This is a genomic window from Rhodococcus sp. P4_F5 (genome assembly GCF_056401315.1).
This window is the reverse complement of sequence record NZ_JBFUJP010000006.1, coordinates 1-111816: the sequence shown is the minus strand read 5'-3', so window position 1 is coordinate 111816 and position 111816 is coordinate 1. Positions and strand designations below refer to the sequence as shown.

The window sequence follows — 111816 nt, the reverse complement described above, 5'->3', positions numbered from 1 at the left end:
ATCCGACGTCACGGTCCAGCTCAGCGGCGAATCCTTCCGGTTCGCATACGTCGCGCGGACGAACTCGAACCCCTTCGGGGGCTGATGGGTGACGCTAGCCGCGCCCCGGCAACTATTCGAGAAGCGCCGCGCCTAATTGGGCAGCATTACGCAGCATGGCACCCATGAGTTCGAGACGCTGTCGGAGTCTGATGAGCCGGCGACGACGTCCAACAACAAGACGGAGGTGATCGCGCGCATCATATCGACGGAGCCACTGACAAGATCGTTCACGCCGCCGGGGGCTTCCGTGGCCGACGCCGTACCACCACCGAGCGCTACACCACCCCAGAGCAGAGCAGCCGCAACAAGAACAGACGCACCACGGCGCGCCAGAGTTCGAAGCATGAATAATCCTTCGTTCGAAATGTGATGACGGGACGGCCACACCGCTCGCACGCCCCCCGACCGCGCCAGCATAGGGACCGGCAACGCGCCCCTGACACCGAAATCGGAAATCGACGTCTCCGCAGGTCAAGCGTTGTACACAACGACTTCGCCCGGCCGTATCGGCGCCCCGACCGCACCTTTCGGTGAACCGTCCTTAACCAGACTCAGGGTCAGGCGCTATCGTTCAGGTCACTACCGGCTGGCCAACGGTGGCCGCCAGAAAAGAGGATCGAACAGTGGAACTCCAGGGAACCGCGGCACTGGTCACCGGTGCAGCCTCCGGCCTCGGCGCAGCCACCGCGAAGCGCTTCGCCGACGCAGGCGCCACCGTCTTCGGGCTGGACCTGGCCCAGTCCATCGAGCGGGCCGGCGACAGCGTCCCGGCCGGCGTCACCCTCATCCCCACCGACGTCACCAGCGGCGACGAGGTCCAGGCCGCGATCGAGCAGATCGTCGCCTCCGGCGTGCCGCTGCGCACCGTCGTCAACTGCGCCGGCGTCGGCTGGGCCGGCCGCATCCTGTCCAAGAACGGCCCGCACGACCTCGAGCTGTTCCGCACGGTCATCACCGTCAACCTGCTGGGCACCTTCAACGTGATGCGGCTGGCCGCCGACGCGATCGCCAAGACCGACGCCGTCGACGCCACCGGCCAGCGCGGCGTGGTCATCAACACCGCGTCCGTCGCCGCGTTCGAGGGCCAGATCGGCCAGATCGCGTACTCCGCGTCCAAGGGCGGCGTGCACGGCATGACCGTCCCGGCCGCCCGCGACCTCGCGCAGTTCGGCATCCGCGTCAACACCATCGCCCCCGGCATCATCGACACCCCGATGCTCGCCGGCGTCACCGACGAGTACCGCAAGGGCCTCGAGTCCGGCGTGCCGTTCCCGTCCCGCCTGGGCCGTCCGGACGAGTACGCGCAGCTCGCGCAGATGATCGTCGAGCACGACTACCTCAACGGCGAGACCATCCGCATGGACGGCGCCCTGCGCATGGCGCCGCGCTAGCCCTCCCCCGAGATCGGGCGGGCCCCGGAACCCGGGGCCCGCCCGATCGTCTCCGCTACAGCTCCGAGGCGAGCGGAATCTCGGCCTCCGCGCGCTCGGTCATCCACTCCCGCAACACCTTTGTCGCCCGGACGTCGTCCTCGTTGTAGACGAACAGCCGCTCGCGCTGGTCGAGGTTCGGCTCCCCGTCGTAGCCGACCGCCTCCCGGTACCAGCTCATCGACGCCTCGCCGCCGGCTTCCGCGTCCCGCCAGTTGAACCCGGCCACCGGAGCGATCTTCTTGAGCCCCTTGCCGTTCGGGCAGACGAACTGCTCGCCCACCGCCTGGTAGATGTCCACCCAGTGCGGGCCGTCGATGAACGTCCGGACCTGCTTGACGGTGGGGATCCCCGGCATCCCGGCGAACCGGGTCGCCGAGTCCAGCAGCCACTTGTCCTCGGCCGCACGCGAATAGCAGTACGCGGCAAAGGTTTTCCCCTGCGCCAGCGTCGCCTCGAGGGTTCCGGTCAGCCAGGTCCAGAACTCGGCGAAGGAGCGGCCCTCGTCCCGTGTCGGCAGCGGGTCCCAGGTGACGAACGGGCGGTACGGCTCGGTGACCCCGCCCTCCGTGAGCAGCGTGCCCCACAGGTAGGCGCCGTGCTCCTGGTAGCTCTCCATGTCGACGTCCACCTCGACGTCGGCGCGCTGCACCGTCACCGTCTCGTGCCGGCGCGCCAGCGGCACGCCCGCCAGCCACGCGCGCGCGATCACCACGGAGTCGGCGAAGCCGTTGCCCTGCCAGTCCTCCGGCGCCGGCCCGTCCCAGGCGGCCAGCGCGTCGATGGTGTCCACGCCGGCCGCGCGCAGCACGTCCGCCCGCGACCCCGACGCCACCAGGCTCACGTCACGCGCCTGCGTCAGCTCCGCCTTGCACGCGTCCCACCAGGGGCAGGACCGGCACTCGCCGATCTGCGAGGGGACGGTGGCGAGCTCGCCGCGAGCGACGGCGATCCGGTCCGCGAACCGCTCGTCGTACTGGTCCATCACCGCGGCCAGGTCGTGCACCAGGATGCACTCGCCGCCGTACCCGATGGCACCGCCGAGCATCGCGGGGCTGGCGTGGCCGCGGCGCTCGAGCATCCGGTACAGCTGCGCGAGCCGGAACTGGTCGCGCAGCTGCGCGCGTACCTTTCGGGTCTCGTCGACCGCGGGCGCCCAGGCGTCCAGGCCGGAGGTCACCGCGCCGCTGCCCGGGTCGGTGACCTTGTGGTTGACCACGATCACCGGGAAGTAGCCGCCCCGCTCGGCGTCGCGGACCAGCAGCTCGGCGCGGCCGCGCCGGCCGGTGTCGAACTCCAGCGGCAGCACCGCACCCCAGATCCGGTCGGCGCCGTCCGCGCAGGCCGCCAGCGTGGCCGCGGCCCGCTCCCGGGCCGGCGCGGCCGCGTCGACGACCACCCAGTTCAGCCCGTCCGCGTCCATCAGCCGTTGCCGCATCGCCTCGCGGTGCGCGCGGGCCGCCTCGCGGCGCTGCTGGACGCCGACGTCCTCGGGGACCGACGCGACCGCCGCCGGGTGCGCCGCGTCGAGGTGGACGCGGTGCCGGCAGCTCGTCAGGGCGCGGGGGTCGATGAGCACCGGTGGTGACTGCCCCTGCGTGGGCGGGGGCAGTTCGGCGACGGCCGCCTGCGGCTGGTCCTGCGGGTCTTGCGAAGAAATCACAATGAAAGAGATTATGGTCCGCCGTACCGACAAGCCGCATCGCTTCACCGCGGCGCCATGCCCCCGCCGCGCCGGGCGGTGTCGCGGATACGCTGTAGCGGACACGCGCGCCGGTGTTCGCGCACCCGAGACGAGGGGCTCTACGCATGGGTTTGTTCCGGAAACGCAAGACACGCGCGACCCGCCGTGCGGAGGCGAAGGCACTCAAGACGAAGGCCAAGATGGAGGCCAAGCTCGGTGCCCGCAACGACCGCAAGAAGATGAAGTCCGACTCGAAGTCCACGAAGAAGATCGAGAAGGCTCAGATCTCGGCGCTGAAGGCACAGGAGAAGGCGGCTCAGCGCGGGGGCAAGCTCAGCGTCAGCCAGGTCCGCAAGTACATCGGCATCGCACGGCTGCTCACCCCCGTGCTCGCCCCGCTGATCTACCGCGGCGCGGTGGTGGTGCGCGGCCAGCTCGACCAGCAGCGGGCCGCGAAGATGGGCATCGCCGCGGAGGAACTCGGCACGTACACCGGGCACGGCGCCCATCTCAGCGCCCGGATCGCGGGGGCCGAGCGTTCCGCCAACGACATCGCCGCGCAGTTCAACGACGCCGAGACCGTCGCGTTCACCGCCGCGATCCGCGGCCGGTTGACCGAGCTGAGCACCGCCGTCCGGGCGGCCGAGCAGATGCCCACGCCGCGCCGCAGGGCCGCGCACCACGCGATCGCCGCCGAACTCGACGGCGTCGAGGCCGACCTGCTGGCGCGCCTCGGCGTGCGCTGACCGAAGCCGAACCAGGACCCCCGAGACCGATGACCGCCCCCCGCACCACCCCCACGGCCCGCATGCGCGGCGCCGCGGTGGGGGCGCTCACCGCGGCGATGGCCGTGGCGGGGCACGGTCTCGGGGGCGGCGGCTTCCCCTCCACCGCGGCGCTGACCCTGCTGGTGCTGGGCTGCGCCGGCGTCGGCGCGCTCACCGGCAGCATCCGCGGCGGTGGCGTCCTCGCGCTGCTCGGCGCGCTGGCCTGCGGGCAGCTGGTCGGTCACCTCGCGTTGTCGACCGCGCTCGTGCATCAGCACGCCGGCGCCGACCTGTCCCCGCGCGGGCTGTCGATGCTCCTCGGGCACGCCGCCGCCACGGTGGTGTGCGCAACCCTCATCCGCGCGGCGGAACGGCTGTACGGGCCGATCACCCGGGTGCTGCGGGTCCTGCTGCGGCCGATCCCGGCACCGCAGCGGCCTACCGGCGGCGCCATTCGCGCCGCCGGGGTTGGCGCCGCCGGGCCGATGCTGCTCGACTTCGCCATCTCGAGACGGGGACCGCCCGCGGCGGCACGCGCCTGACCGCACTCCCCCAGGTCTTCCTCTCGAGTAGAAACGACAACCACACAGATGAACATCTCCCTTTCGCGTGCCCTCGTCACGGCCGGCGCGGCCGGTGGCGTGCTGCTGCTCGGATCCGGCGTCGCCTCGGCCCACGTCGGGGTGAGCGCACCCGGCGCCGCCCAGGGCGGCTACACGGTGCTCACCTTCAAGGTGCCCACCGAGTCCGACACCGCGGGCACCACCAAGCTGACCGTCACCCTGCCGGGCCTGAAGTCGGCCCGCACCGAGCCGATGCCGGGCTGGACCTCGCAGGTCGTCAAGGACCCCGCCACCCAGGCCGCCACCGAGGTCACCTGGACCGCGGACCCGGGCGTGGCCGTCGGCCCCGGCCAGTTCCAGCAGTTCCTGCTGTCCGCGGGCCCGCTGCCCAGCGAGGACACCGTGTCCTTCCCTGCGGTGCAGACCTACAGCGACGGCAAGGTCGTCTCCTGGAACCAGCAGCCCGGCCCCGACGGCGCGGAGCCGGACAAGCCGACCCCCAGCCTGACCCTGGCCGCGGCCGAGGAGGGTGACGGCTCGCACGGCGCGAGCACCTCGACGGGCGACGAGCCCGACGCCGCCGTGGACACCACCGCCCGCTGGCTCGGCGGCGCCGGACTGGTGCTCGGCGCGCTGGGCGCGGCCCTCGGCATCGGCGCCACCGTCCGAAGCCGTCGGGCATGAGCGCCCGGATCCGCGTCCTCGCGGTCGCACTGCTCGCTGTTCTCGCCGCGCTGCTCGGCGGGGGCGTCGCCGCCGCCCACTCGGCGGTGACCGCGTCCAGCCCGGAGAACGGGGCCTCGGTGGCCACCGGACCCGACCAGGTGACGCTGACGTTCAACGAGCCCCCGCAGTCCAGCTTCGCGACGCTCACTGTGGTGGGCCCGGACGGCAACCTGTGGTCGAAGGGCGAGCCGTCGGTCCAGGGCCAGACGGCCAGCGTGCCGGTGGGGCCGCTCGGCCCCGTCGGGGAGTACACGATCGCCTACCGGATCACCTCGGCGGACGGGCACCCGGTGAGCGGTACCAGCAAGTTCACCCTGACCGAGCCCGGCACCGGCACCCCCGGCCCCAGGCCGGGCGGCGCCGCGGCCGAGGGCTCCGACGACAGTTCCGACGGACTGCCGCTGTGGCCGTTCATCGCGGCCGCCGTGGTGGTGTTCGCGGGCGGGCTGGCGTTCATGCTGCGCCGGCCCGCCAAGGACTGACCTCGATGGACCGGGCGGGCGCGCCGCGGACCGGTCCGCGGTGGCTGCTGCTCGCCGGGCCCGCCGGGCTGGCCGGCATCGGCCTCGCCTGGCTGTTGGCGACGCCGTCGGGCCCGGACCCGTCCAGCGCGATCCGGCTGCTGTCGGTGCTGCTCGGCTCCGCGGTGCTCGGCCTGGCGGCGCTGGAATGGCTCCAACGCGGGGACCGGCGGCCGGTGGTCCCCCGGGCCGACCTGTGGCGTCCGGTCGCGGCGCTGGCCGGCGCCTGGTCGGTGGCCGAGGCGGCCCTGCTGGTGTCCGCGGCCGCCGAGACCGCGGAACGGGCGCCGGGCGTGCTGCCCGCCGCCGCGTTCGGCCGGTTCGTCGGGGAGATCAGTGCCGGACAGATCGGCGCGGCGGTGCTGGCCTGCACCGCCGCGACCACCGTCTTCGCGGCGGTCGCGTTCCGGCGCGGCGCGCCGTGGTCGCCGCTGCCGGTGGCGGTGCTGGCCGGGTTCGCGTTGGCCGCCCGCCCGGTGACCGGGCACATGTCGGCGCAGACCCTCGGGTCGGCGTTCGTGGCGGTGCACGTGCTGGCCGCCGCGCTGTGGCTCGGTCCGCTGGTCGCGATGGCGATGCTGGTGCGCGGTCGCGGCGGCTGGGCGCTGCTGCTGCCGCGCTACTCCACCCTGGCGTGGCGGTGCGTGGCCGCTCTGGCCGTGACCGGGACCGTGGACGCCGCGGTCCGGCTCGGCGGTCCCGGCGCCCTGGTCGACACCGGGTACGGGCGGATCGTGCTGGCCAAGGCCGTGGCACTGGTCGCGCTGGCCGGGCTCGGCTGGTGGTGGCGTCGCACCTGGGTGCCGGCGGCGGGCGCACACCGCACCCCGGCCGAGGAGTCGTTGCGCCGCGCGACGGTGGAGGTGCTGGCGCTGTCGGTGGCCTTCGGCCTGGCCGCGGCACTGGCCACCACCGCCTGACCGGTGTCGGTGGGCGGGGCTAGAAAGGAACCATGCCCACCGAGCGCGACGCACGCACGCTGATGCTGGCCCTACCCGAGGCCGAGGAGGTGGTGGTCGCCAACTGGGGCGACCAGCCGACCTTCCGGGTGCGCAAGAAGATGTTCGGGCTCGTCGGGTACGGCGCCCCGACGGTGTGCCTGAAGGCCACCCGCGACGACCAGGCCGCGCTGATCGCCGAGAACCCGGACGTGTTCCTGGTGGCGCCGTTCTTCGGCCGGTGGGGCTGGATCGACGTGGTGCTGGCCCGGGTGGACCCGCAGGAGCTGGCCGAACTGGTCGAGGAGGCCTGGCGGCTGACTGCCCCGAAGCGGGTGATCGCGGCGTACGACCGCGACTCCGAGGCCACCTAGTCCCGGCGCGAGCGCGCGTTGAGCGCGGTCGCGCTGACCAGTCCGAGCGCCAGGAACCCGGACGCCACGAACAGCGCGGTGCGGGTGGAGTCGCCGAAGCCCTCCGACAGCGCGGTGGTGACCTCCGGCCCGGCCGGCCCGAGCTTGCCCTGCTCGCCCTGCTCGCGCAGACCTGAGATGGTGCCGCCGGCCGAGTCCCGGGTCGCGGTGACCAGCTGCTCCTGCACCGGCGGCGGTACCGCGGTGACCGGTTCGAGACGGTCGGTGAGGTTCTGCGCCAACGAGATCGAGAGCACCGCACCCAGGATCGCGGAGCCCAGCGCGGCGCCGAGCTGACGCACGGTGCTCTGCGTGGCCGACCCCTGCCCGGACTTCTCGGTGGGGATGTCGGCGAGCACCGTCCCGGTCAGCTGCGCCGACGCCAGCCCCAGCCCGGCGCCGTACACCGCCAGCAGCACCGCCAACAGCCACGGGGACACCGTCGAGGAGATGAACACCGCGACCACGGCCACGCCCACCGCCTCGAGCGCCAATCCCAGGATCACGGTCTTCGGCGCACCGAACGCGGCGGCGACGTGCCGGGCCGCCGCGCCGGAGGCGAAGGCGCCCAGCGCCATCGCGGCCAGCACCAGACCGGCGCCCATCGTGGTCAGGCCGAGCGCGTTCACCAGGAACAGCGGCAGCACCAGCAGCAGACCGAACTCGCCGATCGCCACGGTCAGCGCGGTCAGGTTGCCCCAGGTGAACGTCGGCACCGAGAACAGGGTCAGGTCGAGGATCGCGGAGCGGTGGCTGCCGCGGGCCCGGTGCCGCTCCCAGACCACGAACAGCACGAGCGCCGCCACGCCGATCGCGCCGACGACCGGGACCACCGACACCGGCGCGTCCTGCGGCCACTCGATCCCGAACACGCTGAACGGCGCGATCGGCTTCCACCAGCCGAGGCTCTGCCCCTCGATCAGGGCGAAGATGACGCCGCCGAAGCCGATCGCGCTGAGCAGCAGGCCGTCCACGTCGAGGCCCGGCTCGGTGATCTTGGCGCGGGTCTCCCGCACCGCGAACAGGGCGCCGATGATCACGGCGATCCCGATCGGGATGTTCACGATGAAGATCCACGGCCAGGTGAAGTACGTGGTCAGCCAGCCGCCGAGCAGCGGACCCACCGCCGCCATGCCGGAGATGACGGCGCCCCACACCGCGAACGCGACGATCCGGTCCTTCCCGCGGAAGGTGGCATTCACGCTCGACAGCGTGGTCGGCAGCACGAACGCGCCGCCGACGCCCTGGACCACCCGGGCCACGATCAGCGAGGTGGCGCTGCCCGCGGCGGCGGCCATCAGGCTGCCGGTCATGAACAGCAGCACGCCGACGATGAACATGCGGCGGCGTCCGAGCCGGTCGCCGAGCCGTCCGGCGGTGAGCAGCAGCGCGGCGAACACCACCGAGTAGACGCTGTTGACCCACTGGGCGTCCGTCAGGTCCAGGTTCAGGTCGGTGATGATCACCGGCAACGCGACACCGACGATGGTGCCGTCGACCACGATCATCGACAAGCCGGCGGCGAGGACGCCGAGCCCGATCCAGGCGCGGCGGTCCGCCCGTGGTCCGGTGTCGATCTCGGTGGAATCGGTCGACATCGCTGACCTCCAGGCTCGAAGCATCTGTCACCGAACGACTTCGGGACCGTCTCGATTCCACCAGGCCCGGCCCGACTCGGCAGGTCCGAACCGCCGGTCGTCACAGAATTTCCACCTTTCGATGGAGGGCGACGAGAGACCAGCGCTCGCGGACCACCACATCGCCGCCCGGTCATCCTCGGCGGGTGAGGCACCGGGCATCCGGTTGCGGCGATGCTGACGAAAACACCCGAGGCGTGGAGGTACACAATGTCGAGTTCCCAACTGCCCGGCCAGCTGGCGGACGTCCGGATGGACGGGGAACTCCCCCGGCGTGCGGACCTGCCGCTCGTCTTCGACGAGCTCGACCACCAGCTGGCGTGCCAGGCCTACCTGTGGGCGCTGCCGCTGGTGTCCTACGCGCAGTGGCAGACCCAGCACCGCGACGTCTTCGGCGCGACCGACTACGACCTGGTGCACTACGTGAGCTACCGGGACCGCCTGGGCCTCATCACCGCGAACGCGACGACGCCGTACATCCTCAACTTCATCGACCTGAGCCGGACCGGGCGGCTGGTCGTCGAGGTGCCGCCCGGGCACACCGCGGGTGGCTTCTCCGACTTCTGGCAACGCGAGTTCGGCATCCTCGGTGAGATGGGCCCGGACCAGGGGCGTGGCGGCAAGCACCTGATCGTGCCGCCCGGGCAGGATGCGCCCGACGTCGGCGACGAGTACTTCGTGCACCGGGCCACCGGCATGAACGTGATGTTCGGGTTTCGCACACTCGACCCCGACCACCAGCGGTCCCAGCAGCTGGTCGACGGGGTCCGCATCACCCCGTTCGACGGACGAGAGGCGCCGGCTACCCGCATCGTCTCCCCGGACGGTCGCCCCTGGACCGGTGACCAGCCGCGCGGCCTCGACTACTGGGTCCGGCTGCACGAGATCTACCAGCACGAGATCGTCGACGAGCGCGACCGCTTCTACCTGGCCATGCTCGGGCAGCTGGGCATCGAGAAGGGCAAGCCGTTCGCGCCCGACGAGCGGCTGACCCGGATCCTGACAGCCGCCACCGCCACGGGAGAGCTGATGGCACAGGCCAACTCGTTCGCCAAGCGGTTCCCCGGGTCGCTGCATTGGCCGGACCGGACGTGGGACCTGGTGGTCCAGCTCGACCACTCCGACCAGCGCGGCCGGCACCACGACCAGCTGCTCGAGCGGGCAGCATGGTTCTACGAGGCCGTCAGTTTCTCCGAGGCGATGAAGAGCCAGACGCCCGGCGTCGGGCAGGCCTACCTCGGCGCGTACACGGACGACTCGGACGAGTGGCTGGACGGCGGCGAGCAGTACACCCTGCACGTGCCCGCGGACCCGCCGGCGAAGCTGTTCTGGTCCGTCACCGTCTACGACGTCGACACCCGCTGCCTGATCGACAACGAGCAGCAGCGCGGGGACCGCGGTTCACGCAACCCGGACCTCGTCACCAACGACGACGGCTCCGTCGACCTCTTCTTCGGTCCGACCGCGCCGGAAGGCAAGGAGGCGAACTGGATCCAGACGATCCCGGGACGGCACTGGTTCTCCTACTTCCGGTTCTACGGCCCGCTCGAGCCCTATTTCGACCGCACCTGGAAGCTCGACGACATCGTTCCGCGCTGAGCGGGGCGGGACTCGGGTTCCGCCACCGACACCGGCGCCGGACCCTAAGCTCCGGAACCATGTCCTCGACACGGGAATGGTTGTTCAGGGTCAGGCATGCGCTCGACACGGGTTCGCCGTTCCGGTCCCGGCGCCGGCGTCCCTCCCTGGCCGACGCCGTCGCCGGACGGGTCGTCCTCGTCACCGGGGCCTCGTCCGGGATCGGCCGGGCCGCCGCACTCGAGTTGGGCGCGGCCGGCGCGACCGTGCTGCTCGTCGCGCGGCGGGCGCCGGAACTCCGCGAGGTCGCCGCGACGGTGACCGGGCGCGGGGGCACGGCCGCGGTGTACCCGTGCGACCTCAGCGACCTGGATGCGGTCGCCGCGACGACCGCGCAGGTGCTCGCCGACCACGGGCGCGTCGACATCCTGGTCAACAACGCGGGGCGGTCGATCCGGCGGTCCCTCGAGCAGTCCTACGACCGGATCCACGACTTCGAACGGACGATGCAGCTGAACTACATCGCCGCCGTCCGGCTGATGCTCGCCTTCCTGCCCGGGATGCGGGAGCGCCGCTTCGGTCAAGTGGTCAACGTGCTCTCGCTCGCGAACCTGACCGGCGGGCCCGGGTACGGCGCGTACGTCGCGTCCAAGGCCGCCCTGGACGAGGTCTCCCGGTCCTTCCAGGCGGAGACGCTCGACGAGAACATCCGCTTCACCTCGGTGTACATGCCGCTGGTGCGCACCGAGATGATCACGCCGAACGAGAGGTACGCGAAGACCGCCGCGCTGACCGCCGAGCAGGGCGGGCGGGTGATCTGCGACGCGATCGTCGACCGCCCCCGGCGGGTCGCGCCGCTGATCGGGCGGCTCGTCGGCCTCGTCGACGCGGTCAACCTCGCACCTGCCGACGCGGGCCGCAACCAGCGGTTCACCGCCGGGATCTGAGGCTGCCGCGAATGAATTCCACTTGGGACGCAAGCACTTCCGGGCTGCTGCGGCTGCCCTCCGGACGACTCGTCCGCGGACGCGGCCTCCGTCGACCCCTGCCCGACGGCGCACCGCCCGAGTTCGGGCTCTACCTGCTCGGCCGCCCACCGGCCGCCCAGCCGTGGGACACCCGGTGGATCCGGTGGCCGGACTTCTGGTTGCCCACGGACCCCGCGGTCGCGCACCACGCGTTGCGCGAGGCGTGGCGCCGATCCGAGTTCGAGCGGGTGGAGGTCGCCTGCGGCGGCGGACGCGGCCGGACCGGCACCGCGCTCGCGTGCCTGGCCGTGCTGGACGGCGTGCCCGCATACGAGGCGGTGGCCTTCGTCCGGGACGGGTACTCCCCGCACGCCGTCGAGACGCCGTGGCAGCGTCGCTACGTCGCGCGGTTCCCCTCGGCCTGAGCCCACGTCAGCGCTCGAGGTACCCCTTCATCCGCGCGAGGGTGGTCTGCATGCCGGACTGCATCAGCGCATTCCGGTTGCGCCCGATCAGCTTCGACCGCTGCACCAGACGCACCTGCAGGACGGGGGTTCCGTAGATCTCCCGGGTCTCGGTGACCCGGGTACCGGTCCCCGACGGCTCCACCAGGTACGTCCAGCGCGCCTTGGACTCGTCCACCTCGAACGAGAACCTCTGCCCCGCAACCACGTCGACCACCGTGCAGTGGGTGGTCCAGCGGATCAGACCGTGCCGGTTGCCGCCGGTGAACGTCGCCCCGACGGTCACCGGCTGTCCGCCGGTCCAGCGCCCGCCGGTGTTCTCGGGGCTGAACCGGCCGAAGCCGGCGATGTCGGTGACGACGTCCCAAACGGCGGACGGCGCGGCCTCGATCCGGACGCTCGCGCGGTCCACGGTCAGCGCCCGGGCAGGTACTGCATCACCTTGATGAACGGCGCCAGCGCCTTTGCCCACAGCTTCGGCGGAAGTCCGCGCGGCCCACCGAGATTGAGCACCCGGGTGGTGGCGATGGTCTGCGACTCGGTGTACTTGAGCATGCCGTCGGGGCCGTGCCGGCGACCGACACCGGAGACGCCCATGCCGCCCATCGGTGCGGCGGTGCTACCCCAGGCCGGGGCGTAGCCCTCGTCGACGTTGACGGTGCCGGCGCGGACCTGCGCGGCGATGGCCTCGCCCTCGGCCTTGGTGCCCGCCCACACGCTGGCGTTGAGGCCGTACTCGGTGTCGTTGGCCAGGCGGATCGCCTCGTCGACATGCGCGACCGGGTAGATCGACACCAGCGGCCCGAACGTCTCGTTGCGCGCGCACTCCATCTCGTCGGTCACGCCGGTGAGCACCGTCGGCTCGTAGAACAGCGGGCCCAGGTCGGGGCGGGCCTTGCCGCCGGCGACCACGGTTGCGCCCTTGACCACGGCGTCGTCGACGTGCCCGGAGACCGTCTTGACCTGCGCCTCGGAGACGAGGCTGCCCATCTCGATGCCGAACTCGTAGCCGGCGCCGAGGGTCATCTTCTTGACCCGATCGCCGAAGAGCCGGATGAACTCGTCCGCCACCGGCTGCTCGACGTAGATGCGCTCGATCGAGATGCACAGCTGGCCGGAGTTCGAGAAGCAGGCGCGCACGGCGGCGTCGGCCACCTCACGCAGGTTCGCGCCCTTGGTGACGATCATCGGGTTCTTGCCGCCGAGCTCGGCGGAGAAGCCGATCAGCCTGCGGCCGGCCTGCTCGGCGAGCAGCTGGCCGGTGGCGGAGGAACCGGTGAACATCAGGTAGTCGGTGTTCTCGACGAGCGCGGTGCCGACCACGGAGCCCGGGCCGGGCACCACGGCGAACACGTCGCGGGGCAGGCCCGCCTGGTACAGCAGGTCGACGCAGGCCAGGGCGCAGTACGGGGTCTGGCTGTCCGGCTTGATCACCACGGCGTTGCCGGCCAGCAGCGCGGCGATGGCGTCGGAGACCGCGAGGGTCATCGGGTAGTTCCACGGCGAGATGACGCCGACGACGCCCTTCGGGTGGTGCCGCACGACGGTCTTCGTCAGGCCCGGCAGCATGCCCTGCACGCGCTTCGGCGCGAGCGCCTTCGGTGCCGTGCGGGCGTAGTAACGCGAGGTCATCGAGATGTCGAGGACCTCCTCCTGTGCGGCGGCGCGCGACTTGCCGGTCTCGGCCTGCGCCATGTCCATCAGCGCGTCGCGGTTCGCCAGCACCAGGTCGCGGTAGCAGTGGAAGATCCGGGCGCGTTCCTCGGCGGGACGCGCGGCCCAGGCGACCTGGGCGACCCGGGCACGGGCGACCGCGGCCTTCGCGTCCTCGGCGGTGCCGACGGGGATGGTCGCCAGTTCGCGGCCGGTGAAGGCCTCGACGACGGGCCGGGTCGGCCGGCTCGCGGCATCTTCGATCGCGACGAGTTCGAGAAGCCGCGCGAACGTTGCGGCGGACGGAGCAGGCATTTTCGCACCCCTACTGGTGAGTATTTCTTCGAGTTACGTCAACCTACCTGGTCGGTGGCCCGCATCACAGGGCAGCCGAGAAACCGCCACTGCCGTCCCGGCGACCGCGGCTGCCGCGGGCACCGGGGAGGTCCGGTTCCACGAAACAGCGGCCGCGAGGTAGTCCGCGACCTGCCCGGGATCCCAACCGTGGGCCTCCCGCAGGCCCGCGCCGAGCGCCCGCAGATAGGCGGGCGACGGGGCCGTGTGCACCGCCGTCGACCCCCGGGCCCGGCAGGTGAACGTGCGCATCGCGAGCCCGCCGCGGCGCCCCAGATCCAGCACCCTGTCGTAGCACTCGGGCTCCTGGGACCGCACGTCGTCGAACTGCTCCGCGGTCAGCAGGTACGCCCGAGCCGCGACCCGGCCCGCCTCGTCCGGGTCGTAGAAGGCCCGGCCGCCGCCCCACACCCGCGACCGACCGGCGAAGAAGACCCGGCCCGGCACCAGGACCGGCGCCGACTCCCGCGGTGCGCGGCCGTCGCGCGCGCCGGGTTGGGTGCGCCGACCACCGGCGGGGCGACCGCCTCGCAGGTAGCAACCCAGCCGGTCGATCGACATGTTCGACCCGTAACTGACGTACCAGATCAGCACACAACCGACCGTACTCGGCGGCCACACCGCCGGGCCTGGGTCAGGCCTGCGCGACCGTCTCCTTGGCCCAGCGGTAGTCCGCCTTGCCGCTCGGCGAGCGCAGCACGGCCGGCACCACCACGATCGACCGCGGGATCTTGTACCCGGCGACGTGGGCCCGGCAGTGCTCGGCGAGCTCGGCGGTGTCCACGTCCTCGTGCCCGTCCCGCAGCGCCACCACCGCGGCCACCTTCTCGCCGAACCGGGCGTCGGGGGCGCCGGCGACCAGGGCGTCGAGCACCGCGGGGTGCGTCTTGAGGGCCAGCTCCACCTCCTCGGGGTACACCTTCTCGCCGCCCGAGTTGATGCACGTCGAGCCGCGGCCGAGCAGCACGATCGTCCCGTCCGCCTCCCGCCGGCCCATGTCGCCGAGCACCGCCAACCGCACCCCGTCCACGGTGGGGAACGTCGCGGCCGTCTTGTCCGGGTCGCCGAAGTACGCGAGCGGGACGTGGCCGCGGCGGGCGATGAAGCCGGGCTCCGCGGAGTCCGCGTCGAGCACCCGGTTCCGCTCGTCGACCAGCAGCATGTTCGGGTTCGACCGGATCCGCTTGGTGCCGTCGGCGCCGAACTCCACCACCCCGTCGTTGCCGGACTCCGAGGCGCCGAAAGCGTCCTTGACCACGAGCCCGGGCAGCATCCCGCGCAGCCGGTCCTTGAGTGCGGGCGAGAACAGGGCACCCCCGGAACCGATCAGCTTCAGCGACGTCAGGTCGTACCGCGAGCCGTGCTCGGCGACGGCGTCCGCGATCGGCCCGGCGATGGCGTCGCCGACGACGGTGATGCCGGCGATCGACTCCGCCTCGACGAGGCGCAGCACCTGCTCGGGGTCGAAGGTGCGGGCCAGCACGCGCGGCGCGCCGGACAGGAACGCGGTCAGCAGGGAGTAGATCGCGGCGCCGTGCATGAGCGGCGGAATCAGCATCAGCACGGCCGGATTCGTGTTCGCGACCGCGGCGTCCACCACTTCGCCGACGGATCGCCGCGGCGGCCCCGCCAGGTTCGCGCCGGACAGGGCCGCGTAGAAGAAGTCCTCGTGCCGCCACACCACGCCCTTGGGCATGCCGGTGGTGCCGCCGGTGTAGACGACGAAGTGGTCGTCCGCGCTGCGCTGGGCGAAGTCGCGTCCGTCCGACTGCGCCGCCAGTGCCGGTTCGTAGTCCCGGACGTCGACGCCCGCCAGGTCGGTGCCCGCCTCACCGACCACCAGCACGTGCGCCAGCCCGGGGCACTGCGGCAGCGCGGCGGCCACGGTCGGCACGTAGTCGGACTCGACCACCAGCGCCACGACCTCCGAGTTGTTGTAGAGGTAGACCAGCTCGGCGTCGGTGTAGCGGTAGTTGACGTTGATCGCCACGGCCCGGATCTTCATGCAGGCCAACAGGCATTCGACGTACTCGATGCAGTTGCGCATGTGGATGCCGACGTGTTGGCCGGGCCGCACGCCGATCGACTGCAGGTGGTGTGCCAGGCGGTTCGCGCGCCGGTCCAGCTCGAGGTAGCTGCGACGCTGCACGTCCAGCTGCCCCGAACCCGGCACGGACGACCCGAAGATCAACGGAACCCGGTCCGGGATCGCGTCCGCGACGGCTTCGTAGAGATCGGCAATGTTCAACGTCACGCCTGGTTCCTCACTTCACAAGAACAACAGAGACCACAAGAGATTGTTCGCGAAGCTAACACGTACCCCGTCGCCGCCGAGTCAAAACTGTTGCCGTCGAATCACTTACCCGCGCTCACGAGTGGCGGTACTACGCTGGGGAAATGGACCCGCCGGGTACCCGGTACGTCCAGCGTGACGGTCATGCGCTGGCGTACCAGGTGGTGGGCGAGTCGGAGCAGGCCCGGGACTCGACGCGGCGCGACGTGATCTGGTTCTTCGAGGTGGCGCAGCACCTGGACCTGATGTGGACGGACCCGCACATCAACTACCTGCTCGAGCGCGGCACCACCTTCGCGCGCACCACGTTCCTGCAGCGCCGGGGCGTGGGACTGTCCGACCCCATCGACCACGTGCCCACACTCGAAGAGCAGGCCGACGACGTCGCCGCGGTGATGGACGAGGTCGGGATCCGGCACGCCACCATGGTGGGCGTCACCAGCACCTGCGGCGCCCTGTGCATGCTGGCGGCCCGCTCACCCGACCGGGTCCGCAGCCTCGTGCTGATCCAACCGTTCGCGGAAAGCCTGCTCGGCACCGACCGGATGCCGGTCGGCTGGGACGAGGCGTCCCGGGCCCGCTACATCGCCGGGTGGCGCGGCGCGGGCAACGAATGGGGCACCGGGGCCTCCCTGGCCAGGTGGGATCCGGCGATGGACACCACGCACAACCGGCGCCTGATGGCGCTGTCGGAGCGCTGCTCGGCCACCCCGGCGACCGCCCGGGCCCACTTCGAGTGGATCTTCCGCCTCGACTACTCGCGGGCGCTGCCGTCGGTCCAGTGCCCGGCGCGAGTGCTGCTGGCCCCGGCCAGCCTCGTGCCGCGCGGCGCCGCCCGRCACGTCGCGGACCTGATCCCGCACGGCCGGTTCCACCTGCTGCCACCCGCTCCCCCTGGTTCGTCGATCGGCGAGGCCTGGACGCCGGTCCTCGAGCACGTGGAGGAGTCGGCGACCGGCATGCACCGCCCCGCCGACGCTGACCGCTTCCTCGCGTCGCTGCTGTTCACCGACGTGGTGCACTCCACCGAGACGCTGGCCCTGATCGGTGACGTGGCGTACCGCGACCTGCGCGCGGCCTACGAACGGCAGGTCCGGGTCGAGGTCGATCGGGCCGGCGGGCGCCTCGTGAACGTCTCGGGCGACGGCACTTTCAGCGTCTTCGACGGCCCCGCCGCCGCGCTCCGGTGCGCCGAACGGATCTGCCGGTCGGCGACCGCGTTGGGCATCGCGGTGCGCGCCGGCGTGCACACCGGCGAGGTGGAGCACACCGGCCTGGAGCTGACCGGGATGACCGTCCATGTCGGCGCCCGGATCGAGGCCGCTGCCCGCCCGGGTGAGGTACTCGCGTCCCGCGCCGTCCGTGACCTGGTCGTGGGGTCCGGGCTGTCCTTCGTCGACCGCGGCCTCCACGAGCTCAGGGGCGTACCCGGGCGGTGGTCGCTGTACGCACTCGACGGCGAATCCGAGACTCTCCCGATCGCACGAAAGAGGCCTACCCCCAACATGATCGACCGCACGGTTCTGGGCTTGGCGCGGCGCACCCCGCGACTGCTGCGCACCGTCGCCACCGTGGCCAACGCGGCGCAGCGGCGGACCCCCCGCCGTCGCGGAACGGCAACCGGCCTGGACTGATGGATCCCCCGGAGATCCAGTACGTCGACCGCGAGGGCAGTGCACTCGCGTACCAGGTGGTGGGCGACGGGGACCTGGACGTGGTCTGGTTCTTCGAGTTCAACCTGCACCTGGACCTGATGTGGACCGACCCGCACGTCCACTACCTGATGGAGCGCGGGTCCACCTTCGCGCGGACCACCTACTTCCAGCGGCGCGGGCTCGGGCTCTCCGACCCGGTCGACCGGGTGCCGACCCTCGACGAGCAGGTCAGCGACCTCCTCGCGGTCATGGACGAGGTCGGGATACAGCGGGCCACGCTGGTCGGCGTGGCCAGCACCTGCGCCGCCGTCAGCGTGCTCGCCGCCCGGGCACCCGAACGCGTCACCGGCCTGGTCCTCGTCCAACCGTTGGGCGAGAGCCTCCTCGACACGGACAGCCCGCCCTTCGGCTGGGACCCGCAAGAGGTGGAACGGTTCGTCACGGGGTGGCGCGCGGCCGCCGAGAGGTGGGGGTCCGGAAACAGCACGGGGATCTGGGACCCGGCGGTGGACTCGCCCTACAACCGCAGGCTGATGGCACTGCTCGAGCGCTGTTCCGCACCCCCGTCCACCGCGCGCACGCATCTCGAGTGGACCTTCCGACTCGACTTCACCCAGGTGCTGCCGTCCATCCAGTGTCCGGCGCGCGTGTTGCTGGTCCCCGACAGCCCCGTCCCCCGACGCTCCGCCCGGCACGTCGCGGACCTGATCCCGCACGGCCGGTTCCACCTGCTGCCACTCGCCCCGCCGGGCGCCTCGCTGGGCGAGGCGTGGACACCGGTCCTCGACCATGTCGAGGAGATCGCCACCGGAGTACACCGCCCGACGGACGCGGACCGGTTCCTCGCCGCGGTGCTGTTCACCGACATTGTCGGATCCACCGAAGTCCTTGCCCGCATAGGTGATTCGAAGTACACCGCACTCCTCGCCGCGCACGAACGTGAGGTCCGCGACGAGGTGGAGCAGGGCGGCGGACGGGTGGTCAAAGTGACCGGCGACGGCACCTTCAGCACCTTCGACGGCCCCGTGGCCGCGGTCCGGTGCGCCCATCGAATCTGCGGCGGCGCCGGATCGCTGGGTATCGAGGTCCGGGCCGGCGTGCACGTCGGCCCGGTCGAACGGGCAGGCCCGGAGATCACCGGGATGACCGTGCACGCCGGCGCCCGGATCGGTGCCGCCGCCGGTCCCGGCGAGGTGCTGGTCTCGCGCGCCGTCCGCGACCTCGTCGCGGGATCCGGGCTCTGCTTCGCCGACCGCGACCTCCACGAACTCAGGGGCGTACCCGGCCGGTGGTCGCTGTACGCACTCGACGACACGATCCTCCCCACCCCGCTTCTGGAACGAAACCATCCGAGTCCCAACATGTTCGACCGTTCGGTACTGCGTCTGGCCCGGCGCGCCCCGCGGCTGCTGCGCACCGTCGCCACCGTCGCCAACGCAGCGCAGCGGCGAACCTCCCGCCGCCGCGGGACGGCGACTAACCTGGACTGATGGATTCCCCGGAGGTCCAGTACGTCGACCGCGAGGGCAGTGCGCTCGCGTACCAGGTGGTGGGCGGCGGGGACCTCGATGTGGTGTGGTTCTTCGAGTTGAACATGCACCTCGACCTGCTGTGGACCGACCCGCAGATCCACTACCTGATGGAACGCGGGTCCACCTTCGGCCGAACCGTGCACTTCCAGCGTCGTGGCCTCGGCCTGTCCGACCCCGTGGACCACGTGCCCACCCTCGACGAGCAGGTCAGCGACGTCCTCGCGGTCATGGACGAGGTCGGGATACAGCGGGCCACGCTGGTAGGCGTCGCCAGCACCTGCGCCGCGCTCTGCCTGCTCGCCGCACGCGAGCCCGAGCGGGTCACCGGGCTCGTGCTGGTCCAGCCGTTCGCCGAGAGCCTCGTCGACGCAGACCACCCGCCCTTCGGCTGGGCCCCGGGCGAGGTGGTGCGGTACATCGAGGGGTGGCGCGCGGCCGCCGAGACATGGGGTTCGGGAAACAGCACGGCACTGTGGGACCCGGCGGTGGACTCGCCCTACAACCGGCGGCTGATGGCGCTGCTCGAGCGCTGCTCCGCGCCCCCGGCCACCGCGCGCGCCAACCTCGAGTGGATCTTCCGACTCGACTACACGCAGGTGCTGCCGTCGATCCAGTGTCCGGCCCGGGTATTGCTGGTCCCCGACAGCCCGGTCCCACGGGCCGCCGCCCGCCATGTCGCGGACCTGATCCCACACGGCCGATTCCACCTGCTCCCACCAGCCCCGCCGGGCGCCTCGCTGGGCGAGGCGTGGACACCGGTCCTCGACCACGTCGAGGAGGTCGCCACCGGCGCGCACCGCCCCGCCGACGCGGACCGGTTCCTCGCCGCGGTGCTGTTCACCGACATCGTCGGATCAACCGAAGTCCTTGCCCACATTGGCGATTCGAAATACGCCTCCCTGCGTGCCACCCACGAACGCGAAGTCCGGGACACCGTCGAGCGGGCCGGCGGACGAGTGGTCAACGTGACCGGCGACGGCACCTTCAGCACCTTCGACGGCCCGGTGGCCGCGGTCCGGTGCGCCCGGCAGATCTGCCTCGACGCGCACGCGCTGGGCATCGAGGTCCGGGCCGGGGTCCACACCGGCCCGGTCGAGCGCGCGGGCCCGGAGATCACCGGGATGACCGTGCACACCGGCGCCCGGATCAGGGCCGACGCCGGGCCCGGCGAGGTGCTGGTCTCGCGCGCCGTCCGCGACCTCGTCGTGGGTTCGGGGTTGTCGTTCACCGACCGTGGGGAACGACAACTGAAGGGCATACCCGGGAGCTGGCCCCTCTACGCGCTCGCCGGCACCGATCACCCGACGCGGACCGTTCCCCGAAACCCGCCGAGCCTCGGCATGATCGACCGCGCCGTGCTCCGTACCGCCAAGCGCGCCCCCGGGCTGCTCCGCGCCGCGCTCAGCGTCGGCAACGCCCGGCAGCGGCGGAATGCACATTGACGGCGCCACTTGACCCTCACGCGACGGGAGGCCGCATCGTCTCCGGTGTGAGCGAGAACAGGGAGTCCAGGCTGACGGTCGGCGAGGTTGCCCGGCTGGTCGGCGTGAGCGTGCGAACACTGCACCACTACGACGAGATCGGGTTGGTCGCGCCGTCCGGTCGGACGCCGTCCGGCTACCGCAGTTACTCGGGGGCGGACGTCGAGCGACTACACCGGGTGCTGACCTACCGGGAGCTCGGATTCCCCCTCGAGGAGATTTCGGCCCTCCTCGACGATCCGTCCGTCGATGCGATGGCGCACCTACGGCGACAGCGAAAGTTGTTGGAACAACGGATTGATCGCCTGCACCAGATGGCCGCAGCCGTAGAGAAGATGTTGGAGGCACAGACGATGGGAATTCAGTTGACCCCCGCGGAGCAGCGGGAGATCTTCGGCGACGACTGGCCGGGCGAGGAGTACGCCGCCGAGGCCGAGCAGCGTTGGGGTGGGACCGATGCCTGGAAGCAGTCGCAGGCCCGATCTGCGAAGTTCAGCAAGGCCGACTGGCAGCAGATCAAGACGGAGGCCGACGCGCTCGAGGCCGACCTCGCCGCGGCACTGGCCGAGGGCGTCCCCGCCGGCGCCGACCGGGCGGCGGCCCTGGCCGAGCGGCACCTCGCGGGCATTCGGCGACACTACGACTGCGGCTACGACATGCAGGTGTGCATCGCCCAGACCTACGTGTCGGACGAACGGTTCCGCAAGCACTACGACGACATCGCACCCGGCCTCGCGCAGTACGTGCACGACGTGATCGTGGCGAACGCCGCCCGCAACGGTCAGTAGCGACCAGCCTTGCCGGCCCTGTCCGCCGACCCGGGATCGGTACCTCCGCGTCCGGGTCGGCGGACGTGGATCACCCGCCAGGTTCTACCCTGGGAAGATGCCCGACCAGCGCAAACCCAACCTCGGCCAGTACCTCCGGTACCTGTTCGGCGGCGTCCTGCCCGAGTCCATGCAGGACTGGGTGCGAAACGACCTCGTCGGGCCCGGGGCGATGACGCGGTACGTGCTGCGCTTCACGATCCCGCTGATCCCGCTGTTCGCGGCGTTCTACCTGCTCATCCCCGGTGAGCGGTGGATCCCGCTCGCCATGATGGCGCTGCTGCTGTTCCCGGTGCTGTACTTCGCGGTCGCGCTGATGAACATCTACCGGCGCCACCGCCTGCTCAGCCACGGCCTCGACCCCGAACTGCTCGACGCGAAGGCGCAGCGCCGCGCCAACGACACCCGCGACGACTACGAACGCCGCCATGGCCGTGGCGACAACTGAGCCCCGCGAACTAGGGTGTACGGGCACACCGACGAAGGGGACAACACATGAGCGAGCCCGTGGCGACCGCTGACCTGGCCGACGAGATCGGCCCCGAGATCCGCAGCTGCGACACCCAGTTCATCCAGTTCGGCGGCCACGCAACGTTTTCCGGGCGCATCACCACCATCAAGTGCTTCCAGGACAACCTGCTGGTCAAGCAGACCCTGGGCGAGCCGGGCAACGGCGGCGTCCTGGTGGTCGACGGTGACGCGAGCATCCACACCGCACTGGTCGGCGACATCATCGGCGGACGCGGCGTGAGCAACGGCTGGGCCGGTGTCATCGTGAACGGCGCGGTGCGGGACTCGGCGATCCTGCGCACCCTCGAGATCGGCATCAAGGCCCTCGGCACCAACCCGCGCAAGAGCACCCAGACCGGTTCCGGCGAGAAGAACGTCCCGGTCAGCTTCGGCGGCGTCACCTTCAACCCGGGCGAGACCGTCTACAGCGACCACGACGGCGTCGTCGTCCGCGCGGAGGACTGAAGGCTTCAGAAGTGGGCGACCCGCGCGCTGGTCTCGCCGATCGACACCACGTCGCCCTGCTTGAGCTGCCGGCCGCGGCGGACCTCGACCTCGCCGTTGACCGAGACCATCCCGTCGGCGATGACCTCCTTGGCCTCCGCTCCGGACTCGATGAGGCTGGCCAGCTTGAGGAACTGACCGAGCCGGATGGACTCGTCGCGGATGGGGACGTCGAAGGTTTCGGACATGCCCCCATCCTCCCGCGGATGCCGGCCCGCCGCCCGCGCGACCCCCCGCCGGCGACGCGTCAGCCCACGATGGTGACGGGGTCACCCACCTCGACGTTCTCGAAGAACCACGCGGCGTTCTCGGTGCTCAGGTTGATGCAGCCGTGGCTGACGTTCTCGTATCCCTGTGAGTCGACGGACCAGGGTGCGCCGTGGACGAAGATGCCCCCCGAGGTGAGGCGGACCGCGTACTCGACGTCGAGCCGGTAGCCCTCCGGCGCGTCCACGGGCACCCCGTAGGTCGACGAGTCCATCACCATGTCGCGGAACTTCTCCATGACGTGGAAGGTGCCGAGCGGCGTCTCGTGTCCGGGCTTGCCCATCGACGCGGGCATCACCTTGACCACCTGCCCGCCGATGCTGACCGTGAACTGGTGCGTCGAGACGTCGGCGACGGCCGACACCGAGCCGCCGGCCTGGGTTCTCCACCCCGCGGACGCCACCCCCACCCCGCCGCCGACCTCGACCAGCACCAGCGCTGCGACGGCGAGAAGCACCCGTGCACCGTGTCGCTTCCTCCACATGGCCGTACCGCCCTTCGAGAAGACGCGGCTAACCCCTCCAGTCAAGCACTCCGCCGGTCACCGGAACAGAGCCGGAATGGTCTGCGGCAGATCGACCGGGCGCTTCGCTCCACACCTCACGGCCGCAGGCTTCACACTGGATGTCATGACGCCGAGCACCGCGATCGAATCGTCTGTCGACGACAGGGTGCCGCCTGCCCGGCCACTCGAACGGGCCCGGAACGGGAGACTGTCCGCGGTCCCGCACATCGCCGGTGTGGTGTTCGGGGTCTACGCGACGCTGGTGTTCGCGTGGAGCCTGTCGCCGGTGCTCCGGTACCTGCTGCACACGCCGCGCGAGTACGTCGACAGCTACTACTTCGACGCGCCCGACACCAGCTTCTCCTGGGCCCTGGTGCTGGGACTGCTCGCGGCGGCGCTGGCCAGTCGCAAGCGGATCGCCTGGTGGCTGCTCACCGTCTACCTGGTCCTGTTCGCGTTGGCGAACCTGGCCATGCTGGTCGGCGAGGGCAACGTGCACGCCGGGGTGGCGCTGGTGGTGCACCTCGTCGTGATCGGCCTGCTCGTCGCCGCGCGGCCACAGTTCTACACCCGGGTCCGACGCGGCGCGGTGTGGAAGGCCCTCGGCGTGCTGGTCGGCGGGCTCGCCGTCGGCACCCTGCTCGGCTGGGCCCTGGTCGAGCTCTTCCCCGGGACCCTGCCGCCGAACCAGCGGCTGCTGTGGGCGCTCAACCGCGTCGCCGGCATCGTGGTGGTCGACAACGAGCAGTTCGACGGTCGCACACACGGATTCGTCAACACCCTGCTCGGCCTGTTCGGTGCACTGGCCCTGCTCGCCGCGGTCATCACGCTGTTCCGGTCGCAGCGCTCGACGAACGCACTCACCGGCGAGGACGAGTCGGCGCTGCGCGGGCTGCTCGCCCGCTCCGGCGGCGACGACTCGCTCGGCTACTTCGCCACCCGGCGCGACAAGGCGGTGGTGTTCGCGCCCAGCGGCAAGGCCGCGGTCACCTACCGGGTGGAGCTCGGGGTGTGCCTGGCCAGCGGCGACCCCATCGGGGACGAGGAGGCCTGGCCGCACGCCGTGGACGCCTGGCTGGACTTGGCCTCCACCTACGGCTGGACGCCGGCGGTGATGGGCGCCAGCGAGGACGGGGCCACCGCCTACAACCGCGCCGGACTCATCGTCCTGCAACTCGGCGACGAGGCCATCCTGCAGACCCGCGACTTCGATCTGCACGGCCGCGAGATGCGTCAGGTCAGGCAGGCCGTCAGCCGAATCCGCAAGCACGACATCACCGCCCGGATCCGTCGGCACCGCGACATCCCACCGGAGGACATGGCGAGGGTGATCGCCCGCGCCGACGCCTGGCGCGACACCGAGACCGAGCGCGGGTTCTCGATGGCCCTCGGCCGGCTCGGCGATCCCACCGACGGCGACTGCCTGCTGGTGGAGGCCGTCGCCCCCGCCGACCCCACGGTCGACGGCGGCGAGGAGACCGTGTTGGGCATGCTGTCGCTGGTGCCGTGGGGCGCCACCGGCGCGTCCCTGGACCTGATGCGTCGAAACCCCAAGGCCCCCAACGGTGTCATGGAGTTCATGGTCACCGAGCTGGCGACCGGCGCCGACAAGTTCGGGATCACCCGGATCTCGCTGAACTTCGCGGTGTTCCGGTCGGTGTTCGAGGAGGGCGCCCGGATCGGCGCCGGACCGGTGCTGCGGGTGTGGCGCTCGGTGCTGCTGTTCTTCTCCAAGTGGTGGCAACTCGAGGCGCTGTACCGCTCCAACGTGAAGTACCAGCCGGAGTGGGCACCGCGATACCTGTGCTTCGCCGACAACCGGGTGCTGCCGAAGGTCGGCATGGCCTCCGCGGTGGCGGAGGGCTTCGTCACCCTCCCCCGGTTCGGCCGGCGAGACATCAGCAAGCACACCGGGACCCACCAGTCCGTGCCCGCGGCGCTGACGGCGACCGGGCTGCTGCACGCCGACGGCAGCGCCCCCGACGAACCCACCGCGACGGGCGCCGACGGCGGCCACACCGCCGCCGAGAACGGTCACCGGCGCCCGGAGCAGGTCCGGGTGCGGATGGACAAGCTGGACCGGCTGACCGCGGCGGGTGTCGACGCCTACCCGGTCGCGTACCCGCCCACCCACACCGTCGCGGGGGCGCTCGGCGCGCCCGAGGGCACCAAGGTCCGGGTGGCCGGCCGGGTCATCCGGATCCGCTCGTACGGCGGCGTCGCGTTCGCGGTGGTGCGGGACTGGTCCGGCGACATCCAGGTGCTCTTCGACCGCACCACCGTGGGCGACCGACTCGACGCGTTCACCGCCGAGTTCGACCTCGGCGACCTGATCGAGGTGAGCGGGACCGTCGGCCGCAGCCGCAAGGGCGAGCTGTCGCTGCTGGCCGCGGACTGGCGGATGAACGGCAAGTGCCTGCACCCGTTGCCCGACAAGTGGAAGGGCCTGTCCGACCCGGAGTCCCGAGTGCGGCAGCGCTACGTCGACATCGCCGTCAACCCGGAGGCGCGCGACCTCCTCGTCGCCCGCAGCGCGGTGGTGAAGTCCCTGCGCGACTCGCTCTCGCAGCGGCAGTACCTGGAGGTGGAGACGCCGATCCTGCAGCAGGTGCACGGCGGGGCCAACGCGGCGCCGTTCCACACCCACATCAACGCCTACCACCTGGACCTGTACCTGCGGATCGCCCCGGAGCTGTACCTCAAGCGGCTCTGCGTGGCCGGCATGGAACGGGTCTTCGAGATCGGCCGGGTGTTCCGCAACGAGGGCGTCGACTTCAAGCACAACCCGGAGTTCACGATCCTCGAGGCGTACGAGGCGCACAGCGACTACGAGAAGATGATGGTGCTGTGCCGCGAGCTGATCCAGGCCGCCGCGGTCGCCGCGCACGGCCGGGAGGTCATCCTGCGCCCCGGACCCGACGGCGCCCCCGTCGAGGTCGACATCTCCGGCGAGTGGCCCGTCAAGACCATGCACGACGCGGTCACCGAGAAGCTCGGCGTCGCGGTCACCCCGTCCACCCCGGTCCGCGAACTGCTCCGGCTGTGCGAGGAACACCAGATCCCGCACCAGCCGAGCTCCGACGCCGGCGCCGTCGCGCAGGAGATGTACGAACACCTGGTGGAGGACCACACCGAGTTCCCGACCTTCTACACCAACTTCCCCACCTCGATGTCGCCGCTGACCCGGCCGCACCCGACGATCCCCGGCGTCGCCGCGAAGTGGGACCTGGTGGCCTGGGGCATCGAACTCGGCACCGCCTACAGCGAGCTCACCGACCCGGTGGACCAGCGGCGACGGCTCACCGAGCAGTCGATGCTCGCGGCGGGCGGCGACGAGGAGGCCATGGAACTGGACGAGGACTTCCTGCAGGCGCTCGAGCACGCGATGCCCCCGACCGGCGGCCTCGGCATGGGTGTGGACCGCGTCGTCATGCTGATCACCGGTGGGAGCATCCGCGAGACCCTGGCGTTCCCGTTGGCGAAGCCGCGCCAATGATCGACCGCGTCACCGCGTCAACCGTCGGGGCGACCGCCCGCGACGGGCGGCGCCGGGAGCGGACCCTGCTGGTGGCGTTGCTGGCGCTCGGCCCGGTGCTGTACTCGACGTGGCTGCTCAGCTGGTTCCTGAGCTCGCACCTCGACCAGTCCCGCGCCTACGCCAGCGAACTGGCCGCACTGGACCAGCCGTGGGGCCTGTTCTACCGCACCGGCGACCTGCTGACCGGCGTCGTGCTCACCGCCGCGACGCTGCTCGCGCTGTGGCTGCGTCCGCGCCGACCGCTGACGACGGCCGGCTGGGTCGGCCTCGGGGTGTTCGCCGTCGCGACGGTCCTGGACTCCCGGATGCCGCTGGACTGTGCGGCCCACGCCAGCGCCGCCTGCGCGGCCCGGGAACAGGCCGGCCTGCTCGACGAGTCCCGTTTCCTGCACGCCTCGACCAGCACGATCGCCGCGACCGCCGCCGCGGTCTCGGTGTTCGCGTTCATCGTCGCGGCGTTCCGCTACGGATGGCCGCACTGGACCCGTTGGGGTGGGCTGGCGGTGGTGGTGACGTACCTGGTCGGCAACGCGTGGACCCTCTTCGCCATCGACATGGACGGCCGCGGGGACGAGGTGTGGCTGCTCGGCTACGCCCAACGCCTGCAACTGGTCGCCGTCACCGGGTGGCTCGTCTACCTGGCACTGATCGCGGCGTGGGAGCGACGGGAGGCGGCGGGCAGGAGCGCAGCGACCGGGGGATGAGGGTTCCACGTGAAACCTCCGACGACGCGGCGCTAGGGTGACCTGGTGCAACTGCTCCTGGTCCGCCATGCCCTGCCCGAACGTATCCTCTCCGTCGCCGACGACGGCGTCGCGGATCCGGGGCTGACGCCCGAGGGGACCGAGCAGGCCAAGCGACTGCCCCTGGCGCTCGCCCCGTACGGGGTCTCGGCTCTGGTCAGCAGCCCCCAGCGACGTGCATTGGCCACCGCGGCCCCGGTTGCCGAGGCTCTCGGCCTGCCCGTCGGCACCGACCCGGGACTCGCCGAGTACGACCACGGCCATTCCCACTACATCCCCATCCACGAGGCCAAGGACATCGCGCCGGACACATACGCGCAGATCCTCGCGGGGCATCTGCCGGACTTCGTCGACGAGCAGGCCTTCCGGGCCCGCGTCCTGGCCGGATTCGGCCGTGTGGTCGCCGCCGCCAACCACGCGGACACCGTGGCAGTATTCGCGCACGGCGGCGTGATCAACGTGTACCTGCAGCACCTGCTCGGGCTCGAGCGGCCGCTGACCTTCCCGCTCGACTACACGTCGGTGACGCGGGTGTTGATCTCGCGCAACGGCAGCACGCGCACGGCGTCAGTCAACGAGACCGGGCACGTGCGGGACCTGCTGACCTCGCGACGACCCTCGTAATCCGGCAGGAAACGACGAAAAGTACCGAAGTTGGACGCTCGGTACACACGTACTGGACGCTCGGTACAGATGCGGGGCGAATTCTCGTGCGGTCAGCCCGGTGGCAGGCCTGGGGATCCGACCTACGCTCCTTGGGAATGCCAGTGACCGCCATCACATAACGACCGCGCAAATCGACAACGCACCATGCGCACCGATGACGATCGCGTTCCCTGCGAAGTCCAAGGATGTCCCACGTGACCAGCAATGAAGTTGTGGAATTTGTCAATGTCGGCAACCGCGAGTTCGGGGCGGCGGCAGTGCCGTTCACGGGTGGCGCCGCGACGCCCTTCCCGGGCCACCTCCCGACGACGGTCGACCGCCAGGACATCCGCAGCACCAGCGTGCAGTCACACCTGTTGGCCCACACGTTGCGGATGACGGTCCGCCCGGTCATCTCGATGTGGGCGAAGGCGTCGGCCCTGCCCTGGCCGATGAAGTTCCTCGACGACGTGAGCGCCCGGGTCCACCCACCGATCGAGGGGACCCGCAGCCACACCATCCTGCTCGACCACTGCAACGCGCAGTGGCTCCGAGCGGACGGCGCCGACGACGACCGCGTCGTCCTCTACCTGCACGGCGGCGGATTCATGTTCTGCGGGGTCGGCACCCACCAGCGTCTGGTCTCGCGGATCTCGGCCGCCGCGCAGGCGCCCGTGCTGATGGTCGACTACCGCATGCTCCCCGACCACAGCATCAGCGATGCCGTCGACGACGGGGTCGACGGCTACCGCTGGCTGCTGGCCAAGGGTTACCGGCCCGACCAGATCGTGATCGCCGGGGACTCGGCGGGCGGCTACCTGTCCTTCATGGTCCCGCTCGCGATCCGCGCACAGGGCCTGCCCGGTCCGGCCGGCATCGTGGCGCTCTCACCGCTGACCGAGATGGACCCCGCCCGCAAGACCGGACACCGCAACGCCGGTCGCGACGCCATGCTCCCGAGCAATGCGCTCGACGAACTCGCCCGGATCTCCGGCCTGCGCGACTCCCGGTCGGCGTCGAGCCGCGACCGATTGCGCCTGTGCCCGGTCGACAGCGACCTGCGGGGCCTGCCGCCGGTGCTGATCCAGGTCGGGTCGCACGAACTGCTGCTGCCGGATTCCGAACTGATGGCCGATCGTCTCGCCGAGGCGGGCGTGCCCTGCGAGCTCCAGGTGTGGCGCCACCAGGTGCACGTGTTCCAGGCGGCCGCCGACCTGGTGCCGGAAGCGCAGCGGGCGATCGAGGAGGTCGCCTACTTCATCAGGACGGCGACGCCGGAACCGGCGAGTGCCGCCCGCTAGCCATCCGCGCCGGGGCGGGCCCGTCCGGACCCRCCCCGAGCACCGCCGCGCCGAGCCAATGGCACAGAGCCAACGCGACCTCGAGGTCGAGGCGCCCGTCGCGGAGCTTGTGTCCGAGCTGGTCCTCCGCCTTGCGGAGCCGGTACACCACCGAGTTCTTGTGCATGTTCAGCTGGTCCGCGGTCGCGGTGTAGCTCGAACCGTTGGCCAGGAACACGCGGATCGTCTCGCGCAGGCGCTCGCTCGCGACATCCTCCACGGCCAGCGGGCCGAGCACGTCGCGCACCCAACTCCGCGCGGCCGCCATGTCCGCACACATCAGAGCGATCGGCCCGACATCCGTACTGGAGACGACGAGCGGGCCGGGGCGCGCCGAGTTCTGGGCCACCACCTGCGCGGACATCGCCTGCTGGTGGGTACGCCGGAATCCGGTCACACCGTCCGCCGGCGCCCCGACCGCGACCTTGACCAGGCGCTCCCAGCCCGCCACGACCGATCCGACCACCGAGATGTCGGCCGACGGCCCGACGGGCAGCCACGCCCACACCTCGTTGTCGGCGCGGGGCAGGACCAGCGGCGGGCCGGCGCATCCGAGCCGCTCCGCGAGGGCGCCCACCGAACGCTCGAGAAACTTCATCTGGTCGTCGCGGGACTGTGTCTCGGCGGTCCACACCGCGATGGCCAGATGCCGCTGCGACAGCCGGTACCCGAGGGTGAGTTCGGCGGTGTGCGGGTCGACCTCCCGGCCCGCGAGGAGCTGCCCGATACAGCTCTCACGGGCGGCGTTACTGCTGCGCTGCCACAATTCACGCTCGGACTCGAAGGCGCTCGCCAACTGGTGAGCGACCCGATCCGCGTAGCCGGCGGAGTCGGTCATGATCAGCACCGCGGCCTGGGCGATCACCGCCGCGTCATCGGTGAGCAGCTCCATCTGCTCGAGGCACCACCGCATCACGGTGTCGGAGGACAGCCGGTTGGCCCGCTCCAACGCGGACGGAGCGACACCGCGCTGGGCGAGCCGCCGCGCGTGCTCGAGCGCGGCCGCCGGTGCATCGGTGCGCCCAGCCTCCAACCTGCCCTGCAGGATCTCGCGGATCGACGCCATCGACTCCATGGTGGCGGCGGCCTGCATCGACGCGATCAGCGGATCTCGCGCCTCCTCCATCTCGGAGGTCAGCCGGTCGATCACCCGCGCCTCGAGTTCCCCGCTCTGCGCCTCCATCACCGAGGCCAGCGCAACCACCAGATCGCGGGCGGCCGAGGCCGAGTCACCTGACAGTCGCATGGCGCACCCTTCGCTCCCGGTCATGTGGCCCGGATCGGCCACAAACGCGTGCCCCGCTCGGCGCCCACCCCGTGAGCAACGGGCCGAGCGGGATCACGCTAGTAGATCAGCACCCCGGACGGTGCCCTTTCGGCTAGGCGACCGGCGTCAAGGTGTGGATCTGCGGGGCACCGGCGAGGTGCGCACCGAACGAACCGGCCGCGGCAGTGAAGTGCGGCGACGTCACGTGCGCCTGCAGCGCCTGCTGATCAGCCCAGATCTCGACGGTGACGAAGGTGCCGGGCGCACCGGCGGACTCGAAGAGGTCGTAGGAGATGCAGCCGGCCTCCTCGCGGCTGGCCGCGGCCAGCGACGACAGCGCCGATCGCACCTCGTCCTCGGAACCGGCCTTCGCGACGATCGTGGCAACTACGTGGAGATCAGACATCTGGTGTTCCCTTCTCGACGGCCGCCGCGCGGCAGCGCGAGCAACCGTATCCAGCACCGGGGCTGGGTGTCTCGACTATCGACACCGCTGTCGGCCGCGGAATTCCGACCGCAGCCGATCCGCGGGTCAGGCGGCCTTGTCCCGCAGCCAGGTCGCGAGCCAGGTGGCCGGCGTGTTGCCGGCACTGTCGACGGCATAGCCCTGGTAGGTCTGGTGTGCGCCCGACCCGTAGAACTGGGCGAGCTGCGCGACCCGCTTCTCGTTGGCGTCGTCGGTCAACTGGCCCTGCAGCGCAGGGATGCCGCCGGCCATGTTCAGGTCGTTCCAGATTTCGCGTGCCTCGGCACCTGACCGCGGGGTGTCCGAGGACCCCGCGTCGGAGTTCTGAGCGGCGAAGCCCGCCAGCCGGGTCACGTAGTCGTCGTCCTCCGTGGAGCAGTACAGGTCGCCCTCGGCGCAGAAGGTCACCGTCCGGTCACTGATCCAACCGAAGCCGCCGATCCGCGCACCACCGGCGCCGTCGCCGGGCACTCGGGGGCCGATCAGGGCGTCGCTCGCGGAGCGTCGCGGGTCGGACAGCAGGCCGACGGCCGCGACCTTCTCCGGGCGAATGGTGCTCGTGCCGGTGCCGATCTCGGAGGCCAGATCACCCGCGGCGTCCGCACCCTGGCTGTAGCCGATGATCCCGAACTTGGTGTCCCCACAACGCTGCTGCATCGCCTCGAGCATGCCGCGCGCGTTGTCGTGGGCCTGCTTCTTCGACGCGCCGTACACATCCCCCTCCCAGGGGAAGGCCGTGGCCGCATAGGTGACGTAGTCGGTGCGGATGTCCGTCCCGCGGAGTCGGTCGGTGACCCCGGCCAACATGCCCGGCGTCGGGGCCCGATCCGCCGCGGTGGAGGTCTCCCACGTTCCGGGAATGGCAACGACGTACATGGTGGGGCACTCGCCCGCGGGTGCGGCTTGCGCCACCGCACCGGATGCCAACATTCCGGCGGCGGCCGCGGAGGCAGCGGCGACGGCAACGATCTTCTTCAGGCGCATTGGAGCTGACCCCTCACTCATATCCGAATCCAGGCTGCGGCGTGTGCCATTCTGCCGTCGCATGTACCCAAATGATGCACAAACGGTAAGGGGAAGTTACCTCAGAGATATGACATTCGCCTGGCGGGCCGAACTGTCATCCGGCCGGGGCGGCTGGAAGGGGCGGCCGGACGCCGGGCACCGGGGCCGACCGGGCAGAATCCATCCCATGCTGGACATGTCAATGATCCTCACAATTGGTTCCGTCTGCATCGGGTTCGTCCTGATGGTCACCGCTGCCAGCGGGGCCCGAGGCGGCTGGAACCGCGCCGGCGTCATCGCGCTGTTCGTCGCCGCCCTGTGCTTCCTGACGGTCGTTCCCCTCACCGTCGCACTGACCGCCGGCGTCTAGCCCCCACTCGCCTCCGTACGCGCCGGAGTGCGCCGCCGACTGTGTGTCGACGGCGCACTCCACCTTCGGTGCCGGTACTACTTCGCGGGGATCACCCGTGGATCAGGACCCGAAGATGCTGGTGAGGCTGCCCAGTCCGTCCAGGCTGCCGGTGCTGCCCGTCCCGGTACCGGGATCGGTGACGCCCGGAACGGTCACCGACTGCGGCGCTGCGGCCGAATTGGTGAAGCCCTCCGCACCGACGAACTCCGCCGTGACAGCGAAGGTGCCCGCATCGGCGAAGGTGTGCGACGCGGTCGCAACGCCGTCGACCAAAGCCACCGGGGAACCGACCGCCACACCGGCGACCTTGAACTGCACGGTGCCGTTGGCGGTCGCCGGGTTGACCGTCGCCTTGAGCTCGACCGTGTCGCCCTTTGCGACACTGCCGATCGTGTCGAGCGTGGTGGAGGTCTCCACGTCATTCGCCGCCGGGGCGGTCACGTCGACGACCGAGGCCGTGGACGTCGAGTCGTTGAAGCCCGCACCGCCGCTGAAGACCGCGGTGATGCTGTGCTGGGCAACCGTGTCGAACGTGTGGGCCAGGGTCGCCACGCCACCCGAAACCGCAACCGGCGCACCGATGTCGACGCCACCGTCCTTGAACTGCACCGAACCCGTGGCCGTGGCCGGGGTGACAGTCGCGGACAGATCGACCGACGTGCCGGTCTTGGCGTCGGCCGGAGCCGACAGGATGGTAGTGGTGTCCGCGGCCGGAGYGGTCACGTCTACGACCGAAGCCGCCGAGGTGGACCCGCTGAAGCCGGCACCCGCAACGAACTCAGCGGTGATCGAGCGCGACCCGACCGTGTCGAACGTGTGGGCCAGAGTCGCCACACCACCCGAAACCGCAACCGGCGAACCGATGTTCACGCCACCATCCTTGAACTGCACCGTGCCCACCGCATCCGCCGGACCCACCGTCGCGGTCAGATCAACCGCAGTACCGGTGACAGCAGTGGCAGGAACCGCCAGGTCCGTCGTCGTGGTCACCAACGGAGCCGAAACCTCGACCGCATGCGCCGCCGACGTCGAACCCACAAAACCGGCACCCGCAACGAACTCAGCGGTGATCGAGCGCGAACCGACCGTGTCGAACGTGTGCGACAGAGTCGCGGTGCCACCCGAAACCGCAACCGGCGAACCGATGTTCACGCCACCATCCTTGAACTGCACCGTGCCCACCGCATCCGCCGGACCCACCGTCGCGGTCAGATCAACCGCAGTACCGGTGACAGCAGACGCCGGAACCACCAAATCCGTCGTGGTCGCCACAGCCGGAGCCGCAACATCCACCGCATGCGCGGCAGAGACCGAGTCGACGAAGCCCGCACCAGCCGTGAACGCCGCGGTGATCGAATGCGAACCAACGGTGTCGAACGTGTGGGCCAGAGTCGCCACACCACCCGAAACTGCAACTGGCGAACCGATGTTCACGCCACCATCCTTGAACTGCACCGTGCCCACCGCATCCGCCGGACCGACAGTCGCGGTCAGGTCAACCGCAGTACCGGTGACAGCAGTCGCGGGAACCGCCAGATCCGTCGTGGTCACCACAGCCGGAGCCGCAACAGTTACCGCGGAAGCCGTAGATGTGGAGCTGACAAATCCGGGGCCCGCAACGAACTCAGCAGTGATCGAGTGCGAGCCGACCGTGTCGAATGTGTGCGACAACGTCGCCACACCACCCGAAACCGCTACCGGCGCACCGATGTTCACACCACCGTCCTTGAACTGCACAGTGCCGACGGAGTTGGCCGGGCCGACGTTCGCCGTCAGGTCGACCGGCGTACCGGTGACGGCCTGAGCGGGAGCCGACAGCGTTGTCGTGGTGGCCACGTTCGGCGCGACCACCTCGACGTTCACGTTGGCCGGGTTGAATCCCTGCGTGCTGCCGAAGCTGTACACGTCGAAGAACATGCCGCTGTTGAACACACCCAGAGGAGCGGCGGCCGGCACCTTATAGGTCACCGTGTAGGTCAGGGACTGGCCGCCCTTGACCACGAATCCGCCGCCGAAGAAGCTGCAACCACCAGAGCACGTGGCCAACACGCTGCCGTCGCCTTGCTGCGAGATGGAGGAACCGCTACCGGTACCGGTCGCCGAGCCGCTCTGGTACACGAAGCCGGCCGGCGGGATGTCCCGGATCCTGGTGATGTAGCGCTCGGCACCGCCGTTGTGGATGACCTCGTTCTTGTAGGTCACCGTGTCGCCGGGATGCAGGGTGGCCCCTGCGGTCCCGCCGACCACGCTCTTCTTGAAGATGAGGTTGCTGGTCGAGCCCTGGTTGCTGGTCGACCCCGGATCTGCCGACGCCGGACTCACGCCCAGCATGATCAGACCGGCGGCAGCCGCTGCCGCGGTCAGTGGTGTCGCAACGCGACGTATCGATGGACGCACTGGTATCTCCGGATCCTCGCCGCCACGCGGCGTTGGTATTGCCGTGTCTTACCTGAATGACCGGGGACGATGCGTTGACTCTGGACACTCGACCCGATCGATCTGGACATCTGTCCCATGATGTCGCGGTACCGCACATCGAACCCACGGAGTGCGCCGACGGCCGTCTGCCGACGGCGCACTCCATCTCTCGTGCGGCACTACCTAGCCACGCTCAGCGATCAGGACTGGAAGAGGCTCTCCAGGCTGCCCGCGCCACCCGGGGTACCCGGATCGGTGGCACCCGGAACGGTCAGCGTCTGCGGCGCSGACGCCGAGTCGACGAACCCTGCCGAGGCGATGAATTCCGCGGTGACGCTGTAGGTTCCGGACGCCGCGAASGTGGTGGGCAGCGTCGCGACGCCGTTGACCACGTTCACCGGCGCACCGAGCGCGGTGTCACCGAGCTTGAACTGCACCCTGCCGTTGGCGGCGGCCGGGTCGACCGTCGCCGTCAGCGTGACCGGCTGACCCTTCTGCACGGTGCCGACCGCGGCGAGGGTGGTGCTGGTCTGCACCGCCGCCGGCGGCGCGGCGGTGACGCTGACCGGGAACAGCGGCGCGACGGACCCCGCGACMCCGGTGGTGCCGGAGTAGCGGGCGAGGACGCGGTGGGTGCCGGTGGTGGTGAACTTGTACGGCGCGACCGCGACGCCGTCGGTGCCGACGGTGCCGGTGACCTTGTCGCCGCCGTCGACGGTGAACTCGACGGTGCCGCCCTGCACGGCGGGGCTGACCTGGGCGTGCAGGTTCACGTCCTGGTCGACGAACGCGGTGTCGGGGCTGGTCATCGCGACGGTGGTGACGGTGTCGTCGGTGCTGACGTTGATGGTCTTGACCGCCGAGGTGGAGGCGATGAACCCGGTGGTGCCGGAGTAGGACGCGGTGATGGCGTGGTCGCCGTCGGTGGTGAAGGTGTGCGTGATCGCCGCGGTGCCGTTCGCGACGGTGACCGGGCCGCCGAGAGGTGTTGCGCCGTCGGAGAACTGGACGGTGCCGCCGTTCGCGGCCGGGTTGACGTTCGCGGTCAACGTGACCTCGGCGCCGTTCTTCACCGACCCGGGGGCGACGACGGTGGTGGTGGTCTGCTGGTCGGCCGCGGTGATGCTGGTCGTGGCCAGGGGGCCGGCGCCCGAGTTGAGGGGATCGGYGGCGCCGCCGACGTCACGYGGGGAGCACTGGGTGGGAGCCCATGCGGTGATGAACAGGGTGGCCTTCGGCAGGAACGTGAGGAAGTTCTTGTCGTTGCCCCAGGCTCCCGCGTCGCCGGCGGTGCGCAGCTTGATGTCGACGTTGCCGGACGGGCCGGCCTTGAGCCGTGCCTTGACCTGYGGCAGCTGGAAGGTGGTCTTCTCGCCGGAGACCGCGTTCGCGACGATGCCGCCCTCGGAGCTCTTGCTGGAGTTGGGGCTGTTGCCGATGGTGGCGTTGTTTCCGGAGAGYCGGATGATGCCGCCGTTCGGGTCGACGCTGCCGGCCTCGTTGACCCGCAGCACGTTCGGYGCCACRCCGCTGAGGCCGGATCCGGTGCCGGGCACGACGGTGGCGCCGAGGAACTCCGCGTTCTGYGGGACGGCGACGTCGATCTTGATCCGCGAGACGTTCTGCACGCTGGCACCGGASACCGAGTTGGGGTAGCTGATCGGCGGCGGCGCGATGGTGACGTCGTACTCCTCGCCGGCGTTGACCGTGGCSGGGGCGTCGATCGTGACCGAGGAGTCCTGCGCCTCGGTGGTCGGTCCGGCGACCGCCGACGGGGTCACCAGGCAGGCCGCCTTGAAGGTGGTGGTGATCGGGGCGGCCTGGGCGGGGACGCCGCCGAGCATCGTGATGCCGACTACTGCCCCGGCGGTGATGGGAGTCGCCAACCGCCGAATTCTCTTGTTCTGCATGAATTCTCCTACGAATGAGGGAAAAGCCAGGGAGTCACCCCGGTCCGGGGCGTGAGYTGCTCACGCCCCGGACCGAGGTGGGCAGAGCGGGGTCAGCTGTTGAACAGGYCGGCGAGCGATCCGAAGTCGGCGCTRCCGCCCGGGGTGCCCGGGTCGGTGGCGTCGGTGACGCCGATGACGGTCGGTCCGGAGACGGAGTCCTGGAAGCCCGCGCCGCCGGTGAAGACGGCGGTGATGCCGTAGGTGCCGGCGGTGTCGAAGGTGTGCGAGAGGGTCGCGACGCCGTCGACGACGGCGACCGGGGCGCCGATCTCGGTGGTGCCGGCCTTGAACTGGACGGTGCCGTTGGCGCCGGCGGGGGCGACGGTGGCCTTGAAGGTCATCGCCTGGCCGACGGTGGAGGGRCCGGTGACGGCGAGTGCGGTGGTGGTGGCCTCACGGTTGGGCTCGGCGGCCTTGACGGTGACCGAGAACCCGGCGGARGTGGACGGGGTGAATCCGGTGGTGCCGACGAACTTSGCGACCACGTTGGCGGTGCCGACGGTGGTGAAGGTGTGCGGCAGGGTCGCGACGCCGTCACCGGTGCCGACGTCGGCGGTGCCGACGGGGACRCCGTCGACGGTGAACTCGACCTGRCCGGCGTCCGGGATCGGCATGACGGTGGCGGCGAGGTTGACCGGGACGCCGACGGTGGCGGTGACCGGTTCGAGCACGGTGGTSGTGGTGTTGAAGTCGGCGTCGGTGACCGTCAGCTCGGATGCTGCCGACACGGAGTCCTGGTAGAGGCCGGTGCCGGCGAAGTGCGCGGTGAAGCTGTGCGTAGAGGCCTCGTCGAACTTGCGGGTGATCGAGGCCGTGCCGTTCGCCACGGTGACGGGCTCGCCGACGTTGACGTTGCCGTCCTTGAACTGCACCGTGCCGGTCGCGGTGGCCGGGGTGATGGTGGTGGAGAGGGTGACATCCTCACCGACCACTGCGGTGGCCGGAGCGGTCAGTGTCGTCTGGGTGTCGACGTTGGCCGGGGTGACCGAGACGGTCTGCGCAGCCGAGACCGACTCGTTGGCGGCCGTCGTCCCCAGGAACTTCGCGGTCACCGAGAACTGGCCCTCCGCGGACGGGGTCCAGTTGAACGTCGCCACACCGGCGGCCAGGTGGCCCTCGCCGACCTTGTTGGCGCCCTCGTAGAACTCGACGGTGTTGCCATCGGCGCCGCCGGCCACGGTCGCGCTCAGCGGCACTGCCGCGCCCAGTTGCACGGGCGGAGCCGCCGCGAGCGTCGTCGTCGTGTTGTTCTTGCCCACCGTGATGTTCGGCCCCTTGCCGGGGTAGGAGCCGGCGCCGAGGCTGCCGTTGTAGTTCATTCCCGTTGCCAGCGCGACACCCTGCGCACAATCAAGGCCGACCTTGTACGAGATCTTGAACGTGGGCCAGAACGCAGGGGGGATGAAGGGGTTCTTCACGGTCGTCAGGGGATCTCCCGCGAGCGTGACTGAGTCCGCGGCCACGGTCACGTTGGACAGAGGGCCGTCGTCATTGATGTGCGCCGAGTCCGGGACATAGGTCAGGCACGCTGGGTGTTGGTCCCGGACCATCGTGATCTTCTCGTCGCTCGTGGCGTAGTTCCGCTTGAACTGGGTCGAAACTGTGATGATGTCTCCCCCGGAGGGATTCACATTGCTGATGGTGCGGGTGTAGCTACTGCTGCCGTCGGACCAGCTCACCGATTGCTCTGCTGCGCTGGCGGTTCCGGCGCCCAGGGCGACCGCGAATCCGGCGGCCACGGCGAACGCGCTCAAGCCTCCGACGGCGCGAAGGGTACTGCTCTGCGTCATGGTTTCCTCTCTTCGAACGTCCAAGGCGCCGCCAAAGGCAACCGCCCTGACGAGGTTCCTGAATGAGCGTCCTAGACGGGCGTCCAGTTGAATCGATCCGGCCCAAGGTAGCGCAGTCGAACAGTAATTGCGGCCGAATTGCTGCAAATGGACTTATGCATTAATGCCGAATAACTGGACGCTCGTGCCAGAAATAAAGAATGTTGCCCTGAGCTGGGGTAATTGGACTTTGAGACAGGTTGGCGCGCGACGCTATCACGCCGCCGACAGTCCTTCTTGGAAATGAGACTTGTTGGAAGGTAACCGCTCTGACCGCCGCGTTCCCCGTGCGCTTCGCGGCGGGCTTCCGCTTCGGATTTTTCTGGAGGTGTCGCCGGGGTAATCAGATTGCATTGCGTACTGAATCGTCTTCAAGTGTTGAACACTGGCAGGCGGTTCATGCTGAACAGAGGCCGGGTCATGCGAAATTTAGTTTGCGAATCTTCCTTGATTGGTTTCGAATCGGGTTTCGACCGCATCGAAGTTGCAGTCGCATCCCTGCCGCCGGGGCTTCGGCATCCCGCGCCCCGTCGCGTGTGGCGGGACCGAGGCGCGGTGGTCCGACTACGTGAACCGGCCACGGGGCGGCGGCGGCCTTGTCGAGGATGTGGGTCACGTTGCTGTCCGAATCGTGCGGGCTCCGCGGTTGCTACTCGGTGACCCGGTATTCGCGCACGTCAGCTCGGACAATCGCCCCCTGCTGCGCCGAGTCCGGGCCGGCCCCACGGAACCGCTGCAGTTGATCGTCGGACTCCCAGCACTCGAAGACGTTGATGCGCCCCGGGTCGAGCGGGTCGGGGGACAGCGCGAAGTCCCGGCACCCGTCGCTCGCGCGGGCCTGCGTCACCACCTCGATGCACCCGTCGAGGTAGGTGGCGCGCCCCTTCGGGTCGACGTGCAATGCCCCGGCCACGATGATCACGGTGGTCTCCCTTGTCCTGTGTGGTTCTCCACGGGTAGACCTCCGAGCGTCGGCGGAGTCATCGCCGTCGCTATCGTCGGTCAGTGTGAGCACCCAGTCTCCTTCGCCGGACCGCACCCTGTCACCGGACCACGCGCTGTCCCCGGAACGCATCGCCACCCTCGATGCCGACCACCTGTGGCATCCCTACGGCGCGTTCCCCGCATCGACCAGCCCGCTGGTGGTCGAGAGCGCGGCCGGCACCCGGCTGACCCTCGCCGACGGACGGGAGCTGGTCGACGGGATGAGCTCGTGGTGGGCGGCCGTGCACGGCTACCGGCACCCCGTGCTCGACGCCGCCGCCGCGGCGCAGCTCGCCAAGATGAGTCACGTGATGTTTGGTGGGCTCACCCACGAGCCCGCCGCCCGGCTCGCGGAACTGCTGGTCCGGATCACCCCGGCCGGGCTGGACAAGGTGTTCCTGGCCGACTCGGGGTCGGTGTCCGTCGAGGTCGCGGTGAAGATGTGCATGCAGTACCAGCGGGCGCTCGGCCGGCCCGCGAAGAAGCGGATGCTGACCTGGCGCGGTGGCTACCACGGCGACACCTTCGCACCGATGAGCGTGTGCGACCCCGACGGCGGCATGCACTCGCTGTGGACCGACGTGCTGGCCCGGCAGGTGTTCGCGCCGATTCCGCCGCGTGAGTTCGACCCGGCCTACGTTGCCGAGTTCGAGGCGATTCTCGTCGAGCACCGCGACGAGCTGGCCGCGATCATCGTCGAGCCGGTGGTGCAGGGCGCCGGCGGGATGCGCTTCCACGACCCGCGCTACCTGAGCGAGCTGCGGCGTCTCGCCGACGAGAACGACGTGCTGCTGGTGTTCGACGAGATCGCCACCGGGTTCGGCCGCACCGGCGCGCTGTTCGCCGCCGACCATGCGGGCGTCAGCCCCGACGTGATGTGCGTCGGCAAGGCGCTGACCGGCGGTTACCTGACGCTGGCCGCGACGCTGTGCACCACGGAGGTGGCCGCGGCGATCAGCGGGGGCGAGGCAGGTGGACTGATGCACGGGCCGACGTTCATGGCGAACCCGCTGGCCTGCGCGATCGCCGTCGCGGCCGTGGAACTGCTGCTCTCGCGGGACTGGCGCGCCGAGGTCGCGGCGCTGGGTGAGGGGCTGGCCGCGGGGCTGGCATCGGCCAGGGAGCTCGGCGCGGTGGCAGATGTGCGGGTGCTCGGCGGGATCGGGGTGATCGAGATGCGGCAGCCGGTGGACATGCGGTCCGCGACCGACGCCGCCGTCGACGCCGGGGTGTGGCTGCGACCGTTCGGGAAGCTGATCTACGCGATGCCGCCGTACGTGTGTACCCGGGAGGACGTGGACCGGATTGCGGCCGCGATGGTGGCAGCTGCCCGCGCACAGGTGTCCTGACGTGCCGCCGCCCGGTTGAACGGGCGACAGTGTGGGTACTCGTCGTCGACAGGGCGTTACCCTCTGCGATCCCGCTCCGGTGGCCCCTCAGGCAGGTTCGAGGCTGGGTGAAGCGATGCGAGTTGTACCGAAAGTCGCAGACTTCGAGCCCCCGACGTCGCAGGAGTTTCGTGCCTACGTCGACGCGGTGGCGGATGCGGTCGGGGCCGGACCCGACGAGCGTTACTGCCGGACCGACGAGGTCTACGCCGCTTACATTGTGGTGCCGCGGATGGACCGCAGGTTTCCGGGACGCGAGTTCGCACTGATGTGGGACTCCGGCGGCTGGGCGCTCGGGTTCGAGACGAGTTCGGGGGAGGACATGATCATCCTCGGCAGCACCAGTGGCAGACCGGTGCCCGCCCCTTCCGCGGTGGTGGCGCTGTGCGACGACCTCCTCCCGACACCAAGGACCTGAGTGGTGAGCGGCCGGTGGCCGTGCCTGCCTTGGCGTTGCCGCACAGGGCCTTTCAGTGAGCCTGCCGATGTCGGGAGAGCGATCCAGGCGGAGTCGGCGCCGATTGCGAAGTCGGTGTTCCAGGCCGCTCGGCGTTCGCGGTGTACAGACTTGTCTGGGCGTGCTAGAACAATACTTGGTTGAGAGCACAGCCGAATATGTTCGCGCCAGGCATGACATGCCGGACTCCGATGCCCATCGTTGTGACTGCCACTTGTACCGGCCCACTTTGCTGTACCGGCCCACTTTGCTGTACCGGCCCACTTTGCGTCGGCGGGCCCGACGTCCTCTGCGGCAACTGGAGAGAGCGCGGACTGAACTTCACCTTGTCACTGGAGGTTCGTGATGACCGCTGCCACCACCCTGCAACGACGTAGTGCTCCGCGCCCTGACCGCCCCCTCTATCGGCCGCCGGATCGTGGCGGGTACTGCCACACGGCAGTTGTCACTGTTCGTGGAGACCTCGATGCGTCCAGCCTCGCGAACTTCCGGCAAGTCCTCGACGACGCCTTCTCGACCTGTTACCACGGGGTGGTGATCGACCTGTCCGCGGCCGACTTCGTCAGTATCGGCGCGGCGGCCCAGTTGGCCGATGCCAAACGGAGGGCCGGTAATTCCCGCCTCGATCTCGCGCTGGTCTCGGGGCCGCCGGCGCTCGAACATGTCCTGCGGGTCACCGGGGTCGGGGCCCTGTTCGACCTCCATTCCACGCTGCGATCCGCCATTGCCCGGTCGAGTACGGCAGGGCAGGCCGGGACCCGGCGATCGGACGCTTCCGGCTCGACGACGCCGGGGGCTCGAAGCCGTCTGTAGATCCGGACCGGGCCGGGATCGGGGGGCGTAGATTCATGATGTTGCCCGGCACGTGGCAACGGCTACCGGAAAGGTGGCGTCGCAATGTCCACGCGGTGTACAGAAGAGCCGGTCGACGGTCCCGATCCCGCCGATCTCGACGATGTGGTCGTCTCGCTGCGGGGCCTGCAGCAGGTCCTGGACACCGAGGGCGGTGTGGACGCGGCCATGTGCACCCTCTCCGCGCAGGTCAAGAGGCTCCTGCCAGGCGCGGACATGGCCAGCGTGACGCTGGTCGACGTGCAGGGGCCACGGACGGTGGGACAAACCGACGAGCGGGTCGTTGAGATTGACGCGGCGCAGTACCGGACCAACCAGGGGCCGTGTCTGCTGGCGGCCGTGACCAATGAGCCGGTACGGGCCGGTGCCGCGTTGGCGCACGAACTCTGGCCGGATTTCGTCAGTGCGCCGGAACTGGTGGGGGTGGCAAGCTTCCTGTCGGCGCCACTGGACGTCGACGGTACCTATGCCGGGGCGCTGAATGTGTTCGGGTTCGACGACCACGGGTTCGGGAAGGTCGACGAGGCAATGCTCGAGCTCTACACCACCGTCGCGGCCGGCGCGATCCGCAGCGCCCGGCGGTACATGGAGGCTGCGGAGGTGATCGGTCAGTTGCAGCGGGCGCTGGAGTCTCGTGCCGTGATCGACCAGGCCAAGGGAGTCATCATGGCGGCCCGCGGGATCGACGCGGAAGCTGCTTTTGCGGTGCTGGTGGAGCAGTCGCAGCGCCAGAACGTCAAGGTGCGCGAAATCGCGGAACGGGTGGTCGCCGGCCTGGGCTATGTGCCGGCGACTTGAACTGTAGGGCAGAGGGTTTCGCCGTCGTCGGGCCGACCGGACTCGTTTGACCGGAGGAAGCTGCTTCCGCGTCGACAATCGTTCGCTGCCCTCGCGACATCGGTTCGCACAACGAAATCTCTGATTTCGAGTTTGGTGCGCCCCCGAATGGGCTATTCGAGTAAGAGATGGAGTCGTGATCGGGCTGGGTAGGTTGGAGTGCAGCTCGCCCGGTGACGTCCGCGATCGATCAGCGATGGAGGGTGCATGTCGGAGACCCGGAGATTGGGTTCGAGTGCGGCCGAACTCGGTACACCGGTCGAGGTGCGAGTTGCGGCCGAGTTGGTGCAGCTTCCGGTGCTACGCGCGATGGCGGAGACCATCACCCTGCTCAGCGAGTTCAATCTCGACGAGGTCTCCGACGTCAAGCTGGCGCTGGACCAGGTCTGCTCGGATCTGATCGCCGACACGGTCGAAGGGGCGGAGCTGGTCTGCCGGTTCCAGTTGACGGGTGACGTGCTGTGTATCGCCGTCACCGCAAGTACGCGCACAGCCGAGACTCCCGATCGGCAGGGTTTCGGCTGGCACGTACTGCGAACACTGACCGATTCGATCGAGGTCACTCACGAACCGCCGGACACCTCGAACGCCGGATACCGCACCACCGTGGAACTCGCGAAGGTGAAGGGCGGCGAGTAGTGCAGTTCGGCGAGGCCGATCGGCGCGAGCGCGCAGACTCCTCCCCGGCGGACGACTACGCGGATGTCGCAGTCTTGTTCGCACGCGCAGCCGAGCTGAGTCCCGGCGACGGTAAGGCCGTGTACGACGAGATCGTCGAGCGATGCCTGCCGCTCGCAGAACACATCGCTCGCAGGTTTGGCGGAAGGGGCGAACCGCACGACGACCTGGTACAGGTTGCCCGGCTCGGGTTGGTCAATGCGGTGAACCGATTCGACGTCGGCCGTGGATCGGACTTCGTCTCGTTCGCGGTGCCGACCATCATGGGCGAGGTCCGCCGGCACTTCCGCGACACCGGGTGGGCGGTGCGCGTGCCCCGCCGTTTGAAGGAACTGTACTTGCGGATCACGCGGGAGGTGCCGGCCCTCTCACAGCGACTCGGGCGCGCGGCCACCCTCGGCGAGATCGCCGCCGAACTGGGTACGAGCGTCGACGAGGTGTCCGAGGGTCTGATCGCGGGCAGCGGCTACCAGACAATCTCTTTCGACTTCACGGTCGGGAACCGGGGGCACGAGCTGCCGCTGATCGAGTCGCTCGGTGCCGAGGACGAGGCGCTCGAGACGGTCGAGGCGCTCGCGGCGGTCGGTCCGGCCCTCGCACGGCTACCCGAACGCGAACGCACCATCCTGGTGCTTCGGTTCTATCGATCCATGACCCAGACGCAGATCGCCGAACGGCTCGGCATTTCCCAGATGCATGTCTCGCGGATTCTGGCCAAGACGTTGAGCCAGCTGCGCGAGGAGTTGGCCTCGGAGTGACGGCGCGGCATTCCAAAACTGGCTTCACCCAGCCTGATCGGCTGGACCCGCCGTCGCGACGGGCTCCGCCGACACCGATCCGCCCGCCGCGAGGGCGGCCACCTGTTGCGTCAGTCTTTGAAGGCGTCCTTGACCTTCTCTCCGGCCTGCTTGAGGTCGCCCTTGGCCTGGTCCGTTCGACCCTCGGCTTCGGTGTCGGCGTCGCCGGTTGCCTTGCCGGCAGCCTCCTTGGCCTTGCCCGCAAGTTCTTCGGCCTTGTTCTTGGCCTTGTCGACTGCTCCCATGGTGTGCTCCTTTGACGTTTCGATTTGCGTGGCTGCCGCTTTGGCGAGTTGCGGTGTGCGTTGCTTGACCGCGTGGCTGACCGATTGCCCCGTTTCGGCGACCACCTGGCGCGCGCGTCGACTTCCATCGGCGAGCGCACCAATCCCCGCACCGGTGGCTGCTCCGATCACCATTCCGATCCACAGATTTCGCATGGAACCGTATTACCCAGCCGTCGGCATCCGAAACACCGTCGGGCGCTCGACGGTCACCTGCATGCAGAGAGCGGCACGGCCTTCGCTCGCTGCGGCGTTCGAGATGCGGGCGGCGTTCTCCTTCGAGTCGCCCTGTTTGCGTAGCTCCTCGTAGAGGTCCTGGTCCTGGAGGTGGGGATCCGATCCCTTCTTCGGCATTGCTGCCTCCTTTCGATTCGGGACGCTCACAGCCAGGCCGGCTAATTGGAAGACAGGACCGAGCGTTCAGTCCACCCAGTCCAGTAGCCGCCCGCGCAGGTTGTCGTCGAGGGAGACCCGCACCAGGGCGGCGGCCATCGGCGCAAACGCTCGGGTAGGCGTCAGCCCGGCGAGCGCCGTCGGATCGGACGGGAGGCCCAGTTCGCGCGCGGCCGTCCTCGCCCGGTCGTCGAGGTACGGCCGGGCCCATGGCCAGACGTCCTGCACCTCACGCATGAAGATGGCGGCGCCGACCGGTCCGATGCCGTCGAACTCCTCGAGCAGTGCGGCCGCGACACCGGTGTCGTTGTCGCACCGGGACTCGAGCCGTCGGAGGTCGCCGCCGTAGACGTCGAGGGTGCGATCGGCAGCGGCGTGCAGGCGCGTGGCCGTGCTCTCGTCGTAGCGTCGGTAGTGGGCGCGGCCCAGCGCCTCGATGACGGTGCCACGGTTCGCCCCGTGCACACTCGCGGCGGTGCGCAACCCGGTGTGGATGAGTTCGGTTGCGGCCCTGACCGCGATGGTGGCAGAGATGCGGGTGCTGAGCAGGAGCGCGAGCGTCACCAACTCGAACAGTGGCATCGGTTTGTTCGCCATCGAAATGCCCGCTTCGTCGGCGTACGTGGTACCCGCCTCGCGGAGCAGTCTCGCCGCGAGGGCCCTCGAATCGGGGGTTCCGGTGCGCCGGGGGGTGTGCGTCATGGAAACCTCCGAAGCAGCCACGGAAGCAGAAGCCAGAAGAACCCGAACGCGCCGGCGGTGACTGCGGCCGCGATCATGCCGACGGTCGGATCGACTACCAACCCGACGATCAGTGCCACGACGCCGGTCAGTGTCAACCCGAGAAAGACCAGGCCCCAGAGCGCAAAGAGGTGGGCCGCCGAGACCAGGGTGCGAATTCGTCTTCGGTGGAACAGGATTCGGTGCTGTCCTACCGGTGCGACCAGTAGTACCGTGGCCGCGATCGAGCAGAACACCGTCGCCAGGTAGACGCCCTGCTCGAACTGGGACAGTTCGTCGAACCGCTCCTGAAACGGCAGGATCAGCAGGAAGCCGGTCAACAGTTGGACGCCCGTCTGCGCCACGCGCAGTTCCTGCAGCAGGCTCGCCCAGTTCCGATCCAGTCGTTGAGTCTCGGTCTCGTTGCGGACGCGGCGGTTCCACGCGGCGTCATCCTCGGGCGGGTCGGCGGCGGGCCGGTCGACTCGTCCGGTCGGATCGCGCCCGAACCCACCGCGGGCTCGGTTCCGACGGTCCGGTTCGGTGGCGTTCATGTCGCATGCACGATGCGCGCGTGCGCGGCCTCGGTTCCGCGCGCACTGCTGTCACCGAACGCGATGTGACCGCCGAGCGCTCCGCTGGCGCCGGCGGCCGCGAGTCCGAACCAGCTCCATGCCTGCGCACACAGGTCCGGGCCTGTCCTGCGGCGGCGGAACGAGATGGCCATTGCCATCGCCGCTGCCCCGTTGCCCGCGGCGTGTATCAGTCCGGCACGGCGTTGTGCGTCGTCGCGGAGCGACCAGTCCGCCCATCCGGTGGCCAGCGCGGGCGGGACGGCCAGCAGGCCGAGGCCGATCAGTCGTCGCGCGGCGCGGTGATCGCGTCGCACCGTCTCGAGGAGCACCGCCGCCGTCCATGCGCCCATCGGGAGCGTGACCGCCATGGGGTGCACCGGATGGCCGAGCCAGGAGCCGCGCAGCACGCTCGCCGCCGGACGGTCATCGAGGAGGCGCAGGATCCGGGCACGCAGGGGAATGCTGACCCGGTCGAGGGCGGCGACGGACTCGGGCGCACTCAAGAGTTCCTTCACAGTCATGTCCGTTGGCATACCCGTTCGGTCCGCGGCGAAACCAAGGCCCGCCGCGAAGGTTCGGGAGCAGGCGTGGCCGGGTGAGACTCCGTCGAACACGTCAGGCGTCGGATCGGCGTTCGGCCGCGCCCACTTGAACGCCGTTCAAGTGGGCGCGTATGGTGCGTCATCGTGGGAAATCATCAAGCACTGAGCTGGCTCGACGAGGTGGCCGCACGCCGGCGTGACGCCGGTCTGCGTCGGGAACTGCACCCGCGCTCGGCCGGACTCGAGCCTGTGGACCTCGCGTCCAACGACTACCTCGGGCTGGTCCGTCACCGCGAGGTGCTCGCCGGAGCGGCCGCGGCGCTGGGGCGCTGGGGTGCGGGCGCCACCGGATCGCGACTGGTGACCGGCACCACCACCGAGCACGAACTGCTCGAGCTCGAACTGGCCGAGTTCGTCGGAGCGGAGTCCGGGCTCGTCTTCTCGTCCGGTTACACCGCGAACCTCGGCGCCGTGACGGCGTTGTCCGGCAAGGGCTCGCTGATCGTCTCCGACGCGGGCAGTCACGCCTCGCTCGTCGACGCCTGCCGGCTGTCGAGGGCACGGGTGCAGGTCAGCCCGCGCGGTGACGTGGACGCGGTCCGCGACGCGCTCGCGACCAGGACCGAGGAGCGCGCGCTGGTGCTCACCGACTCGGTGTTCAGCGCCGACGGCGACCTGGCGCCGGTGCGCGAGCTGCACCGGGTCTGCCGCGAGTACGGGGCGGTGCTGGTGGTGGACGAGGCCCACGCGATCGGGGTGCGTGGAGACGGCGGGCGCGGGCTCGTGCACGAGGTCGGGTTGGCGGGGGAGCCGGACCTGGTGATCACCGCGACGCTTTCGAAGTCCCTGGCGAGTCAGGGCGGCGTGGTGCTCGGCGACGCCAGGATCCGCGCGCACCTGGTCGACGCCGCCCGCACCTTCATCTTCGACACCGGCCTCGCACCCGCCGCGGTGGGCGCCGCGAGGGCCGCACTCGCGGTGCTGCGACGCGAACCGGAACGCGCGGCCGCCGTCCTCGGCCGGGCCGCGGACCTGGCGCGAATCGCCGGCGTCCCGGCGCCCGAGTCCGCGGTGGTCTCCGTCGTGCTCGGCGATCCGCAGCGCGCCTTCGACGCCGCCCGCGCCTGCCGTGAGCGGGGGCTGCACGTCGGGTGCTTCCGGCCGCCGTCGGTCCCGGCCGGCACCTCGCGGCTGCGGCTGACCGCGCGGGCGAACCTCACCGATCAGGAGATGGCGCTCATCGGAGAGGTGCTGGCGGACGTGCTGGCCGGGGCGCCGGCGTGAGCGTGCTGGTGGTGACCGGCACCTCGACCGACGTGGGCAAGACCGTGGTCACCGCCGCGCTCGCCGCACTGGCCGGCTCGCTGGGCCGGACGGTCGCGGTGTGCAAACCCGCCCAGACCGGGGTGGGGCCGGGCGAACCGGGCGATCTCGCCGAGGTGCAACGACTCTCGGGCGTGACCGGGACCGTCGAGCTGGCCCGCTACCCGGAGCCGTTGGCCCCCGACACCGCCGCCCGGCGGGCGGACCTGCCGATGCTCGAACTCGGCGCGGTCGCCGACGCCGTCCGGTTCCTCGACGCCGGCCACGACCTCACGCTGGTCGAGGGCGCGGGTGGGCTGCTGGTTCGCCTTGGCGCGCAGGGGTTCACGCTCGTCGACGTGGCGAGGGAACTGGATGCGCCGGTGCTGGTGGTGGCCTCGGCGGGCCTGGGCACGCTCAACCACAGCGCCCTCACYGTCGCCACGCTGAGCGCCGCCGGTCTGTCGTGCCCGGGGCTGGTCGTCGGGTCGTGGCCCGGCGAGCCGGACCTGGCCGCGCGCTGCAATCTCGCGGACCTGCCCGAGGTCACGGGTGTGCCCCTGCTCGGCCGGGTGCCCGCCGGCGCCGGGGCGTCGAGCCGCGCGGACTTCGTCGCGGCGGCTCCGAGCTGGTTCGACGTGGGCGTCCTCGAGCCGTTCTTCTGACCTCGCCCAACCCGGCCACCGGTGGCACCGGGATGACGTAATGTGATAGCGATCACGTCATCTGTGTCGGAGGTTCGAATGTCCACCACCGAAATGATGGAACTCAACCGCACGATCGGTCACCTGCGCCAGTGCGTCGGGTCGCTGCGGACGGTCTACGGCGACGCCGCCGCGGTCCGTCGGCTCGCGAACGACGTCGAACGGCTCGGCATCGACGCGACCGAACTCGACGAGTCGCCGCCGCGCCTGGCGCATCCCGTCGGCGAGTCCGAGCGCGTGCCGGTCCCCGAAGCCCCCTACGACCAGACGCTCTGGCTGGGCGCCGACGACGAGGGCGTCGGCGGTCATCCCCACGAGCACCAGTGAGCGCGCCCGCGCGCGATTCGGCGGGGGTCCGATCGCCGCGCCGGGCGAGCATTTCGGCGCGCACGCTACGCACCGACCGTTGGTGGCAGCCGCCGCTGCTCACGACGCTGGGTCTGGCCGTCTTCGTGGTGTACGCGACGATCCGGTCCTTTGTGCGGACCGCGTACTGGGTGGACGAGTACCACTACCTCACGCCGTTCTACTCGCCGTGCGTCAGCGACTCCTGCGTGCCGGGGTCGAGCCACTTCGGCACCTTCGTCGGCGAACTGCCGATGTGGATTCCGCTCGGGTTCCTGGTACTGCCCTTCCTGCTCGGGTTCCGGATCACCTGCTACTACTACCGCAAGGCCTACTACCGCTCGATCTGGTTTGCGCCGCCGGCCTGCGCGGTCGCCGAGCCGCACACCAGCTACACCGGTGAGACCCGGCTGCCGCTGGTCGTGCAGAACGCCCACCGGTACTTCTTCTACGTCGCCCTGATCGTGTCGCTGATCAACACCTATGACGCGGTGAAGGCCTTCCACGGCGGTTCCGGTGGTTTCGGTGTCGGGCTCGGCACAGTGATCATCACGGTGAACGTGCTGCTGCTGTGGGCGTACACGCTCTCCTGCCATTCCTGTCGTCACATCACCGGCGGCCGGCTCAAGCACTTCTCGGCCCATCCGGTCCGGTACTGGATCTGGACCAAGGTGAGCGTCCTCAACACCCGGCACATGCAACTGGCCTGGACCACCCTCGGCACTCTGATGCTCACCGACTTCTACATCATGCTCGTGGCCAGCGGCACCATCTCGGATCTGCGATTCGTCAACTAGGGCGGCGTCAACCAGCGAGAACATCACAGCGTCAGCGGAGGGGAGACCGGGGTGGCCGAGGTCGAACGGCACAGCTACGACGTCGTGGTGATCGGGGCGGGGGGCGCCGGCCTGCGGGCGGTGATCGAGGCCCGCCAACGGGGCCTGTCCGTCGCCGTGGTCTGCAAGTCGCTGTTCGGCAAGGCGCACACCGTGATGGCGGAAGGCGGCTGCGCGGCGGCTATGGGCAACGCCAACTCCAAGGACTCCTGGCAGGTGCACTTCCAGGACACCATGCGCGGCGGCAAGTTCCTCAACAACTGGCGGATGGCCGAACTGCACGCGCGCGAGGCCCCGGACCGGGTGTGGGAACTCGAGACCTACGGCGCCCTGTTCGACCGCACGCCGGACGGTCGGATCAGCCAGCGCAACTTCGGCGGCCACACCTACGCGCGACTGGCGCATGTCGGCGACCGCACCGGCCTGGAACTGATCCGCACCATGCAGCAGAAGATCGTCTCGCTGCAGCAGGAGGACTTCGCGGAGACCGGTGACTACGAGTCCCGGGTGAAGGTCTTCGCGGAGTGCACGATCACCGAACTGCTGCTCGGCGGCGGCGATCCCGAGGGCCAAGAGGGTGGCGGCGCGATCGCCGGCGCGTTCGGCTACTGGCGGGAGTCCGGCCGGTTCGTGCTGTTCGAGGCGCCGGCGGTGGTGCTGGCGACGGGCGGGATCGGCAAGTCATGGAAGGTCACCTCCAACTCGTGGGAGTACACCGGCGACGGGCACGCGCTGGCGCTGCGGGCCGGGGCCAACCTGATCAACATGGAGTTCGTCCAGTTTCACCCCACCGGGATGGTGTGGCCGCCCAGCGTCAAGGGCATCCTCGTCACGGAGGGGGTGCGCGGCGACGGCGGCGTGCTCAAGAACTCCGACGGCAACCGGTTCATGTTCGACTACATCCCGGCGGTGTTCAAGGGCCAGTACGCCGAGACGGAGGAGGAGGCCGACAAGTGGTTGCGGGACAACGAAAGTGCCCGACGCACCCCTGACCTGCTGCCACGAGACGAGGTGGCGCGGGCAATCAACTCCGAGGTCAAGGGCGGGCGCGGCACCGAACACGGCGGCGTGTACCTGGACATCGCGTCGCGGATGCCCGCGGAGGAGATCGTGCGCCGGCTGCCGTCGATGCACCACCAGTTCAAGGAACTCGCCGACGTCGACATCACCAAGGAGCAGATGGAGGTGGGGCCGACCTGTCACTACGTGATGGGCGGTATCGAGGTGGACCCGGACACCGGTTCCTCCAGTGTCCCCGGACTTTTCGCGGCGGGGGAGTGCTCCGGCGGGATGCACGGCTCCAATCGGCTGGGCGGCAACTCGCTCTCGGACCTGCTGGTGTTCGGCCGCCGGGCGGGTCTCGGTGCGGCCGGCTACGTCGAGTCGCTGGGGCGCCGGCCGCAGGTCGCGGACGCCGCCGTGGACTCGGCCGCGAAGATGGCACTCGCGCCGTTCGACCCGCCGCCCGGCGGCGTGGTCGCCGAGAACCCGTACACGCTGCACACCGAACTGCAGCAGTGCATGCACGACCTGGTGGGGATCATCCGCACGGACGCCGAGATCCGGTCCGCGCTCGCGCGCMTCGAGTCGATCCGGCAGCGGATCGACACCGTCACCGTGGAGGGGCACCGGCAGTTCAACCCGGGCTGGCACCTGGCGGTGGATCTGCGGAACATGGTGCTGGTCAGCGAGTGCGTCGCCAAGGCCGCGCTGATGCGGACCGAGAGCCGCGGCGGCCACACCCGCGACGACCATCCGGACATGGAGGCGCAGTGGCGCAACACGCTGCTGGTCTGCAGCGTGATCGGCGGGACCGCCGGCGACGCGCAGGTCACGGTGCCGGACGTCTCCGTCATGCCCGAACCGCAGACGCCGATGCGCCCGGACCTGTTGGCGCTCTTCGACTTCGGTGAGCTGTCCAAGTACTACACGGGTGCCGAGCTCATCGGTCATCCCGGGAAGGGAGACCCGACATGAGCTACCAGGCGTCCTTCCGGGTGTGGCGCGGCGACTCCGACGGCGGTGACCTCGAGGACTACGCGGTGGAGGTGAACGAGGGCGAGGTGGTCCTCGACATCATCCACCGGCTGCAGGCGACGCAGGCCCCGGACCTCGCGGTGCGGTGGAACTGCAAGGCCGGCAAGTGCGGGTCGTGCTCGGCCGAGGTGAACGGGCGGCCCCGGTTGATGTGCATGACCCGGATGTCCACCTTCGCGGAGGACGAGGTGGTCACCGTCACCCCGATGCGGGCCTTCCCGGTGATCCGGGACCTGGTCACCGACGTGTCCTTCAACTACGTCAAGGCTCGCGAGGTCCAGTCGTTCACCCCACCCGCCGGCCTGGCGCCGGGGGACTACCGGATGCAGCAGGTGGACGTCGAACGTTCGCAGGAGTTCCGCAAGTGCATCGAGTGCTTCCTGTGCCAGAACACCTGCCACGTGGTGCGCGACCACGAGGAGAACAAGCCGGCCTTCTCCGGACCGCGGTTCCTGATGCGGATCGCGGAACTCGAGATGCACCCCCTCGATGTCGCCGACCGCCGGGACACCGCGCAGGAGCAGCACGGGCTGGGCCTGTGCAACATCACCAAGTGCTGCACCGAGGTGTGCCCGGAGAACATCCGCATCACCGACAACGCGCTGATCCCGATGAAGGAACGGGTCGCGGACAAGCGGTACGACCCGATCGTCTGGCTGGGCAACAAGCTCTTCCGTCGCCCGGGCAGATGACCCAGGGGAGATGACCCGGCGGCGTCAGCGCCGCGTCGGGCCCGCCGCGTGCAGATTCCGTGCGGTGGGGGAGGTCTCGACGGTCTCGGGGTCCGGGTAGGTGCCCAGCAGTCGATCCGCGGTGCCGGTGGTGGTGACGGTGAACCAGTAGTGCTCGTTCTTGAAGTGGTGGTGCCGGTGGTTACGCCACACCGCGCGGTAGATCCGATGCCTGGGCTTGTAGTCGGTGTGGATCAGGTAGTGCGTCCACTCGTAGACCAGGCCCATGGCGCCGAGGGTCAGCAGGAAGGTCAGCCCGAGCCCGGTCCGGGGGAATGCGAGCAGCGCGATCGCGATCAGCGTCGGAATCAGCAGTATCAGGGTGCGCCACGGGATGAAGATCAGCGGCACGTCCCGCGGGTTCCCGTGGTGCTCACGGTGTTTGCGCGCGAGCAGCGAGTCCACGGTGACGCCGAGGAGCCGCCGCGGTCGCCAGTGCAGGATGCAGACGTGGATGACCCACTCCGCGAACGGGAACACCGCCAGCATCGCTGCCGGCACCAGCGCGTCGGTGGGCTGCCAGTCGCCGACGGCGACCCGCGCCGCGGCGGCCGCGACCAGCATGCCGCCGATCATCCACGGTGACGGGTGACACCAGAACTCCGCGGCGGCCTCGCGCAGGCCGAGGGAGCGGCGGAGCTGGCGCTTGGTCGTCGAGGGCTCGGTGGTCATCGCTCCGGCTCCGAATCGTGTGACTGCAGTTCGTCGATGACGGCGGTCAGCGCCGCGGTCCCGAGGTCCAGCAGGGTGGTGGCGACGCGCTCCGCGCCGTCCTCGTCGTTGGCCTCGATCGCGGTGGTGAGGTCCCGGTAGAGATCGGTGCGGCCCACCTCGGCGACCATCACCACGGCCATCGCCGTCATGGTCGGCTCGTAGGCGTTGCGCAGGCTGTTGAAGATCAGCCGGAAGGCGATGGAGTCGGTGCCGTCGACGACGTGCTCCCAGAACGCGAGGGCGTGTTGCTGCTGCGCAATCGGATCCGGGTCCGAGGCGAGGGTGGCCACCGCGGCGCGGAGGTTCTCGGCGAGGGATCCGTCGGCCCGGCCGGCGGCCAACCGCGCCACCTGCACGCCGATCAGTCGCCGGGCCTCGAGCACGCTGCGCGCGACCGACCAGTCGGGGCGGCCGCCCTGCACCAGGAGGGCGCCGAGCAGTTCGGGGCCCGCGTGGCGGCGGAAGTCGCGGACGGAGGTGGCGTCGCCCTGGCGGACCTCCACCAGTCCGGCCTGTGCGAGTTTCCCGATGGCCTCGCGGACCGCGGGACGCGAGACGCCGAACGCCTCGGCGAGGTTGCGTTCACTCGGCAGTGCGTCGCCAGGCCCGAGGTCGCCGCCGAGGACCCGGGTGGTGATCTGGTCGTACACCGCGCCGGACGCCGACTGTCGTGCGATTGGCTCGAACATGAGGACAGGCTAGGCCCGGAATTGGCAAGAGGTCAAGTGGTAAGACCAGTAGCGGGTTCGGTGATGCATGTCTCGGCCGTCCAATCGGGGAAGCTGAGGAAACGGCTGGTGGCCGGGTCGAAACCGGCAAATCGGCCACAACGACAAACGAGGATCAGGAACGGCGCCGCGGCGAGCCGTCTAGCATCGAGCGTCGTGACCGACAGCGCCGTGGACGAGCGACCACAAACAGATCAATCCGATATGACATCGGTGCCCCGTTCCGGGGCCGCTCGAAGTCGGCTCGTGGCGATCGTCGCATCGGTCCTCGGAATCCTGGCCGCGCTGTCGGTGCCGTTCCTGCCCGTGCAGCAGGAGACCGCGAGTCTGTCCTGGCCGCAGGCGGATTCGCTCACCAGCATCGAGGCCCCGCTGGTTTCCTACGCTCCGGTCGAGTTCGACGTGTCGATTCCCGCCGCCGCGGCGGCGCAGCTCGCCTCGTCCGGCGGTGTGGTGGTCTCGACCGCTCCGGTGGGCGCGCCGGACGCGGCGCGCTACGGCCTCGTCGCCCGGGTGACCCCCGGCGCGGACGGCGCCCCCGCACAGTTCGACGTCGTGCAACGGGACCAGACCCTGCTCTCGATCCCCGTCGACGACCTGGCCGGCCGTTCGGTGACCGTGGCGTCGAACCCGGAGCGGACCGTCACCACGCTGACCGGCGGTGATCCCACCACCCTCGACGGGGACTTCCGCCCGCAGCTGGTGGGCGTGTTCAGCGACCTGCAGGGTGACCCTCCGGGCGGTCTCGCGGTGAACGCCGACCTCGACACCCGGTTCACGTCCACGCCGTCCGCGGTCAAGCTCGTCGCCATGATTGTCGCGGTGCTGGCGACCGCCGTCGCGCTGGTCGCGCTGCACCGTATCGACGGACTCGACGGCCGGCGGTCCCGCCGGTTCCTGCCCGCGCGCTGGTGGAAGTTCACCCCGATCGACGCGGTGGTGGTCGGAACCCTGGTGCTGTGGCACTTCATCGGCGCCACCACCTCGGACGACGGCTACCAGTTCACCATGGCCAGGACGTCGCTCGAGTCGGGCTACATGGCCAACTACTTCCGCTGGTTCGGGGTCCCGGAGGCGCCGTTCGGCACCCCGTACTACGACCTGCTCGCGCTGATGACGACCGTGTCCACCGCCAGCCCGTGGGTCCGGCTCCCCGCGCTGATCGCCGGCATCGTCTGCTGGCTCGTGATCAGCCGCGAGGTGGCGCCGCGACTCGGCGTCGCGGTCGGCCGGAACCGCGTCGCGCTGTGGACGGGCGCACTGGTGTTCCTCGCCTTCTGGTTGCCGTACAACAACGGCCTGCGCCCCGAGCCGATCGTCGCCGCGGGCGTGCTGCTGACGTGGTGCTCCGTCGAACGCGCCATCGCCACCCGGCGCCTGCTCCCGGCCGCCGCCGCGGTGCTCGTCGCGGCGCTCACGGTGACCGTCGGGCCCTCCGGCATCATCTGCTTCGGTGCCCTGATCGCGGGTGCGCGGCCGGTGCTGCAGATCGTCTGGGCGCGCGCCAAGACCGTCGGCTACCTCGCTCTGCTCGGCCCGATCGTCGCGGCGGGCCTGGTCATCCTCGTCGCCGCCTTCGCGGACCAGTCCCTCGCCGCGGTCCTCGAGATGCAGCGGGTCCATGCGATCCCGCCGACCAACGCCTGGTTCGAGGAGTACAAGCGCTACGAGTGGCTGTTCAACATCAACGCCGACGGGTCCCTGGCCCGACGGTTCGGGGTGTTCGTGATGGTGCTCTCGATCGTCGCGAGCCTGGTGGTGATGCTGCGGCGTGGCGGGCGGATCCCCGGCACCGCGTCCGGCCCGTCCCGTCGGATCATCGGCATCACCGCCGCCGCGATGGTGCTCATGATGTTCACGCCGACCAAGTGGACCCACCACTTCGGGGTGTTCGCCAGCCTGGCCGGTTCGCTCGCGGTGCTGACCGCCGTCGCGGTGGGCCCGCTGGTGCTGAGGTCGAGGCGCAACCGGGCACTGTTCGCGGCCGCGGTGCTGTTCGTCCTCGCGCTCGCCTTCACCAGCAGCAACAGCTGGTGGTACATCTCGGCCTGGGGCGTGCCGTTCTGGGACAAGCCGGTGATGATCGCCGGGGTCGGCGCGGGCACCGTCCTGCTCGCCGCCACCGTGGTGATGCTGCTCGTGGCGGCCTGGTGCTTCGTCCGGGAACCGCACGAGGACCGGTCGGCGTCTGTCGGCCGCGTGTGGTCGATCCCCCCGCTGGCCGTCGCGGCCGGGCTCATGGTCGTGTTCTTCGTACTCTCGATGACCAAGGGCGCCATCGCCCAGTACCCGTCCTTCTCTGTCGCAAAATCCAACATCGGTGCCCTGGCCGGACACGCCTGTGGCCTGGCCGAGGACGTACTGGTCGAGACGGACACCAACGCGTCCGTGCTGCAACCGCTCACCGCCGCGGCCGGGACCGCACTCGGGGTGCAGAACGTCGGGTTCACCCCGAACGGGGTGGCCGGCGACCTCACGTCCGACGAGAAGGCCGCCTCCGAGGGCATGGCCACCTCCCTGGACAACGAGGACGCCAAGTCCAGCAACGCCGCCGGCACCGCCGGCGGCCAGGGCGCCTCCGGCATCAACGGCAGTTCCGTCGCACTGCCCTTCGGTCTGGACCCGGCCCGGACGCCGGTCCTCGGCAGCTACGGGGCGAAGGGCCCGGCGTCGCTGACCTCGGACTGGTACGCCCTCCCCGCCGGCGGTGACCTCGTCTCGATGTCCGTCGCGGGCCGGGTGTACTCGGTGAACTCCGACGGGATCGCGACCCCGGGTGCCCGCATCGACCTCGACTACGGTGTCCGCGGGGCGGACGGGACCGTCCAGAAGCTGGGCAGCGCGCTGCCCATCGACATCGGCCCGGCCCCCTCGTGGCGCAACCTCCGGGTGCCGCTCGACCAGCTCCCGACCGAGGCAAATGCCGTCCGGATCGTGGTCGCGGACAGCGACATCCGGCCGGACCAGTGGCTCGCCGTCACGCCGCCGCGGGTCCCGCAGACCCAGACCCTCGACTCGCTGGTCGGGCCCGACACGCCCACCATGATCGACTGGGAAGTGGCGCTGCAGTTCCCGTGCCAGCAGCCGTTCAACCATCGCCTCGGCGTCGCCGAGATCCCGGAATACCGCATCCTCGGGGACCGCCCCGGCGCGGTGATGACGAGCCTGTGGCAGGACCACTTCGGCGGCGGCCCCCTGGGGTGGATCGACCTGACCGCCACCGGCCGCACCCTGCCGACCTACCTCGACGACGACTGGGACCAGGACTGGGGGAGCCTGGAGAAGTACACCCGCCGTGACGCGAATGCCGTACCGGCACAACTCGACACCGCGACGGTGCCGCGCTCGGGCACGTGGACGCCGGGGCCGATCAACATCGCGTGGTGAGTCGAGTGCTGCTCACTTCGGGAGGAGGCCCGCGACCAGGTCGTCGATGATCTCGTCGGTCGACCGGTCGGGCATCAGTGGCGTGGTGAGCCGGTCGAAGACGAGCCCGTCGACGGCGTAGTGCAGTAGCGCGATCTCGCGGGCACCGCCGGGTAGGCCGGCCGCGGTGTTGAAGGCCACGTCCGCCTCGAAGCCCGATCGTCCCCAGTGCGAGAGCATCTCGGCCACCTCGGGGCGTCGTCCGCTCTCGAGCCTGAGCTCGAAGAGTGCCAACGTCACCTCGCGATTCTCGGTCAGCCGCCGGACGATGTAGCGCACGTAGTCGGCGAACAACTCACGGCTGGGCTCCCGGTCGGCCAGCGATGCGAGCACGTCCGCGCTCGGCGTCAGCCGCTCGCCGATGCGCTCCACCAGCCCGGCGACGAGGGCGTCGCGGCTGCGAAAGTAGTTCGAGGTGGTCCCCAGGGGGACGTCGGCGGCGCGATCGACCGCACGGTGCGTGAGACCCCGCGCGCCCTCGTCGGCCAGGACCCTCAGGCCTGCGTCCGCCAGCAGCTTCCGGCGCTCGTCGTTGCGTGCCATGGAGAAATCCTAGCCGAATCACTACATCTGTTGTACTTTAACCACTACACCTGAAGTGATTGGAGTGGGAATGCGTGAACTCGTGTACTACGTCGCCGTCAGCCTGGACGGGTACATCGCCGGTCCGAACGGTCAGTTCGATGCGTTCCTCATGGAGGGGGACCACATGGGCGATCTCGCGCGCTATGCCGACGCGCTCCCCACGGCGGCGGCCGAGCACCTCGGCGTCGCCCAGCCCGGGACCCGGTTCGACACCGTCCTCATGGGTTGGAACACCTACGCCGTCGGCCTGGACGAGCCGGGCGGGACCAGCCCGTACCGCCACCTGCGTCAGATCGTGTTCTCCGGCAGTCACCGCGCCCAGGCCGAGAACCTCACCGTGACCGACGCCGACCCCGTCGATGTGGTCCGCGAGCTCAAACAGGAGCCCGGCGCGGACATCTGGCTGTGCGGCGGCGGCCACCTGGCGGGCCAACTCGTCGACGAGGTCGACCGCCTCGTGATCAAGCGTCATCCGGTGCTGTTCGGCGCCGGCATCCCGTTGTTCGCGCCCGGTGCGTACCAGCCCGGCGCGTTCGACGTGGTGGACACCCGCACCTTCGGCTCCGGGGTTGCCGTCGTCGAGTACGCGCGGCGGCGCTGAGCGGCCGGGTCGCCGGTCTCCTGGTTCGGCCGCGACCGCGAGGCAGGCTCGACGAAAAGGGGAGGTGGGTGGCGATGCGAAGTCGACAACCGTGGCACGCGCGCCTCGGTCAGCCGCCGAACAGTCCGCGCACGAAATCCATCGCCTCCGGTTGCGCCGCCAGCATGGTCTCGATGTGGCCCGCCGGATACGTCCGGAACACCATGTCCTGGCGGTTGACGGCCATCTCCGCGGCGAGGGTCAGCGCGAATGGTGCGGGCACCATCGTGTCGAGCAGGCCCTGCCCCAGGAACACCGGCCGGTCGTAGCCGGACGCGGGCACGTGCAGCGACTGGCGCACCGCGTCGAGCACCACGGGATCGTCCAACTGGCGGGACATCAGGTCGCCGATCGAGATGCCCGCGAGCAGGGGAGCCGCGTCCGCGTAACACAGCGACTGCACCTGATCGAGGACCCGGAGGCCGACCGGACTCAGGTAGCTGTCGAGCCCCAGGTTCGGTTGCGCCGCACGCAGACCGGCGAGGACATACGCGATGAACACCGTGGTTCCCTCGAGCGGAAGTTCCGGAAATCCCGGTCCGACCAGTGGCGCGAGTCGGTCCAGGTTTGCCGGGACGCCGGTCGCGACGACGCCGCGGTAGTCCAGCTCCGGGGCGTAGGTGGTCGCGATCGACGCCGTGACCATGGCGGCCTGCCCGCCCTGCGACTGGCCGAGCGCCACCCACCGGTCCGACAGCGACGGCGTCACGGCGCGGGCCGCCCGCACCATGTCGATCACGCTGTGCGCCTCCGACGGGCCGTCCAGGTAGGGATGGACGCCCGGAGTGCCGAGTCCCACGTAATCCGTTGCCACCAGGGCATACCCCTGGGCCAGCCACCGTTGCAGGTACGGGCCGACCATCTTCCCGGACACGGTAGGGGCGCAGGCGTCGGCGATCCCGACCGTCCCGTGCGCCCACGAGATCACCGGCCACCCGCCGGGCGGCGGGGTTCCGGGCGGCACGAACACAGCGCCGGTGCTCAGCGCCGGCGCATTCTGCGGGCCGGTGGTCCGGTACTTCAGCACCGACGCGTGCGCGACGCCGCCCGGCACCGAGTCCCCGGACAGCGGGGTGGCGGTGACCACGCTGCCGGGCCCGTCCTGGACCGCGGCGGGCGGTGGGGCGGGCTGCGCCTGAGCGGGGACGGCGAGCAGACCCGCGGTGAGCGCGACGGCGATCGCGATCGCGACGCGACTCCTCGGGCGATGTCGGCGACCCTGAGTTGGCGTCATCCTGCCCCCTCGGCTGATGTCGTTACCTCAGTGTGGACGCACTGGGCTCCAGACGGGGAAGAACGGGAGGTCACGACGTGAATCAGTGTGGCGGTCTGGCGGGATTTCCGTGTTCACGGGCACCCGCTCAGGCGGTGCCGCGGTCGGGATCGGGCGACCGCCGAGCGGCATCGCGTGCGGTTGGTTCAGGCGCCGCCCGTGTGCCGGGGGATGCCGGGGCGGTCAGTGGAGTTGTTCGGTCCAGTCGGGAGGCACCCGCCCAGCTGGTCCGGGTGTGGGCTGGTCCAGCGGGTGGTGCCGCGGCGGCGCCAGCGCGGGACCCTCGTACATCTGCTGGTCCCGGTAGTCGTAGTACCAGTCCTCGTCGGGTTCGAAGCTGGTGATCAACGGATGCCCGGTGGCCTCGGCGTGCCGGGTGGCGTGCTGGCCGGGGGAGCTGTCACAGCAGCCGATGTGGCCGCACTGGGCGCAGCGGCGAAGGTGGAACCACCAGCCGTCGAGATCGAGGCACTCGGCGCAGCCGGTGCCGCTGGGTGCGGCGGTGGGGTCGATCCCGGTGGATTCGCTCACCCCTGCCATGAAACGCCCTGTTGGCTTTGGGCACAACCGCTGGCCGGCGTGGCGGCAGTGTGGTCGGCCGACAGGTGGTCGGCCGGTGGGGCATGGCCGTGGAGCTGACCGGATCCACCCTTGATGCGGCGCGGACCGGTTGTGGCGGGGGTACAGGTCTTTTGGCGAACGGGCCTGTGCCTGCGGGTCAGACCGTGTGGATCGCGCGCCGGTTGTGAGCCGGCCGTGGTCTTCGTAACGGGTCCACCCAGGCCGGGGGCGTGAACCACGGGAACCCGTCTGATTCGATCTGCACGGCCCAGTGGTTCCTGTGAATGATCGTGTGGTGCTTCTTGCAGAGCAGCACCAGGTTTGACAGGGCGGTGGGGCCGCCGTTGCTCCAGTGGCGAACATGGTGGGCGTCGGTCCACGCCGCGGGTCGGCCGCAGCCTGGGAACGCGCAGCCGCAGTCCCTGGCTACCAGGGCTTTCCGCAGTCTCGGGGAGATGATGCGGGTGGTGACGCCGACGTCGAGGGGGTTGCCGTTCCGGTCGACGAAGACAGGTGTGACCTGGGCGTCGCAGGAGATCCGGGCCGCGATGGCGGCGGAGATGGGGCCTGCCCACGGCATGCTGGCGTGACGACCGCGGCGGTACCGGCGGGGTGGCCTGAAACCGGCGGGGCTGGTGCAACCCTCGTGCTCGCCGACGGGTCCGGTTGCGTTGTCGGTGTGGTAGTCCCAGTCGTTTCCGGACCAGGCTCCGGTCGCGGGTGTCGGCGCCGTCGCGGAGACCGCGTCCTTGAGGGCGTCGACGTCGATGGTCACGGTGACGTGGGGTCGTTCGCCGCCCTCCATCGGGCCGCGTGCGTTGTCGAGGTGGCCGCGGATGATCTGTTCGAGGGCGTCGGCGCGGCGTTTGGCTGCGGAGCGGGGGTCCCGGATCGGGTGACCGCCGTCGTCGGTGGTCGGGTGCGGCTTCGACAGTCCCGACAGGGCGGTCTGGAGGGCTTCGCCGGTCTCGGCGTCGAAGGTGCCTTTCACGTGCATCCGACCACCGAGCGTGGTGCTGGCGAAGAACTCGTTGAGTTCGGGGTTTTCCCCGTCGGGTGGCACGGTCCCGTCGAGTTGCAGGAGCAACTCCAGTGCTCGTGCTCGTCGGCGGAGGACGGTGACGTTCTCGAGTAGGGCGGCGATGAGGAGGTAGGCCTGGCAGTCGTCGGGTCGACCGGTTTCGGGGTCGGGGTGGGCCCAGTCGGTCTCCACCGGCTCGGCCGGCTGGTCGACGGTGAGTTTTTCGAGTCGGGCGAGGAAGTTGACGATCACCTGGACGTGGCCGAGTTCGATCCGGCCGGCGTCGAGGGCGGAGGCCATCCGCGGGTGCAGCGGCAACTCACGACCGAGGCGGACGATCCTGCCCGCCTGGCCGGCGGTCATGTGGGTGGCGTCCGCGAGCCAGGACGCGGTGTCAGCGGCACCGACATGGTTGGGCACGCATCTCTGGTCGGCCTCGTGCACCAACCGGACGCGCAGGGCTTCGAGCTCGAGGATCTTCTCCGACAGTTCCGGAACCGACGTGGCCAACTCGGTTTCGTCGAGTCGCCATGCCTCGACCCCGGCGGGGTCGGTGAGCATGGCGTCGAGTTTCATACACCAAATTCTACTCGCACGCGCATTCGATCACAATGATGTTTCGCCTGGTGAAGGGCCTGCGGCTCGTGAGTGCTTTTGGTTGCACTGGGGGCCAAAAGTGCGCACAAGCCGCAGGCTCGACCGCTCAGTTACGAGTCGACCGCCCGGTCGTGGTGGTGGTACTCGGCATTGGGCGTGTGGCCCATCGCCAGGGACATCCGGTTGGTGAACGCGTACATCGACGCGAGTTCGACGACGTCCCAGATGTCCTGGTCGGTCAGCCCGGCGGCCGAGAGGGCCTCGAGGTCGCAGCGCTCGACGGTCGCCGGGTCCTTGGTGAGCTTCTCGACGTACCCGCAGATGGCGCGCTGGCGATCGTCCAGTCCGGCGTGGCGCCAGTTGAACGTGATCTGATCGGCCTTCACGACGTCGCCGAGTTCGACGCGCAGCGCGTGGGTGTGCGAGACCAGGCAGTACGTGCAGCCGTTGATGTTGGACACGACCACCGCGATCATCTCCCGGTCCGCCAGGCTCAGCGTCTCGGTCGGCTCGTTGAGTTGTCGGTAGTGCGAGAACCAACTGGAGAAGCGTTCGGGCCGGTGCGCGTACGCACGAAAGACGTTGGGCACGAAGCCGAGTTCGGCCTCCGCCTTCGCGAAGAGCGACTGCATGCCGCCCGGCAGATCGGTGATCTCTGGGACGGGGAAGAACTGACGATCGGTGGATTCCATGGGGCCGTAGGACCTTTCGGGGGTGCCGGGTTCAGTTGGCGAGCTGGGCGCGCAGCGCGTGCTTGCGGGTCTTGCCGGTCGCGGTCTTGGGCAACGAGTCCACGACCACGACGCGTTTGGGCACCTGGAACCCGGCGAGGTTCGACTTGGCGTGCGCGATCACCCGTGCGGCGAACTCGTCGTCGACGGCCGCCGGGTCGCTCGCCACGACCACGGCGCACACCGCCTCGCCCCAGCGTTGGTCGGGCACACCGACGATCGAGCACTCGGCCACGCCGGGCGCGGAGATGACCACCCGCTCGACGTCGACCGAGGAGACGTTCTCGCCGCCCGACTTGATGATGTCCTTGAGCCGGTCGGTGAACCAGACCACCTGCTCGTCGTCGAGGTGCCCGATGTCGCCGCTGTGGAACCAGCCGTGGGCGAAGGCCGCCCGGTTGGCCTCGGGGTTGTTCCAGTAGCCGCTCGCCACATGCGGTCCGCGGTAGACGATCTCGCCGGTGTCGCCGTCGGGGACGAGTGATCCCTCCGAGTCCATGATGCCGATCCGGACCGTCGGGGTCGCCGGACCCCAGGAGTTGGCCTTGGTGTGACGGTGCTCTTCCCACTGCAGGACGGTCGCGGGCACCACCTCCGTCTGCCCGGAGCCCAGGATCACCGCGGCATTCGGGAACAGTTCGTCCACCTGGTCGAGGAGTTCGGCCGGCATCGGCGCCATCGCGTAGACGGCGCGCCGCACCGACGGCAGACCGGCGCCGATCTCGCCGCGGGCGGCGAGGAGCGCTCGGTACATGATCGGCAGCAGCATCAGGTGCGTCGCCGAGTGTCGCTCGATGTCCGCGAGGATCGCGGCGGGGTCGAACTGTGCGTGCAAAACCACCGCGCCGCCGGTGAAGAGCACCGGCAGGACCAGGGTGTTCAGGGCGGTGGTGTGGAAGAGCGGCAGGACGTTGACCAGCGTGGAGGGGTCGGCGCCCCAGCTGTGCCCGATCTGCAGGGCGTTGGTCATGCCGCCGACCAGTACCGAGACATGACTGACCAGAACGCCTTTGGGTCGGGAGGTGGTGCCCGAGGTGTAGAGGCACTGGACGGTGTCGCGGTCCTCGACGATCACCTCGACGGCGGTCCGGGAGCCGCGTGCGGCGAACTCGTCCCAGTCGATCACGTCCAGGTCGCCGACGGTGACGGGGGAGCTCTCGCCCACTGCGACGACGGTCAGCTCGGGGTGCTCGCCCGCCAGGAACGTCTCGAGCAGGGGCAGTGCGGCGGCGTCGGCGACGATCGTCGTGACGCCTGCGTCTCGCAGGATCCAGGCGATGTCGTCGGGCGACAGGGCGATGTTCACCGGCATTGCGACCAGCGCCGACTTGGCGCAGGCGAAGTAGGTGGCGACGAACTGCCAGGTGTTGCGCATCAGCATCGCGACCGGCTGCTGGCGCGTGAGGCCGGTGTCGAGCAGTGCGTGGGCCAGAGCGTTGGACGTCTCGTCGAGCTCCCGGTACGTCACCTCGCGTCCGCCGTCGACGACGGCCGTGCGTGCCCCGAACATCTGCGCGGTGCGGGTGAGGGCGTCGCCGACCACCACCCGGGTGGCGAGATTGACGTGCACGGGCGGGATTCCGGCGAGATCGGGCTGCATGGCACTCCTCTGTGGTGGCCGTCACACTGACGTTCCGGGCGACGCTAGCAGTGCCCAAACACGCAAGCAAGCATGCCTGCTTGTTTGAATTCGTCGGCTAACATCTGGCTTCGTGACGAATCCCGACGACGGCCTCCCTGGCGACGACAGCATCACCGGGCAGGAGCGGCGGAGCCGGTCGACTCGGCGGAAGATCCTCGAGTCCGCGGTGCAGTGCCTGGCCACGAAGGGCTGGAACGCGTCCACTGTCGGCGTGATCGCCGACGCCGCCGGCACCAGCCGCGGCGCGCTGCAGCATCACTTCCCGACCCGCGAGGACCTSATCAYCGCGGCGCTGGACTACATGTTCGACCAGCGGGTGCGTCAGGTCGACGAGGAGCTGGGGCGGTTCGTCGAGGACGAGGGGCGCGAGGAGCACGTGGTCGGGCTGCTGCTCGACTACTACTCCGGCACCTTGTTCAAGGCCGCGCTGCAGGTGTGGACCGTCGCCGGCGCCGACGAGGAACTCCGGAAGCACGTCCTCCCGCTCGAGCGGAAGTTTGCCCGCGCCGTGCACGACCTCGCGGTACGGCTGCTCCGTGCGGACGACTCGGACCCGGACACGCACCGGATGATCCAGGCGACGCTCGACCTCGCGCGCGGCCTCGGGCTGGCCGACGTGCTCGCGGACGATTCGGCTCGCCGGGCGAAGATCGCGGCGGTGTGGGCGGTGCAGTTGCGGGGCATCAAGTCACTGCCGGCCTGAGGCAGCCGCGCACGAGTGCGAAGCGTCTGGCCGAGGCTGATCCGGGGTCGAGCCTGCTGGGGGTGTGACCGGAACCCAAAACAAGCAATCATGCTTGCTTGCCTCGTGGGGTTGGCCTACAGTGGCGGCACGTCCGCCACCTGTGACGCCCATCACCACACTGATCGGAAGCCTTGATGGACAATGGAATTGGCAACTGGCCGTCGATCCACCACTTGCGCAGGCCGGATCGAACGGCGCTCGTCGACGCCGATACCGGCGCGGCCCTCACCTTCGGCGAGCTCGACCGGCGCACCAACGCGCTGGCCGACGCCATGCGGCAGCGCGGTGTGCGCAAGGGCGACCGCGTCGCGCTGATCACCTTCAACAGCCCGCACATGCTCGAGGTGCTCTTCGCCGCCGCGAAGCTCGGCGCCGTCACGGTCCCGGTGAACTACCGGCTCAGCGCGCCGGAGATGCGCTACATCCTGCAGGACTCCGGCGCCTGCATCGTCTTCCACTCCGCGCAGCTCACCGCGACCGTGCACGACGCCGCCGACGGCACCTACGTGCGGGAGACCGTCGAGATCGGCTCTGCCGCGCAGCGCGTCGCGGGGGAGCGCTCCGCGTACGACGCGCTGCTGGCCTCCGGCGACCCCGCCCGCGTCGAGTACGACATCGGCCACGACGACCTGTGCGTGGTGATGTACACGTCCGGCACCACGGGCCGGCCCAAGGGGGCGATGCTCACCCACGGCAACTTCCTGTGGAACGCCGTCCACAACTTCTCGATCGCCGAGGGCCTCACCCCCCGCGACGTGAACGTCACCTCGGCCCCGATGTTCCACATCGGTGCGCTCGGCATCTTCACCCTGCCCATGCTCTACCTCGGTGCCACCTCGGTGATCCTCGAGTCCTTCGCGCCCGAGGCCTGGCTGGACGCCGTCGAGCAGCACCGGGGCACGGTCGCCTTCTGTGTCCCCGCGATGTGGGCGGCAATCAACAACGCCGCGAGCATCGGCGACCGGGACCTCGGCTCGCTGAAGTTCACCATCTCCGGCGGCGCGCCCTGCCCGGTGGTGCTCATCGAGGCGCTGCGCGGTCGCGGCATCACCTTCACCGAAGGGTTCGGGCTCACCGAGACCTCCCCGATCGCCGCGGTACTCGACGCCGACGACGTGGTCACCCACGCCGGTTCCATCGGCCGGCCGGTGCTGCACGTCGACTTCCGCATCGTCGACGACGGCCGCGACGTCCAGGTCGGGGAGGTCGGCGAGCTGGTGATGCGGGGGCCCAACATCTTCGCCGGCTACTGGCAGAAGCCCGACGCGACCCGGGAGGAGTTGCGGGACGGCTGGTTCCACTCGGGCGACCTGGCGCGATGTGACGAGGACGGCTACTACACGATCGTGGACCGCAAGAAGGACATGGTGATCAGCGGCGGCGAGAACGTCTACCCGGCGGAGGTCGAGCAGCAGCTCTACCGGCATCAGGCGGTGGCGGAGGTCGCGGTGATCGGCGTCCCCGACGAGACCTGGGGCGAGGCGGTGGCCGCCGTCGTCGTCTGCAAGCCCGGTCAGCAGGTCGGCGGGGACGAGCTGATCTCCTGGCTGCGGGAACGGTTGGCGCACTTCAAGTGTCCCCGCGCGGTCGTGTTCGTGGACGAGTTGCCCAGGACCGCCACCGGCAAGATCCTCAAACGCGAACTGCGTGCGAACTGGTCCGACGGCGCGATGGTGGCAGTGCGATGACCGCGCCAGCCTCCACGATTCCGGCGTTGCTCGCCGAGCGGGTCGCGACCGCCCCGGACTCCGCCTTCGTGCACTTCGGCGGTGAGGCGTTGAGTTACGCCGAGATCGACGCACGGTCCGACCGCGTGGCCACCGGCTGGCTGCGGTTGGGCCTGGGCCACGGGGACCGTATCGCGATCGCGGCGGCGAACTCGCCGGACTGGATCGTCGCGTACCTCGCCGCGGCGAAGATCGGGGCGGTGCTGGTCACCCTCAACGTCGTCTACCGGGAGCGGGAGTTCACCCACATGCTCACGCAGTCGGGGGCCCGGGCCCTGGTCTGCGACGCGGAGTCGAACGGATTCGAGTTCGGCCCCTTCCTCGACGGGCTCCGGCCCGACATCCCGACGGTCGAGCACATCGTGTTCCTCGGCGGGGACGGGGTCCCGGGCGGACGGCGGTGGGCGGACCTCGCGGCCGCCGAACCCGATCCGGAACTGCTGGCGCGTGCCGCGGCGATGATCCGGCCCGCGGACCCGGCGGTGATCCTCTACACCTCCGGGACCACCGGGACCCCGAAGGGCGCCACCCTCACTCATCGCAGCCTGATCGCCTCGGCCGCCGCGCAGGTGGAGCGGTTCGGGCAGACGGCCGCGGACGTGATTCTCGGCGTCATGCCGTTCAACCACGTCGGGGGACTGACCTGCACGCTGGGCTCGACCCTCGCCACCGGGGGCGCCATCGCCCTGCTGCCGAGATTCCACCCGGACCTGGTGGTCGACGCGATGGCCGGCACCCGGGTGACGATGTTCGTCGGCGTCCCCACCATGTACAAGATGGTGCTGGCAGCGGAATCGCTTGCCGTCGCGGACATGTCGAGCGTGCGGCTGTGCGTGGTGGGCGGGTCGAACCTCGAGCCGGCGCTGGCGGCACAGGTGGCGGCGACGTTCGAGGGGGTCCGGATCGCGAACCTCTACGGCATGTCCGAGACGTCCGGCGCCTGCGTCATCTCGCCGCCGGGGGACTCCCTGGAGACTGTCGGCCGCAGCATCGGCACCATGACCGGCGACTTCGAGGGCCGCGTCGTCGACGATCGGAACGTGCCCGTGCCCCCGGGCGAGGCAGGTGAGCTGCAGGTCCGCGGCGCGTGCGTCGCCGCCGGCTACTGGCAGCTGCCGGAGGAGTCCGCGGCGACGTTCCGCCCCGACGGTTGGCTCGCCACCGGCGACGTCGCGTCGAGCTCCGAGGACGGGCACGTCGTCCTGCTCGGCCGCCAGAAGGAGATGTACGTGCGGGGCGGCTTCAACGTCTACCCGGCCGAGGTGGAGAACGTGCTGGTGAGCGATCCGACGGTGGCGATGTGCGCGGTGATCGGCGTGCCCGACGAGACCTTCGGGGAGACCGGGTACGCCTTCGTGGTGCCGGCGCCGGGGGCCGAGGTCGACCCCGAGCGGCTGGTCGAGATGTGCCGGGCCACGCTGGCCAAGTACAAGGTGCCCGACCGGATCGAGGTGGTCGAGTCCCTGCCGATGACGCYGGCCGGCAAGATCCGCAAGGTCGCGCTGAAACCGCGCTAGGCGGTTGCGCCACTCGTGCGTGGTCGACGGGTCCCCTGACCCGTCAACCACGCACGAGCACGAAGTGCCTAGTCGGCGACGGGCGTGCGCAGCCGGCTGCGCACGCCGTCCACGAACAGGCTCAGTCCGTAGTCGAATCGTGCTGTGCCGTGCGGGCTCTCGTACATCGGCGACGCTTCCTCGGTCAGCGTGCCGTGCGAGTCCATCTGCATCCGGGACTGCTCGTCCATGGTCTGGCCGAGGACGTAGTAGAGCAGGGTGTCGGCGGCGAGCGGGGCCTCGTCGGCGGGCAGCCCGGCCGCCACGCAGGACGCCGTCACGGTGGCGTGCGCGTCGTTGGTGGCCAGGCGCGCCGCGTACGACGCCGCCGCCAGTTCGGCGCCGTCGCGGTGTGCGAGCAGGCCGTCGCGCATCCGGTGCGCGAGGGTCCGCAGCCGGACGTCCCACTCCGGGGAATCCAGCGCGGCGGACACCCCGGCCAGCATCTGGTCGGTGATGGCGGCCAGCAGGGTCTGTTTGTTGGGGAAGTGCCAGTACAGCGCCCCGGGCTGGACGCCGAGCGAGGTGGCCAGCCGGCGCATCGTGAGGTCGCCGAGGCCGTACTCGTCGAGGATCGCGATCGCGCCGTCCAGCACGTCCTTCCTGCGTAGCTGCACCGTGCACATCTCCCTGGGTCTGTCGGCCGGTAACCGGCGCCGTGGTTGACACCATTCCACCACGAACCTAACCTGAACGCCGTTCAACTTGTACGGTGTTCAAGTTCCCGCGCCGAACCTGCCCAGTCCCAGTTCCGAGGAGTTCCCAGTGACCCAGGCCGCCGTCCGTACCGACATCCTCGAGGTCGCCCGTGACCAGGTCCTCGAGCGCGGCGAAGGGCTGACGCAGGAGCAGACGCTCGCCGTGCTCGAGCTGGCCGACGACCGGCTCGAGGAGCTGCTCGCGCTCGCCCACGACGTCCGGATGAAGTGGTGCGGCCCCGAGGTCGAGGTCGAGGGCATCATCTCCCTCAAGACCGGCGGCTGTCCTGAGGACTGCCACTTCTGCTCGCAGTCGGGCCTGTTCGCCTCGCCGGTCCGCGCGGCCTGGCTCGACATCCCCAGCCTGGTCGAGGCCGCCAAGCAGACCGCGAAGTCGGGCGCCACCGAGTTCTGCATCGTCGCCGCCGTCCGCGGACCCGACGAGAAGCTGCTCGCCCAGGTGGCCGCCGGCATCGAGGCCATCCGCAACGAGGTGGACATCCAGATCGCCTGCTCGCTCGGCATGCTCACCCAGGAGCAGGTGGACCAGCTCGCCGCGATGGGCGTGCATCGCTACAACCACAACCTCGAGACCTCGAAGTCGCACTTCCCGAACGTGGTCACCACCCACACCTGGGAGGAGCGCTGGGGCACCCTGAGGATGGTCCGCGAGGCCGGCATGGAGGTCTGCTGCGGCGGCATCCTCGGCATGGGGGAGACCCTCGAACAGCGCGCCGAGTTCGCCGCGAACCTCGCGGAGCTCGAGCCCGACGAGGTGCCGCTGAACTTCCTGAACCCGCGCCCCGGCACCCCGTTCGGTGATCTCGAGGTGCTGCCGGCGTCGGACGCGCTGCGGGCGATCGCCGCCTTCCGGCTCGCGCTGCCGCGCACCATCCTCCGGTTCGCCGGCGGCCGGGAGATCACCCTCGGCGACCTCGGCGCGAAGCAGGGCATCCTCGGCGGCATCAACGCCGTCATCGTCGGCAACTACCTGACCACGCTCGGCCGTCCGGCCGAGGCGGACCTGGACCTGCTCGGCGAGCTGTCGATGCCGATCAAGGCGTTCAATGACACCCTCTGAGCCGGCACCCGCCGGGCCCGTCGCCGCGGCGATCGAGGCGGACCCGGAGTTCCCCGAGCGGTACAACCCGTTCACCGGGCTGCGGCTGGTGCCGGGGGTCGAGGACACGACGCCCGCCGCCGCGCAGCTCGGCCTCGAGCCGCCGCGGTTCTGCGAGGACTGCGGCCGGCGGATGATCGTGCAGATCAGCCCCGACGGCTGGTGGGCGAAGTGCTCGCGGCACGGGGTGCTCGACTCGGCGCTACTGGGCCTGCGCTGACGGCAGCCGGTCTCGGTCCACCGGCGCCCCCGGTGGCCGGGTCAGAGAGGTTGGCGGTGGCGAAGTACGAACCCTGCCGGCGCGACAGGATCTTGCCGACGTTACGCCGCCGCGGCGCGCGAGCGAGCGGCCTCGCTGCCTCGGCTGTGGTCGGGCGTCACCAACTAGGGTGTGCGACGTGACAACAGCAGTAGACAGCGGTACCCGCAGGCCGGAGGTCCGCGCCGCCGCCCGCATCGTGGTGGCGCTCGTGGGCGTCAGTGCGCTCGGTGGCGCGGTGTGGGGGCTGCTCGCCCCGGCCGAGCACTTCCTGGTGACGACCAACGGTGCGGCGTCGCTGACCTCCGAGAGCCTGCACCGGTTCGACGCCGTCGCGCTGCTGCTGTGCATCGGGCTGATCGTGGGCGTGCTGTCCGCCGTGGCGGTCTGGCTGTGGCGGGCGGTGCGTGGACCGATCGTGCTGGCCGGCCTGCTGATCGGATCCGCGGTCGGGGCCGCGACCATGGCCCTCGTCGGCCTTGCGGTGACGAACCTGCGCTACCCGCCGCTCGACAACGTCGAGGTCGGGCAGATCGTGTCCGCGACGCCCGCGCTGGGCACGCCGATGGCGCTGATCCTGCAGCCGTTCGCGGCGGCGATGGTCTACCTGATGCTGGTCTCGCTCAGCCCCCGCGACGACCTCGGGGTCGCGGGAAGCGCCGCCACCGACGCCGAGGGTGCACCCGCCGACGCTTCCACTCGGCCGACCCTCCAGTAACGGCACGTCCTGGGCTGCCGTGGTCCCACGGCCCGACGAGTCCGTGCTCGGGGCGCTGTCATTCGACCGGTCGAACCTGCAACCGAAACGATCCGCGGTGCCCAAGCGGTAGGCAGTATGCCCTCGGGGGGGGGCAATTCTGTTGCCCGGAGTTGGTCGGTCCGGAGAGGGTGGCATGTCGCAACGGGGGGCGGGTTCTGAGTTGTCTGCGGTTCGATCCGCGGACGTGTCGGAGATTGCGCGCTGGGACGAGTTCGTCGTCGCGGCCCGCGATGGCGGCGACGTGTGGCGTGGCCTGGACAACGCCAAGGCGAAGGAAACCCTCGGGTACTCGATCCGCTACCTCTTTGTCGGTGATGACGCGGTGACGGTGCACGTCAAGGACGTAGCACTCCTCGGGATGCTGTGGATCGTGCCGAGCGGTCCGTCCGGGACCACCCTTGGCGAGGTACTCCCGAAGGTGGAGGCGCTGGCTGCGTACGCCGCTTCGCAGGGTGCGTTCGCACTGCGTATCGATCCTCGACTGAAGGTCGACGACACCGTGACGGAGAGGCTGCTCGCCGAGGGCTACGTTCCCGCGGGCATGTTCACCCCCAACCAGTACACCGTGGTCCTCGACCTGTCCGGTACCGAGGAGGAGGTGCTCGCCGGCTTCAGTAAGAACGCACGCCGCGCGATCAAGCGGGCACAGCGCGACGGCGTCGTGGTCGAGCGGGTGCCGAGTACCGACGCGAACTGCGACACGATGTACGACATGCTGGCGGCGACTGGGAACGGTCGGTTCGGCGTCCGCAGTCGCGAGTACTGCCGATTCGTCTACCGCCGGTACGCCGAGAGTGGAAACGGTCAAATGTTCTTTGCCAAGATTGGCGATGAGGTCCTCGCCTGTTCCTTTGAAATCAAGATCGGCTCCAAATCGCTTGGACTGCACGGTGGTTCGGTTCGAAAGAACCCGGGTGACGCGAGCGTCGGCGGGCTGGGCTCGCACGGAACCGGGCATGCGCTGCAGTGGGAGGCTATTCGCTGGGCCCTGGAGGCCGGGGCGACCGAGTACGACATGTGCGGCACGCCGCCTTCGGCCGAGGCGGACGATCCCGACAACTACTTCTACGGCATCGGCAAGTTCAAGCGGACCTTCAACAAGGAGGTCACCGATTACACCGGCGCCTACGACATCCCGCTGAACGGTTGGAAGGCCCGGCTCTGGCACGGCGGTATGGAGCGCGAGTTCAAGCGGTTCTCGCTGCTGGTGCGGCGGAGGCACTTCCTCTGAAGCGCGCACCCGGCAGGCGTCGTCGGCGCCTCAGGCCGGCGGTCGCAGCGCGGCGAACTCGTCGGTGATCCGCAGACCCGAGTCGGTGAACCGGTACAGCGCGGGTGGACGGCCGCCCGCCCGCCCTGACGGCGCGGTGTGGCCGGTCGCGGTGAGCACGTTGCGGCGCTTGAGGACGCGCTGCAGATTGGTCGCGTCCACCTGGTAGCCCAGTGCGGCGCAGTAGATGTCGCGCAGCTCCGACATCGAGAACTCCGCGGGGGCAAGGGCGAAGGCGATGTTGGTGTAGGACAGCTTGGCCGCGAGCCGGGCCCGGGCGTGCTCGACGACGACGCCGTGGTCGAAGGACATCTCGGGGAGCGCCGAGACCGGGTGCCAGGCGGTGTCGGGCGGCAGGTCCGGGTCCGCGGGCAGGGGGACCAGTCCCAGGAAGGTGGACGCGATCAGGCGGCAGCCGGGCACCCGCTGCGGGTCGCTGAACACCGACAGCTGTTCGAGATGCGCGACGTCGCGGACGTCGACCTTCTCGGCGAGCTGACGGCGCGCGGAGGTGGTCATGTCCTCGTCGTCGCGCAGCACTCCGCCGGGCAGCGACCAGGTGCCCTTCTGGGGGTCGAGGGCGCGCTGCCACAGCAGCACGGAGAGTTCCTCGCCGCCGCCGTTGTGCTGGCCGTCACCTCGGCCGGTGTGTGGCCCGTCACCTGCGGCGACGGCGTCGGGGACGGGGCGAACCTGGAACACCGCGGTGAGCACTTCGTGGATGGTGTTACTATTGGGCACGTTTTCGATTCTAAGACGAAAACCTCGACAGTGGAAATCCGGGCCAGCCCGCCCGGGTTCACGGTGAAGGAGAACGCCATGACGAGCACGACGTTGTGGGAGGGACTGACCTCGCAGATCCAGGACGGCCCCGGTGGGTACACCGGAGTCGAGGCGACCCCGGAGTGGGCCGCCGAGGTCAAGCGTCTGGCTCGCGAACGCGGCGCGACGCTGCTGGCGCACAACTACCAGCTGCCCGCCATCCAGGACGTCGCCGACCACGTCGGGGACTCGCTCGCCCTCTCGCGCATCGCGGCAGAGGCCCCGGAGGACACCATCGTGTTCTGCGGCGTGCACTTCATGGCCGAGACCGCCAAGATCCTCAGCCCCACCAAGACCGTGCTGATCCCGGACGAGCGGGCCGGCTGCTCGCTGGCCGACTCGATCAACGCCGAGCAGCTGCGCGAGTGGAAGGCCGACAACCCGGACGCGCTGGTGGTGTCGTACGTCAACACCACCGCCGAGGTGAAGGGCCTGACCGACATCTGCTGCACCTCCTCGAACGCGGTCGACGTGGTCAACTCGATCGACCCGGACCGGGACGTGCTCTTCCTCCCGGACCAGTTCCTCGGCGCGCACGTCAAGCGGGTCACCGGCCGCACCAACATGCAGATCTGGGCGGGTGAGTGCCACGTGCACGCCGGGATCAACGGCGACGAGCTCACTGCTCAGTCGAAGGCGCACCCGGACGCCGAGCTGTACGTGCACCCCGAGTGCGGCTGCGCCACCTCGGCGCTCTACCTGGCCGGCGAGGGCTTCGTGCCCGAGGACAAGGTCAAGATCCTCTCCACCGGCGGCATGCTCGACGCCGCCCGGGCCAGCCACGCCAAGCAGGTGCTGGTCGCGACCGAGGTCGGCATGCTGCACCAGCTGCGCAAGGCCGCGCCCGAGATCGACTTCCAGGCCGTCAACGACCGCGCGTCCTGCCCGTACATGAAGATGATCACCCCGGCCGCGCTGCTGCGCTGCCTGGTGGAGGGCAAGGACGAGGTGCACGTCGACCTGGAGATGGCCGAGCGCGCCCGCAAGTCCGTGCAGCGGATGATCGAGATCGGCAACCCGGGCGGCGGCGAGTAGTGACCCCGCGGCGCGGGGCGAACGAAGCGACGGGGGATTTGCTCCGGGTGCGCGAGGCGACGGCCGTGCCCGGCGCGAGCTGGGAGGCTCACGCCGACCTGGTCGTCGTCGGCGGCGGAGTCGCGGGACTGACCGCGGCTCGCACCGCGTCGTTGCGTGGGTTGCGGGTGCTCACCGTCAGCAAGGGCGGCCCCACCGACACCGCGACCCAGTACGCGCAGGGCGGGATCGCGGTGGTCGCGCCCGAGAACGACTCGGTCGCCGGGCACGTCGCGGACACCGTCGAGGCCGGCGCCGGTCTGTGTGACGAGGCCGCGGTCCGCTCGATCGTCGAGGGCGGTCCCGCCGCCGTCGCGGCGCTGACCGACCTCGGGGCGGTGTTCGACCTCGGCCGGGACGGCGCGGTCTCCCGCACCCGTGAGGGGGGGCACAGTGTCCGGCGCATCATCCACGCCGGCGGCGACGCCACCGGTGCCGAGGTGCAGCGCGCCCTCAACGCGGYGGGCCTGCCGGTGCTCTTCGGTGCCGCGGCCGCGCGGGTGGTCACCGACGAGCGCGGGGTCACCGGGCTGATCGTCTTGTCCGACAACGGTGTCGACGGCACCACCGTCGGCGTCGTCCATGCGCCCGCCGTGCTGCTCGCCACCGGCGGACTCGGTCAGCTCTACTCGTGCAGCACCAACCCGCCCGGCGCCACTGCCGACGGGGTCGCGCTCGCGCTGGCCGCCGGCGCCGCCGTCGCCGACCTCGAGTTCGTCCAGTTCCACCCGACCGTGCTGTTCACCCCTGGCGGGGTCGGGCGCCGGCCACTGGTCAGCGAGGCCGTCCGCGGCGAGGGCGCGAGACTCGTCGACGCCGAGGGGAACTCGGTGACCGCCGGGGTCCACCCGCTCGGCGACCTCGCGCCACGCGACGTCGTGTCGCGGGCGGTCGCGGACCGGATGCGCGGGCTCGGCACCGACCACGTCTACCTCGACGCCCGCCACCTGCCCGGATTCGCCGAGCGGTTCCCGACCGTCACGGCGTCCTGTCTGGCCGTCGGAATCGACCCGGCGCACCAGCTGATCCCGGTCGCCCCGGCCGCGCACTACTCCTGCGGCGGCGTCGTCACCGACGTGCACGGGCGCACCGCGGTGCCTGGCCTGTACGCGGCGGGCGAGGCGGCCCGCACCGGGCTGCACGGCGCCAACCGGCTGGCGTCCAACAGCCTGCTCGAGGGCCTCGTGGTCGGCGAGCGGGCCGGCGCGGCGGCGACCGAACGGGCCGGGGTCCGGGTCGAGGTCACCGACGCGGCGCTGCCGCGCGAGGTCGCGGCCGACCGCTCGGCACTGCAGTCCGCCATGACCACCCACGCCTCGGTGGTCCGCGACGGCGACGGCCTGGCCATCGCCGCGGCCACGCTCGCCGAGGCGCCCGACCGGATGCCGGCGACCACCGCCGACCTCGAGGACGCCGCGCTGACCGAGACGGCGTCCGCGCTGGTGCTCGCCGCGCGGGCCCGGACCGAGACTCGCGGTGCCCACACCCGCCGCGACCACCCGGAGCCGGCCGAGAGCTGGCGTCGCAGCATCGAGGTGCGCCGCGGCGCGTCCGGTGCCCTGGAAACCCCCGACCTGACCCTGACAGGAGCACGATGACCACACTGCCCGACGGACTGGACCTCGAGGAGATCCGCACCCTGGTGCGGGTCGCGCTGGACGAGGACCTGCGGTACGGACCCGACGTCACCTCGACAGCGACCGTGCCGGCCGACGCCGTCGCGAAGGCCGCCATGGTCTCCCGCTCGGCCGGGACCGTCGCCGGACTCGACGTGGGCCTGCTGGTGCTCGACGAGGTGCTCGGCGCGGGCAACTACGAGGTGCTCGGCCGAGTCGCCGACGGTGCCCGGATCGAGGCGAGGGAGTCCGCGCTCACCGTGCTGGCGCCGACCCGCGGGCTGCTCACCGCCGAACGCACCATGCTCAACCTGGTCTGCCACCTGTCCGGGATCGCCACGGCGACCGCCGCCTGGGTGGACGAGGTCGCCGGCACCGACTGCCAGATCCGTGACAGCCGAAAGACGCTGCCCGGCCTGCGGTCGCTGCAGAAGTACGCGGTCCGGATGGGCGGCGGGGTCAACCACCGGATGGGTCTCGGCGACGCCGCCCTGATCAAGGACAACCACGTCGCGGCCGCCGGCTCGGTGGTCGCCGCGCTGCAGGCCGTCCGGGCCGCCGCACCGGACATCGAGTGCGAGGTCGAGGTGGACAGCCTCGCCCAGCTCGACGAGGTGCTGGCCGAGGGCGTCGACCTGGTGCTCCTGGACAACTTTGCGCTGTGGGAGACGCAGGCCGCGGTGCAGCGACGGGACACGAAGTCCCCGCGTACGAAGCTCGAGTCGTCGGGCGGGCTGTCGATCGACGTCGCCGCGGACTTCGCCCGGACCGGGGTGGACTACCTCGCGGTCGGCGCGCTCACCCACTCTGTGTCGGTGCTGGACCTCGGCCTGGACATGTAGGCCGCGTTAGGGTGAGGGCCGTACCTTGCTGCAGAGCTGAAGTGCTTATGAGCTAAGGAGATCGTGATGGCCTCTCGTCTCAACCCGTACATCAGTTTCACCGACAACGCCCGCGAGGCGATGGAGTACTACAAGGGCGTCTTCGGTGGCACCCTCACCCTGGCCACCATCGGGGAGTACGGCGACAAGAACGGCCCGGATGCCGACCTGATCATGCACGGCAATCTCGAGACCCCCAGCGGATTCACCCTGATGGGCGCGGACACCCCGGAGGGCATGGCGTACAACCCGGGCACCAACATCGCCGTGAGTCTCAGCGGCGACGACGGCGACGAGTTGCGCGGCTACTGGGACAAGCTGACCGACGGCGGGGAGATCCTGGTCCCGCTGGAGAAGCAGATGTGGGGCGACGAGTTCGGCATGTGCAACGACCGGTTCGGGATCGGCTGGATGGTCAACATCGGCGGGCCCGCCGTCTGACCGGTGCGCACCCGCGTCACACCGTCGTGGCTCGGCGCACCAGCGAGAGGAATGCGGCGGCCGCGAAGAACAGGCCGGCGAACACCCGGCCGGTGACGCGCTGCTGCCGCGGTGACCGCATGACGGCCAGCACCCGCGCCGCCAGCCCCGTGTACCCGGTCATCACCATCACGTCCACCGCGACCATGGTGGCGGCGATGGCCGCGTACTGCGGGGCCAGCGGCGCGGCCGGGTCGAGGAACTGCGGCAGCACCGCGAGCATGAACACGACGGCCTTCGGGTTGCTCGCGTTGACGAGGAACCCCCGCGCGACCAGCGCGGCCGCGGACCGGCCGCGTCCCTCGGTGTCGGCGGACACCTCGGTGGGCGCCGCCCGCCACTGCCGGACGCCGAGGTAGACGAGGTAGGCGACGCCGAACCACTTGATCACCGTGAAGGCCAGCGCCGAACTCGCGAGTAGCGCACCGATGCCGGCGGCGACGATCAGGATCTGCAGCAGCAGGCCCAGCTGCAGCCCGACGATGTTCCAGTAGCCGTGCCGCAGACCGTGGTTCAGTCCGGACGACATCGAGGCGATGGCGCCGGCGCCGGGCGAGAGGCTGATCACCCACGCCGCGCCGAAGAACGCCAACCACACCTGCCATGCCATGAGCCGAGACGATATGTCACCGCCCCGTCGCGTCTCGAACCAGGCGTATCTTGAACCGCATGGCCACAGATGACGTCGTCACCGTCGACCGCGGTCCACGCCAGGTTGCCCGCAGCGCCGTCGTGGATGCCGATGCCGCCGAACTGTTCGACCAGCTTGCCGACCCGCGGAGGCACGGTGACCTGGACGGCTCGGGAACCGTGCTGGGGGCGGTGTCGAGCCCGGACCGGCTCGGGCTCGGCGACAAGTTCACGGTGTCGATGCGGATGTACGGCTTCCCGTACCGGATCACCTCCAGGGTCACGGCCTTCGAGGAGGGCCGGCTGATCGAGTGGCGGCACCCGTTCGGGCACCGGTGGCGTTGGGAGTTCGAGCCGGAGGCCGCGACCGGTGGCACAGCCGCGCCGGAGGCCGGGGCGGGTACCGCCTCGCCGCGGACCCGGGTCACCGAGGTGTTCGACTACTCGTCGGCTGGGCTCGCAAAGATGCTCGAGCTAACCGGGTTTCCGGCGAAGAACGGCGAGGGCATCACCTCGACCCTGTCGATGCTGCAGAGCCGGTATCGCTGACATCCGGGACAGCGGGCGGGTTCAGGCAGCTCTTCGGCGGGTCGACCAGTGAGCAGACCGACTGCCGTGCCACCGGGCGGTAGTCGTCCGGCAGCCCGTTCGCGGCGATGATGTCGCGGTAGGCGGCGACCGCGTCGGTGGGCCGGCGGGTCAGCGTCGGGTCGGTCAACACGTCCACCGTGTACAGGCCGAACCGGGGCCGGTACGTGCCCCACTCGAAGTTGTCGGTGATCGACCAGTAGTTGTAGCCGATCACGCGGGCGCCGTCGTCCTGGGCGCGGCCGAGCCAGTACACGTGGTCGCGCAGGTGGTCCGACCGGGTGTAGCCGTCCGGCCGGTCCTTGCCGTCGTCGCTGGGCATGCCGTTCTCCACGATGTAGATCGGCAGCTCGGGGTACTTGCGGGCGTAGTACATCGCGGCGTGGTAGATGCCGTCCGGCTGCGGGCGGATGTCGAAGAACGCGTCGGTGACCGCGTTCGCGGCGGTGATGTTGTCGAGCGAGACGCCGTAGTAGTAGTCGATCCCGACGAAGTCCAGCTTGTCCCGGACCCGGTCGGCGAACATCCCGTCCATCGCGCCCATCGCCGCCGGGATGTACGCGACGTTGCTCGACACCTGTGCCGCCGGGTCCACCCGGTGGATCAGGTCGTAGACGGCGCGGTGTGCGCGGACCATGCGGTCGAGCATCTGCGGCGCCGCGGCCAGGGAGATCCCGCCGAACGTCAGCTCCTTCTGCAGGAACACGGTCGCCTCGTTGAACGTGATCCAGTTGGTCCCGTCGCCGGCGTAGCGCCGGACCACCCGCTCGGCGTTGGCCAGCCAGGAGTCGACGGTGCCCTCGTCAGACCAGCCGCCGCGGTCCGCGACCCAGCCCGGGTAGACGAAATGGTCGAGGGTGATCATCGGCCGCATGCCGTGGGCGCGGACCTGCCGGACCACGTCGTCGTAGTAGGCGAACTCGGCCTCGTCCCAGACCCCGGGCGCGGGTTGGACCCGTGCCCACTCGACGGAGAACCGGAACACCTGTACGCCCATCGCGGCCGCATTGGCGATGTCCTCGACGTAGCGGTTCCGGAAGTCCGGTCCGGAGCCGTACTCGTCGTGCGTCTTGCCGGCCGCGACGTACCGTGACCAGTTGCTGTCCGGCGGGGGACCCTCGGCCTGGAACCCGGAGGTCGCGACGCCCCACTCGAATCCCGCGCCGAGGTCGGTCGGGGAGGCCTGCGCGGGCGCCGCGGCGATCAGCGGCGCCGCTGCCAGGGCGAGGACGAGGGCGACGGTTCGGACCGCTGCGGGGCTTCGGAGAAACCGGAGTCGGGGCACGAACAGCAGGCTAGGTCCGGGTCGGCGGACTGTCCCCGGAATGGTCAGAGTTCAGCCGCGCGGGCGACGCCGTCGACGCAGCCGCCGTCGTCGTGGTCGGCGCGCTCGCGTCGAGGAAGGGCCGGATCAGGTCGATGGGCAACGGGAAGATCACCGTCGAGTTGTGCTCGCCGCCGACCTCGCGCAGCGTCTGCAGGTAGCGCAGGTGCAGTGTCGTCGGGTTCCGGCTGATCACCTCGGCGGCCTCGGCAAGCTTCGCGGACGCCTGGAACTCGCCCTCGGCGTTGATGATCTTGGCGCGCCGCTCGCGTTCGGCCTCGGCCTGCCGGGCGATGGCGCGCTGCATGCTCTCGGGGATCTCGACGTCCTTGATCTCGACGGTGGTGACCTTGACGCCCCACGGCTCGGTCTGCTGGTCGATGATCTTCTGCAGGTCCTCGTTGAGGCGTTCGCGGTCGGAGAGCAGGGTGTCCAGTTCCGCCTTGCCGAGCACCGACCGCAGCGTGGTCTGGGCGATCTGCATCGTCGCGGCGAGGAAGTCCTCCACCTCGATGACAGCGCGGTCGGCGTCGAGCACCCGGAAATAGGCCACCGCGGTGACCCGGGCGGGCACGTTGTCGCGGGTGATCACCTCCTGTGCCGGGACCTTCAGCGTCACCGTGCGCAGGCCCACCCGGACCATCCGGTCCACCACCGGGATCAGCAGCACCACGCCGGGTCCCTTCACCTCGAGCGCCCGGCCGAGGCGGAAGACGACGGCCCGCTCGTACTCACGCAGCACCCGCACCGCGGTTCCGGGCACGATCAGGGCCGCGATGACCAGAATCACCACAATGACCAGGAGTGCAGTCACTTACCTCACCTCCCATGGCTGCGCGCGGCGGACGGCCAGGGTGAGCCCGTGCACACCCGTCACCACCACCGGATCGCCCGCGGTGGGGGCCGGGTCGGCGTCGTAGCCGAACTCGATCTGGGCCCGCCACAGGCCGCCGTCGGCTTGCACCTGGCCCTGCGACCCGGACCAACTGGTCACCGTCGCCTCGCGGTCGACCAGGGACTGTGCCCCGCCCCGTACCGGTTCGCGGCGGGCGGCGATCACCTTGCGGCCCGCGACCGCGGTGACGCCGAGGCCGACGACCGCGGTGCCCGCGGCGATCGGCACCGCCAGGGTCTCGGCGGCGCCGCCGGCGACGAACAGCATCCACACGCCCGCGGCAATGGCGAGCACCGAGATGCCGCTGAGCACACCGGCAGTCGGGGCGTGTGCCTCCACCAGGATCAGCAGCACACCGAGCAACAAGGCAAGTACGCCCAGGGCGGCCATCGCCCCTCCCGTGCACTCGGCCGCCCCACTCACGGCGCGGCCTCCACCAACCACCGTAAGCGTGTGCCGACGGGTGCGCCACCGCCGTCCCCCGCCGCGTTTATCGGGCTGTGACCTGCGTATTCATCCCGCGCCACTCTGGTCAATGTGATCTACGCGAAGTACGATCGTCGGTGCTGCCTTTCGCGTCTCGRCAGTGCCTGGTTCGTGCCACTCGTGGTCGTCATCAGGTTGTTCGTTCCAGACATGCCGGGAGCCGAAGATGTCCGTGAATCCGACGTCGACAGCGGGGTCCGCCCAAGGTGCTCGCGCGCGGGCGCGCCCGCGCCGCAAGCCCGCCGCGACCCGGGCGATCGCGGCCGCCGCCGAGCCGACGTTCGTGGCGGGCGCGAGCCTTCGGTCGCAGGTCCTCGCCGCGACGGTGCGATGCACGGTGAAGCCGTTCATCTCGCTCTGGGCGCGCTGTCCGGGGCCGCTGTGGCCCGCGGGTCTGGTCGACCTCGCCGCCCGTTTCCTGCCGCCCGTCCGTGACGTTCGGCGGCGCCGGGTGTGCCTGCCGCACTGCGACGCCGAGTGGCTCGAGGCCGGCGCGGTCGACGATGCGTCCGCGGTGCTCTACCTGCACGGCGGCGGGTTCCTGGTCTGCGGGTTGAACACCCATCGCCGGCTGGAGTCGTGGGTCTCCGCGGCCGCGAAGGCTGCCGTGCTCAGCGTCGACTACCGGATGCTGCCGAGGCACACGATCGCCGACTCCGTCGCCGACGCGGTCTCCGGGTACCGATGGCTGCTGGCACAGGGTTTCGCGCCTGAGCGCATCGCCATCGCCGGAGACTCGGCGGGCGGTTACCTCACGTTCGCGACCGCGCTCGAGCTCGATGCGCGCGGCCTGCCGCAGCCGGCCGCTCTGGTGGCGCTGTCGCCGCTCACGGACATGGACCCGACGGCCAAGCTGGCCGACCCGAAAGCCGCTGCCTGCCCGGTGTTCCCCCGCTCGGTGCTGCCCGTCCTGACCGCCCTGGCGGACCGGGCCGAGCGTCACGCCGACCCGCCGTCCCCGCCCCGGGTCTCGCCGGTGGACGCCGCCCTCGGCGCGTTGCCGCCGGTGCTGATCCAGGTTGGCTCGACCGAGATCCTGTACCCGGACGCGGAACTGATGGCGCAGCGCCTCGCCGCCTCGGGCGTGCCGGTCACCCTCGAGGTGTGGGACCGGCAGATCCACGTCTTCCATGCCGCGGCCGACTGGGTTCCGGAGGCGGGCCGCGCAATTGGGCGGGTCGGCGAGTTCGTTCGCGCGCACCTGGCCGTGGGGGAGGCGGGGACCCGCGAGATTTCGTGAGTCGCGGTGGATGCCGCGTCTGGCCGCGGTGGCCGCGGGGGCCTTGCCGGCGCTGGCCTTCCCTGCTCCGGACCTGTCCGTCCTGGCATGGGTGGCGCTTGTCCCGCTGTTGCTCCTGATCGCGGCCGCGCCGTCCCCCGGTGAGGCCGCGCTGCTCGGATGGTTGGCCGGCGTCGGTTTCCTTGGCGCGGGCCACTACTGGTTGGCGCCGAACCTGGTGTTGTTCTTCCCCTTTGCCATCGGTGCGCTCGCGTTGCTGTGGACCGGGTGGGCGGTGCTCGTCCGCGCCCTGCTGCGGGCGCCCGTCACAGGACCCCGCGCGGCCTGCGCCGTGGTGGGGGTGCCCGCCGGGTGGGTGCTGGTCGAGACGATCCGGTCCTGGCAGTGGCTCGGCGGGCCGTGGTCGTTGCTCGGCGCCACCCAGTGGCGCCACCCCACCGTGCTGGCGCTCGCCGCGGTCGGCGGCGTCTGGCTCGTCGGTTTCGCGGTGGTCGCGGCCAACACCGGCGTCGCACTGCTGATCCTCGGCGGCCGGTCGGCCCGCTGCTGGGGCGCCGCCGCCGCGGCCGTCGCGGTGGCGGCGGGACCGCTCTGTTTCGCGGCCCGGCCGGCCCCACCTGYCGACATCCTCACGACCGTCGCCCTCGTGCAACCGGGCATCGTGCACGGCGACCTGCTGGCGAGCCAGGAGCAGCTGACCCGCGCGATCGGCAGGCCGGTGGACCTGGTGGTGTGGGGGGAGAGCAGCGTCGGGGCGGACCTGACGGACCGGCCGGATGTGTTGGCCCGGCTCACCGCGTTGTCCCGGGAGGTCGGGGCGGACCTGCTCGTCAACGTCGACGCCCGAGACGCGACCGGCGCGGTCGCGAAGACGTCGGTGCTGCTCGACGGGCAGGGTGTGCGCGGCACCTACCGCAAGACCCGGCTGGTGCCGTTCGGTGAGTACGTCCCCTTCCGGGACCAGCTCGGCTGGGTCAGCCGGATCACCGCCGCCGCGGGCCAGAACCGGCGACCCGGGCACGAACTGACGACGATGGAGACCGGCGGCGGGGTGACGATCGGGCCGCTGGTCTCGTTCGAGGAGACCTTCCCGGACCTGGCCCGGAGCCAGGCGCGCGACGGTGCGCAGGTGCTGGTCTACCAGACCTCGACCGCCACCTTTCAGGGCAGTTGGGCACCCGCGCAGCTCGCGAGCGTGGGCGCGGTGCGGGCTGCGGAGACCGGCCGCCCGGTGGTGGCCGCCGCGCTCACCGGGGTCTCGGCGGCGTTCGACGCGCGGGGCGAGCGGCTCGGGTCGATGCCCGCCGACCAGCACGGCAGCCTCGTCGTCGAGGTGCCCGCCCCGGGGGCGGACACCCCCTTCGTCCGGTTCGGCAACTACGCGCCGGTGCTGTCGGCCGTGGTGGTCGCGGCGATCGTGGCCGGAGCGCTGCTGCGTCGATTTCGCCCGTTTCGCACCCGACGCGGGTCCGGGCAACCATCATCTGGTTGAGAAGTTCAACTGTCGACAGGAGTGCTCACCGTGCCCGACCAGTTCGCGTTCTTTGCCACGACCGACGACGGCTACGTGCCGCTGCCCTTCGCGACCAGCCGGTGGTCGGAGGAGATGGTGCACGGCGCCGCGCTGTGCGGACTCTTGGCGCGGGCGGTCGAGAACGGTCACGGCGCAGAGGGATTCACCCCCGCCCGGCTCACCGTCGACCTGTTCCGGCCCGCGTTGACCAGGCCGTTCACCACGACCACCTCGCCGGTGCGGGAGGGACGCAGGATCCGGGTCGCGGACGCCGAGCTGTGGCAGGACGGAGAGGTGGTGGCGCGCGCGTCGGCCGTGTTCCTGCGTCGGTCGGAGCAGCCGCCGGGCGAGGTGTGGACCCGGGAGCACCGGCCGTCGCCGCCGGACGCGGGCCCGGTCGACGAGCTGCGGCCACCCTGGTTCGGCAGCGACGACCATCCGGAGGGCTGGTCCTCCTCCATGCTCGAGCACCAGGGCGCGAGCCGAAAGCGGATGTGGTCCCAGAACATTCCGGTCGTGAAGGGGGAGGAGCTGTCGCCGTTCGTGCGGGCGGCGATGGCCGCCGAGCCGACCAGCCTGATGACGAACTGGGGCACCGCCGGGGTCGGCTTCATCAACGTCGACCTGACGATGGTTCTCTCGCGGCTGCCGGAGGGCCCGGAGGTGGGACTCGAGGCGGACGACCACCACAGCACGGACGGCATCGCGGTCGGCACCGCCACGCTCTTCGACCGGGGCGGGCCGATCGGTACCTGCGTGGTCAGCGCGCTGGCGAACGCGCAGCGACAGGTGGACTTCTCCGGACAGGGCGAGTTCGAGCTGCCGATCGACGTGTGAGTGGGCCCCCGCGTTCGACGAATCCCCGAAGAATCGGACATTTCGTGAATAGACTCGACGAGTTGGGCTGAGGCAGTCCGCCAGGGCCCGCTCTGGAGTCGCCATGACGAATCCATCGCGCACCGGTTGCCGGTTGTGCCGCCGCACAGGCTTGTTCGCTGTCGCGGTCACCGCGCCGATGGTCCTTTCCGGGTGTACCTCCGCCCCGAGTGGTGCCGACGGTGCCACGCCGTTGCCGGTCGGGCCGTACAGCTACGCCGCGAACCCCTGCCCCGAGCCGGTCCTGCCGGGTCTGTCGTTGCCGCCGCTCGGAGGCGACTTCGTCTGCGGCACACTGACAGTCCCGCAGGACCGAGCTCGGCCCGACTGCGGCGCCGCCGCCGTCACCGGGTTCCTGGACCACCCGTCGACGTCGTACCGGCCGCCATGCCTCGACTCGGCGGTGGTGCCGCCCTTCGCGACGGCGACGGCGACGGCGCCCGCGTGACGTCGGTACGCGGCGGCACCACCGCGCCCGAGAAGCCAGCCGACCCGGAATGCCCGCCGACGTAAGGACATCCCCATGCGCAGAGTTCCGCTGCTCCTCGTGACGTGTGCCGCGCTGGTGGCGGCGTGCTCGTCGTCGGTCGATTCCGCCGGGTCGACCCAGCCGTCGACGTCGGTCGACGACGCTCGGGGCGGCGTCCCGCCCGGCTACCCCCTCGACGTCGACGTGGTGGCGCCGTTGGTGATCACCACCGTCGGTCCCGATCCGATTCCCGTCACCGGCACCGACGGCAAGGTTCACGTGGCATACGAGATCGAGGTGCTCAACTCCTCGCCCCGCCCGGCCGTCATCACCCAGGTCGACACCCTGGCCGGCGGACCGGACGGGGGAGTGGTCGCGAGTGTGGCGGGCAGCGAGGTGCCGGCCCGGTCGATCCTGTTCCCGAACTACGCGTCGGCGCCGTTCACCGAGATCCCGATGGGGCGCACCGCGCTGTTGGTGCTCGACGACGTGTACGAGACCCGCGCCGACGTCCCGGCCGAGGTGACCCATCGGCTGACCGCCACGTTCGGCGCCGCCGCTGAGCCGGAAGCCGCCGTCGGCGCCAGGTACCCGGACACGGTCACGCAGATCGGTGGCGTCGTCGCGACCAGCACGAGCTTGCCCGTGGTCATCGGTCCGCCCCTCGCCGGCGACAGTTGGGTGGCAGCCAACGCGTGCTGCGTGATCACCTCGCATCGCGGCGCGATGATGGGCGCCGGCGGCAGGATCAACGGTGCCGAGCGCTATGCCATCGACTGGCTGCGTATCGACCCCGACATCGCCCCGCTGACCTCGTACCGCGGTGATGTCTCGAGGAACGCGGACTACTTCGCCTACGACGCTCCGCTGCTGGCGGTGGCCGACGGGACGGTGGTGGCGGTCGTGTCGGACCGGCCCGAGGAGGTGCCGCAGCAGGTCCCGGCGGACCTCACGCTCGAACAGCTGGGCGGCAACCGCGTCATCATCGACATCGGCGACGGCAATTTCGCGTTCTACGCCCACATGATCCCGGCGTCGGCATCGGTGAAGGTAGGCGATCGGGTCACCCAGGGGCAGGTGATCGGCCGGCTGGGAAACTCGGGCAACACGTCCGAGCCGCACCTGCACTTCCACGTGACCCGGGCCCCGCTGCCGCTGTCGAGCGACAACGTGCCCTACGAGATCGACCGTTTCACGTTCGTCGGCTCGACCGACACCGGCAGCCTCGTGCGGGGACCGGACGCCGGCGAACGGTCGGACCAGTTGCCCCTCGACGGCGACGTCGTCGACTTCCCGGAGTTGCCCTGACGCAGCCGCCGAGTGCGCAGTTGCCGGGGCAAACGGCGAGCGCGACCGTCGGCGACCGCACACTCGGCGCGCCGCGCGGGCGGTCGGTGAAAATGAGTAGCAACTATCCTGGATAATCGACACAAACCCATCCTTTCGAAGGGACCCTCATGCCTGCCCGCACCGAGCTCGCCCGCGTCGATCTCCGCGGTCGAACCCCCACCACCGCCGAACTCCGAGCGGCGCTGCCCCGAGGTGGAGTGGACGTGGACGCGGTGCTGCATCAGGTCCGCCCGATGGTCGAGGCCGTGCGCGACCGCGGCGCCGAGGCGGCGCTCGAGTTCGGCGAGAAGTTCGACGGCGTCCGCCCCGACACCGTGCGGGTCCCCGCCGCCGAGCTGGCCCGCGCCCTCGACGAGCTCGACCCGGCCGTGCGGACGGCGCTCGAGGTCGCCATCGAACGCACCCGCAAGGTGCACGCCGACCAGCGCCGCACCGACACCGTCACCGAGGTGGTGCCGGGTGGCACCGTCACCGAGCGGTGGGTGCCGGTCGACCGCGTCGGCCTGTACGTGCCCGGCGGCAACGCGGTGTACCCGTCGTCCGTGGTGATGAACGTGGTGCCGGCGCACGCCGCGGGCGTCGAGTCCCTGGTCGTGGCCTCGCCGCCGCAGGCCGCGTTCGGCGGGCTGCCGCACCCGACCATCCTGGCCGCGGCGCAGCTGCTCGGCGTCGAGGAGGTGTGGGCGGTCGGCGGCGGTCAGGGCGTCGCGCTGCTCGCCTACGGCGGCACCGACACCGACGGCGCGGAGCTCGCGCCGGTGGACCTGATCACCGGACCGGGCAACATCTACGTCACCGCGGCCAAGCGGCTCTGCCGCGGCATGGTCGGCATCGACGCCGAGGCCGGCCCCACCGAGATCGCGATCCTCGCCGACCACACCGCCGACCCGGTGCACGTGGCCGCCGACCTGATCAGCCAGGCCGAGCACGACGTGCTGGCCGCCAGCGTCCTGGTCACCACGTCCACCGAACTCGCCGACGCGGTGGACGACGCGTTGACCGCCCAGCTCGAGCTGACCAAGCACCGCGAGCGGGTCGCGACGGCGCTCGCCGGCACCCAGTCCGGCACCGTGCTGGTCTCCTCGATCGAGGACGGCCTGCGGGTGGTCAACGCCTACGCCGCCGAGCACCTGGAGATCCAGACCGAGAACGCCGCCGAGGTGGCCGGCCGGGTCCGCAGCGCGGGCGCGATCTTCGTCGGCGCGTGGTCGCCGGTGAGCCTGGGCGACTACTGTGCCGGCTCGAACCACGTGCTGCCCACCGCCGGCTGCGCGCGGCACTCGTCCGGCCTGAGCGTGCAGACCTTCCTGCGCGGCATCCACGTCGTCGACTACTCGGAGGCGGCCCTCAAGGACGTCGCCGGTCACGTCATCACCCTGGCCAACGCCGAGGACCTGCCCGCGCACGGCGAGGCCGTCCGGCTCCGTTTCGAGGCGCTCAAGTGAGCGCGGCACCGGGCGGGGACGCCCGGCTCGACCAGCTGCCGATCCGTGAGAACCTGCGGGGGAAGTCGCCGTACGGGGCGCCGCAGCTGACGGTTCCGGTGCAGCTGAACACCAACGAGAACCCGCACCCGCCCACGCAGGCGTTGATCGACGACGTCGCCGAGTCGGTGCGGGAGGCCGCACGCGAGCTGCACCGCTACCCGGACCGCGACGCCGTGGCCCTGCGCACCGACCTGGCGGCGTACCTCGCGCGGCAGACCGGGGTTCCGGTGACGGTCGAGAACGTCTGGGCCGCAAACGGTTCCAACGAGATCCTGCAGCAGCTGCTGCAGGCGTTCGCCGGGCCAGGCCGCAGCGCGATGGGCTTCGTGCCGTCGTACTCGATGCACCCGATCATCGCCGACGGCACCGACACGCAGTGGCTGCCGGTCTTCCGCGGTGCGGACTTCGCGCTGGACGTCGACGCGGCGGTGGCGGCCATCGCGGACCGCCGCCCGGACGTCGTGTTCGTCACCAGCCCGAACAACCCGACCGGGCACAGCGTCGGCATCGCCGACCTGCGCCGGGTGCTCGACGCCGCCCCCGGCGTCGTGATCGTCGACGAGGCGTACGCGGAGTTCTCGGAGGCGCCGAGCGCCATGACGTTGATCGACGAGTACCCGGCCAAGCTCGTGGTGACCCGGACGATGAGCAAGGCGTTCGCCTTCGCGGGCGGTCGACTCGGCTACCTCGCGGCGGCGCCGGCGTTCATCGAGGCGTTGCTGCTGGTGCGGCTGCCGTACCACCTGTCGGTGGTCACCCAGGCCGCCGCGCGCGCGGCCCTGCGGCACGCCGACGAAACCCTCGGCAGCGTGCACGCGCTCGCGGCCGAGCGGGTGCGGGTGTCGAAGGCCCTCGCGGACAGCGGATTCCACGTCATCCCGTCGGATGCCAACTTCGTCCTGTTCGGCGAGTTCACCGATGCGGCCCGGGCCTGGCAGGCCTACCTGGACCGCGGGGTGCTCATCCGCGACGTCGGGATCCCCGGCTTCCTGCGCGCCACCGTCGGACTCGCCTCGGAGAACGACGCCTTCATCACGGCCAGCGACGAACTCGCGGCCACCGAACTGGCAGCCACCTCATCCAGCACAGGAGACAACCGATGACCGACCGCATCGCGAAGGTCGAACGCACCACCCGGGAGTCGAGCATCTCCGTCGAGTTGAACCTCGACGGGACCGGCATCGTCGACATCTCCACCGGCGTGCCGTTCTTCGACCACATGCTGACGGCGCTCGGCAGCCACGCCAGCTTCGACCTGACGGTCAAGGCGGAGGGCGACATCGAGATCGAGGCGCACCACACGGTGGAGGACACCTCCATCGTGCTCGGTCAGGCGCTCGGTCAGGCGCTCGGCGACAAGAAGGGCATCCGCCGCTTCGGCGACGCGTTCATCCCGATGGACGAGACGCTCGCACACGCCTCCGTCGACGTCTCCGGCCGCCCGTACTGCGTGCACACCGGCGAGCCGGACCACATGCTGCACAGCGTCATCGGCGGGTACCCGGGGGTGCCGTACGCGACGGTGATCAACCGGCACGTGTTCGAGTCGCTCGCCTCCAACGCGCGCATCGCGCTGCACGTGCGGGTGCTCTACGGCCGCGACCAGCACCACATCACGGAGGCGGAGTTCAAGGCTGTCGCGCGGGCGCTGCGCGAGGCCGTCGAGCCGGACCCGCGGGTGACCGGCGTGCCGTCGACCAAGGGCGCGCTGTGAGCGGAGACGCACTGATCTACATCCTGTTCCTGGCGGCCGGATTCCTCGGTGGCGGCGCCTACTCGCTGTGGAAGGTCAACAAGTTCGCCTCGGGCGTGCTGCTGGCCATGGCGGTCATCGCGGCGGTCGGCGGAATCCTGCGGTTGGTCTAGTGCCTGCCGGGACCGCCGGGTTGCTCCGCACACCCGGGTTGCCGGTCGCACTGCTGATGGGCGCCACCACCTTCGGCGGCTGGTCGTTGCTGTTGCCGGTGGTGCCGTTGGCGATCTCGCGCTCGGGTGGCTCGGACGCCCTGGCCGGGGCGAGCACCGCGATCTTCATGGCCACCACGGTGCTCACCCAGCTGGCGGTGCCCGCGCTGCTGCGGACCTGGGGGCACCGCTGGGTGCTCGCCGTCGGCTGCCTGCTGCTCGGGGCGCCGGCGCTGGCGTTCCTGCTCTCCACCGATCCGGTTCCCGCGCTGGCGATCTCCGCGGTGCGCGGGGTCGGGTTCGGCCTGGTGACGGTGGCGGGCAGCGCGCTGATCGCGGAGCTCGCGCCGAAACGACTGCTCGGCCGGGCCACCGGCGCCCAGGGCATCGCCGTGTCCGCGTCCCAGATGGTCGCGCTGCCACTGGGTCTGGCGCTGTTCGGCGGCGGCCACGAGTCGGTGGTGTTCGTGCTCGGCGCGCTGGTGCCGTTGCTGTCGATCGTCTCCGTCGTGGCGTTGCCGTCGATCCCGCGGGCCCACGGCGGGCCCGGCGGGGTGCGTCGCCTGCCCATGGGCGTGCTGCTGGCGCCGTGCCTGGCGATGCTGATGGTGGCGTCCGCGTACGGCGGGGTGTCGAGCCTGCTGCCGATCGCGGTCGGGGACCGGGCGGCGATCGCGGGTGTCGCGCTCGCGGTGGTCAGCGGCGCCATCCTGGTGGGACGTTACGGCGCCGGGGTGCTGGTCGACCGGATCGGCCTCGGCCGGATCATGGTGCCCGCCTTGGCCTGTGGCGCGCTCGGCGCCGCGCTGTTCGCGCTCGGGGTCCAGGACGGCGGCCGGGTGCCGCTGCTGCTCGCCGGGTCCGTCGCCTTCGGCATCGGGTTCGGCGCGGTCCAGAACGAGGCTCTGGTGACGCTGTTCGCGGCGGCCGGGCCGGCCCGTTTCGGCGCGGCGAGTGCGGCCTGGAACATCAGCTACGACGCGGGCACGGGGATCGGCGCGCTCGCGCTCGGCGTGGTCGCCGGGATCGCGGGCTACCCGTGGGTGTTCGCGGTCGCCGCCGCCGGCATCGTGGCGGTGATTCCGGTCGCGCTGGGCCGGACGATTCAAGTGGCGCCGCGGGCCGATAGAGTCGAGCCATGACCTCCGTCGCCCTCCTCGACTACGGCTCCGGCAACCTCCACTCCGCGCAGCGGGCCCTCGCCCGCGTCGGCGCGGAGGTCGAGGTGACCTCCGACCCGAAGGCGGCCCTGGCCGCCGACGGCCTGCTGGTGCCCGGCGTCGGCGCGTTCGGCGCCTGCATGGAGGGCCTGCACGCGGTCCGCGGCGAGCGGATCATCGGCCAGCGCCTCGCGGGCGGCCGGCCGGTCCTCGGCATCTGCGTCGGCATGCAGATCCTCTTCGAGCGGGGCGTCGAGCACGGTGTCGACGTCGAGGGCTGCGGGGAATGGCCCGGAACGGTCGAGCGCCTGCAGGCCGACGTGCTCCCGCACATGGGCTGGAACACCCTCGAGGCGCCCGCGGACAGCGTGTTGTTCGCCGGCATCGACGCCGACACCCGCTTCTACTTCGTGCATTCGTACGCGGTGCAGAAGTGGGAGATGGACGTCCCGGAGGTGATCGCCGCACCGAAGCTCACCTGGGCCGACCACGGCGGACGGTTCCTGGCTGCGGTCGAGAACGGCGCGCTCTCGGCCACCCAGTTCCACCCCGAGAAGTCCGGGGACGCCGGCGCCACACTCCTGGAGAACTGGGTCCGCAGTCTGTGAGTGCGCCGCGGGGCGGTCGCGGGCTCTCGTTCGGGTGGCTCGCGCTGCTCTCGCTCGGCAGCGCGGCCACCGTCCTGCTGGTGGCGACGATCCTGGTTTCGGTGCTGCGGCCGGGACCGGGAATCGGGCTGGTCATCGTGCTGGCAGGGGTCGTCGGCGCCATCGCCGCGATGGGCCTGGTGTCCACCCGGCTGACCCGCCGCGCCCTCGACGAAGCCGACGACGACCCGGGGACCGGCCCGTCGGCGTGACGCACTAGGGTTGGCGCAGTGAGCCTGGTCCTTTTGCCTGCTGTTGATGTCGTCGACGGACAAGCCGTCCGCCTCGTTCAGGGGGAGGCAGGCAGCGAGACCAATTACGGCTCGCCCCGCGACGCCGCCCTCGCCTGGCAGAACGCCGGTGCCGAGTGGGTGCACCTGGTGGACCTCGACGCCGCCTTCGGCCGCGGATCCAACCGCGACCTGCTCGTCGACGTGATCGGCGAGCTCGACGTCAAGGTGGAGCTGTCCGGCGGCATCCGCGACGACGAGACCCTCGAGGCCGCCCTGGCCACGGGCTGCGGTCGCGTCAACCTCGGCACCGCCGCCATCGAGAACCCCGAGTGGTGCGCGAGCGCCATCGCCCGGTACGGCGACAAGATCGCCGTCGGGCTCGACGTGCGGCACACCGACGGCGGTTACCAGCTGCGCGGCCGCGGCTGGGTGACCGAGGGCGGCGACCTGTTCGAGACCCTCGCCCGCCTCGACAGCGAGGGCTGCGCCCGTTACGTCGTCACCGACGTCTCCAAGGACGGCACCCTGACCGGCCCGAACCTGGACCTGCTCGCGCAGGTGTGCGCGGTCACCGACGCCCCGGTCGTCGCCTCGGGCGGCATCTCCGTGCTCGACGACGTCATCGCGATCGCCGCTCTGACCGGACAGGGTGTCGAGGGCGCGATCATCGGCAAGGCGCTGTACGCGGGCCGGTTCACGCTGCCCGAGGCCCTCGCCGCGGTCGCCGGTTAGTCCGATGACCCCCGCCCGGCTCGACGAGCTGCTCGCGGTCGCCTCCGCCGTCCTCGACGGGGTCAGCGAGCGGTTCGTCGCCGGGGTGGGGGCGCCGAGCGCGGTGGACAAGGGCCCGCGCGACTTCGCCACGGCCCTGGACCTCGAGCTCGAGCAGCGCATCGTCGCCGAACTGACCGAGCGCACCGGTATCCCCGTGCACGGCGAGGAGTTCGGCGGCCCGGAACTGGCGACCGGCACCGTCTGGGTGGTCGACCCCATCGACGGCACCCTGAACTACTCGTCGGGTCTGCCGACCGCGGGCATCCTGCTGGCGCTGCTGCGCGACGGGGTCCCGGTGCTGGGGCTGACCTGGCTGCCGATGCTCGGCCGCCGCTACGCCGCCACCGTCGACGGCCCCGTGTTGTGCAACGGAATCCCGGTAGCGAGACTGGAACCGGCACGGCTGACCGACTCGCTGGTCGGGCTCGGCGCGTTCAACGTGGACGGGCGCGGACCGATCCCGGGCCGGCTGCGGGCGGACGTGCTCGAACAGCTCAGCCGCACCTCGCGCCGGATCCGGGTGCACGGCAGCACCGGGGTGGACCTGGCGTTCGTGGCAGCCGGGGTGCTCGGGGCAGCGGTGGTCTACGGGTACCACCCGTGGGACAACGCGCCCGGCGTGGCGCTGGTGCGGGCGGCCGGCGGGGTGGTGACCGACCTGGACGGCGCGCCCTGGCATCTGGGTTCCGGCTCGGTGCTGGCGGCGGCTCCGGGCGTGCACGACGAAGTACTCGAGATCTTGCGAACGGTAAAGGAAGGCTGACCAACGATGACGGTGGCGGTGCGGGTCATCCCGTGTCTGGACGTGGACGCGGGCCGCGTGGTGAAGGGCGTCAACTTCGAGAACCTGCGTGACGCAGGCGATCCCGTGGAACTGGCGGCGGCGTACGACGCGCAGGGCGCCGACGAGCTGACGTTCCTGGACGTGACGGCGTCCACCTCCGAGCGCGGGACCATGCTCGACGTGGTCACCCGCACCGCCGAGCAGGTGTTCATCCCGCTCACCGTCGGCGGCGGCGTTCGGACGGAGCAGGACGTGGACCGGCTGCTGCGCGCGGGCGCGGACAAGGTCAGCGTCAACACCGCGGCGCTCGCGCGGCCGGAGTTGCTGCGCGAGCTCAGCGCCCGGTTCGGCTCGCAGTGCATCGTGCTCTCGGTCGACGCCCGCACCGTGCCCGAGGGCCAGCCGCCCACGCCGTCGGGTTGGGAGGTGACCACCCACGGCGGTCGCCGCGGCACCGGGATCGACGCCGTCGAGTGGGCGCAGCGCGGTGCGGAGCTCGGCGTGGGGGAGATCCTGCTGAACTCGATGGACGCCGACGGCACCAAGGTCGGGTTCGACCTGCGGATGATCCGCGCGGTGCGCGCGGCCGTGCACGTCCCGGTGATCGCCAGCGGCGGCGCCGGTGCGGTGGAGCACTTCGCGCCCGCCGTGCAGGCCGGCGCGGACGCCGTCCTCGCGGCCAGCGTGTTCCACTTCGGCGACCTGACCATCGCCGAGGTCAAGGCCGCCATGCGCGGAGAGGGGATCACCGTCCGATGAGTCTGGATCCCGCGATTGCCTCGCGGCTCAAGCGAAACGACGCCGGCCTGTTCAGTGCCGTCGCCCAGGAACGCTCCACCGGCGACGTGCTGATGGTGGCGTGGATGGACGACGAGGCGCTGGCCCGCACGCTGGAAACCCGTAAGGGCACGTACTACTCGCGTTCGCGCCAGCAGTACTGGGTCAAGGGGGAGACGTCCGGGCACACCCAGTACGTGCACGAGGTGCGCCTCGACTGCGACGGCGACAGCGTGCTGCTGATCGTCGACCAGGAGGGCGCGGCCTGCCACACCGGCACGCACACCTGCTTCGACGCCGACGTCCTGCTCGCCCGACCCTGACCTCGAGGCGACTGTGATGGACGTCGGTTCCGTCGAACGCGACGGCCGTCGGGCCGACGGGTTCACGCGCACCACAGGGCATTTCGACGGCGTCGACTTCGAGGGCTTCTGGGACGACGGCGAGTACTCGCGGGAGAACTACGTCGAGTCTGCGCCGACCGACGAGCTGATCGCGTCGCTCGAGGAGGAGCTGGGCGGGTACCGGCTCCCGGACTCCTACGTGGAACTGATGCGGATGCACAACGGCGGCATCGTCGAGCGACCCTGCCACCCGACGGACGCGTCGACGAGCTGGGCCGAGGACCACATCCAGATCAGCGGCCTGTACGCGATCGGCCGTACCGCCACCTGGTCGCTGTGCGGGGAGCTCGGCTCGACGTTCCTGCGGGACGAGTGGGGGTACCCGGACATCGGCGTCGGTGTCGCCGACACCCCGAGCGCCGGGCACGAGCAGATCATGCTCGACTACCGTGCGTGCGGCCCGCGCGGCGAGCCTCGGGTCGTGCACGTCGACCAGGAGGCCGACTACCGCATCACCGCGGTCGCACCTGACTTCGCGACCTTCGTCCGGGGTCTGGTGAGCGAGGACGAGTTCGACGACAGCGAGGAGACGCTGCAGGCCGATCTCGCAACAGTGCGGCACGGCACGCTCTCGCCGATCGTCCGCCGCGCGCTGGGGGCGGCGGGCCTGCCGGACGGCGAGGCGCTGGTCCGCGGCCTCGCCGAGCGGATCGTGACGGAGAAGGGGTTCTTCGCGCTCCACGCGGACGCCGACTCGTGGCTGCTGTACGACGTCATGTTCTGGCTGTACTCACATCTGGCCACCGCGTCCTCGTTCGAGGACTTCGCGAACCGGGCCGAGGGGCAGGACGACTACGAGCGGCCCTGCTACGCCCTCATGGTCACCACCTCGTTCGTCGCCGACCCCTACGGATTCTGCACTGGAGGGTTCGCGGAAGGGTTCCTGCGGGACTGGTGGGACGCGAAGGTCGAACGCGGGAACATCATCGCCGCTGACGGCGGGCACCGGGTCGCCCCGGAGTATGCGACGCAGGTTCTCAGGGTCCTGCGTGCCACCGCAGGGATGCCGTGAGAGGTGACGGGATCGCAGACGTGTCGACCGTCGTCAATCGGCCCGAGTGCGTCGAGCAACTCAGTGCTAGCTAGCATGGCGCCCATGCCCGCTTCGCCTTGTTTGTCTGTTTCATCGCTCCCGGCGCTACGGGTGGACCGATGACTCGCGGCGTCAGGATCTCGCTGGCGTTGGTCGTCGTCTTCGTCCTGGGTCTCGCGGCGGTGCTGCTGGTCGGCCGCTCGGACGCCGGAGGCGAAGACAGTGCCGGCGGTGGTGTCGACGCCGCGATGGTCGTGCGCCCGGACAGTCACCGGCTCTCCTCGGCGCCGGACGGCAGCGTGACGTTCGTGGAGTTCCTCGACTTCGAGTGCGAGGCCTGCCAGGCGGCGCATTCCTCGATCGAGGAGCTGCGCGCCGAGTACGGCGACCGGGTGAGCTTCGTGGTGCGCTACTTCCCGATGCCCGGGCACTTCAACGGCGAGCGCGCTGCCCGGGCCGTGGAGGCCGCGGCGCAGCAGGGCAAGTTCGAGCAGATGTATCAGCGGATGTTCGAGACGCAGACCGAGTGGGGCGAGCAGCGGATCCCGAAGGACGACGTCTTCCGGGGCTTCGCCGCCGATCTCGGACTGGACCTGGTGGCCTTCGACGCCGCCTACGCCGACCCCGCGACGGCGGCGCGGGTCGCCGCCGACGTCGCCGACGGCGAGCTGCTCGGGGTGCGGGGCACCCCGACGTTCTTCGTCGGCGGCCAGCGGGTCGACGCCTCGTACCACCAGGACCTCGTCGATGCGCTCGACGCCGCGCTCGGCTGAGGCGCGCACCGTCGCCGAGTCATCCGACGGCGCACCGTTCGAGCGGTCGCTGCCCTGGCTGTTGCTGATCGGCGGGCTCGTCGGTGCGCTCGCCTCGTTTGCCCTCACGGTCGAGAAGTTCGCGCTGGTCGCGGACGCGAGCTACATCCCCACCTGCAGCCTGAACCCGGTCCTCAACTGCGGCTCGGTGATGGAGACCGCGCAGGCGTCCGTGTTCGGGTTTCCCAACTCGCTGCTCGGCATCGCCGGGTTCTCGGTGGTCGCGGCCACGGGAGCCGGGCTGCTCGCCGGTGCCGGCTTCGCCCGCTGGTACTGGCTGGGCCTGCAGGCGGGGGTGAGCGTGGCAGTCGTGTTCGTGCACTGGCTGATCGTGCAGAGCCTCTACGTCATCGGCGCCCTGTGCCCGTACTGCATGGTCGTGTGGGCGGTGACCGTCCCGATCTTCTGGTACGTCACGCTGCGCAACCTGTTCCACGGCACGCTCGGTGGACCGGTGCGTGCCGACGTGGTGTTCGCGGGCGGAATCCACCTCGTGCCGGTGACGGTGTGGTTCCTGATCCTCTTCGGCCTGATCGCTCACCGGTTCTGGCCGTACTGGTCCAGTCTGTTGTAGCCCGGTAAGTCGCGCAGTCAGCACAGGCGCGCGGTCCGGGAGGGGGGGGCCGATGGACCGCGTGCCTGTGCCATTTCAGCGACCCGGCGCCGGCTCGTGAGGGGCGAGACCGTCGGTGGCCGGGCGCGTTGGGGGGTGGTGACCGCAGTTCAGTCCGTAGTGGTGAATGAAGTGGCTATGAGTGCGGCCATCCGGGTGAGCGCCGCGACCTGGTCGGGACCGACCAATCGCTTTTGTGCCTCCGCGCGGCAGGCGACACCGAAGAACGAGTCGTAGATGATCTCGGCCGCGGTTTGAGCGGTTCTCGGGTCGTCATCGTCGCGGAGGTCGGCAATTGCTTGAACAAGTGGCTGCAGGAGTTGCGCGCGCATCGCTGCGAGTTCGTTGGGGAACATCATTTCCCACCGATATGTGTGGAGCAGGATTGCTCGATACCCCTGCGTTGCATCCTGGGTGTACGGGAGGACGATCGCTCGCACCCATGTGTCGACACGGTCGAGCGGTGTGCCGGCCGCGGACATCTGTTCGACCGCGTAGCGGGTCCTCGCGGTGGTGCCGTCTTGCAGAACGGCGATGATCAGCGCTTCCTTCGAGTTGAAGAGCCGGTAGAACGCGCGGGTTGCGAGACCCGCTCGCTCGAGGATTGCGGCGACGGGCGGATCCACTTGACCGGTTTCGGCGATGAGGCTGCTGCAGGCGCGAATGAGGCGCTGCGCCTCCGTGAGGTATTCGTCGCGCTGCCGGCCGAACAGTCGATCGACGGCGGCGGTAGCGATGGGGTTGACAGCACCCTGGTCTGCAGAAGTCACCGTGTCTGTCCTCATGGTTGTGGCGAAATTACCGTTCTCGAAGTCGAGGATAGCCATACCGGTATGCCGCGAGGAGCGGCGGCGAATTGCTGGCGGGGAATCTTCGCCGGACGCTGCTCAGCGCGGTTCGGCACCCCCCGTCGCGGGGGCTCGGCCGTGCCGCATTCGCACAGCGACGGCGAGGCCGGCGAGGCCGACCACCGCCGCGAGAATGAAGGAATGCTGGAATGCCGTGTCCGTGTACGTGATTCGTCCCGTTTTGGGGTTCTGGCTCGCGATGTTCTGTGCCATGACGACGCTGAGGACGGTCACCGCGATCGCATTGCCGAGCTGGGCGACCACCCCGAGCATGGCCGCGCCCACCGCACTCTGCTCGGCAGGCACGGCGTCCATCACCAGGTTCGGTCCGGACGCGTAGTACAGCCCCATTCCGATGCCGAAGACCGCGGAGATCGCCATGATCTGCCAACGATGTTCGGGCAGCGCCGCGGCGGCTACCAGGCCGGTGATCATCGCGCAGACGGCACCGATGAGGGTCAGCCGGGCGCCTCTCCGGCGCGCGACGGCGCCGCCGAGGGGTCCGCAGACCATGGTGAGCAAGCCGGTGGGAAAGGTCCACAACGCGAGCGCTGTCGCCGTCAGCCCCACGCCGTACGTGATCCCGACCTGGGCCGGGGTCTGCAGCATCTGTGGCATGAGGAGCCCGTATCCGGCGATCATGAACCCGATGAACAGGTACGCCACCAGGGTGGAACGCAGCGCACCGCCGGCCAGCAGTCGGAGGTCGATGGCGGGCGACGTGACGCGTAGCTCCCAGGCGACGAACGCGATGAGCAGCCCGGCGGCGCCGATCAGGGTCCCGAGCGTCCCGCTGCTGACCCATCCCCATTTGGGTCCCTGGCTGATTCCGACCAGGGCCAGCCCGACCCCTGAGCCGAGCAGTGCGACTCCGAGTAGGTCCAGGCGCTGATGCTGTCGCAGTGAGGACTCGGGCACGAGCACCGCCACCACCGGGATCAACAGCACGGCGTAGCCCAGCATGAACCAGAACAACGACTGCCAGCCGTGGTTGTCGATGAACCAGCCGGCGACGAACGGCGACGCGAGCGAGCTGACGCCGATTCCGGCGGCCACGGTGCCGAGTGCGACCGGGACCCAGCGACGCGGGAAGGTGTCGCGGACGAGCGCATAGGCCACCGCGACCATTCCGCCCGCGGTTCCCTGGAGCGCCCGGCCGGCCAGCAGCATCGGGAACGAGTCCGCGGTCGCGCAGACCAGGGAGCCGACGGAGAAGAGCGTGGCCAGGATCAACAGCACCCGCTTCTTGCCGTAGGTGTCGGCGAGTTTGCCGACCAGCGGCAGGCTGACAACGGCGACCAAGCTCACAATCGTCAGGACCCAGCCGAGATGCAGGGTGCGGAAATCCTGTGTCATGTGTGGAATTGCCGGATACACCAGGGTGATTTCCATCGGCGTCAGCTCAGAGATGAGCACGATGAGCGCAAGCGCCGCACCGTATCGCCAGCGCTGCCGCCGACTGATCGGCGGATCGTCACCGGGTTGTGGGGGAGGTCTGTTGGTCGTGGTCTCAGTCATGTCGATCTCGATCCAGTAAAGCGGACCCGATAACCCGATCTGTCAGGGGCGTGTAGGTTCGCGCAGTTCTTCGGTGGTGGGGGGATCCCGGAGGCAGTCGGTACTAGTGACTGTTGCGTAGATGTGCGGACCGGCGGCGGAGCCGAATCTGCTCCGTGCGCTCGGCAGGGGTCACGGTCGGCGTTTCCGAGGGCAGGTACTTGCGCACGTCCGCCAGGGGCACGAGCCGCATGGTCGGATTCGGCACGCTGTCGGTCAGCAGCAGGCGGCCGTTGATGGTGCCGTGGGTGTGCCCGCCGGTGTCCAGCCAGTTCGGTACACCCGGGTCCTGGTGGGAGATGACCGCGCGGAAGACGCCGTCCTCGTCGAGCCTGGCCTGGGTGTGATTGAGGGAGGACTGGCGAGAGAACCAGTTGACGGTCTCCCAGTACCAGTTCCCGGTACCGAAGCTCCAGTAGTGGCACTTCGGCGGCTCGAACTCCAGGATCACGGCTTCGTCCGGCGCGCACTGGAAACTGCCCATGCCGTAGGCCTGGTTCTGGAAGCCACCCCACGCGCTGTCACTCAGCGGGGTGAACGTCAGGGAATTCGCGGGAGCATTCAGGGACAGCTTGCACATGTGGTCCCAGTACGCCCCGGCCTTGTCCAGCCAGCGGACGAGGCGCTGGGCACGCGCCTCGACATCGGCCTCCGACAGCGGTGCGGGCGGCGGGTAGACGGCGTCCACGCACTCGATCACGAGGTTGGCCGGGCGCTCGGTCGCCCAGTCGCTGAACACCTGTCGAACGCACAGCGAGCCCGCCTCGGCGTCGATCGTCAACCAGTTTCCGGTGTAGCCCGCCGGACGCTCGGGGCCGAGGAGCAACTCGAACGCCCCGTCACTTCCGGCCGTCAGGGTGCGACTGTCGATGTTCGAGTTGATCCGGTAGTCGGGTGCCTCGCAGAAGTGCGGCGAGTGGACCTGGATGTCGAAGTAGTGGGCCGTTCCCCGGTCGCCGTGGATCCGGTAGGTGCGGTCACCGCTGACCGCGGCGAGGGTGTAGATCACGTCGGGGTTGTCGATGCCCCAGCTGCAGGTGGTATCGGCCCAGCGGCCGAACTCCGGATAGCTGGGATCGGCCAGTTCCATGCTCAGGAGGGCGCCCGCCGCCAGGTAGCGAGTGGCGAAGCGAAGGCCCTCCGCCCGCAGCAGGGGCGTATCGGTATTCGGGTCGTCGAAGACGATGGTGCGCCCGAACTGACGCCATGCCTCGCCCACCTGATCGAACAGGGCGCCCGAGCGAACCGACTCCACGCGTTCCGTCATGCTTCCTCCTCCATGCTTCTGTGATGTCTCTCACTCGGAAACCCCGAGTGCAAATGCCATACTCAGAGTTGAAAACATCATTGTCAACCCCCTTGTCCGCCTCCGCGGACCGGCCGGGAGAGATTCCTGGTACCTGGTGAAGGCCCAGGTAGGGGTCCTTGTCGGGGGAGTGGAGAGAAGGAGGTCACGGTGTCGCCGGATGAAGTGCGTACCGAGGAACGCGAACCCGACTACCGATTCACGCTTGCCAACGAACGCACGTTTCTGGCGTGGATACGCACCTCGCTGGGGCTGCTCGCCGGCGGCGTGGCCGTCGATCAGCTCGCCGTCGCGTTCCAAAATGAGGGCGCGCGCATCGCCCTCGCCCTGAGCTGCATCGGCCTCTCCATCGCTCTTGCGGGCGGTGCGTTCTCGCACTGGCGGAAGGTCCAGAAGGCGATGCGCCGCGACGCGCCTCTGCCGAATTTCGGCCTCATCCGCGTCCTGGCCGCCGGGACGTTCGCCGTCGCGGCGTTGGCGGGGGCGGCGGTTGTGTTCTCGTGAGTGGGCAAACATCGAGAGACGTTGGCCTGCAGGCGGAACGAACCTCACTCGCCTGGCGCCGAACCGCGTTGTCCGCCACCGCCGTCACGGCGGTGGTTGTCGTGCGCGGGGCGGCCGGCCGTGACTGGGGCCTCGCGGCCTTGCCGTTCGCCTTCGCCGCCTGCGCGAGCGTGATCGTCGTGGTCGTCAGCCTGGTGAAGGCGCGCCGGATGGGCGACGGCGTCAGGGCGAGTCCGCGGGCGGTCGCCGTCGTTTCCGCGGCTGTCCTGTCTTGCGCACTGTGGGTCGGTGTCCTGGTCGCCGGCGTGCCGCGATGAGTTCGGCTCGGGAACCCGATCGGCCGGGTGGCGCGGGTCGCGACACGAGGTCGAGACCGGGCTGACGACTGTCCAGATCGCGGCTTATGCCCAGTGGATCGCCGACCCGGACGCCGCCCCCGGCGGCGCCGAGCCTCTCGAGGCCCTCGCGTTGCCGGCCACGATCGCCTCGATGGGCATGCGGCCACCCGAAGCTTGCGCGCGCCGACTACCGTGGCGCGCCGTCGGTGACCGTTTCGTTCGCCGGTGCTGGTGCTGATCCGGTCTTCGTCTTCACTCTGGCCGACAGGGCCAGGGCGGGCACGATGCTCAGCGCGATCACCCCGCCGGTGACGGCGAGGACGGTGTAGTCGGTGGCCGCGACGATCATCCCGGAGGTCAGGCCGCCGCCGGCCCCGGCGACGGCGATGCACAGATCGACCGTGCCCTGGGTGCGGGCCCGGGTGGACAGTGGGACTTCGTCGGTGATGATCGTGGTGCCGCTGACCAGACCGAGGTTCCAGCCGAGGCCGAGCAGGCCGAGGGCAAGAGCAAGGCCGGCCACCGACGACGCGGGCACCGTGGCTGCGGTGACGCCGGCGGCGAGCAGGGTGAGCGCCGAGGCGCCGGCGACCGGCCGGGGTCCGAAGCGGTCGACGAGCAGCCCGGACACCGGGGACGGTAGGTACATGGCGCCGACGTGGACGGCGATGACCATCCCGGCAGCGCCGATGCTGTGACCGTGGTGCTGCATGTGGATCGGGGTCATCGTCATGATCGCGACCATCACCAGCTGGGTCACCACCATCACGGTGGCCCCGAGAACCACGGCCGGGGACCAGGTCCGCGCTGCCGCCGGGGCGGTCTCGCCGGTGGCCGGGGCGGGGGTGTCGGCGGCGGCCAGGGTCCGCGCCAGCAGGAGCGGGTCCGGTCGCAGCAGCACCCAGAGCACGAGCGCTGCGAGGGCGTAGGCGGCGGCGGAGAGCACGAACGGCCCGGACAACGCCGGGATGCCCCACCGGGTGGCCAGATCGCCCATCTCGGTCACCAGGTTCGGGCCGACGACTGCACCGACGGTGGTGGCCACCAGAACCGTGCTCACCGCCCGGCCTCGGTGGTGCACGCTCGCCAGATCCGCTCCGGCATAGCGGGCTTGCAGGTTGGTCGCGGTGCCCGCGCCGTAGACGAACAGGGCGACGAACAGCAGGGCGACGTTGTCGAGGACGGCGGCCGCCACCACGCCGAGGCTGCCGAGGGAACCGGCCGCGTAACCGAGGGCCAGTCCCGTCCGGCGGCCGAGGCGTTGGGAGATGCGTCCGACGGTGACCGCGGCTGCGGCGGAGCCGATGGTGAACATGGCGCTGGGCAGCCCGGCGAGGCTGGTGGTCTCGAGCATGTCCTGCGCCAGCAGTGCCCCGACCGTGATGCCGGCGGCCAGCCCGGCGCCGCTGAGCACCTGGGCGGCGACCAGGACCGCCAGCGTGCGGCGCTGCTGCGGGATCTGCTGCGAACTCATCGATCACCTCGGAGGTTCGGGGGTGGGCCCGCACAGACTCGGCAGGGGCAGGGGACTGCGGTGACGCGGGGTGTTCGGTCAGGTCCGGGAGTCGACCGGCAGGGCCGCCAGTCGCCACTCGAGCATGCCGTCGGCCAGGCGCGATGCCTGCCGGCCGTGGTCGGTCAGCAGCCGGACCGCGTCGTGTGCAAGCACGCAGTAGGCGCCGCGGCAGTAGGCGACGATCTCCTGATCCTCGGGCAGCTCGGCCAGGTGGTCGGCCAACTCGTCCATCGGAATCGACACCGCCCCAGGGATGTGCCCAGCCTCGTATTCCTCCCGTGGGCGCACGTCGAGCACCGTCACCGTGCCGGCCCGGGCCCGCTCGAGCAGCTCGTCCTTGCTGACGTGTTCGGTGTCGGCCGGACCGAGATACGCGGCGCGAGCGGCCTCGACGTCGGGAAGGTGGTCGTTGGCGACGGTGCGGACGAGTGCGAACAGCTGCGCGACGTCCGCACCGGCGAGCCGGTAGAACACCTTGGTGCCCTCGCGGCGGGTGGTGACCAGGTTGGCCTGCTTGAGGGTCTGCAGATGCGCGGACACGGTCGTCAGTCCCAGCTCGCAGGCGCGGGCGAGGGCGTCGACGGTGCGTTCGCCCTGGGCGAGCAGATCGAGCAGTTCGAGCCGCTTGCCGCTGCTCAAGGCCTTGCCGACCCGGGCGAACTGGTCGAACAGTTCCGTCTTCGCGATCCGATCACCCATAGCATTCTCCAATCATCTTTGGAATAGTGTAGAACATGGCGGGTGTTCCGCGCGGGATGCCCTTGGAGTCGAGGCAGGGAGAAGGCCATGGCCGGGATCGATCTGGTGCCGCTCGTCGACGAGGGGCTCGGCAACTCCGCGTATCTGGTGGATCTGGGAGACGGGCGGGCGTTGGTGGTCGACGTCAGCCGGGACCTGCGGGCGGTGCATGCCGCGGCCGCCCGCCGCGGGTTGACAGTCGCGTTCGCCGCCGACACCCACCTGCACGCTGACTTCCTTTCCGGCGCCCACCAACTCGGCGCCACCGGTGGGACGCGGGTACTGGCCTCGGCCGCCGGGGACCGGGAGTTTCCCCACACCGGGCTCCGCGACGGCGACGAGGTGGACCTCGGTGGGCTGCGGCTGCGGGCGCTGATGACGCCCGGGCACACCCACGAACATCTGTGCTTCCTGCTGCTCGACGGCGAGAAGGAGATCGGGGTGTTCACTGGCGGCTCGCTGCTGGTCGGCTCCGCCGCGCGTACCGACCTGATCGCCCCCGAGCGCACCGAGGCCCTTACCCGCGCCCAGTACGCCTCCCTGCGACGCCTCGCCGCGTTGCCCGGTCAGGTGGCGGTCTGGCCGACGCACGGGGCGGGCTCGTTCTGCTCGGCCCCGCCCGGTGCCGAGCGCACCAGCACCATCGCCCGCGAGCGCGCCACCAACCCACTGCTCGCCGCCCGGGACGAAGACGCGTTCGTCGACCAGCTGCTGGGCTCGCTGGGCAGCTATCCGCCGTACTTCCGCCGACTCGGAGAGGTCAATCGGATCGGCCCCCCGCTAGTCGACGACGATCCGGTGCTCCCGGCGTTGACCGTCGACACCGTCCGGGCCCAGTTGGCCGAGGGTGCCGTCCTGATCGACGTGCGCCCGCTGGCTCATTTCGCCGCCGCCCACATCCTGGGCGCGGTGTCGATCCCGCTGCGGCCGGTCTTCGCCAGCTGGCTGGGCTGGCTCGCCCCGCCGGACCGGCCCCTGATCATCGTCCGCGACGCCGATCAGGATGTGGACGAGATCGTGTGGCAGGCGCTGAAAATCGGGTACGACAACCTGATCGGTGAACTCGATGGCGGCCTCGCCGCCTGGACATCCGCCGAACTCGAGGTGGCCGCCACGTCGCTGACCGGCCCCGACGCGGTCGACAACGTTCGGGTCCTCGACATCCGTCAACGCCCCGAGTACCTGGCCGGGCACCTGCCCGGCGCCGTCCACATCGAACTCGGCGCCCTCCCAGGCCAGGTCGACGACCTGCCCCGCGAGCCCACCGTGGTGATGTGCGGGCACGGCGAACGCGCGATGGGCGCCGCCAGCCTGCTCGAACGCGCCGGGCATCGGAACCTCACGGTGCTCGAGGGTGGCCCCGGCGACTGGGCCGCCGCCACCGGCCGCGCCCTCGAGACCGGCGCATGAGCACCACTGCGCGCCGCCCGATCCGGCTCGGACTGGGCTCCAACCTTGCCCAGTTCAGCCTGCTCGTCGCCGTCAATGCCCTCGTCGGTGGCATGGTCGGCCAACAGCAGACCGTGCTGCCACTGCTCGCTGCGGACGAATTCGCACTCACCGGTTACACGTTCATCTTCACCTATGTGGCCGCGTTCGGAATCACCAAGGCCGCCGCCAACTACTTCGCCGGGACCTTCTCGGACCGCTACGGCCGCAAGCCGGTGCTACTGGTGGGCTGGCTGTTCGCCATCCCCGTCCCGTTGATGCTCATCGCCGCCCCGAACTGGTGGTGGGTCGTCGCCGCCAACGTGCTGTTGGGCATCAACCAGGGCCTGACCTGGTCTACCACCGTGGTGATGAAGATCGACCTTGTCGGCCCCAGTCGCCGCGGCCTGGCGATGGGCCTGAACGAGGCCGCCGGCTACGGCGCCGTCGCCGTCAGCTCGCTGCTGGCCGGCTACCTGGCCGAGCAGTACGGGCTGAGGCCGGCCCCGTTCCTGCTCGGACTCGCCTACACCGCACTCGCCCTGTTGCTGTCCGGGGTGTTCATCCACGAGACCCGCGACTACGCGCACCTGGAAGCCGCGCAGCACATCCCTCGCGCGGACGGTGCGCACGATCACCTGCATGCGGACCTGACCGACCGCCAGATCGCCACCGCAACCAGTTTCACCGAGCCCGCCCTGTCCTCGGCGAGCCAGGCCGGACTGGTCAACAACCTCAACTTCGGGCTCTCCTGGGGCCTGTTCCCCCTGCTGTTCGCCACCGCCGATCTCGACGCCGGACAGATCGGTGCGCTCTTCGCCCTCTATCCCGGGGTGTGGGGTGCCGGACAACTGGTTACCGGCGCGCTGTCGGACCGCATCGGCCGCAAACACCTGATCACCGCCGGAATGTGGCTGCAGGCGGCAGCTTTGGCGCTGATTGCCGCCTCCGACGGCTTCCTCGGATGGGCAGCCGGCACGGTGCTACTCGGGGCCGGGACCGCCATGGTCTACCCCACCCTGCTCGCCGTGATCGGCGATGTCGCCCACCCGGCCTGGCGCGGCCGCGCCGTCGGGATCTACCGGGTCTGGCGCGACAGTGGATACGCCGTCGGTGCGATCCTCGGCGGAATCGTCGCCGACCTGATGGGACTGCATGCCGCCGTATGGGCGGCCGCCGCCGTCAGTGCCGCCGCCGCGCTGGCCGTCGCGGCCCGCATGTACGAAACCCACCCCCGGCCCGTCAGTGCGAGCAAGGAGCGTGCGCCGAAGGGTTGAGCCCATCCGGCGAGGATGTGTGCCGCCTGGTTCGGCTGTGCCGGTAGTGCTTCCGGGCGCTGTTTGAGCGTGGCCAGGTTGCGTGGCATCGTCCTCGACGAAGAGGGGCGGGCCGGTGACGTAGGCGAACACCTGCTCAGGTCGAGCGTCGACGTCGATGCTGGTTGTGATCGGCGCTGTCAGTGCTGATCGCTTTCGACGGCGTCGCTGTAACGCTGCAGGTAGAGCGGCCACCCGGAGTCGTGCCCGACGCCGTCGCGGACGGCTTCCCAGCCCTCGCCGTGACGCTCCAGGTTGCGGTGCTCGAGCTCGACTCGGGTGCGATCGTCGGATTCGGCGATGAACCGCACCTCCACCTCGCTGGTCTTGTCCGGGTCGGTCTCGATCTGCCAGTGCCCGTTGATGTCCCAACTGAACACCACCCGGTTCGGCGGCTCGTAGGCGAGCACCCGCGCCCACCGGCATTCGCTGCCGTCCACACCGCGGTCGTAAATGTGGCCGCCCGCCCTCGGTTCGAACACGGTCTCGGCGATCGGGACCGCCATGATGTTGTGCTCACGCGGCTTGATCGCATCGAATCGCTCGACGAACAGCGTGAACGCGTGCTCGAGTCCTGCGTTCACCACGATCTGCTGTTGCACCGGTTCGGCGTGTGTCTGTGTCATGACCACTCCTGCGGGTTGTTCGACCGCGTCCTTGTAGGCGGTCAGGGCCTGTGCCCAGAACCGGTCGAGCTGCGTGCGCAGCACGCTGATGCCGGCCGGGTCGAGGTGGTAGATGCGGCGTGTGCCGACGGCCCGGTCGCGGACCAGACCGGCGTCCTTGAGCACCTTCAGGTGTTGCGAGACCGCCGGTCTGCTGATCGGCAGCTCGCGGGCGAGTTCACCGACCGCGCACGGTCCCTCGGCTAGGCGCTCGAGAATCGTGCGTCTCGTTCGATCGGCGAGCGCGCCCCATTCGTCTCCAGCTTGGTAAGTGTCTACGAACGGTAAGTCTTCGCTTACGAAGAGTGGTTGTCAAGAGGTGTCGACGCCTACCTCGAGCAGGGATTCGGCGGAGAGGGCATTGACTGCCGTGCCGGGTTTCGTTCCGGCCGAGTACACCTCGACGCCGTTACCGGCGGCCTTACGCATCAGGCCCGCAGCCATCTGCGACTTGCCGCCGTTCTTGACGCACACGAACAGAACGGAGGGGCGGGTCATCGAAGGGTTCCTCGGGTCAGGCGGTGGCGGGGACGAGTTCGGCGATCAGGGCCTCGACGCGGGAGCGGATCTCGTCGCGGATCGGGCGGACCGCCTCGACGCCCTTGCCTGCGGGATCTTCGAGGGCCCAGTCGCGGTAGCTGACTCCGGGGAAGACGGGGCAGGCGTCGCCGCAGCCCATGGTGATGACCACGGTGGAGGACTCGACGGCGTCGGGGGTGAGGATCTTCGGTGACTGTGCGGAGATGTCGATGCCGACCTCGGCCATCGCCTCCACAGCTGCGGAGTTGATCGCTTCCGCGGGTGCGCTGCCGGCGGAGCGGACCTCGATCGAATCTCCGGCGAGGTGGGCGAGGAACCCGGCGGCCATCTGGGAGCGGCCGGCGTTGTGGACGCAGACGAACAACACGCTCGGGGTCGTGGACATGAACGGTCCTTTCGGGGAGAGGAAAGTCGGTCAGGCGGGTACGGGTGCGCTGGTGAAGCGCTTACGCAGGGCCAGGGAGACGTAGACGAGGCCGACCAGGACCGGGACCTCGATGAGCGGGCCGACGACCCCGGCGAGTGCCTGTCCGGACGCGGCGCCGTAGGTGGCGATGGCGACGGCGATGGCGAGCTCGAAGTTGTTTCCGGCCGCGGTGAACGCGAGGGTGGTGGTGCGTTCGTAGCCGAGTCCCAGCGCGGCGCCGAGCGCGTAGCCGCCGCCCCACATCACTGCGAAGTACACCAGCAGCGGGATCGCGATGCGGACGACGTCGAGGGGCTCGGAGGTGATCTGGTCACCCTGCAGCGAGAAGAGCACGACGATCGTGAACAGCAGCCCGTACAGCGCCCACGGGCCGATCTTCGGCAGGAACTTGGACTCGTACCACTCGCGGCCCCTGGCCTTCTCGCCGTAGCGGCGGGTGAGGAATCCGGCGAGCAGCGGGATGCCGAGGAAGATCAGCACCGACTTCGCGATCTGCCACGGCGAGGTGTCGATCGTGGTCTGCTCCAGGCCGAGCCAGCCCGGCAGGACAGAGAGGTAGAACCAGCCGAGGACGGCGAACATGATCACCTGGAAGACGGAGTTGATGGCCACCAGTACGGCCGCGGCCTCGCGGTCGCCGCACGCGAGGTCGTTCCAGATGATCACCATTGCGATGCAGCGGGCCAGGCCGACGATGATCAGCCCGGCCCGGTACTCGGGCAGATCGGGCAGGAAGATCCAGGCGAGGGCGAACATCAGCGCAGGACCGAGCACCCAGTTCAGGACCAGGGAGCTGATCAGGAGCTTGCGGTCGCCGGTGACGGTGTCGAGGCGGTCGTAGCGGACCTTCGCCAGCACCGGGTACATCATGACCAGCAGCCCGAGGGCGATCGGCAGCGAGATGCCGTCGATCTGCACCTTCTCGATCGCGGTGTTCAGGCCGGGAATCCAGCGGCCGAGCAGCAGGCCGGCGACCATCGCGGCGCCGATCCAGACGGGCAGGTAGCGGTCGAGGGTCGAGAGCTTGCCGACAACGGCGGGGTGTTCGGTGGTGGTCGTCTCGATCACGCCGTTGCCTCCACGCACGCTTCGGACGGGACGGCGGGTGTGCTCTCGGTGAGCAGCACCGCCGAGAGCTGCTGCAGCGCAGAGGGGATCACCCAGTAGTAGACCCAGGTTCCGCGGCGCTCGCAGGCGAGCAGCCCGGCCTCGCGCAGCACCTTGAGGTGATGGGAGATGGTCGGCTGTGACAGGTCGAAGGACTCGGAGATGTCGCAGACGCAGGCCTCGCCGCCGGCGTGGCTTGCCACCAGGCTCAGCAGCCGCAGACGCACCGGGTCGCCGAGCGCCTTGAACATCCGGGCCAGGTCGCCGGCCCAGTCCTCGGTCAGCGGTTCACGCACCAGCGGCGAACAACACGCACCGGCCTCCAATGACTCCTGATTCGGCATGCGTCGATATTGACAGATATCGAAGTAGTCGGCAACCGAACTCCTGTCACCAGAACGCGCTGACCGCTCTCGGGTGGACGCTCCGAGGTGTCGAAAACGAACAGGAGGGATGTGGTCGTCGAGGGCAACGGAATCAGTTGGGTGCGGGGAACGCACGTTCACCTGAGCGGCATCGTGGTTCGTGTGGACTCGCCGCAAGAGAACTCGCACGTCCTTGTCTTGCGTGCCCTTGGTCAACGCGATCGCCTGGGAAGGGTCCGGCGACGGGCGGCGGAGATGGGCCCGCAGCGCTCATCCGAGCGTGAGTTGGCGCCGATGGAAGTCAAAATGCTCTCCCGGGTACCGGTACAACTGCTCGAGGGTCATGTAGTCGGAGAAGAACGGATCCCATCGGGTCGGGAAGTGCATGCCGCGACGGAGGTCGGCCTCGGACTCGTTCCAGAGGCGATGCTCGAGCGAGGCGATGACTCGATCGCATTGCCGCCCCATCCGCTGACGATCGAACACCCGTGCCGCCAAGCACGATCCCCGGTAGTTGACCTTGTCGAACACCGGCGTTGCAGCGTTGAGCGCCCACGCGAAGAGTCGACTCACGCTCTCGGGTAGTCGCGAGAACACCCAGATCACGACGAGCAGCCGACGGACGACCATGTAGCCGAACACCATGTGAAACAGCAGCTGCTCGTTGGTCCACCGAGTTCCCGCCGAGGGTCGGTCGAGGTCATCGGCGCCCGCGCCCTCGACGAGCTTGTGCAGCGATACCCGCTCCCGCTCGAAGCCCGCGGCAATGGCGGCGCGATCCACCGGTGCCTTCCTGGTCATCACGGTCGCCTGCTCCGACGTCGGAAACCCCGTCCACCATTGTCC

General features: G+C 70.3%; 113 protein-coding genes and 4 pseudogenes. 70 read left to right on the top strand and 47 right to left on the bottom strand.

Translation table 11 applies throughout. The features are described from left to right. Positions 1 to 132 precede the first annotated feature (132 nt). Positions 133 to 387 carry a hypothetical protein gene (locus AC1DU4_RS05510; RefSeq protein ID WP_477838050.1) on the bottom strand — a complete coding sequence of 85 codons (255 nt, stop codon included), beginning with the start codon at positions 385 to 387 and terminating at the stop codon, positions 133 to 135. 278 nt (positions 388 to 665) lie between these two features. Between AC1DU4_RS05510 and AC1DU4_RS05505 the strand changes: the two genes are divergently transcribed. Next, positions 666 to 1433 (top strand): SDR family NAD(P)-dependent oxidoreductase, encoded by a 768-nt coding sequence (locus AC1DU4_RS05505; protein ID WP_072844339.1) that lies wholly within the window; start codon positions 666 to 668, stop codon positions 1431 to 1433. Positions 1434 to 1488: 55 nt separating this feature from the next. Here the strand turns inward: AC1DU4_RS05505 and AC1DU4_RS05500 are convergent, their stop codons facing one another. Beyond that, a complete protein-coding gene (locus AC1DU4_RS05500) occupies positions 1489 to 3051 on the bottom strand; it encodes a TM0106 family RecB-like putative nuclease (RefSeq protein WP_477838064.1) in 1563 nt (520 codons plus the stop codon). Positions 3052 to 3281: 230 nt separating this feature from the next. On the opposite strand from AC1DU4_RS05500, the gene AC1DU4_RS05495 reads away from it, so the two are divergent. The 6 genes from AC1DU4_RS05495 to AC1DU4_RS05470 are packed head-to-tail and all read left to right on the top strand — an operon-like array spanning position 3282 to position 7045. Next, positions 3282 to 3902, top strand: coding sequence for a DUF6474 family protein (locus tag AC1DU4_RS05495; protein ID WP_477838049.1), 621 nt, complete (start codon positions 3282 to 3284; stop codon positions 3900 to 3902). A 29-nt stretch (positions 3903 to 3931) separates the two neighbouring features. Continuing rightward, complete coding sequence (locus AC1DU4_RS05490) at positions 3932 to 4465, top strand: hypothetical protein (protein ID WP_477838048.1); 534 nt, start codon at positions 3932 to 3934, stop codon at positions 4463 to 4465. A gap of 48 nt (positions 4466 to 4513) precedes the next feature. Next, the gene (locus AC1DU4_RS05485) at positions 4514 to 5170 is read left to right on the top strand and encodes a YcnI family copper-binding membrane protein (protein ID WP_072844333.1); all 657 of its coding nucleotides are present in this window, start codon (positions 4514 to 4516) and stop codon (positions 5168 to 5170) included. Further along, positions 5167 to 5694, top strand: coding sequence for a copper resistance CopC family protein (locus AC1DU4_RS05480; protein WP_477838047.1), 528 nt, complete (start codon positions 5167 to 5169; stop codon positions 5692 to 5694). Before AC1DU4_RS05485 ends, AC1DU4_RS05480 begins: the two co-directional genes overlap by 4 nt. 5 nt (positions 5695 to 5699) lie before the next feature. Further along, complete coding sequence (locus tag AC1DU4_RS05475) at positions 5700 to 6653, top strand: CopD family protein (RefSeq protein WP_477838046.1); 954 nt, start codon at positions 5700 to 5702, stop codon at positions 6651 to 6653. 32 nt (positions 6654 to 6685) lie between these two features. After that, positions 6686 to 7045, top strand: coding sequence for an MmcQ/YjbR family DNA-binding protein (locus AC1DU4_RS05470; RefSeq protein WP_477838045.1), 360 nt, complete (start codon positions 6686 to 6688; stop codon positions 7043 to 7045). Here the strand turns inward: AC1DU4_RS05470 and AC1DU4_RS05465 are convergent. Continuing rightward, on the bottom strand, positions 7042 to 8682 hold the full coding sequence (locus AC1DU4_RS05465) for a DHA2 family efflux MFS transporter permease subunit (protein ID WP_477838044.1): 1641 nt from the start codon (positions 8680 to 8682) through the stop codon (positions 7042 to 7044). The two genes, AC1DU4_RS05470 and AC1DU4_RS05465, sit on opposite strands and share 4 nt — an antisense overlap. A gap of 249 nt (positions 8683 to 8931) precedes the next feature. Here AC1DU4_RS05465 and AC1DU4_RS05460 point away from each other — a divergent pair, with 249 nt between their 5' ends. Genes AC1DU4_RS05460 through AC1DU4_RS05450 form a run of 3 tightly spaced genes read left to right on the top strand, consistent with a single transcriptional unit; the run spans position 8932 to position 11692 of the window. Then, entirely contained in the window at positions 8932 to 10320 is a 1389-nt protein-coding gene (locus tag AC1DU4_RS05460; RefSeq protein ID WP_477838043.1) for a DUF1254 domain-containing protein, read from the top strand. Between the two features lie 59 nt (positions 10321 to 10379). Next, on the top strand, positions 10380 to 11246 hold the full coding sequence (locus AC1DU4_RS05455; protein ID WP_477838042.1) for an SDR family NAD(P)-dependent oxidoreductase: 867 nt from the start codon (positions 10380 to 10382) through the stop codon (positions 11244 to 11246). A gap of 11 nt (positions 11247 to 11257) precedes the next feature. After that, positions 11258 to 11692 (top strand): protein-tyrosine phosphatase family protein, encoded by a 435-nt coding sequence (locus AC1DU4_RS05450; RefSeq protein ID WP_477838041.1) that lies wholly within the window; start codon positions 11258 to 11260, stop codon positions 11690 to 11692. A gap of 7 nt (positions 11693 to 11699) precedes the next feature. Here AC1DU4_RS05450 and AC1DU4_RS05445 read toward each other — a convergent pair whose 3' ends face one another. The 4 genes from AC1DU4_RS05445 to AC1DU4_RS05430 are packed head-to-tail and all read right to left on the bottom strand — an operon-like array spanning position 11700 to position 15992. Continuing rightward, positions 11700 to 12143: an SRPBCC family protein gene (locus tag AC1DU4_RS05445; protein WP_477838040.1), complete on the bottom strand. Its 444-nt coding sequence runs from the start codon at positions 12141 to 12143 to the stop codon at positions 11700 to 11702. A 2-nt stretch (positions 12144 to 12145) separates the two neighbouring features. Continuing rightward, complete coding sequence (locus AC1DU4_RS05440) at positions 12146 to 13699, bottom strand: succinic semialdehyde dehydrogenase (RefSeq protein WP_477838039.1); 1554 nt, start codon at positions 13697 to 13699, stop codon at positions 12146 to 12148. Positions 13700 to 13732: 33 nt separating this feature from the next. Continuing rightward, on the bottom strand, positions 13733 to 14332 hold the full coding sequence (locus tag AC1DU4_RS05435; RefSeq protein WP_477838038.1) for a hypothetical protein: 600 nt from the start codon (positions 14330 to 14332) through the stop codon (positions 13733 to 13735). A gap of 40 nt (positions 14333 to 14372) precedes the next feature. Beyond that, the gene (locus AC1DU4_RS05430; protein WP_477838037.1) at positions 14373 to 15992 is read right to left on the bottom strand and encodes an acyl-CoA synthetase; all 1620 of its coding nucleotides are present in this window, start codon (positions 15990 to 15992) and stop codon (positions 14373 to 14375) included. Positions 15993 to 16135: 143 nt separating this feature from the next. Between AC1DU4_RS05430 and AC1DU4_RS05425 the strand changes: the two genes are divergently transcribed. From AC1DU4_RS05425 to rraA, 6 genes are all read left to right on the top strand, one after another. Continuing rightward, the gene (locus AC1DU4_RS05425; protein ID WP_477838036.1) at positions 16136 to 17665 is read left to right on the top strand and encodes an adenylate/guanylate cyclase domain-containing protein; all 1530 of its coding nucleotides are present in this window, start codon (positions 16136 to 16138) and stop codon (positions 17663 to 17665) included. Next, a complete protein-coding gene (locus tag AC1DU4_RS05420; protein ID WP_477838035.1) occupies positions 17665 to 19176 on the top strand; it encodes an adenylate/guanylate cyclase domain-containing protein in 1512 nt (503 codons plus the stop codon). Before AC1DU4_RS05425 ends, AC1DU4_RS05420 begins: the two co-directional genes overlap by 1 nt. Beyond that, on the top strand, positions 19176 to 20660 hold the full coding sequence (locus AC1DU4_RS05415) for an adenylate/guanylate cyclase domain-containing protein (protein WP_477838034.1): 1485 nt from the start codon (positions 19176 to 19178) through the stop codon (positions 20658 to 20660). The genes AC1DU4_RS05420 and AC1DU4_RS05415 overlap by 1 nt, the downstream gene beginning before the upstream one ends. 47 nt (positions 20661 to 20707) lie before the next feature. Continuing rightward, positions 20708 to 21487 carry a MerR family transcriptional regulator gene (locus tag AC1DU4_RS05410; RefSeq protein WP_477838033.1) on the top strand — a complete coding sequence of 260 codons (780 nt, stop codon included), beginning with the start codon at positions 20708 to 20710 and terminating at the stop codon, positions 21485 to 21487. 97 nt (positions 21488 to 21584) lie between these two features. After that, entirely contained in the window at positions 21585 to 21974 is a 390-nt protein-coding gene (locus tag AC1DU4_RS05405) for a DUF5313 family protein (RefSeq protein ID WP_477838032.1), read from the top strand. A 47-nt stretch (positions 21975 to 22021) separates the two neighbouring features. Continuing rightward, positions 22022 to 22501 carry a ribonuclease E activity regulator RraA gene (gene rraA, locus AC1DU4_RS05400; protein WP_072844306.1) on the top strand — a complete coding sequence of 160 codons (480 nt, stop codon included), beginning with the start codon at positions 22022 to 22024 and terminating at the stop codon, positions 22499 to 22501. Between the two features lie 5 nt (positions 22502 to 22506). On the opposite strand, the gene AC1DU4_RS05395 is transcribed toward rraA, so the two are convergent. Beyond that, entirely contained in the window at positions 22507 to 22728 is a 222-nt protein-coding gene (locus tag AC1DU4_RS05395) for an RNA-binding S4 domain-containing protein (protein ID WP_477838031.1), read from the bottom strand. A 59-nt stretch (positions 22729 to 22787) separates the two neighbouring features. Further along, positions 22788 to 23216, bottom strand: a pseudogene (locus AC1DU4_RS05390) (L,D-transpeptidase); the annotation flags it as partial. Between the two features lie 220 nt (positions 23217 to 23436). Between AC1DU4_RS05390 and lysX the strand changes: the two are divergent. The 4 genes from lysX to AC1DU4_RS05370 all read left to right on the top strand — a co-directional run bounded on the left by lysX (position 23437) and on the right by AC1DU4_RS05370 (position 29539). Then, a complete protein-coding gene (gene lysX, locus AC1DU4_RS05385) occupies positions 23437 to 26808 on the top strand; it encodes a bifunctional lysylphosphatidylglycerol synthetase/lysine--tRNA ligase LysX (protein WP_477838030.1) in 3372 nt (1123 codons plus the stop codon). Continuing rightward, entirely contained in the window at positions 26805 to 27554 is a 750-nt protein-coding gene (locus AC1DU4_RS05380; protein ID WP_477838029.1) for a DUF998 domain-containing protein, read from the top strand. Before lysX ends, AC1DU4_RS05380 begins: the two co-directional genes overlap by 4 nt. A 45-nt stretch (positions 27555 to 27599) precedes the next feature. Continuing rightward, positions 27600 to 28217 (top strand): histidine phosphatase family protein, encoded by a 618-nt coding sequence (locus AC1DU4_RS05375; protein ID WP_477838028.1) that lies wholly within the window; start codon positions 27600 to 27602, stop codon positions 28215 to 28217. Positions 28218 to 28453: 236 nt separating this feature from the next. Next, the gene (locus AC1DU4_RS05370; protein WP_477838027.1) at positions 28454 to 29539 is read left to right on the top strand and encodes an alpha/beta hydrolase; all 1086 of its coding nucleotides are present in this window, start codon (positions 28454 to 28456) and stop codon (positions 29537 to 29539) included. Here the strand turns inward: AC1DU4_RS05370 and AC1DU4_RS05365 are convergent. The 3 genes from AC1DU4_RS05365 to AC1DU4_RS05355 form a co-directional block, all read right to left on the bottom strand. Further along, complete coding sequence (locus AC1DU4_RS05365) at positions 29499 to 30824, bottom strand: PucR family transcriptional regulator (RefSeq protein WP_477838026.1); 1326 nt, start codon at positions 30822 to 30824, stop codon at positions 29499 to 29501. The genes AC1DU4_RS05370 and AC1DU4_RS05365 overlap by 41 nt on opposite strands. 133 nt (positions 30825 to 30957) lie before the next feature. After that, entirely contained in the window at positions 30958 to 31251 is a 294-nt protein-coding gene (locus AC1DU4_RS05360) for a putative quinol monooxygenase (protein WP_477838025.1), read from the bottom strand. A gap of 126 nt (positions 31252 to 31377) precedes the next feature. Beyond that, positions 31378 to 32295, bottom strand: a complete 918-nt coding sequence (locus AC1DU4_RS05355) for a cutinase family protein (protein ID WP_477838024.1) — start codon at positions 32293 to 32295, stop codon at positions 31378 to 31380. Positions 32296 to 32503: 208 nt separating this feature from the next. Here AC1DU4_RS05355 and AC1DU4_RS05350 point away from each other — a divergent pair, with 208 nt between their 5' ends. Further along, on the top strand, positions 32504 to 32686 hold the full coding sequence (locus AC1DU4_RS05350) for a hypothetical protein (RefSeq protein WP_477838023.1): 183 nt from the start codon (positions 32504 to 32506) through the stop codon (positions 32684 to 32686). A 102-nt stretch (positions 32687 to 32788) separates the two neighbouring features. Here AC1DU4_RS05350 and AC1DU4_RS05345 read toward each other — a convergent pair whose 3' ends face one another. From AC1DU4_RS05345 to AC1DU4_RS05330, 4 genes are all read right to left on the bottom strand, one after another. Further along, positions 32789 to 35050 (bottom strand): beta strand repeat-containing protein, encoded by a 2262-nt coding sequence (locus AC1DU4_RS05345; RefSeq protein WP_477838022.1) that lies wholly within the window; start codon positions 35048 to 35050, stop codon positions 32789 to 32791. Positions 35051 to 35346: 296 nt separating this feature from the next. Continuing rightward, positions 35347 to 37056 (bottom strand): Ig-like domain-containing protein, encoded by a 1710-nt coding sequence (locus tag AC1DU4_RS05340; RefSeq protein WP_477838021.1) that lies wholly within the window; start codon positions 37054 to 37056, stop codon positions 35347 to 35349. 92 nt (positions 37057 to 37148) lie between these two features. Next, a complete protein-coding gene (locus AC1DU4_RS05335; RefSeq protein WP_477838020.1) occupies positions 37149 to 38888 on the bottom strand; it encodes an Ig-like domain-containing protein in 1740 nt (579 codons plus the stop codon). A 688-nt stretch (positions 38889 to 39576) separates the two neighbouring features. Continuing rightward, positions 39577 to 39849 carry a putative quinol monooxygenase gene (locus tag AC1DU4_RS05330; protein ID WP_477838019.1) on the bottom strand — a complete coding sequence of 91 codons (273 nt, stop codon included), beginning with the start codon at positions 39847 to 39849 and terminating at the stop codon, positions 39577 to 39579. Positions 39850 to 39985: 136 nt separating this feature from the next. On the opposite strand from AC1DU4_RS05330, the gene AC1DU4_RS05325 reads away from it, so the two are divergent. From AC1DU4_RS05325 to AC1DU4_RS05300, 6 genes are all read left to right on the top strand, one after another. Then, a complete protein-coding gene (locus AC1DU4_RS05325; RefSeq protein ID WP_477838063.1) occupies positions 39986 to 41260 on the top strand; it encodes an adenosylmethionine--8-amino-7-oxononanoate transaminase in 1275 nt (424 codons plus the stop codon). Positions 41261 to 41375: 115 nt separating this feature from the next. Continuing rightward, entirely contained in the window at positions 41376 to 41717 is a 342-nt protein-coding gene (locus tag AC1DU4_RS05320) for a DUF6292 family protein (protein ID WP_477838018.1), read from the top strand. Positions 41718 to 42101: 384 nt separating this feature from the next. After that, positions 42102 to 42569: an STAS domain-containing protein gene (locus tag AC1DU4_RS05315; protein WP_477838017.1), complete on the top strand. Its 468-nt coding sequence runs from the start codon at positions 42102 to 42104 to the stop codon at positions 42567 to 42569. A gap of 84 nt (positions 42570 to 42653) precedes the next feature. Then, positions 42654 to 43406, top strand: a complete 753-nt coding sequence (locus AC1DU4_RS05310) for an ANTAR domain-containing response regulator (RefSeq protein WP_477838016.1) — start codon at positions 42654 to 42656, stop codon at positions 43404 to 43406. A gap of 246 nt (positions 43407 to 43652) precedes the next feature. Then, complete coding sequence (locus AC1DU4_RS05305) at positions 43653 to 44084, top strand: ATP-binding protein (protein WP_477838015.1); 432 nt, start codon at positions 43653 to 43655, stop codon at positions 44082 to 44084. Continuing rightward, a complete protein-coding gene (locus AC1DU4_RS05300) occupies positions 44084 to 44881 on the top strand; it encodes a SigB/SigF/SigG family RNA polymerase sigma factor (RefSeq protein ID WP_477838014.1) in 798 nt (265 codons plus the stop codon). Before AC1DU4_RS05305 ends, AC1DU4_RS05300 begins: the two co-directional genes overlap by 1 nt. A 110-nt stretch (positions 44882 to 44991) precedes the next feature. Here the strand turns inward: AC1DU4_RS05300 and AC1DU4_RS05295 are convergent, their stop codons facing one another. The 5 genes and pseudogenes from AC1DU4_RS05295 to AC1DU4_RS05275 all read right to left on the bottom strand — a co-directional run bounded on the left by AC1DU4_RS05295 (position 44992) and on the right by AC1DU4_RS05275 (position 47413). After that, complete coding sequence (locus AC1DU4_RS05295; protein WP_477838062.1) at positions 44992 to 45165, bottom strand: CsbD family protein; 174 nt, start codon at positions 45163 to 45165, stop codon at positions 44992 to 44994. Between the two features lie 270 nt (positions 45166 to 45435). Continuing rightward, a pseudogene (locus tag AC1DU4_RS05290) lies at positions 45436 to 45558 on the bottom strand (DUF7218 family protein); the annotation flags it as partial. A 66-nt stretch (positions 45559 to 45624) separates the two neighbouring features. After that, the gene (locus AC1DU4_RS05285) at positions 45625 to 46299 is read right to left on the bottom strand and encodes an HhH-GDP family DNA glycosylase (RefSeq protein WP_477838013.1); all 675 of its coding nucleotides are present in this window, start codon (positions 46297 to 46299) and stop codon (positions 45625 to 45627) included. Beyond that, complete coding sequence (locus AC1DU4_RS05280; RefSeq protein ID WP_477838012.1) at positions 46296 to 46871, bottom strand: DUF6328 family protein; 576 nt, start codon at positions 46869 to 46871, stop codon at positions 46296 to 46298. Before AC1DU4_RS05280 ends, AC1DU4_RS05285 begins: the two co-directional genes overlap by 4 nt. Next, the gene (locus AC1DU4_RS05275; RefSeq protein WP_477838011.1) at positions 46868 to 47413 is read right to left on the bottom strand and encodes a DUF2231 domain-containing protein; all 546 of its coding nucleotides are present in this window, start codon (positions 47411 to 47413) and stop codon (positions 46868 to 46870) included. The genes AC1DU4_RS05280 and AC1DU4_RS05275 overlap by 4 nt, the downstream gene beginning before the upstream one ends. A 165-nt stretch (positions 47414 to 47578) precedes the next feature. Here AC1DU4_RS05275 and AC1DU4_RS05270 point away from each other — a divergent pair, with 165 nt between their 5' ends. From AC1DU4_RS05270 to AC1DU4_RS05245, 6 genes are all read left to right on the top strand, one after another. Next, the gene (locus AC1DU4_RS05270; protein ID WP_477838010.1) at positions 47579 to 48718 is read left to right on the top strand and encodes an 8-amino-7-oxononanoate synthase; all 1140 of its coding nucleotides are present in this window, start codon (positions 47579 to 47581) and stop codon (positions 48716 to 48718) included. After that, entirely contained in the window at positions 48715 to 49401 is a 687-nt protein-coding gene (bioD, locus tag AC1DU4_RS05265; protein ID WP_477838009.1) for a dethiobiotin synthase, read from the top strand. The genes AC1DU4_RS05270 and bioD overlap by 4 nt, the downstream gene beginning before the upstream one ends. A gap of 78 nt (positions 49402 to 49479) precedes the next feature. Beyond that, positions 49480 to 49767 carry a hypothetical protein gene (locus tag AC1DU4_RS05260; RefSeq protein ID WP_072847175.1) on the top strand — a complete coding sequence of 96 codons (288 nt, stop codon included), beginning with the start codon at positions 49480 to 49482 and terminating at the stop codon, positions 49765 to 49767. Beyond that, a complete protein-coding gene (locus tag AC1DU4_RS05255) occupies positions 49764 to 50582 on the top strand; it encodes a hypothetical protein (protein ID WP_477838008.1) in 819 nt (272 codons plus the stop codon). Before AC1DU4_RS05260 ends, AC1DU4_RS05255 begins: the two co-directional genes overlap by 4 nt. A 51-nt stretch (positions 50583 to 50633) precedes the next feature. Continuing rightward, positions 50634 to 52598: a fumarate reductase/succinate dehydrogenase flavoprotein subunit gene (locus AC1DU4_RS05250; RefSeq protein WP_477838007.1), complete on the top strand. Its 1965-nt coding sequence runs from the start codon at positions 50634 to 50636 to the stop codon at positions 52596 to 52598. Further along, positions 52595 to 53350: a succinate dehydrogenase/fumarate reductase iron-sulfur subunit gene (locus AC1DU4_RS05245; protein ID WP_477838006.1), complete on the top strand. Its 756-nt coding sequence runs from the start codon at positions 52595 to 52597 to the stop codon at positions 53348 to 53350. Before AC1DU4_RS05250 ends, AC1DU4_RS05245 begins: the two co-directional genes overlap by 4 nt. A 24-nt stretch (positions 53351 to 53374) precedes the next feature. Here the strand turns inward: AC1DU4_RS05245 and AC1DU4_RS05240 are convergent, their stop codons facing one another. Both AC1DU4_RS05240 and AC1DU4_RS05235 read right to left on the bottom strand, forming a co-directional pair. Then, on the bottom strand, positions 53375 to 54061 hold the full coding sequence (locus tag AC1DU4_RS05240; protein WP_477838005.1) for a sterol desaturase family protein: 687 nt from the start codon (positions 54059 to 54061) through the stop codon (positions 53375 to 53377). Further along, complete coding sequence (locus AC1DU4_RS05235; RefSeq protein ID WP_477838004.1) at positions 54058 to 54792, bottom strand: FadR/GntR family transcriptional regulator; 735 nt, start codon at positions 54790 to 54792, stop codon at positions 54058 to 54060. The genes AC1DU4_RS05240 and AC1DU4_RS05235 overlap by 4 nt, the downstream gene beginning before the upstream one ends. A 243-nt stretch (positions 54793 to 55035) precedes the next feature. On the opposite strand from AC1DU4_RS05235, the gene AC1DU4_RS05230 reads away from it, so the two are divergent. Next, entirely contained in the window at positions 55036 to 58218 is a 3183-nt protein-coding gene (locus tag AC1DU4_RS05230; RefSeq protein ID WP_477838003.1) for an arabinosyltransferase domain-containing protein, read from the top strand. Positions 58219 to 58230: 12 nt separating this feature from the next. On the opposite strand, the gene AC1DU4_RS05225 is transcribed toward AC1DU4_RS05230, so the two are convergent. Beyond that, a complete protein-coding gene (locus AC1DU4_RS05225; RefSeq protein ID WP_477838002.1) occupies positions 58231 to 58800 on the bottom strand; it encodes a TetR/AcrR family transcriptional regulator in 570 nt (189 codons plus the stop codon). A 70-nt stretch (positions 58801 to 58870) separates the two neighbouring features. Between AC1DU4_RS05225 and AC1DU4_RS05220 the strand changes: the two genes are divergently transcribed. After that, a complete protein-coding gene (locus AC1DU4_RS05220) occupies positions 58871 to 59443 on the top strand; it encodes a dihydrofolate reductase family protein (RefSeq protein ID WP_477838001.1) in 573 nt (190 codons plus the stop codon). Positions 59444 to 59552: 109 nt separating this feature from the next. Here the strand turns inward: AC1DU4_RS05220 and AC1DU4_RS05215 are convergent, their stop codons facing one another. The 5 genes from AC1DU4_RS05215 to AC1DU4_RS05195 form a co-directional block, all read right to left on the bottom strand. Further along, positions 59553 to 60716 (bottom strand): lipase family protein, encoded by a 1164-nt coding sequence (locus AC1DU4_RS05215; protein ID WP_477838000.1) that lies wholly within the window; start codon positions 60714 to 60716, stop codon positions 59553 to 59555. 222 nt (positions 60717 to 60938) lie between these two features. Continuing rightward, complete coding sequence (locus tag AC1DU4_RS05210; protein ID WP_477837999.1) at positions 60939 to 61286, bottom strand: UBP-type zinc finger domain-containing protein; 348 nt, start codon at positions 61284 to 61286, stop codon at positions 60939 to 60941. A 187-nt stretch (positions 61287 to 61473) separates the two neighbouring features. Next, a complete protein-coding gene (locus AC1DU4_RS05205) occupies positions 61474 to 62913 on the bottom strand; it encodes an HNH endonuclease signature motif containing protein (protein WP_477837998.1) in 1440 nt (479 codons plus the stop codon). Positions 62914 to 63044: 131 nt separating this feature from the next. Then, positions 63045 to 63626, bottom strand: coding sequence for a peroxidase-related enzyme (locus tag AC1DU4_RS05200; RefSeq protein ID WP_477837997.1), 582 nt, complete (start codon positions 63624 to 63626; stop codon positions 63045 to 63047). A gap of 31 nt (positions 63627 to 63657) precedes the next feature. Next, on the bottom strand, positions 63658 to 65265 hold the full coding sequence (locus tag AC1DU4_RS05195; RefSeq protein ID WP_477837996.1) for a class I adenylate-forming enzyme family protein: 1608 nt from the start codon (positions 65263 to 65265) through the stop codon (positions 63658 to 63660). Positions 65266 to 65377: 112 nt separating this feature from the next. Between AC1DU4_RS05195 and AC1DU4_RS05190 the strand changes: the two genes are divergently transcribed. The 3 genes from AC1DU4_RS05190 to AC1DU4_RS05180 all read left to right on the top strand — a co-directional run bounded on the left by AC1DU4_RS05190 (position 65378) and on the right by AC1DU4_RS05180 (position 69296). Next, a complete protein-coding gene (locus AC1DU4_RS05190) occupies positions 65378 to 66010 on the top strand; it encodes a TetR/AcrR family transcriptional regulator (protein WP_477837995.1) in 633 nt (210 codons plus the stop codon). A gap of 176 nt (positions 66011 to 66186) precedes the next feature. After that, positions 66187 to 67740, top strand: a complete 1554-nt coding sequence (locus AC1DU4_RS05185) for an acyl-CoA synthetase (protein WP_477837994.1) — start codon at positions 66187 to 66189, stop codon at positions 67738 to 67740. Next, entirely contained in the window at positions 67737 to 69296 is a 1560-nt protein-coding gene (locus tag AC1DU4_RS05180) for a class I adenylate-forming enzyme family protein (protein WP_477837993.1), read from the top strand. Before AC1DU4_RS05185 ends, AC1DU4_RS05180 begins: the two co-directional genes overlap by 4 nt. 68 nt (positions 69297 to 69364) lie before the next feature. On the opposite strand, the gene AC1DU4_RS05175 is transcribed toward AC1DU4_RS05180, so the two are convergent. After that, positions 69365 to 69952, bottom strand: a complete 588-nt coding sequence (locus AC1DU4_RS05175) for a TetR family transcriptional regulator (RefSeq protein ID WP_477837992.1) — start codon at positions 69950 to 69952, stop codon at positions 69365 to 69367. 148 nt (positions 69953 to 70100) lie between these two features. Here AC1DU4_RS05175 and bioB point away from each other — a divergent pair, with 148 nt between their 5' ends. The 4 genes from bioB to AC1DU4_RS05155 all read left to right on the top strand — a co-directional run bounded on the left by bioB (position 70101) and on the right by AC1DU4_RS05155 (position 73403). After that, positions 70101 to 71114 (top strand): biotin synthase BioB, encoded by a 1014-nt coding sequence (bioB, locus tag AC1DU4_RS05170; RefSeq protein WP_477837991.1) that lies wholly within the window; start codon positions 70101 to 70103, stop codon positions 71112 to 71114. After that, positions 71101 to 71373, top strand: a complete 273-nt coding sequence (gene bsaP / locus AC1DU4_RS05165; protein ID WP_477837990.1) for a biotin synthase auxiliary protein BsaP — start codon at positions 71101 to 71103, stop codon at positions 71371 to 71373. Before bioB ends, bsaP begins: the two co-directional genes overlap by 14 nt. Before the next feature lie 178 nt (positions 71374 to 71551). After that, the gene (locus tag AC1DU4_RS05160) at positions 71552 to 72130 is read left to right on the top strand and encodes a DUF2567 domain-containing protein (protein ID WP_477837989.1); all 579 of its coding nucleotides are present in this window, start codon (positions 71552 to 71554) and stop codon (positions 72128 to 72130) included. A gap of 226 nt (positions 72131 to 72356) precedes the next feature. Continuing rightward, entirely contained in the window at positions 72357 to 73403 is a 1047-nt protein-coding gene (locus AC1DU4_RS05155; protein WP_477837988.1) for a lipid II:glycine glycyltransferase FemX, read from the top strand. Between the two features lie 30 nt (positions 73404 to 73433). Here the strand turns inward: AC1DU4_RS05155 and AC1DU4_RS05150 are convergent, their stop codons facing one another. Further along, the gene (locus AC1DU4_RS05150) at positions 73434 to 74183 is read right to left on the bottom strand and encodes an NUDIX hydrolase (protein ID WP_477837987.1); all 750 of its coding nucleotides are present in this window, start codon (positions 74181 to 74183) and stop codon (positions 73434 to 73436) included. Between the two features lie 78 nt (positions 74184 to 74261). Between AC1DU4_RS05150 and nadA the strand changes: the two genes are divergently transcribed. The 4 genes from nadA to AC1DU4_RS05130 all read left to right on the top strand — a co-directional run bounded on the left by nadA (position 74262) and on the right by AC1DU4_RS05130 (position 78276). Next, positions 74262 to 75299 carry a quinolinate synthase NadA gene (gene nadA, locus AC1DU4_RS05145; RefSeq protein WP_072847183.1) on the top strand — a complete coding sequence of 346 codons (1038 nt, stop codon included), beginning with the start codon at positions 74262 to 74264 and terminating at the stop codon, positions 75297 to 75299. A 47-nt stretch (positions 75300 to 75346) separates the two neighbouring features. Then, positions 75347 to 76936 (top strand): L-aspartate oxidase, encoded by a 1590-nt coding sequence (locus tag AC1DU4_RS05140; RefSeq protein ID WP_477837986.1) that lies wholly within the window; start codon positions 75347 to 75349, stop codon positions 76934 to 76936. After that, entirely contained in the window at positions 76933 to 77796 is an 864-nt protein-coding gene (gene nadC, locus AC1DU4_RS05135; protein WP_477837985.1) for a carboxylating nicotinate-nucleotide diphosphorylase, read from the top strand. Before AC1DU4_RS05140 ends, nadC begins: the two co-directional genes overlap by 4 nt. 66 nt (positions 77797 to 77862) lie before the next feature. After that, entirely contained in the window at positions 77863 to 78276 is a 414-nt protein-coding gene (locus AC1DU4_RS05130; protein ID WP_477837984.1) for a VOC family protein, read from the top strand. Positions 78277 to 78292: 16 nt separating this feature from the next. Here AC1DU4_RS05130 and AC1DU4_RS05125 read toward each other — a convergent pair whose 3' ends face one another. Further along, entirely contained in the window at positions 78293 to 78925 is a 633-nt protein-coding gene (locus tag AC1DU4_RS05125; protein WP_477837983.1) for a LysE family transporter, read from the bottom strand. A 59-nt stretch (positions 78926 to 78984) separates the two neighbouring features. Here AC1DU4_RS05125 and AC1DU4_RS05120 point away from each other — a divergent pair, with 59 nt between their 5' ends. Beyond that, a complete protein-coding gene (locus AC1DU4_RS05120) occupies positions 78985 to 79494 on the top strand; it encodes an SRPBCC family protein (RefSeq protein ID WP_072847153.1) in 510 nt (169 codons plus the stop codon). Here AC1DU4_RS05120 and AC1DU4_RS05115 read toward each other — a convergent pair. The 3 genes from AC1DU4_RS05115 to AC1DU4_RS05105 all read right to left on the bottom strand — a co-directional run bounded on the left by AC1DU4_RS05115 (position 79454) and on the right by AC1DU4_RS05105 (position 82142). Further along, on the bottom strand, positions 79454 to 80755 hold the full coding sequence (locus AC1DU4_RS05115) for a family 1 glycosylhydrolase (protein ID WP_477838061.1): 1302 nt from the start codon (positions 80753 to 80755) through the stop codon (positions 79454 to 79456). The genes AC1DU4_RS05120 and AC1DU4_RS05115 overlap by 41 nt on opposite strands. A 73-nt stretch (positions 80756 to 80828) precedes the next feature. Beyond that, positions 80829 to 81671, bottom strand: a complete 843-nt coding sequence (locus AC1DU4_RS05110) for a slipin family protein (RefSeq protein WP_477837982.1) — start codon at positions 81669 to 81671, stop codon at positions 80829 to 80831. Beyond that, positions 81672 to 82142 (bottom strand): NfeD family protein, encoded by a 471-nt coding sequence (locus AC1DU4_RS05105; RefSeq protein WP_477838060.1) that lies wholly within the window; start codon positions 82140 to 82142, stop codon positions 81672 to 81674. It abuts the gene before it with no gap. A 262-nt stretch (positions 82143 to 82404) separates the two neighbouring features. On the opposite strand from AC1DU4_RS05105, the gene AC1DU4_RS05100 reads away from it, so the two are divergent. The 19 genes from AC1DU4_RS05100 (at position 82405) to AC1DU4_RS05010 (ending at position 98276) form a co-directional block, all read left to right on the top strand. Next, complete coding sequence (locus AC1DU4_RS05100; protein ID WP_477837981.1) at positions 82405 to 83478, top strand: alpha/beta hydrolase; 1074 nt, start codon at positions 82405 to 82407, stop codon at positions 83476 to 83478. A gap of 10 nt (positions 83479 to 83488) precedes the next feature. Beyond that, complete coding sequence (gene lnt / locus AC1DU4_RS05095) at positions 83489 to 84970, top strand: apolipoprotein N-acyltransferase (RefSeq protein WP_477837980.1); 1482 nt, start codon at positions 83489 to 83491, stop codon at positions 84968 to 84970. A gap of 30 nt (positions 84971 to 85000) precedes the next feature. Further along, the gene (locus AC1DU4_RS05090) at positions 85001 to 85828 is read left to right on the top strand and encodes a thioesterase family protein (RefSeq protein WP_477837979.1); all 828 of its coding nucleotides are present in this window, start codon (positions 85001 to 85003) and stop codon (positions 85826 to 85828) included. Positions 85829 to 85931: 103 nt separating this feature from the next. Further along, complete coding sequence (locus tag AC1DU4_RS05085) at positions 85932 to 86315, top strand: hypothetical protein (RefSeq protein WP_477837978.1); 384 nt, start codon at positions 85932 to 85934, stop codon at positions 86313 to 86315. Between the two features lie 75 nt (positions 86316 to 86390). Next, on the top strand, positions 86391 to 87644 hold the full coding sequence (locus AC1DU4_RS05080) for a M23 family metallopeptidase (RefSeq protein ID WP_477837977.1): 1254 nt from the start codon (positions 86391 to 86393) through the stop codon (positions 87642 to 87644). 149 nt (positions 87645 to 87793) lie between these two features. Further along, the gene (hisD, locus tag AC1DU4_RS05075; protein WP_477837976.1) at positions 87794 to 89131 is read left to right on the top strand and encodes a histidinol dehydrogenase; all 1338 of its coding nucleotides are present in this window, start codon (positions 87794 to 87796) and stop codon (positions 89129 to 89131) included. Then, the gene (locus AC1DU4_RS05070) at positions 89128 to 90276 is read left to right on the top strand and encodes a histidinol-phosphate transaminase (RefSeq protein ID WP_072845672.1); all 1149 of its coding nucleotides are present in this window, start codon (positions 89128 to 89130) and stop codon (positions 90274 to 90276) included. Before hisD ends, AC1DU4_RS05070 begins: the two co-directional genes overlap by 4 nt. Further along, positions 90273 to 90887, top strand: a complete 615-nt coding sequence (gene hisB / locus AC1DU4_RS05065; RefSeq protein ID WP_072845671.1) for an imidazoleglycerol-phosphate dehydratase HisB — start codon at positions 90273 to 90275, stop codon at positions 90885 to 90887. The genes AC1DU4_RS05070 and hisB overlap by 4 nt, the downstream gene beginning before the upstream one ends. Beyond that, positions 90884 to 91039 carry a hypothetical protein gene (locus tag AC1DU4_RS05060; RefSeq protein WP_477837975.1) on the top strand — a complete coding sequence of 52 codons (156 nt, stop codon included), beginning with the start codon at positions 90884 to 90886 and terminating at the stop codon, positions 91037 to 91039. The genes hisB and AC1DU4_RS05060 overlap by 4 nt, the downstream gene beginning before the upstream one ends. A gap of 56 nt (positions 91040 to 91095) precedes the next feature. Further along, the gene (locus tag AC1DU4_RS05055) at positions 91096 to 92220 is read left to right on the top strand and encodes an MFS transporter (protein ID WP_477838059.1); all 1125 of its coding nucleotides are present in this window, start codon (positions 91096 to 91098) and stop codon (positions 92218 to 92220) included. Continuing rightward, a complete protein-coding gene (gene hisH / locus AC1DU4_RS05050; protein ID WP_477837974.1) occupies positions 92217 to 92846 on the top strand; it encodes an imidazole glycerol phosphate synthase subunit HisH in 630 nt (209 codons plus the stop codon). Before AC1DU4_RS05055 ends, hisH begins: the two co-directional genes overlap by 4 nt. Then, a complete protein-coding gene (locus AC1DU4_RS05045) occupies positions 92843 to 93097 on the top strand; it encodes a hypothetical protein (protein WP_477837973.1) in 255 nt (84 codons plus the stop codon). Before hisH ends, AC1DU4_RS05045 begins: the two co-directional genes overlap by 4 nt. 18 nt (positions 93098 to 93115) lie before the next feature. Next, positions 93116 to 93850: a bifunctional 1-(5-phosphoribosyl)-5-((5-phosphoribosylamino)methylideneamino)imidazole-4-carboxamide isomerase/phosphoribosylanthranilate isomerase PriA gene (gene priA / locus AC1DU4_RS05040; RefSeq protein WP_477837972.1), complete on the top strand. Its 735-nt coding sequence runs from the start codon at positions 93116 to 93118 to the stop codon at positions 93848 to 93850. Between the two features lie 4 nt (positions 93851 to 93854). Next, positions 93855 to 94655 carry an inositol monophosphatase family protein gene (locus tag AC1DU4_RS05035; protein WP_477837971.1) on the top strand — a complete coding sequence of 267 codons (801 nt, stop codon included), beginning with the start codon at positions 93855 to 93857 and terminating at the stop codon, positions 94653 to 94655. A 6-nt stretch (positions 94656 to 94661) separates the two neighbouring features. Then, positions 94662 to 95435 carry an imidazole glycerol phosphate synthase subunit HisF gene (gene hisF / locus AC1DU4_RS05030; protein WP_477837970.1) on the top strand — a complete coding sequence of 258 codons (774 nt, stop codon included), beginning with the start codon at positions 94662 to 94664 and terminating at the stop codon, positions 95433 to 95435. Then, positions 95432 to 95776, top strand: coding sequence for a phosphoribosyl-AMP cyclohydrolase (gene hisI / locus AC1DU4_RS05025; protein WP_477837969.1), 345 nt, complete (start codon positions 95432 to 95434; stop codon positions 95774 to 95776). The genes hisF and hisI overlap by 4 nt, the downstream gene beginning before the upstream one ends. A 16-nt stretch (positions 95777 to 95792) precedes the next feature. After that, entirely contained in the window at positions 95793 to 96869 is a 1077-nt protein-coding gene (locus tag AC1DU4_RS05020; protein WP_477837968.1) for an SMI1/KNR4 family protein, read from the top strand. Between the two features lie 140 nt (positions 96870 to 97009). After that, positions 97010 to 97663 carry a DsbA family protein gene (locus AC1DU4_RS05015; RefSeq protein ID WP_477837967.1) on the top strand — a complete coding sequence of 218 codons (654 nt, stop codon included), beginning with the start codon at positions 97010 to 97012 and terminating at the stop codon, positions 97661 to 97663. Next, positions 97638 to 98276 (top strand): vitamin K epoxide reductase family protein, encoded by a 639-nt coding sequence (locus AC1DU4_RS05010; RefSeq protein WP_477837966.1) that lies wholly within the window; start codon positions 97638 to 97640, stop codon positions 98274 to 98276. Before AC1DU4_RS05015 ends, AC1DU4_RS05010 begins: the two co-directional genes overlap by 26 nt. Before the next feature lie 149 nt (positions 98277 to 98425). Here AC1DU4_RS05010 and AC1DU4_RS05005 read toward each other — a convergent pair whose 3' ends face one another. The 3 genes from AC1DU4_RS05005 to AC1DU4_RS04995 form a co-directional block, all read right to left on the bottom strand. Then, positions 98426 to 99142 (bottom strand): TetR/AcrR family transcriptional regulator, encoded by a 717-nt coding sequence (locus tag AC1DU4_RS05005; RefSeq protein ID WP_477837965.1) that lies wholly within the window; start codon positions 99140 to 99142, stop codon positions 98426 to 98428. 60 nt (positions 99143 to 99202) lie between these two features. Next, positions 99203 to 100555, bottom strand: a complete 1353-nt coding sequence (locus AC1DU4_RS05000; protein WP_477838058.1) for an MFS transporter — start codon at positions 100553 to 100555, stop codon at positions 99203 to 99205. A gap of 229 nt (positions 100556 to 100784) precedes the next feature. After that, on the bottom strand, positions 100785 to 101987 hold the full coding sequence (locus tag AC1DU4_RS04995) for a DUF1214 domain-containing protein (RefSeq protein ID WP_477837964.1): 1203 nt from the start codon (positions 101985 to 101987) through the stop codon (positions 100785 to 100787). A gap of 189 nt (positions 101988 to 102176) precedes the next feature. Between AC1DU4_RS04995 and AC1DU4_RS04990 the strand changes: the two genes are divergently transcribed. Further along, positions 102177 to 102530: a YidH family protein gene (locus AC1DU4_RS04990; RefSeq protein ID WP_477837963.1), complete on the top strand. Its 354-nt coding sequence runs from the start codon at positions 102177 to 102179 to the stop codon at positions 102528 to 102530. Next, a complete protein-coding gene (locus AC1DU4_RS04985) occupies positions 102527 to 102847 on the top strand; it encodes a DUF202 domain-containing protein (RefSeq protein WP_477837962.1) in 321 nt (106 codons plus the stop codon). Before AC1DU4_RS04990 ends, AC1DU4_RS04985 begins: the two co-directional genes overlap by 4 nt. A 208-nt stretch (positions 102848 to 103055) precedes the next feature. Here AC1DU4_RS04985 and AC1DU4_RS04980 read toward each other — a convergent pair whose 3' ends face one another. Both AC1DU4_RS04980 and AC1DU4_RS04975 read right to left on the bottom strand, forming a co-directional pair. Beyond that, positions 103056 to 104342, bottom strand: a complete 1287-nt coding sequence (locus tag AC1DU4_RS04980) for an MFS transporter (protein WP_477837961.1) — start codon at positions 104340 to 104342, stop codon at positions 103056 to 103058. Between the two features lie 78 nt (positions 104343 to 104420). After that, a complete protein-coding gene (locus tag AC1DU4_RS04975; RefSeq protein ID WP_477837960.1) occupies positions 104421 to 105083 on the bottom strand; it encodes an ArsR/SmtB family transcription factor in 663 nt (220 codons plus the stop codon). 87 nt (positions 105084 to 105170) lie between these two features. Here AC1DU4_RS04975 and AC1DU4_RS04970 point away from each other — a divergent pair, with 87 nt between their 5' ends. Together AC1DU4_RS04970 and AC1DU4_RS04965 are read left to right on the top strand one after the other, a co-directional pair. Then, on the top strand, positions 105171 to 106532 hold the full coding sequence (locus tag AC1DU4_RS04970; RefSeq protein WP_477837959.1) for an MBL fold metallo-hydrolase: 1362 nt from the start codon (positions 105171 to 105173) through the stop codon (positions 106530 to 106532). Beyond that, the gene (locus tag AC1DU4_RS04965) at positions 106529 to 107827 is read left to right on the top strand and encodes an MFS transporter (protein WP_477837958.1); all 1299 of its coding nucleotides are present in this window, start codon (positions 106529 to 106531) and stop codon (positions 107825 to 107827) included. Before AC1DU4_RS04970 ends, AC1DU4_RS04965 begins: the two co-directional genes overlap by 4 nt. A gap of 179 nt (positions 107828 to 108006) precedes the next feature. On the opposite strand, the gene AC1DU4_RS04960 is transcribed toward AC1DU4_RS04965, so the two are convergent. The 7 genes and pseudogenes from AC1DU4_RS04960 to AC1DU4_RS04930 all read right to left on the bottom strand — a co-directional run bounded on the left by AC1DU4_RS04960 (position 108007) and on the right by AC1DU4_RS04930 (position 111771). Next, a complete protein-coding gene (locus tag AC1DU4_RS04960; protein WP_477838057.1) occupies positions 108007 to 108492 on the bottom strand; it encodes an SRPBCC family protein in 486 nt (161 codons plus the stop codon). Between the two features lie 18 nt (positions 108493 to 108510). Beyond that, positions 108511 to 108810 (bottom strand): annotated as a pseudogene (locus tag AC1DU4_RS04955) (ArsR/SmtB family transcription factor); the annotation flags it as partial. A 42-nt stretch (positions 108811 to 108852) separates the two neighbouring features. Next, positions 108853 to 109029: pseudogene (locus AC1DU4_RS04950) on the bottom strand (arsenate-mycothiol transferase ArsC); the annotation flags it as partial. A 16-nt stretch (positions 109030 to 109045) separates the two neighbouring features. Then, positions 109046 to 109456: an arsenate reductase ArsC gene (locus AC1DU4_RS04945; protein ID WP_477837957.1), complete on the bottom strand. Its 411-nt coding sequence runs from the start codon at positions 109454 to 109456 to the stop codon at positions 109046 to 109048. A 30-nt stretch (positions 109457 to 109486) separates the two neighbouring features. Continuing rightward, a complete protein-coding gene (arsB, locus tag AC1DU4_RS04940) occupies positions 109487 to 110566 on the bottom strand; it encodes an ACR3 family arsenite efflux transporter (RefSeq protein WP_477837956.1) in 1080 nt (359 codons plus the stop codon). Continuing rightward, on the bottom strand, positions 110563 to 110949 hold the full coding sequence (locus tag AC1DU4_RS04935) for an ArsR/SmtB family transcription factor (protein WP_477837955.1): 387 nt from the start codon (positions 110947 to 110949) through the stop codon (positions 110563 to 110565). The genes arsB and AC1DU4_RS04935 overlap by 4 nt, the downstream gene beginning before the upstream one ends. A 291-nt stretch (positions 110950 to 111240) precedes the next feature. Beyond that, entirely contained in the window at positions 111241 to 111771 is a 531-nt protein-coding gene (locus tag AC1DU4_RS04930; RefSeq protein WP_477838056.1) for a DinB family protein, read from the bottom strand. Between the last annotated feature and the right edge of the window lie 45 nt (positions 111772 to 111816).

What these genes read in the sequence shown, in the direction of transcription:
- AC1DU4_RS05510 (WP_477838050.1), bottom strand. Translation starts at nt 387, where the DNA reads ATGCTTCGAACTCTGGCGCGCCGTGGTGCGTCTGTTCTTGTTGCGGCT.
- AC1DU4_RS05495 (WP_477838049.1), top strand. Translation starts at nt 3,282, where the DNA reads ATGGGTTTGTTCCGGAAACGCAAGACACGCGCGACCCGCCGTGCGGAG.
- AC1DU4_RS05490 (WP_477838048.1), top strand. Translation starts at nt 3,932, where the DNA reads ATGACCGCCCCCCGCACCACCCCCACGGCCCGCATGCGCGGCGCCGCG.
- AC1DU4_RS05485 (WP_072844333.1), top strand. Translation starts at nt 4,514, where the DNA reads ATGAACATCTCCCTTTCGCGTGCCCTCGTCACGGCCGGCGCGGCCGGT.
- AC1DU4_RS05480 (WP_477838047.1), top strand. Translation starts at nt 5,167, where the DNA reads ATGAGCGCCCGGATCCGCGTCCTCGCGGTCGCACTGCTCGCTGTTCTC.
- AC1DU4_RS05475 (WP_477838046.1), top strand. Translation starts at nt 5,700, where the DNA reads ATGGACCGGGCGGGCGCGCCGCGGACCGGTCCGCGGTGGCTGCTGCTC.
- AC1DU4_RS05470 (WP_477838045.1), top strand. Translation starts at nt 6,686, where the DNA reads ATGCCCACCGAGCGCGACGCACGCACGCTGATGCTGGCCCTACCCGAG.
- AC1DU4_RS05465 (WP_477838044.1), bottom strand. Translation starts at nt 8,682, where the DNA reads ATGTCGACCGATTCCACCGAGATCGACACCGGACCACGGGCGGACCGC.
- AC1DU4_RS05460 (WP_477838043.1), top strand. Translation starts at nt 8,932, where the DNA reads ATGTCGAGTTCCCAACTGCCCGGCCAGCTGGCGGACGTCCGGATGGAC.
- AC1DU4_RS05455 (WP_477838042.1), top strand. Translation starts at nt 10,380, where the DNA reads ATGTCCTCGACACGGGAATGGTTGTTCAGGGTCAGGCATGCGCTCGAC.
- AC1DU4_RS05450 (WP_477838041.1), top strand. Translation starts at nt 11,258, where the DNA reads ATGAATTCCACTTGGGACGCAAGCACTTCCGGGCTGCTGCGGCTGCCC.
- AC1DU4_RS05440 (WP_477838039.1), bottom strand. Translation starts at nt 13,699, where the DNA reads ATGCCTGCTCCGTCCGCCGCAACGTTCGCGCGGCTTCTCGAACTCGTC.
- AC1DU4_RS05420 (WP_477838035.1), top strand. Translation starts at nt 17,665, where the DNA reads ATGGATCCCCCGGAGATCCAGTACGTCGACCGCGAGGGCAGTGCACTC.
- AC1DU4_RS05415 (WP_477838034.1), top strand. Translation starts at nt 19,176, where the DNA reads ATGGATTCCCCGGAGGTCCAGTACGTCGACCGCGAGGGCAGTGCGCTC.
- AC1DU4_RS05405 (WP_477838032.1), top strand. Translation starts at nt 21,585, where the DNA reads ATGCCCGACCAGCGCAAACCCAACCTCGGCCAGTACCTCCGGTACCTG.
- rraA (WP_072844306.1), top strand. Translation starts at nt 22,022, where the DNA reads ATGAGCGAGCCCGTGGCGACCGCTGACCTGGCCGACGAGATCGGCCCC.
- AC1DU4_RS05395 (WP_477838031.1), bottom strand. Translation starts at nt 22,728, where the DNA reads ATGTCCGAAACCTTCGACGTCCCCATCCGCGACGAGTCCATCCGGCTC.
- lysX (WP_477838030.1), top strand. Translation starts at nt 23,437, where the DNA reads ATGACGCCGAGCACCGCGATCGAATCGTCTGTCGACGACAGGGTGCCG.
- AC1DU4_RS05380 (WP_477838029.1), top strand. Translation starts at nt 26,805, where the DNA reads ATGATCGACCGCGTCACCGCGTCAACCGTCGGGGCGACCGCCCGCGAC.
- AC1DU4_RS05360 (WP_477838025.1), bottom strand. Translation starts at nt 31,251, where the DNA reads ATGTCTGATCTCCACGTAGTTGCCACGATCGTCGCGAAGGCCGGTTCC.
- AC1DU4_RS05355 (WP_477838024.1), bottom strand. Translation starts at nt 32,295, where the DNA reads ATGCGCCTGAAGAAGATCGTTGCCGTCGCCGCTGCCTCCGCGGCCGCC.
- AC1DU4_RS05350 (WP_477838023.1), top strand. Translation starts at nt 32,504, where the DNA reads ATGCTGGACATGTCAATGATCCTCACAATTGGTTCCGTCTGCATCGGG.
- AC1DU4_RS05320 (WP_477838018.1), top strand. Translation starts at nt 41,376, where the DNA reads ATGCGAGTTGTACCGAAAGTCGCAGACTTCGAGCCCCCGACGTCGCAG.
- AC1DU4_RS05315 (WP_477838017.1), top strand. Translation starts at nt 42,102, where the DNA reads ATGACCGCTGCCACCACCCTGCAACGACGTAGTGCTCCGCGCCCTGAC.
- AC1DU4_RS05310 (WP_477838016.1), top strand. Translation starts at nt 42,654, where the DNA reads ATGTCCACGCGGTGTACAGAAGAGCCGGTCGACGGTCCCGATCCCGCC.
- AC1DU4_RS05305 (WP_477838015.1), top strand. Translation starts at nt 43,653, where the DNA reads ATGTCGGAGACCCGGAGATTGGGTTCGAGTGCGGCCGAACTCGGTACA.
- AC1DU4_RS05295 (WP_477838062.1), bottom strand. Translation starts at nt 45,165, where the DNA reads ATGGGAGCAGTCGACAAGGCCAAGAACAAGGCCGAAGAACTTGCGGGC.
- AC1DU4_RS05285 (WP_477838013.1), bottom strand. Translation starts at nt 46,299, where the DNA reads ATGACGCACACCCCCCGGCGCACCGGAACCCCCGATTCGAGGGCCCTC.
- AC1DU4_RS05280 (WP_477838012.1), bottom strand. Translation starts at nt 46,871, where the DNA reads ATGAACGCCACCGAACCGGACCGTCGGAACCGAGCCCGCGGTGGGTTC.
- AC1DU4_RS05275 (WP_477838011.1), bottom strand. Translation starts at nt 47,413, where the DNA reads ATGACTGTGAAGGAACTCTTGAGTGCGCCCGAGTCCGTCGCCGCCCTC.
- AC1DU4_RS05260 (WP_072847175.1), top strand. Translation starts at nt 49,480, where the DNA reads ATGTCCACCACCGAAATGATGGAACTCAACCGCACGATCGGTCACCTG.
- AC1DU4_RS05245 (WP_477838006.1), top strand. Translation starts at nt 52,595, where the DNA reads ATGAGCTACCAGGCGTCCTTCCGGGTGTGGCGCGGCGACTCCGACGGC.
- AC1DU4_RS05240 (WP_477838005.1), bottom strand. Translation starts at nt 54,061, where the DNA reads ATGACCACCGAGCCCTCGACGACCAAGCGCCAGCTCCGCCGCTCCCTC.
- AC1DU4_RS05235 (WP_477838004.1), bottom strand. Translation starts at nt 54,792, where the DNA reads ATGTTCGAGCCAATCGCACGACAGTCGGCGTCCGGCGCGGTGTACGAC.
- AC1DU4_RS05230 (WP_477838003.1), top strand. Translation starts at nt 55,036, where the DNA reads ATGACATCGGTGCCCCGTTCCGGGGCCGCTCGAAGTCGGCTCGTGGCG.
- AC1DU4_RS05225 (WP_477838002.1), bottom strand. Translation starts at nt 58,800, where the DNA reads ATGGCACGCAACGACGAGCGCCGGAAGCTGCTGGCGGACGCAGGCCTG.
- AC1DU4_RS05220 (WP_477838001.1), top strand. Translation starts at nt 58,871, where the DNA reads ATGCGTGAACTCGTGTACTACGTCGCCGTCAGCCTGGACGGGTACATC.
- AC1DU4_RS05215 (WP_477838000.1), bottom strand. Translation starts at nt 60,716, where the DNA reads ATGACGCCAACTCAGGGTCGCCGACATCGCCCGAGGAGTCGCGTCGCG.
- AC1DU4_RS05205 (WP_477837998.1), bottom strand. Translation starts at nt 62,913, where the DNA reads ATGAAACTCGACGCCATGCTCACCGACCCCGCCGGGGTCGAGGCATGG.
- AC1DU4_RS05200 (WP_477837997.1), bottom strand. Translation starts at nt 63,626, where the DNA reads ATGGAATCCACCGATCGTCAGTTCTTCCCCGTCCCAGAGATCACCGAT.
- AC1DU4_RS05195 (WP_477837996.1), bottom strand. Translation starts at nt 65,265, where the DNA reads ATGCAGCCCGATCTCGCCGGAATCCCGCCCGTGCACGTCAATCTCGCC.
- AC1DU4_RS05185 (WP_477837994.1), top strand. Translation starts at nt 66,187, where the DNA reads ATGGACAATGGAATTGGCAACTGGCCGTCGATCCACCACTTGCGCAGG.
- bsaP (WP_477837990.1), top strand. Translation starts at nt 71,101, where the DNA reads ATGACACCCTCTGAGCCGGCACCCGCCGGGCCCGTCGCCGCGGCGATC.
- nadA (WP_072847183.1), top strand. Translation starts at nt 74,262, where the DNA reads ATGACGAGCACGACGTTGTGGGAGGGACTGACCTCGCAGATCCAGGAC.
- nadC (WP_477837985.1), top strand. Translation starts at nt 76,933, where the DNA reads ATGACCACACTGCCCGACGGACTGGACCTCGAGGAGATCCGCACCCTG.
- AC1DU4_RS05130 (WP_477837984.1), top strand. Translation starts at nt 77,863, where the DNA reads ATGGCCTCTCGTCTCAACCCGTACATCAGTTTCACCGACAACGCCCGC.
- AC1DU4_RS05125 (WP_477837983.1), bottom strand. Translation starts at nt 78,925, where the DNA reads ATGGCATGGCAGGTGTGGTTGGCGTTCTTCGGCGCGGCGTGGGTGATC.
- AC1DU4_RS05120 (WP_072847153.1), top strand. Translation starts at nt 78,985, where the DNA reads ATGGCCACAGATGACGTCGTCACCGTCGACCGCGGTCCACGCCAGGTT.
- AC1DU4_RS05105 (WP_477838060.1), bottom strand. Translation starts at nt 82,142, where the DNA reads ATGGCCGCCCTGGGCGTACTTGCCTTGTTGCTCGGTGTGCTGCTGATC.
- AC1DU4_RS05100 (WP_477837981.1), top strand. Translation starts at nt 82,405, where the DNA reads ATGTCCGTGAATCCGACGTCGACAGCGGGGTCCGCCCAAGGTGCTCGC.
- AC1DU4_RS05085 (WP_477837978.1), top strand. Translation starts at nt 85,932, where the DNA reads ATGACGAATCCATCGCGCACCGGTTGCCGGTTGTGCCGCCGCACAGGC.
- AC1DU4_RS05080 (WP_477837977.1), top strand. Translation starts at nt 86,391, where the DNA reads ATGCGCAGAGTTCCGCTGCTCCTCGTGACGTGTGCCGCGCTGGTGGCG.
- hisD (WP_477837976.1), top strand. Translation starts at nt 87,794, where the DNA reads ATGCCTGCCCGCACCGAGCTCGCCCGCGTCGATCTCCGCGGTCGAACC.
- hisB (WP_072845671.1), top strand. Translation starts at nt 90,273, where the DNA reads ATGACCGACCGCATCGCGAAGGTCGAACGCACCACCCGGGAGTCGAGC.
- AC1DU4_RS05055 (WP_477838059.1), top strand. Translation starts at nt 91,096, where the DNA reads ATGGGCGCCACCACCTTCGGCGGCTGGTCGTTGCTGTTGCCGGTGGTG.
- hisH (WP_477837974.1), top strand. Translation starts at nt 92,217, where the DNA reads ATGACCTCCGTCGCCCTCCTCGACTACGGCTCCGGCAACCTCCACTCC.
- AC1DU4_RS05035 (WP_477837971.1), top strand. Translation starts at nt 93,855, where the DNA reads ATGACCCCCGCCCGGCTCGACGAGCTGCTCGCGGTCGCCTCCGCCGTC.
- hisF (WP_477837970.1), top strand. Translation starts at nt 94,662, where the DNA reads ATGACGGTGGCGGTGCGGGTCATCCCGTGTCTGGACGTGGACGCGGGC.
- hisI (WP_477837969.1), top strand. Translation starts at nt 95,432, where the DNA reads ATGAGTCTGGATCCCGCGATTGCCTCGCGGCTCAAGCGAAACGACGCC.
- AC1DU4_RS05020 (WP_477837968.1), top strand. Translation starts at nt 95,793, where the DNA reads ATGGACGTCGGTTCCGTCGAACGCGACGGCCGTCGGGCCGACGGGTTC.
- AC1DU4_RS05015 (WP_477837967.1), top strand. Translation starts at nt 97,010, where the DNA reads ATGACTCGCGGCGTCAGGATCTCGCTGGCGTTGGTCGTCGTCTTCGTC.
- AC1DU4_RS05010 (WP_477837966.1), top strand. Translation starts at nt 97,638, where the DNA reads ATGCGCTCGACGCCGCGCTCGGCTGAGGCGCGCACCGTCGCCGAGTCA.
- AC1DU4_RS05005 (WP_477837965.1), bottom strand. Translation starts at nt 99,142, where the DNA reads ATGGCTATCCTCGACTTCGAGAACGGTAATTTCGCCACAACCATGAGG.
- AC1DU4_RS05000 (WP_477838058.1), bottom strand. Translation starts at nt 100,555, where the DNA reads ATGGAAATCACCCTGGTGTATCCGGCAATTCCACACATGACACAGGAT.
- AC1DU4_RS04995 (WP_477837964.1), bottom strand. Translation starts at nt 101,987, where the DNA reads ATGACGGAACGCGTGGAGTCGGTTCGCTCGGGCGCCCTGTTCGATCAG.
- AC1DU4_RS04980 (WP_477837961.1), bottom strand. Translation starts at nt 104,342, where the DNA reads ATGAGTTCGCAGCAGATCCCGCAGCAGCGCCGCACGCTGGCGGTCCTG.
- AC1DU4_RS04975 (WP_477837960.1), bottom strand. Translation starts at nt 105,083, where the DNA reads ATGGGTGATCGGATCGCGAAGACGGAACTGTTCGACCAGTTCGCCCGG.
- AC1DU4_RS04970 (WP_477837959.1), top strand. Translation starts at nt 105,171, where the DNA reads ATGGCCGGGATCGATCTGGTGCCGCTCGTCGACGAGGGGCTCGGCAAC.
- AC1DU4_RS04965 (WP_477837958.1), top strand. Translation starts at nt 106,529, where the DNA reads ATGAGCACCACTGCGCGCCGCCCGATCCGGCTCGGACTGGGCTCCAAC.
- AC1DU4_RS04960 (WP_477838057.1), bottom strand. Translation starts at nt 108,492, where the DNA reads ATGACACAGACACACGCCGAACCGGTGCAACAGCAGATCGTGGTGAAC.
- AC1DU4_RS04945 (WP_477837957.1), bottom strand. Translation starts at nt 109,456, where the DNA reads ATGTCCACGACCCCGAGCGTGTTGTTCGTCTGCGTCCACAACGCCGGC.
- AC1DU4_RS04935 (WP_477837955.1), bottom strand. Translation starts at nt 110,949, where the DNA reads ATGCCGAATCAGGAGTCATTGGAGGCCGGTGCGTGTTGTTCGCCGCTG.
- AC1DU4_RS04930 (WP_477838056.1), bottom strand. Translation starts at nt 111,771, where the DNA reads ATGACCAGGAAGGCACCGGTGGATCGCGCCGCCATTGCCGCGGGCTTC.